At 53.0% G+C, this 115,343-nt stretch carries 85 protein-coding genes and 1 pseudogene (1 of these 86 running past the window's edge); 71 read left to right on the top strand and 15 right to left on the bottom strand.

Annotation, left to right across the window (positions count from 1 at the left end; translation table 11 throughout):
• Positions 1-519, top strand: the 3' end of a protein-coding gene (locus tag ET33_RS39490; RefSeq protein ID WP_051775398.1) for an Ig-like domain-containing protein. The gene continues 4,128 nt to the left of window position 1, outside the view; 519 of the gene's 4,647 nt are visible here — the last part of the coding sequence; its start codon lies beyond the left edge, outside the window; it ends in the stop codon at positions 517-519.
• A gap of 144 nt (positions 520-663) precedes the next feature.
• Here the strand turns inward: ET33_RS39490 and ET33_RS17060 are convergent, their stop codons facing one another.
• Complete coding sequence (locus tag ET33_RS17060; protein ID WP_036684127.1) at positions 664-1,572, bottom strand: AraC family transcriptional regulator; 909 nt, start codon at positions 1,570-1,572, stop codon at positions 664-666.
• A 129-nt stretch (positions 1,573-1,701) separates the two neighbouring features.
• Here ET33_RS17060 and ET33_RS17055 point away from each other — a divergent pair, with 129 nt between their 5' ends.
• The 5 genes from ET33_RS17055 (at position 1,702) to ET33_RS17035 (ending at position 13,418) form a co-directional block, all read left to right on the top strand.
• A complete protein-coding gene (locus tag ET33_RS17055; protein WP_036684121.1) occupies positions 1,702-4,737 on the top strand; it encodes a glycoside hydrolase family 2 TIM barrel-domain containing protein in 3,036 nt (1,011 codons plus the stop codon).
• A 53-nt stretch (positions 4,738-4,790) separates the two neighbouring features.
• Positions 4,791-5,741, top strand: coding sequence for an ABC transporter permease (locus ET33_RS17050; protein WP_036684117.1), 951 nt, complete (start codon positions 4,791-4,793; stop codon positions 5,739-5,741).
• Between the two features lie 18 nt (positions 5,742-5,759).
• Positions 5,760-6,635 carry a carbohydrate ABC transporter permease gene (locus ET33_RS17045; RefSeq protein ID WP_036684116.1) on the top strand — a complete coding sequence of 292 codons (876 nt, stop codon included), beginning with the start codon at positions 5,760-5,762 and terminating at the stop codon, positions 6,633-6,635.
• 68 nt (positions 6,636-6,703) lie between these two features.
• Positions 6,704-8,338, top strand: a complete 1,635-nt coding sequence (locus tag ET33_RS17040; protein WP_036684114.1) for an extracellular solute-binding protein — start codon at positions 6,704-6,706, stop codon at positions 8,336-8,338.
• A gap of 121 nt (positions 8,339-8,459) precedes the next feature.
• Positions 8,460-13,418, top strand: coding sequence for a sugar-binding protein (locus ET33_RS17035; RefSeq protein ID WP_036684110.1), 4,959 nt, complete (start codon positions 8,460-8,462; stop codon positions 13,416-13,418).
• Here the strand turns inward: ET33_RS17035 and ET33_RS17030 are convergent.
• The gene (locus ET33_RS17030) at positions 13,415-14,302 is read right to left on the bottom strand and encodes a LysR family transcriptional regulator (protein WP_036684101.1); all 888 of its coding nucleotides are present in this window, start codon (positions 14,300-14,302) and stop codon (positions 13,415-13,417) included. The genes ET33_RS17035 and ET33_RS17030 overlap by 4 nt on opposite strands.
• A 150-nt stretch (positions 14,303-14,452) precedes the next feature.
• Between ET33_RS17030 and ET33_RS17025 the strand changes: the two genes are divergently transcribed.
• Entirely contained in the window at positions 14,453-15,466 is a 1,014-nt protein-coding gene (locus ET33_RS17025) for an alpha/beta fold hydrolase (RefSeq protein ID WP_036684099.1), read from the top strand.
• Positions 15,467-15,508: 42 nt separating this feature from the next.
• Here the strand turns inward: ET33_RS17025 and ET33_RS17020 are convergent, their stop codons facing one another.
• Positions 15,509-16,255, bottom strand: coding sequence for a cysteine hydrolase family protein (locus ET33_RS17020; RefSeq protein ID WP_051775405.1), 747 nt, complete (start codon positions 16,253-16,255; stop codon positions 15,509-15,511).
• A 294-nt stretch (positions 16,256-16,549) separates the two neighbouring features.
• Between ET33_RS17020 and ET33_RS17015 the strand changes: the two genes are divergently transcribed.
• The 6 genes from ET33_RS17015 to ET33_RS16990 all read left to right on the top strand — a co-directional run bounded on the left by ET33_RS17015 (position 16,550) and on the right by ET33_RS16990 (position 32,276).
• The gene (locus ET33_RS17015) at positions 16,550-17,269 is read left to right on the top strand and encodes a 3-ketoacyl-ACP reductase (protein ID WP_036684097.1); all 720 of its coding nucleotides are present in this window, start codon (positions 16,550-16,552) and stop codon (positions 17,267-17,269) included.
• A 300-nt stretch (positions 17,270-17,569) separates the two neighbouring features.
• Positions 17,570-18,091 carry a hypothetical protein gene (locus tag ET33_RS17010; protein ID WP_144028854.1) on the top strand — a complete coding sequence of 174 codons (522 nt, stop codon included), beginning with the start codon at positions 17,570-17,572 and terminating at the stop codon, positions 18,089-18,091.
• Between the two features lie 321 nt (positions 18,092-18,412).
• Positions 18,413-26,998, top strand: a complete 8,586-nt coding sequence (locus ET33_RS17005; RefSeq protein ID WP_036684095.1) for a non-ribosomal peptide synthetase — start codon at positions 18,413-18,415, stop codon at positions 26,996-26,998.
• Complete coding sequence (locus ET33_RS17000) at positions 26,995-27,873, top strand: glycosyltransferase family 17 protein (RefSeq protein WP_036684092.1); 879 nt, start codon at positions 26,995-26,997, stop codon at positions 27,871-27,873. Before ET33_RS17005 ends, ET33_RS17000 begins: the two co-directional genes overlap by 4 nt.
• Before the next feature lie 563 nt (positions 27,874-28,436).
• Positions 28,437-30,797 (top strand): hypothetical protein, encoded by a 2,361-nt coding sequence (locus tag ET33_RS16995; protein WP_051775397.1) that lies wholly within the window; start codon positions 28,437-28,439, stop codon positions 30,795-30,797.
• Positions 30,798-30,893: 96 nt separating this feature from the next.
• Positions 30,894-32,276 (top strand): extracellular solute-binding protein, encoded by a 1,383-nt coding sequence (locus ET33_RS16990; RefSeq protein ID WP_036684089.1) that lies wholly within the window; start codon positions 30,894-30,896, stop codon positions 32,274-32,276.
• Positions 32,277-32,598: 322 nt separating this feature from the next.
• Here ET33_RS16990 and ET33_RS16985 read toward each other — a convergent pair whose 3' ends face one another.
• The gene (locus tag ET33_RS16985; RefSeq protein ID WP_235206738.1) at positions 32,599-33,507 is read right to left on the bottom strand and encodes an MFS transporter; all 909 of its coding nucleotides are present in this window, start codon (positions 33,505-33,507) and stop codon (positions 32,599-32,601) included.
• Positions 33,508-33,762: 255 nt separating this feature from the next.
• Between ET33_RS16985 and ET33_RS16980 the strand changes: the two genes are divergently transcribed.
• From ET33_RS16980 to ET33_RS16960, 5 genes are all read left to right on the top strand, one after another.
• On the top strand, positions 33,763-34,242 hold the full coding sequence (locus tag ET33_RS16980; RefSeq protein ID WP_036684086.1) for a DUF6530 family protein: 480 nt from the start codon (positions 33,763-33,765) through the stop codon (positions 34,240-34,242).
• Positions 34,243-34,265: 23 nt separating this feature from the next.
• The gene (locus ET33_RS38455; protein ID WP_036684084.1) at positions 34,266-35,375 is read left to right on the top strand and encodes an AAA family ATPase; all 1,110 of its coding nucleotides are present in this window, start codon (positions 34,266-34,268) and stop codon (positions 35,373-35,375) included.
• Positions 35,376-35,410: 35 nt separating this feature from the next.
• Complete coding sequence (locus ET33_RS38450) at positions 35,411-36,487, top strand: vWA domain-containing protein (protein WP_235206737.1); 1,077 nt, start codon at positions 35,411-35,413, stop codon at positions 36,485-36,487.
• 29 nt (positions 36,488-36,516) lie between these two features.
• Positions 36,517-36,876: a GIY-YIG nuclease family protein gene (locus ET33_RS16965; RefSeq protein ID WP_036684083.1), complete on the top strand. Its 360-nt coding sequence runs from the start codon at positions 36,517-36,519 to the stop codon at positions 36,874-36,876.
• A gap of 197 nt (positions 36,877-37,073) precedes the next feature.
• On the top strand, positions 37,074-39,038 hold the full coding sequence (locus ET33_RS16960) for a DUF2325 domain-containing protein (protein WP_036684080.1): 1,965 nt from the start codon (positions 37,074-37,076) through the stop codon (positions 39,036-39,038).
• Between the two features lie 65 nt (positions 39,039-39,103).
• On the opposite strand, the gene ET33_RS16955 is transcribed toward ET33_RS16960, so the two are convergent.
• The 4 genes from ET33_RS16955 to ET33_RS16935 form a co-directional block, all read right to left on the bottom strand.
• The gene (locus ET33_RS16955; RefSeq protein ID WP_036684077.1) at positions 39,104-39,430 is read right to left on the bottom strand and encodes a helix-turn-helix domain-containing protein; all 327 of its coding nucleotides are present in this window, start codon (positions 39,428-39,430) and stop codon (positions 39,104-39,106) included.
• 612 nt (positions 39,431-40,042) lie between these two features.
• Positions 40,043-40,555: an AbrB/MazE/SpoVT family DNA-binding domain-containing protein gene (locus ET33_RS16945; RefSeq protein ID WP_036684068.1), complete on the bottom strand. Its 513-nt coding sequence runs from the start codon at positions 40,553-40,555 to the stop codon at positions 40,043-40,045.
• The gene (locus ET33_RS16940) at positions 40,552-40,827 is read right to left on the bottom strand and encodes a hypothetical protein (RefSeq protein ID WP_036684065.1); all 276 of its coding nucleotides are present in this window, start codon (positions 40,825-40,827) and stop codon (positions 40,552-40,554) included. The genes ET33_RS16945 and ET33_RS16940 overlap by 4 nt, the downstream gene beginning before the upstream one ends.
• A gap of 344 nt (positions 40,828-41,171) precedes the next feature.
• Complete coding sequence (locus tag ET33_RS16935; protein WP_036684265.1) at positions 41,172-42,464, bottom strand: helix-turn-helix domain-containing protein; 1,293 nt, start codon at positions 42,462-42,464, stop codon at positions 41,172-41,174.
• Positions 42,465-42,849: 385 nt separating this feature from the next.
• Here ET33_RS16935 and ET33_RS37475 point away from each other — a divergent pair, with 385 nt between their 5' ends.
• The 5 genes and pseudogenes from ET33_RS37475 to ET33_RS16915 all read left to right on the top strand — a co-directional run bounded on the left by ET33_RS37475 (position 42,850) and on the right by ET33_RS16915 (position 51,469).
• The gene (locus tag ET33_RS37475; protein WP_081890356.1) at positions 42,850-43,917 is read left to right on the top strand and encodes an Ig-like domain-containing protein; all 1,068 of its coding nucleotides are present in this window, start codon (positions 42,850-42,852) and stop codon (positions 43,915-43,917) included.
• A gap of 49 nt (positions 43,918-43,966) precedes the next feature.
• Positions 43,967-48,955 (top strand): RHS repeat domain-containing protein, encoded by a 4,989-nt coding sequence (locus tag ET33_RS40425; protein WP_081890355.1) that lies wholly within the window; start codon positions 43,967-43,969, stop codon positions 48,953-48,955.
• Positions 48,956-48,983: 28 nt separating this feature from the next.
• A complete protein-coding gene (locus ET33_RS16925; RefSeq protein ID WP_036684062.1) occupies positions 48,984-49,517 on the top strand; it encodes a hypothetical protein in 534 nt (177 codons plus the stop codon).
• A gap of 18 nt (positions 49,518-49,535) precedes the next feature.
• Positions 49,536-50,679 (top strand): annotated as a pseudogene (locus tag ET33_RS40630) (transposase); the annotation flags it as partial.
• A 424-nt stretch (positions 50,680-51,103) separates the two neighbouring features.
• Positions 51,104-51,469, top strand: a complete 366-nt coding sequence (locus ET33_RS16915; protein WP_051775393.1) for a hypothetical protein — start codon at positions 51,104-51,106, stop codon at positions 51,467-51,469.
• Positions 51,470-52,208: 739 nt separating this feature from the next.
• Here the strand turns inward: ET33_RS16915 and ET33_RS16910 are convergent.
• Positions 52,209-53,075 carry an alpha/beta fold hydrolase gene (locus ET33_RS16910; RefSeq protein WP_036684059.1) on the bottom strand — a complete coding sequence of 289 codons (867 nt, stop codon included), beginning with the start codon at positions 53,073-53,075 and terminating at the stop codon, positions 52,209-52,211.
• A 644-nt stretch (positions 53,076-53,719) separates the two neighbouring features.
• On the opposite strand from ET33_RS16910, the gene ET33_RS16905 reads away from it, so the two are divergent.
• The 5 genes from ET33_RS16905 to eat all read left to right on the top strand — a co-directional run bounded on the left by ET33_RS16905 (position 53,720) and on the right by eat (position 60,562).
• Positions 53,720-55,996, top strand: a complete 2,277-nt coding sequence (locus ET33_RS16905; RefSeq protein ID WP_036684052.1) for a glycoside hydrolase family 65 protein — start codon at positions 53,720-53,722, stop codon at positions 55,994-55,996.
• Positions 55,997-56,038: 42 nt separating this feature from the next.
• On the top strand, positions 56,039-56,704 hold the full coding sequence (gene pgmB / locus ET33_RS16900; protein WP_036684050.1) for a beta-phosphoglucomutase: 666 nt from the start codon (positions 56,039-56,041) through the stop codon (positions 56,702-56,704).
• A 180-nt stretch (positions 56,705-56,884) separates the two neighbouring features.
• Entirely contained in the window at positions 56,885-57,904 is a 1,020-nt protein-coding gene (locus tag ET33_RS16895; RefSeq protein ID WP_036684046.1) for a LacI family DNA-binding transcriptional regulator, read from the top strand.
• Between the two features lie 466 nt (positions 57,905-58,370).
• A complete protein-coding gene (locus tag ET33_RS16890; RefSeq protein ID WP_200879217.1) occupies positions 58,371-59,174 on the top strand; it encodes an HAD family hydrolase in 804 nt (267 codons plus the stop codon).
• 35 nt (positions 59,175-59,209) lie between these two features.
• Positions 59,210-60,562 (top strand): ethanolamine permease, encoded by a 1,353-nt coding sequence (eat, locus tag ET33_RS16885; RefSeq protein ID WP_036684043.1) that lies wholly within the window; start codon positions 59,210-59,212, stop codon positions 60,560-60,562.
• A gap of 63 nt (positions 60,563-60,625) precedes the next feature.
• Here the strand turns inward: eat and ET33_RS16880 are convergent, their stop codons facing one another.
• Entirely contained in the window at positions 60,626-61,195 is a 570-nt protein-coding gene (locus ET33_RS16880) for a TetR/AcrR family transcriptional regulator (RefSeq protein ID WP_036684042.1), read from the bottom strand.
• A gap of 249 nt (positions 61,196-61,444) precedes the next feature.
• Here ET33_RS16880 and asnB point away from each other — a divergent pair, with 249 nt between their 5' ends.
• The 3 genes from asnB (at position 61,445) to ET33_RS16870 (ending at position 64,261) form a co-directional block, all read left to right on the top strand.
• Positions 61,445-63,277, top strand: coding sequence for an asparagine synthase (glutamine-hydrolyzing) (gene asnB / locus ET33_RS16875; protein ID WP_036684041.1), 1,833 nt, complete (start codon positions 61,445-61,447; stop codon positions 63,275-63,277).
• 86 nt (positions 63,278-63,363) lie between these two features.
• Positions 63,364-63,525: a hypothetical protein gene (locus ET33_RS39240; RefSeq protein WP_167336432.1), complete on the top strand. Its 162-nt coding sequence runs from the start codon at positions 63,364-63,366 to the stop codon at positions 63,523-63,525.
• 331 nt (positions 63,526-63,856) lie between these two features.
• The gene (locus tag ET33_RS16870; protein ID WP_036684040.1) at positions 63,857-64,261 is read left to right on the top strand and encodes a MerR family transcriptional regulator; all 405 of its coding nucleotides are present in this window, start codon (positions 63,857-63,859) and stop codon (positions 64,259-64,261) included.
• A gap of 63 nt (positions 64,262-64,324) precedes the next feature.
• On the opposite strand, the gene ET33_RS16865 is transcribed toward ET33_RS16870, so the two are convergent.
• Together ET33_RS16865 and ET33_RS16860 are read right to left on the bottom strand one after the other, a co-directional pair.
• Positions 64,325-65,221 carry an NAD(P)-dependent oxidoreductase gene (locus tag ET33_RS16865; RefSeq protein ID WP_036684038.1) on the bottom strand — a complete coding sequence of 299 codons (897 nt, stop codon included), beginning with the start codon at positions 65,219-65,221 and terminating at the stop codon, positions 64,325-64,327.
• Positions 65,222-65,251: 30 nt separating this feature from the next.
• Positions 65,252-66,169, bottom strand: coding sequence for an NAD(P)-dependent oxidoreductase (locus tag ET33_RS16860; RefSeq protein WP_036684037.1), 918 nt, complete (start codon positions 66,167-66,169; stop codon positions 65,252-65,254).
• 241 nt (positions 66,170-66,410) lie between these two features.
• Here ET33_RS16860 and ET33_RS16855 point away from each other — a divergent pair, with 241 nt between their 5' ends.
• The 16 genes from ET33_RS16855 to ET33_RS16785 all read left to right on the top strand — a co-directional run bounded on the left by ET33_RS16855 (position 66,411) and on the right by ET33_RS16785 (position 81,610).
• Positions 66,411-66,728, top strand: a complete 318-nt coding sequence (locus ET33_RS16855) for a hypothetical protein (protein ID WP_036684036.1) — start codon at positions 66,411-66,413, stop codon at positions 66,726-66,728.
• A gap of 343 nt (positions 66,729-67,071) precedes the next feature.
• On the top strand, positions 67,072-68,547 hold the full coding sequence (locus tag ET33_RS16850) for an FAD-dependent oxidoreductase (RefSeq protein ID WP_036684035.1): 1,476 nt from the start codon (positions 67,072-67,074) through the stop codon (positions 68,545-68,547).
• Between the two features lie 124 nt (positions 68,548-68,671).
• Positions 68,672-69,268 carry a TetR/AcrR family transcriptional regulator gene (locus tag ET33_RS16845; RefSeq protein ID WP_036684034.1) on the top strand — a complete coding sequence of 199 codons (597 nt, stop codon included), beginning with the start codon at positions 68,672-68,674 and terminating at the stop codon, positions 69,266-69,268.
• 33 nt (positions 69,269-69,301) lie between these two features.
• Complete coding sequence (locus ET33_RS16840) at positions 69,302-70,018, top strand: response regulator transcription factor (protein ID WP_036684031.1); 717 nt, start codon at positions 69,302-69,304, stop codon at positions 70,016-70,018.
• Positions 70,008-71,039 (top strand): sensor histidine kinase, encoded by a 1,032-nt coding sequence (locus tag ET33_RS16835; protein ID WP_036684029.1) that lies wholly within the window; start codon positions 70,008-70,010, stop codon positions 71,037-71,039. Before ET33_RS16840 ends, ET33_RS16835 begins: the two co-directional genes overlap by 11 nt.
• Before the next feature lie 87 nt (positions 71,040-71,126).
• Complete coding sequence (locus ET33_RS16830) at positions 71,127-72,047, top strand: ABC transporter ATP-binding protein (protein WP_036684026.1); 921 nt, start codon at positions 71,127-71,129, stop codon at positions 72,045-72,047.
• Positions 72,040-72,774 carry an ABC transporter permease gene (locus ET33_RS16825; protein ID WP_036684024.1) on the top strand — a complete coding sequence of 245 codons (735 nt, stop codon included), beginning with the start codon at positions 72,040-72,042 and terminating at the stop codon, positions 72,772-72,774. Before ET33_RS16830 ends, ET33_RS16825 begins: the two co-directional genes overlap by 8 nt.
• Positions 72,775-72,812: 38 nt before the next feature.
• A complete protein-coding gene (locus ET33_RS16820; RefSeq protein ID WP_036684023.1) occupies positions 72,813-73,640 on the top strand; it encodes an undecaprenyl-diphosphate phosphatase in 828 nt (275 codons plus the stop codon).
• A gap of 589 nt (positions 73,641-74,229) precedes the next feature.
• Entirely contained in the window at positions 74,230-74,967 is a 738-nt protein-coding gene (locus ET33_RS16815; protein ID WP_036684021.1) for a response regulator transcription factor, read from the top strand.
• Entirely contained in the window at positions 74,964-76,067 is a 1,104-nt protein-coding gene (locus ET33_RS16810; RefSeq protein WP_051775392.1) for a sensor histidine kinase, read from the top strand. Before ET33_RS16815 ends, ET33_RS16810 begins: the two co-directional genes overlap by 4 nt.
• Positions 76,068-76,177: 110 nt before the next feature.
• Positions 76,178-76,522: a hypothetical protein gene (locus tag ET33_RS16805; protein ID WP_036684020.1), complete on the top strand. Its 345-nt coding sequence runs from the start codon at positions 76,178-76,180 to the stop codon at positions 76,520-76,522.
• Positions 76,497-77,846 carry an FtsX-like permease family protein gene (locus ET33_RS16800; protein WP_036684018.1) on the top strand — a complete coding sequence of 450 codons (1,350 nt, stop codon included), beginning with the start codon at positions 76,497-76,499 and terminating at the stop codon, positions 77,844-77,846. Before ET33_RS16805 ends, ET33_RS16800 begins: the two co-directional genes overlap by 26 nt.
• Positions 77,847-77,958: 112 nt before the next feature.
• Complete coding sequence (locus ET33_RS16795) at positions 77,959-79,386, top strand: serine hydrolase domain-containing protein (protein ID WP_235206736.1); 1,428 nt, start codon at positions 77,959-77,961, stop codon at positions 79,384-79,386.
• The gene (locus tag ET33_RS40270) at positions 79,383-79,508 is read left to right on the top strand and encodes a hypothetical protein (RefSeq protein WP_268808323.1); all 126 of its coding nucleotides are present in this window, start codon (positions 79,383-79,385) and stop codon (positions 79,506-79,508) included. Before ET33_RS16795 ends, ET33_RS40270 begins: the two co-directional genes overlap by 4 nt.
• A gap of 103 nt (positions 79,509-79,611) precedes the next feature.
• Entirely contained in the window at positions 79,612-79,950 is a 339-nt protein-coding gene (lpdD, locus tag ET33_RS16790; protein ID WP_051775391.1) for a prenylated flavin chaperone LpdD, read from the top strand.
• 583 nt (positions 79,951-80,533) lie between these two features.
• Entirely contained in the window at positions 80,534-81,610 is a 1,077-nt protein-coding gene (locus tag ET33_RS16785) for a bifunctional 3-deoxy-7-phosphoheptulonate synthase/chorismate mutase (RefSeq protein ID WP_036684014.1), read from the top strand.
• Positions 81,611-81,658: 48 nt separating this feature from the next.
• On the opposite strand, the gene ET33_RS16780 is transcribed toward ET33_RS16785, so the two are convergent.
• Entirely contained in the window at positions 81,659-82,576 is a 918-nt protein-coding gene (locus tag ET33_RS16780) for a LysR family transcriptional regulator (RefSeq protein ID WP_036684011.1), read from the bottom strand.
• On the opposite strand from ET33_RS16780, the gene ET33_RS16775 reads away from it, so the two are divergent.
• From ET33_RS16775 to ET33_RS16735, 9 genes are all read left to right on the top strand, one after another.
• A complete protein-coding gene (locus ET33_RS16775) occupies positions 82,556-82,936 on the top strand; it encodes a hypothetical protein (protein WP_036684009.1) in 381 nt (126 codons plus the stop codon). The two genes, ET33_RS16780 and ET33_RS16775, sit on opposite strands and share 21 nt — an antisense overlap.
• Before the next feature lie 41 nt (positions 82,937-82,977).
• Complete coding sequence (locus ET33_RS16770) at positions 82,978-84,180, top strand: acyltransferase (protein ID WP_036684007.1); 1,203 nt, start codon at positions 82,978-82,980, stop codon at positions 84,178-84,180.
• Between the two features lie 213 nt (positions 84,181-84,393).
• The gene (locus ET33_RS16765; protein ID WP_152570654.1) at positions 84,394-89,769 is read left to right on the top strand and encodes an OmpL47-type beta-barrel domain-containing protein; all 5,376 of its coding nucleotides are present in this window, start codon (positions 84,394-84,396) and stop codon (positions 89,767-89,769) included.
• A gap of 317 nt (positions 89,770-90,086) precedes the next feature.
• Positions 90,087-91,199 carry an RNA polymerase sigma factor RpoD gene (gene rpoD / locus ET33_RS16760; RefSeq protein ID WP_036684003.1) on the top strand — a complete coding sequence of 371 codons (1,113 nt, stop codon included), beginning with the start codon at positions 90,087-90,089 and terminating at the stop codon, positions 91,197-91,199.
• A gap of 409 nt (positions 91,200-91,608) precedes the next feature.
• Positions 91,609-92,640, top strand: a complete 1,032-nt coding sequence (gene add / locus ET33_RS16755) for an adenosine deaminase (protein ID WP_036684001.1) — start codon at positions 91,609-91,611, stop codon at positions 92,638-92,640.
• A gap of 258 nt (positions 92,641-92,898) precedes the next feature.
• The gene (locus ET33_RS16750; RefSeq protein WP_036683999.1) at positions 92,899-93,666 is read left to right on the top strand and encodes a DeoR/GlpR family DNA-binding transcription regulator; all 768 of its coding nucleotides are present in this window, start codon (positions 92,899-92,901) and stop codon (positions 93,664-93,666) included.
• 177 nt (positions 93,667-93,843) lie between these two features.
• Positions 93,844-94,698 (top strand): DMT family transporter, encoded by an 855-nt coding sequence (locus ET33_RS16745; RefSeq protein ID WP_235206735.1) that lies wholly within the window; start codon positions 93,844-93,846, stop codon positions 94,696-94,698.
• A 38-nt stretch (positions 94,699-94,736) separates the two neighbouring features.
• Positions 94,737-95,867, top strand: a complete 1,131-nt coding sequence (locus ET33_RS16740; protein WP_036683997.1) for a metallophosphoesterase family protein — start codon at positions 94,737-94,739, stop codon at positions 95,865-95,867.
• A 163-nt stretch (positions 95,868-96,030) separates the two neighbouring features.
• Positions 96,031-97,047 (top strand): acyltransferase family protein, encoded by a 1,017-nt coding sequence (locus ET33_RS16735; RefSeq protein ID WP_036683995.1) that lies wholly within the window; start codon positions 96,031-96,033, stop codon positions 97,045-97,047.
• Between the two features lie 42 nt (positions 97,048-97,089).
• Here the strand turns inward: ET33_RS16735 and ET33_RS16730 are convergent, their stop codons facing one another.
• Positions 97,090-98,157, bottom strand: a complete 1,068-nt coding sequence (locus tag ET33_RS16730) for a hypothetical protein (RefSeq protein WP_036683992.1) — start codon at positions 98,155-98,157, stop codon at positions 97,090-97,092.
• A 394-nt stretch (positions 98,158-98,551) separates the two neighbouring features.
• Here ET33_RS16730 and ET33_RS16725 point away from each other — a divergent pair, with 394 nt between their 5' ends.
• From ET33_RS16725 to ET33_RS16660, 14 genes are all read left to right on the top strand, one after another.
• Positions 98,552-99,442, top strand: a complete 891-nt coding sequence (locus ET33_RS16725) for a LysR family transcriptional regulator (RefSeq protein ID WP_036683989.1) — start codon at positions 98,552-98,554, stop codon at positions 99,440-99,442.
• 153 nt (positions 99,443-99,595) lie between these two features.
• Positions 99,596-100,609 carry an LLM class flavin-dependent oxidoreductase gene (locus ET33_RS16720; RefSeq protein WP_036683987.1) on the top strand — a complete coding sequence of 338 codons (1,014 nt, stop codon included), beginning with the start codon at positions 99,596-99,598 and terminating at the stop codon, positions 100,607-100,609.
• Positions 100,610-100,635: 26 nt separating this feature from the next.
• Positions 100,636-101,985, top strand: a complete 1,350-nt coding sequence (locus ET33_RS16715) for an LLM class flavin-dependent oxidoreductase (protein WP_036683985.1) — start codon at positions 100,636-100,638, stop codon at positions 101,983-101,985.
• A gap of 83 nt (positions 101,986-102,068) precedes the next feature.
• Positions 102,069-103,688, top strand: coding sequence for an ABC transporter substrate-binding protein (locus ET33_RS16710; RefSeq protein WP_036684246.1), 1,620 nt, complete (start codon positions 102,069-102,071; stop codon positions 103,686-103,688).
• Positions 103,689-103,709: 21 nt separating this feature from the next.
• Complete coding sequence (locus ET33_RS16705; protein ID WP_036683983.1) at positions 103,710-104,636, top strand: ABC transporter permease; 927 nt, start codon at positions 103,710-103,712, stop codon at positions 104,634-104,636.
• A 33-nt stretch (positions 104,637-104,669) separates the two neighbouring features.
• The gene (locus tag ET33_RS16700; RefSeq protein ID WP_036683980.1) at positions 104,670-105,566 is read left to right on the top strand and encodes an ABC transporter permease; all 897 of its coding nucleotides are present in this window, start codon (positions 104,670-104,672) and stop codon (positions 105,564-105,566) included.
• Positions 105,567-105,620: 54 nt separating this feature from the next.
• Complete coding sequence (locus tag ET33_RS16695; protein ID WP_036683978.1) at positions 105,621-107,672, top strand: ABC transporter ATP-binding protein; 2,052 nt, start codon at positions 105,621-105,623, stop codon at positions 107,670-107,672.
• 16 nt (positions 107,673-107,688) lie between these two features.
• Positions 107,689-108,174, top strand: a complete 486-nt coding sequence (locus tag ET33_RS16690) for a DinB family protein (RefSeq protein ID WP_036683977.1) — start codon at positions 107,689-107,691, stop codon at positions 108,172-108,174.
• A gap of 102 nt (positions 108,175-108,276) precedes the next feature.
• Positions 108,277-109,104, top strand: a complete 828-nt coding sequence (locus tag ET33_RS16685) for a transporter substrate-binding domain-containing protein (protein ID WP_036683974.1) — start codon at positions 108,277-108,279, stop codon at positions 109,102-109,104.
• 33 nt (positions 109,105-109,137) lie between these two features.
• Positions 109,138-109,839, top strand: coding sequence for an amino acid ABC transporter permease (locus ET33_RS16680; protein ID WP_036683972.1), 702 nt, complete (start codon positions 109,138-109,140; stop codon positions 109,837-109,839).
• A gap of 34 nt (positions 109,840-109,873) precedes the next feature.
• Positions 109,874-110,584, top strand: coding sequence for an amino acid ABC transporter permease (locus ET33_RS16675; RefSeq protein WP_036683970.1), 711 nt, complete (start codon positions 109,874-109,876; stop codon positions 110,582-110,584).
• Positions 110,581-111,333 (top strand): amino acid ABC transporter ATP-binding protein, encoded by a 753-nt coding sequence (locus ET33_RS16670; RefSeq protein WP_036683969.1) that lies wholly within the window; start codon positions 110,581-110,583, stop codon positions 111,331-111,333. Before ET33_RS16675 ends, ET33_RS16670 begins: the two co-directional genes overlap by 4 nt.
• Before the next feature lie 25 nt (positions 111,334-111,358).
• Complete coding sequence (locus ET33_RS16665) at positions 111,359-111,859, top strand: GNAT family N-acetyltransferase (RefSeq protein ID WP_036683967.1); 501 nt, start codon at positions 111,359-111,361, stop codon at positions 111,857-111,859.
• Between the two features lie 18 nt (positions 111,860-111,877).
• Complete coding sequence (locus ET33_RS16660; RefSeq protein WP_036683966.1) at positions 111,878-113,041, top strand: amidohydrolase; 1,164 nt, start codon at positions 111,878-111,880, stop codon at positions 113,039-113,041.
• Here ET33_RS16660 and ET33_RS16655 read toward each other — a convergent pair.
• Positions 113,038-113,898 carry an aldo/keto reductase gene (locus ET33_RS16655; protein WP_036683964.1) on the bottom strand — a complete coding sequence of 287 codons (861 nt, stop codon included), beginning with the start codon at positions 113,896-113,898 and terminating at the stop codon, positions 113,038-113,040. The genes ET33_RS16660 and ET33_RS16655 overlap by 4 nt on opposite strands.
• Before the next feature lie 93 nt (positions 113,899-113,991).
• On the opposite strand from ET33_RS16655, the gene solA reads away from it, so the two are divergent.
• Positions 113,992-115,149 (top strand): N-methyl-L-tryptophan oxidase, encoded by a 1,158-nt coding sequence (gene solA, locus ET33_RS16650; RefSeq protein WP_036684243.1) that lies wholly within the window; start codon positions 113,992-113,994, stop codon positions 115,147-115,149.
• Positions 115,150-115,343 lie beyond the last annotated feature (194 nt).

The following is a 115,343-nucleotide window of genomic DNA, read 5'->3' as shown; positions in this document are numbered from 1 at the left end:
TTCGGCAGCACGGCATGGCAAATTCAAGGCAGCGGTACCGAAGCCCGGCTCGCGGGCGCGACAACGGCTGCATTCCCGCAGCGGGCTGTGGTGAAGCCGTCCGCGCTTCCTTACACGGTTTCCGATTACAATCTGGTCTTCACCGCCAAGGGGGACCGCTTCCGAACGATGTTCCGGTACGCATCGAGCACCGGCTATTACTTCTTGGAATTTAAAAATACGAAATTCGTAGAATTATGGAAATATCCCAACTCGTCGGCGAACGAACAGGTGGGGACCGCGGTCGATATCGGTTCCGCTCTGCCCGGCTTTGATACGGTGGATTGGCACCAGTATCAAGTTGAAGTCCGCGGAGCCGAATACAAGCTTACGATCGACGGAACGGTCGTCACGACGTTCATCGACAGCACGCTGCCGGCCGGCGGCGTCGGGTTTTCGCTGAAAAGCGTAGGACCAGTCGCGTCCATGGATATTCGACAAGTGGAGGTTAGACCGGTCATCACCACGGCGCAGTTGTAACGGAAAAGGCCCGATCCCGCATAGCGGCGGTCGGGCCTTAGGCTTGTCCGGAGCCGGTGCGGGCCCAAGACAATTCCCCCGGGCAAGCTGACCGGCTCGGCCCGGCAGTGCAGGGCGGAACAGGCTGCCTTTCACATGTCCTGTCTAGCCCTTTTTGCCGTCCGCAAAATCCGATGGCGTAACGCCGAACAGCCTGCGGAACAAGCGGGTAAAATACACCGGCTCCATCCCGACATGAGCCGCAGCCTGCCGGATTGCCATAGACGGCTGCTGTTCCAGCAGCGAAGCTGCCGTCTGAAGACGAATTCTTTGCATGTATTGCAGCGGAGTCGTCCCCAGCGATTCTCGGAATAGCCGGGTAAGCTGCTTGGGCGAATAGCCGACATGGGCCGCCAGCTCCGTCACCGTGAGATTACGCTGCAGATGGTCCTGCAGGAAGCGGGTGGCACGGTAGACGACGGAATGGGGATAGCGATCCGCACCCGTGACTGCTGCGTTTGCCCTTTCATTGTCCGCTGCGAGCTGCTTTTTTATCTCCAGACAGAAGGAGAAGAGAAGCTCGGCCGTCACCCAGGGGTCATAATTCGGGCCGGAATGGCCCCAAATCCGCTGTAGGAGATCATACAACCGACTCCAATTCCGAAGTGGAGCGCGAAAGAAGGTTGAACCGAAGCCCCAGTTAGCCAAAAGCCCCTTGTTTCCCCCACATCCGCCGTAGCCGCCATCGCCATGATCGCTCCCACTACGTTCCTCCTGCCGATCCACGAACGTCAGGTACCCGACACTCCAGGGCTCCGCCCCTTGAGGCCCACACTCGTAGGGAAGCCCTGCGGGAATGTACAGCAGTGTCCCGGGAGTGACCAGGCTCCTGTTGTCCTCGCCAAGAAGCCGAAAATACCCTGTTCCCGAGAACGTAAGGAAGAGCTGATTCGCAGAAAATCCCTCCAAGCGCGTCAACAGCTGCTGCTCCTCCGTGCCGACAGTATAGACGGTGAAGGGGATGTCCGGATCAAGCGGGCCGGTTAAATTGCTTCGAAGATGAAGATGGTCCATGCGTCACCTCAATATGTCCGTTTTGTACTAGATATTGTCCGCTTTCGTATCTGTGACCGTAACCGCTATCGCACTATAATTTTAGCGTAGATACCAGAATTATCAACCGGCTGAAAGGAAGCGATTCGATTGTTCACCAGCAACCACATTTGGCAGGACCCTAATGTACTGCATATCAACCGCCAGGAGGCTAGAGCCAGCTATATCCCCTATGCAGATACGGAATCGGCCAAAGCCGGACAAAGAGGAAGATCGTCCTTCTATCAGACGCTCAACGGCAATTGGAAATTTCGCTACTTGCCCAGTGTACATCAAGCGGAGGACGGGTTTTATCTGGAGCACGCCGAGGTCAGCGGCTGGGACGATCTGCTTGTTCCTTCCTGCTGGCAGGTAAGCGGTTACGATCAGCTCCACTATACGAACGTTAACTACCCGATTCCATGCGACCCGCCTTACGTGCCTGACGACAATCCGGCTGGCCTTTACGTCCGGGATTTCCATCTCCAAGAGCAGTGGGCGGCCAAAGACAAAACGATCGTGTTCGAAGGAGTCAATTCCTGCTTCTACGTTTGGGTGAATGGTGCCTTTGCCGGATTCAGCAAGGGCAGCCGGGTGCCGGCGGAGTTCGATCTGACGGGCAATCTGCGAACGGGCCGCAACCGGATCGCAGTGATGGTGCTGAAATGGTGCGACGGCACGTACCTGGAAGATCAGGATGCGTGGCGCTACTCCGGCATTTTCCGGGATGTGTATTTGCTGGCGCGCGACCGCTCGCATGTACGCGACATTTTCGCCAAGCAGGAGCTCTCGGAAGATTTCAATTCGGCCCGTCTCTTGGTCGAAATCGAAACCAAAGGGAGCGACGGCGTGGACGTGCAGGTGGAACTGCGGGACCCGGCAGGACATGTCGCGGCGACAGGCGGCAAGACCGTACAAGGCAAAGACGCCGTTGCGCTGACGGTGGAGAAGCCGCAGCTCTGGAACGCCGAGCAGCCACATTTATACCAGCTGTATGTACTCGGGGGAGAGGAAGTTATCCGGCTGCCGGTCGGCTTCCGAAAGATTACGATAGCGGACGGCGTCTTCGCTATCAACGGCAGGCCGGTCAAGCTCAAGGGCGTGAACCGCCACGATTCCCACCCGGAGCTCGGCCAGACGATCCCCGTGGCGCATATGATCAAGGATCTGAAGTTGATGAAGCAGCACAATGTGAACACGATCCGCACCTCCCATTATCCGAACGATCCTCGTTTTCTGGAGCTGTGCAGCGAATTCGGCTTCTATGTCGTCGACGAGGCCGATCTCGAATGTCATGGCATCGGAATCGCCGAGGACTGGGCGGATGGCGCTTCACACCGCTTGTCCGCCGACCTGGATTGGCGTGCTGCTTTTGTCGATCGGGCGGTCCGCATGGTCGAACGCGATAAGAACCATCCTTGTGTCATCATGTGGTCGATGGGCAACGAATCCGGCTACGCCGAAAACCATATGGCGATGGCGGCGTGGACCCGGGCCCGGGACGATTCCCGGCCTGTCCACTACGAGGGGGCAGCCCCGGTGTATCAGGGCCATGCCGACGTAAGCGGTCTCGACGTGGAGAGCCGGATGTATGCTTCGCCGGCGGAAATCGAGGCGTACGCCCGGGACGCCGGCCAAGCCAAGCCGCTGTTCCTGTGCGAGTACAGCCATGCGATGGGCAACGGTCCTGGCGATCTGAAGGACTACTGGGATGTGATCTACCGGAATTCGAAGCTGATGGGCGGCTGCGTCTGGGAGTGGTGCGATCATGGCGTGAAGACGGAGACGCCGGAAGGCATTCCCTATTTTGCCTATGGCGGCGACTTTGGCGACATGCCGAACGACGGCAATTTTTGCATCGACGGCCTCGTGACGCCGGATCGGATTCCCCACAAGGGATTGCTGGAGCTGAAGCAGGTCATCGCGCCTATTCGCATCGAACGGTACGATTTGAAGGCCGGCAAGCTGAAAATAACGAACCTTTACGATTTCACCGATTTATCGCACATTGCGCTGCGCTGGAAGTTGGAGCAGGACGGCCGGATGCTCGCACAGGGAACGGTGTGGCAGCTGGACGCCGCTCCGCACGCCGAACAGATTGTACAGCTGCCCTACGCGTGGCCGGAGATGCCGGAGGGTCAAATGCTGCTGCATCTGTCATGCTGGCTGAAAGAGGAAACGCGCTGGGCGGAGGCCGGGCATGAAGTGATGTTCCGGCAGTTCGAGGAGGGCCAAGCGGCGACCCCCTGCAGCAGGAAGGAGGACGCCCCGCCATTCGTTCAAGTCGGGGAGAGCGGCGGTCTGCTGACGATAGAAGGGTTCGATTTTCGGCATACGTTCGATTTGCGCGCAGGGGTGTTCGTGGAGATCAGCAAGCATGGCGTTCCTATGATCGCTGCCCCTACGGCCTTCAACATCTGGCGGGCTCCGACGGACAACGACATGCAGGTGAAGAAAAAATGGCTGGCTCAAGGCTTGGACCGGGCCGGCTGCAAAGTGTACCGTGCAGAGTGGCAGCGTCCGGACGAACAAACGGTCGAGATCCGGGTCAATTTCTCCCTCTCCGGCTATATCCGCCATCCCTACCTGCACGGCGAAGCGGTATGGCATATCGACGGTAAAGGAGCGATCGCACTTCATGTCCGCGTGAATGTCCGGGAGAATCTGCCGTTCCTGCCCCGCTTCGGCCTGCAGCTCACAATGCCGGCGGGAATGGAGCAGGTCGAGTACGCCGGCAACGGGCCGCATGAGAGCTATATCGACAAGAGGCAGAGCGTCAAGAAGGGCCGGTACGCCATGACCGTCGACGAGATGTTCGAGCCCTATATCAAGCCGCAGGAGAACGGCTCCCGGTACGACACGGCCTGGGCGACTGTCGCCAATGCGCTCGGGATGGGATTGCTCTTTCAAGGGGGAAAATCATTCTCCTTCCAGGCTGCGCATTATACGCCGCAGGACCTGACGGAGGCCGCGCACAACCACGAGCTTGTCCGCCGTAAGGAAACGATCGTGCAGCTCGATTATAAGATGAGCGGCGTCGGCTCGAATTCGTGCGGACCTGAGCTTGGGGAGCCGTACCGGTTCGACGAGAAAGCGTTCGATTTTGCCGTCACTCTCATACCGATGTTCAAGGAGGACGACTTCTAGCCGACGTTTTTCAGGCGAGGCCGGAAACAGAGATCGGAAAGGAGGAGAAAGAAATGGAACGCGCGACCGCCAAGCTCACCGCAGCGAAAGAAACGCCGCTGCTCAGGCAGATGAGGAGGATATGGAAGTATCGGCTGTTGTATGCGCTGCTGCTGCCCGCGTTCATATGGGTTTTCCTATTCGATTATTTGCCGCTTTACGGAATCAGCATCGCCTTCATGGATTACAACGCCATTCAGGGCTTCTCCGGCAGCGAATGGGTCGGATTGAAATATTTCCGCATGCTGTTCGAATCGGAGATGTTCCTGAATGCTTTCAAGAATACGCTGCTGATCAGTTTATACAAAATGATCAGCGGCTTCATTTGCCCGATCTTGTTAGCGCTTGCACTTAATGAAATTCGGGTTGCATGGTTCAAAAAGACGCTCCAGACGGCGGTCTATCTGCCGAGGTTCGTTTCTTGGGTCGTGTACGGGGGGATCATCACGCTGCTGCTATCGCCGGAAACCGGGGTCATTAACAAAATCATCGAATTTTTCGGCGGCCATCCGGCTTATTTGCTCGTCGAGCCGGCTTATTTCCGGACAATTCTCGTCGTCACGGATGCGATGAAAGAAATGGGCTGGGCCGCGATCATTTACCTGGCCGCCATCGCCGGGCTTAATCCGGAGGTATACGAAGCGGCGATTATGGACGGAGCTTCGAGGTTTCAACGCATTGTCCACGTCACTTTGCCGGGCATAACCGGAACGATCATCGTCATCTTCATCCTGCGGGTCGGCTATATTATGAGCGCCGGGCTGGATCAGGTCATTAACCTGTACAATCCGATGGTCTTTGAGGTCGGGGATATTCTGGATACGTACATTTACCGCGTGGGCATCGAGCAGTTCAGCCTCAGCCTTGCCGCTGCCGCCGATGTCATCAAAGGCGCAATCGGGCTCGTCCTGATGCTGGCCGCCAATCAAATCGCCAAGCGGGTCAACGATTCCGGCATATTCTGACGAAGGAGAAGAGAACCGATGAAGCTTACCAAAGGAGAGAGCGCTTTTGTCGCTGCCAACTATTCGATTCTGACGGTCATCACTATGATCATTCTGATTCCGTTCTGGTATGTCATTTCCGTATCGGTGACACCGTACCATATTTTCAGCGAGAAGAACGGCCTGATTTTGTTCCCGGCCGCGCTTAGCTTCGAGTACTATGCGTATTTGCTGAAGGAAGGGTCGCTTCTGTTCTCGGCTTACGGCAATACGATCCGCAATACGGTAGGGGGCGTGCTGCTGGCGCTGCTGCTTACAACGACGGCGGCCTATGCGCTGGCCGAGAAGAAGCTGCCCGGCAGACGCGCGGCGATGCTGTACTTTGTCTTCACGATGCTGTTCAAGGGCGGGATGATCCCGACTTATATCACGATCAAGCAGCTCGGTTTGCTGAATACGAGCTACGTCCTGATGCTGGTCATGGCCTACAGCGCTTTCAATATGATCATCATGAAATCATTCTTCGAGGGCATCCCCGAAAGCTTACGCGAATCGGCTTCGATCGACGGGGCTTCCGAGTTCAGAATTTTATGGCAGATCGTGCTGCCTTTATCGAAGCCGGTCATTGCGACGATCGGCCTCCTGTATCTGGTCGTGTACTGGAACGATTTCTTCAACGCCATGCTCTATGTGACCGATTGGCACAAAGCGCCCGTGCAGCTCGTGCTCCGCACGATCATCGCCAGCTCGAGCCTTCCGCCGGAACTGCTGGAAGCGGCCGGCTCGACGCCCCCACCCACGATCGGCATTCAGATGGCCGCGATCGTCATCGTAGCGCTGCCGATGCTAGTTCTGTATCCGTTCATTCAAAAGCACTTCGAACAGGGCATGCTGATCGGCTCCGTGAAGGGCTGATCGGCCACGATCAGGCTTCAACCCATTGAGGCGCAAATAGATAAGATAAACTGAGGAGGTCTGTTCACATGATCTATCCAGTCAAAGTTTATCCGTACGGCGCGCTTGCCGCGCTGCTGGTCGGCACCGTCACCATCGCAGGTTGCAGCAAAGCCGCCGATCCGGCTGCTGTTGCGCCTTCGCCGTCCGCTTCATCGGCGTCGGCATCGCCGCAAACGGAAGAGCCTTATTCGTTTAAATGGCTGAAGGCACAGGACATCTCCAAGCCTTACGATCCGTCCAAGGATGCGGTTAAGCAAGCGATCGAGAAAAAGCTCAATATCCGGATCGTGCCGGAAATGGTGGATGTCCAGCAGTACAAAACGAAGCTGAACCTCAAGATGTCGAGCGGCGACATTCCCGATGTCGTCCGCATCGACTTCGCCGACGATTTCCAGAAATACGCGCAGCAGGGCGCTTTCTTCGATCTAACGAATCTGATCAACGAGAAGGATACGCCGAATATTCTCAAGGAAGTGCCGAAGGACGTGTTCGAGCAGGCCAAAGTCAACGGCAAAATCTACGGCATTCCTTACCAGGGAGGCCCGGGCGCCGGCTACCGCTGGAACCTGGTCCTGCGCAAGGATTATATGGAAGGCCTGGGCGCGCAGGTGCCCAAAACGCTGGATGAGTACTACAATCTGCTGAAGAAGGCGAAAGCCGAGAAACCGGACGTCATCCCGCTCGGCGGCTATACGGCCCAGATCGGCCAGCAGAAATACGCCAACAATTCCTTCGATCACATCTTCGGCGCCTTCGGCGTGACGCCGGGGTATTTCACCGAGAAGGACGGCAAATTCGGCAATTACGACATCGATCCGAAGATGAGAGAGGCGCTGCTGTATCTGCAGAAGATGTATGCCGAAGGCCTGATCGACAAGGAGTTCGCCACGATCAAGGAAGAGCAGCTGCGGGCGAAGCTATACAGCGGCAAGCTGTTTTCCTGGATGGGCTGGTGGTCGACGGCGAACGACTATGATACGCAGGTGGAAACCAATGAATTGAAGAAAAGCAGCAAACTGCCGGCGGACGGGAAGCTTGCGGATCAGTCCAATCAGCTGTTCAAATATTTGACGCTGACGGGCTCCCTTGTCGGTGCCGAAGGCAAAGCGGTCACTCCGGCCGGGGCGCCGTTCGGCCAAATGCATGCGATCAGCGCCAAGACGAAAGATCCGAAGAAGGTGCTCTCCATCATCGAGAAGGCTTTGTCCCCCGAGAATCAGATGCTGACCGTATGGGGCATCGAAGGAGTGGACTATAGGATCGAGAACGTCAAGATGTCGGTCGTGACCGATCTAATCGATCCGAAGACGCAGCAGGATAAGAACGGGAATTTCCGCGGCATTCAAAGCTATCTGTTCGCTCCAGGTCTGAAAGGCTGGCCGCATTATTTGGAATCGCTTCCGATTCGTCATTCGCAGGCGCTGGACGTGGCGATCAACAACAAGTTCCAGATTACGGACGCCTCCAATTACCTGGATTCCCCGACCAAAATTGCCAAGCTCGTAGAGTTGAACACGCTCCGCGACTCGGTCTTCACGCAGATCATTATGGGCGCTGACATCAAGAAGTTCGACGAGTTCGCGGACAAATGGAAAGCGCAGGGAGGGAGGCAAATTTTGAATGAGCTGGAAGCCTCCTTCAAGAAAAAAGTCGGCAAATGAAGCTGTGCCTATTCAAGGTCTCCCGCCGGCTCAGGAAAAGCTTCCTCTAAAACACGAATGTATCTTCTTCGAGTGGGCTTCGACAAGAAGCTTTTCTTACTATTCCTTTTGGAGGTGATTGATGATGAAAAGATACTTCATGAGGAGCTTATGCATCCTGCTGGCTTGTTTAATCATGCCGTGGCTGCCCCAACAGGCCGCCGCTTCCGGCGCTTCACCGCTGTTCGAGGATAGTTTTGCGGGCGGGCTGGGCAGTTGGGATTTGTTCGGCAGCACGGCTTGGAGCACGGCCGGGACGGGCGCGGATACCCGGCTTGAAGGCTCGACGGCGACGACGTCCCCCGTGCGGGCGGTCGTGAAATCGTCTGCGCTCCCGTATGCGTCGACTGACTATAAGCTCGGATTTACGGCGGAAGGGGACCGCTTCAGGGTTCTGTTCCGTTATTCGTCCGGCACCAGCTACTACTTTCTGGAATTCAAGAACTCCAAGATCGTCGAGCTGTGGAAATATCCGAACGCATCGGCGAGCGTACAGGTCGGGTCGTCGATCGATATTGGCGCGGTCATCACCGGCTTCAATCTATCGGACGCGCACGGTTATCAGATCAACGTGCAGGGAAACGAGTTCAAGCTCTACATTGACGGAAGCTTGATCACGACGTTCGAGGATGCTTCGTTGACCGCAGGGGGAGTCGGCTTCGCGCTGAAAAGCGTCGGACCGGCGGTCCATCTCAGCGTGAAGCGGGTGACGGTGACGCCGGCCGCACCTCCGGCGGTCCTAACGATCGTACATACGCCGGCGTCAGAGGTTCCTTATAATGTCGATCTGCCCGTATCCTTCACGCTGACAGGCACGACGGATGCAGCGCCAAGCGCCGTGATCCATTACGTCTACGGGGACGACGCGGCCGAACAAACGCTGCAGGCGGCGGGAAGCGGGAACGGTCCTTACACGGGAACGATCCCCGGCACGAACCGGGCTCAGCTCCGCTATTATTTGACGGCGCAGGACAGCGGCGGCAGCGCGCGCTATCCGGCAGCGGGAGCGTTTACGGTACAGGTCGGCGCCATCGCGCCCTATGTCAACGATTTCGAGGGCGAGACGGTCGGCGCGGTCCCGATAGGCTGGAAAACAGGCGGCAATACCAAGGTCATTCAGCTGCCGGACGGCAACAAGGTGTTCAACCTGAACGGCTCGGGAAGCGCCAAGCTGAATGTGCCTATGTATCAGAATGCGGACAATTTCACGGTCAAATTCAAAGCCAAATACGAGCGGACGAGTACGGCCGTGCAGAATACGTGGCGGTTCCGCTACCGGGCTGCGGACGATGCCAATAACAATGCGCTGGAATGGGCGACCCATAACGCCAAATATTTTCTGATGCGCAAAACGACGCTCGGCGGCAATTATTATATCGCCAACTATGTACAGTCACTGCTCGGCGACTGGCACGATTATGAGCTGCAGATCAGCGGTATCACCCATAAGCTGCTTATTGACGGGGTCGAGTCGGCCAGCGGGGACGATTCCGATCCGCTCGCGCTGAAGAAAGGCTACTTTCAGTGGAATGTGGTCGGCGGAATCAATCTGATGATCGACAATTTCTCCATTACGCCGAGCCCGGTGCCTTATGTGATCGATCTTCAGCCTTCCGGCAATTATGCCGGTATTTATACGGGTGAACAATCGTCGGGCCTTCGGATTGCCTTGGAAGCCGGCGCTCAGGCCCATGAGATACAGGTCGATTATACGGTGCGGCGGGCAGACGGAGATCAGGCGACGGTTGCTTCGGGAACGAGAACGTACAGCTTGGCCGCCTATGCCAAAGATGCGGAGATCGTGCCGTTCACGCCGAAACCCGGCGCGCCGGGCACTTACGAGATATCGGCCGCCATCCGGGTCGATGGCGCCGCACAGCCTGTCAAATCGAAAAAGATGCGGCTGGTTGTCGTCGGCCGGGCTGCCCCGGTCGGACAACCCGATCTGGACGATGAAAGCATCTTCGGGCTGAACACGCATTACGCGCTGAACTGGAACGATGCTATCATCGACGGCGCGCGCAAGCTGGGCGCGCGTCATCACCGCTCGGGCATTTCGTGGGAGGATGTGGATAAGCATACGCCGGATGCGACAGGCAATCCGGCGTACGATTACAGCCGGACCGATCCGCTGCTGAACAAGCTAGCCGGTTATGGGTTCAATCAAATCACGGTGCTCGGCATCGACAAGAATGCCAATTACCAAGAGGGCACGGTCAATACGACAGCCTCTCTGCAGGCTATGGGCAAGTTCGTGGCGCATACGGTCAACCGGTACAAAGACCGGATCCGGCAGTGGGAGATGCCTAACGAGCCGGAAATTTTCTCAAAGCCTTACGTGCCGGGCGAATTCGTCCAGCTGCAGAAGATCGCCTATCTGAATATGAAAAAGGCGGATCCGAATGCGATGCTGCTTGCAGGCGATCATACGTCCAGCGTACGCAGCGTGCTGCCCAAAGAGCTGGAGGCGGGCTCCTTCGATTACGCGGATGCCTATTCGTATCATCCGTACGTATACAATTCGATGCCGGACGGTCATTTGCAAAATATCATCGAAGGCGTGAAGGATCTTGTGAACGCTTACGGCGGATGGAAGGACTATTATTTGACCGAAGGGGGCTGGCCGACCGCCAGCGCGGGTTATCCTTCCGTTCCGGAGGAGGCGCAGCGGGACTATGTCGTGCGCGCTTTCCTGAACTATATGATTACCGATCAGGTGAAAGCTTACGAGTATTACAATTATAAAAACGACGGCACGGATGACCGGTATTATGACATTTTCTGGGGGCTGACGGACAATGACGGCAGGCCGAAGCTGGCTTACGCCGCCGCCAACCAACTGATGACGACGCTGGATCAGGCCAGGTACATCGGAACTTGGGATACGGGGGACCCGGACGTTGCTGTCCACATCTTCCTGAACAAGAACGAGCCCGTCCTCGTTTCCTGGAAAATGGCGGATCACCAAGACGACCCGGCGCTCAAGCCTCCCGTCGGTACGGTAACGCTGCCTTTCGGTCCGGCGGGAGTGCATATCCGGGATGTCAACGGCGCAGACGTTCCCGTGACGGGGGCCGGCAGCAGCATCCAGCTTGACGTATCGGGTTCGCCAGTGTACGTCACCGGGGTCCCGGCGGGCTTCGTGTTCGAGTCGGCGAACAAACTGCTGCGCGCCAAGCAGAAGACGGCCGCAGGCAAGCTGGATGCGGCGAGGAAGCCGGGCCAGGATGCCGCGCTCGACGCCGATGCCGCTGAGCTCAGCCGCATCGCCTCGCAGCTGGAGGCGGCTCTGCGAAGCGAAAGTCCGGCGGCCGGTCTGGAGCAAGGTATCGAGGCCGTCTATGCCCTTATGGCGCACATAGCCGGCCAGATCAAGGCCGGCTATGCGCAGCAGACCCCTGGCTACGTCGCGCTGGAGGCGCTCTACAACATGGCGGAGAGCGCCTCGGTGGCGCTAGCTTACGCGCATGGCGGCTCTGGTGCGGGCAGCCTGGATTACGCCCAGGCCGTGCAGGGCGTGACCGCGGCGTTCAACGCCAAGAAAGGCGATTACAGCGTCATGCCGATCTCGACCGCTGCCGTGCTGCGGTTGAATCGCTACGGCAGGCTGGCCGAAGCAGCGTATGCGCGGGGCAGCTATGCCGCAAGCTACGCTTACAACGTGCTGGCCCGGGAATTTGCCCCGGCTGTGGCGGCGATTGTGGACGCGGAAGGGACCAAGTTCGTCGGCGTGCTGGCAAACGTCGTGCCGTCGCAGGCGACAGGCGAAGCAGGCTATGCCTCTGCGATGAATCTGTCCCTGATCAACGGCATGGCGACGCCCGAGCAGGTAACGGTGCGGCTCAAGGTGCCGGCAGGCTGGGAGGCCGTCCAAGCCGATCCGTCCGAAGCCGTCGTGACGGTGCCGGCGCAAAGTTCGTTGGAGCAGGCTTATGCGATCCGCGTTCCGGACCATACGCCGAAGGGCCGCTACGACATCCGTTTCGAGCTGATCTATCAAGGAAAGGTGTTCGATACGAAGAAGGTGCAGTTGACCGTTGAAGACGGGATCGACGTCAGGCTTATGCCGGTGAAGCAGACGGTGGAACAATTGGATGTGCTGTCGGTCGAACTGACAGGCAGCTCTTCGCTGCCCAAGACGGGTAAGGTGACCGTCAAGGGACCGGACGGCGCAGCGCTGGCGCCCGTCGCCTCAGATACGTTCGCCGCGTTGCAGAAAGGGCAGCGTGTTCAACTGGATTTCCGATGGACCTATCATACGCCGCTTCCGTTCAACGAGTATCCGGTCGATGTCCGGGTCGAAGAGACCGTGAAGAACGAGGAGATTTTCCATGATCCGCTGATGCCTTTGGATTTCAATCTGATTCAGCAGGCAGGGAACGTGACCGTCGACGGGGTGCTGAACGATTGGCAGGATGCATTCCCGATCCACCTTCGCTATAAGGCTCAGCATTCGAGCGGCTATCACGATCCGGCGAATCTCGAAGCGACGGCTTACGCCAAGTGGGCGGCCGACGGGCTCTATGTCGCGGTATCCGTGCGGGACGACATCCACAAGCAGTCGGAAAACGCGGCGAATATGTGGAAGAACGATTCCGTTCAGATCAGCCTGGATCCGCTGAACAACCGCGAGTCTCCTTACGGGCCCGATGACATGGAATGGGGATTCGCATTGACAGACAACGGCGGGCTGCTCGTCAACATCTTTAGCGCCATGCCGCCCAACCCCAGTGGCGACGTGAGCGGCCAAATCCCGTTCCAGGCGGTTCGGGACGAGGGAGCGGGCAGAACCGTCTATGAGTTTAAAATCCCGTCGGCCTATGTCAAAGACCTGAAGCCTGCGCCCGGCGGAATGATCGGCTTCAACGTCGCCGTCAATGACGCGGATCTTCAAAATGGACGGGACGATTTCATCCAATGGACAAAAGGAACGGCCGATTCCAAAAATACCGCGCTCTACGACACTTTCGTTTTCATCGCATATGTACCGCCCGCGCCTTCTGCGATTGCTGCGCCACGGGCTCCGATGCCGAAGAATTAAGGCCTTAAGGTCGTCCTAGCGGTTTCCAAAAAAGCCTCAATGGCCGGCGAGAGCCATTTCTCTTTGTGCCAAAGCATTTGCGTAGCGACCCGCAAATCCGGCATCGCCCACGGAAGGGCGATCAATTCGCCCCGTTCCAGCTCGGTTGCGGCTGCGATTTCAGGCAGAAAGGCGATGCCGATGCCGGCCATCGCGCATTGCTTGATCGCCTCGGCGCTGCTGAATTCGAGATGTATGCTGCTGTCGATGCCGTCCATGGCAAGGGAACGTTCGAACAGCGTGCGATAAGTGCATCCTTTCTCGTTAAGCAAGAACAGCTCCCCCTGAAAATGCTCCGGAAGAAGTTCTTTCCACTGCAGGAGCGGATGATTCGGGGCCACAAGAAGGCGGAAAGGCTCTTGAAGCAGCGATTCCGTGCACAATCCTGTCGAGCGAACCGGTTCATCCAAGAAAAAGACAACGTCGGCTTTCCCGTCGTATAAGCTTTGTTTCAATTCATCATTCGAAAAAGGGCGGAAAATGAGCCGGATACCGGGATAATGTTCGCGGAACCGGCGAAATACGGCCGGCAGCCGGTAAGCGCACAGGATTTCGTTGGCGCTGACCGTTACGGTACCCGTCAGCCGGCCACTGTCGCATACGTTGGTGCGCGCTTCATCCAGCGTATTGAGCATTTGCTCGACATAGGATAAAAAACGCGTTCCCGCATCGGTTAGGATCAGCTGTTTGCCCAGGCGGTCGAACAATCGGACGCCGAGCTCCGCTTCCAAAGCCTGCATTTGCATCGTCACGTTGGACGGCACGTAGTTCAATGCCGCTGCGGCCCGACTGAAATTGAGCGTAGAGGCCACCGTGCGAAAAGTGATGAGCTGGCGCAGCTCCATCCTATCCCTCCAATCTTCAATAATTTTGAAGCTAAGCGTTAGGAGCATTTAATTTACTTGAGCTTATCTCTGGTTTACAGTGAAGTCAAGAGCTACCGCGCGCAGTAAGCTTCTTTCAATATTTTAAAAATTGGAGGGAGTTTTTTGAATATGGGGTACGAAGTCATGGAGCTGGGCGATGTGGAATTGCAATCCGGAGCGATTTTGCCGGGCACCTTTTTGGCCTATAAAACCTATGGAACGCTGCGGGCCGACAAAAGCAATGCCATCTTGTATCCGACAGCGTTCGGAGACACGCATGTTCAAAATGAATGGCTGCTAGGCGAGGGCAAGGCGCTCGATCCGCAGCATTATTTTATTATCGTTCCGAATTTGCTTGGCAACGGTTTATCCTCATCGCCCAGCAACACTCCGGCGCCTTGGGATCGGGGGAATTTCCCGCAGGTGACGATTATGGACAATGTCCGCTTGCAGCATCGGCTGGTCACCCAGCGGTTCGGAATAAGCAAGCTCGCTCTGGTGACGGGCTGGTCGTTTGGGGCAATGCAGACGTTTCAATGGGCAGCGAGCTACCCGGATATGGTGGAGAGGATTGCGCCGTTTGCCGGAACGGCCAAAACTTGGCCCCATACGTTTGTGTTCTTTGAAGGAGTCAAGGCGCCGCTGGAGGCGGACGCTGGATGGCGGAGCGGCCACGATCGGCAGACGGTTGAAAAAGCGCTTCGCGCGGTAGGCCGCGTCTACGCCGGCTGGGGATTTTCGCAGGCGTTTTACCGGGAAGAGGGGTACCAACAACTTGGCTATGACTCGTTGGATGCGTTTCTCAGCGGCTTCTGGGACCGCAATTTTGCCGGATCGGACCCCTATAATTTGCTCTCGATGCTCTGGACGGGACAGCATGCCGACATTAGTGCGAATCCAACGTACAAGGGCGACTTCGAGCAGGCGCTGCGCAGCATTAAGGCGAGGACGGTTGTCATGCCGGCAACCACCGATTTGTACTTTACCCCGGAGGATAGCGCGTATGAGACGTTGCGGATGCGCAATGCGGCGCTCCGTCCGATCCGGTCGATCTGGGGCCATTTTGCAGGTCGCGGATTGAATCCCGATGACAGTCGGTTTATCGATGACGAGCTGAAGCGCCTGCTAGCCAGCAGCGTATAGCCGGGAGCTGAGCGTGAACGTTATCGTGTACAGGTCCGTACCTTAACGGTACGGGCTTATTCTATGAGAGGATCTCATTTTATTTATAGTCTCATTAGTAGACCATGAAGCACTAGCGATCATTCGAAAATTTGTTTTTGCGGCTTTATCCCCATCCAAGTCGTTCATTTTTGCGGAAGCTGTGGCATCGTGAACTACGGCCACTTCAAATCCTTGCTCCATGAGTTCGCGCATATGAGATTCAACGCACAGGTTCCCGGACATTCCTGCAAGAATGACGCGGGAAATGCACTGTTTTCGCAACTGCAACACCAAGTCGTTGGCTTCGGGTCCGAAAATTTTATGCGGACTGCAGATGACGGTTTGACCATCTTCAATATAGGGCTTATACCTATCCAAAAAGTCGGCACCGGAACCTGTAAAGCCTTCAAGTGATAATGGACTTTTTCGTTGATACATCTTGAGATCGTGCATCAAATGTTCCAAAACTCCCCCAAACCTCCATTTTTGGTCATAGGGATAATACCAATGGGGCGACACAAACACTTTAAACTTATTTTCCTTTGCTGTTTTAAATAATAATTCAATGTTCTCGATCGTACGATTTTCAGCCACGCTGTCTTTCACTAAATACCATGCTGCACCGTTTGGACTTAAAAAGTCATTTTGCGGATCTGTGATCACTAAAGCGGTATTGTTTCGATCCACCTTCATTCCCCGCGCTGGAACCGGTGGGGTTTGCGCTACTGCAGCATTGTGATGAAAACCATTGTAAAATTGAGGTGCCATGTGCTTCTCCGAGTAAATGTGGTGAGCTGCTCTAACGTAAGGTATGGATGGTTGCTGAAGATTCCTTAATTCAAACGGGATTCCAATGCCTCCGTGCCAAAAACCGCCGAAGCTACCGTGAAAGCACATACATGGTTATCCTCCGTTATGATGATGTATCGATGATTTAGTGTATGGGCATCGTCATAAAAAGTTCGTAGCAGGATTGAGGCCATAATCACTCTGCATGCTTAAAGGAAAAACTGGGGATCATGACGAAGTAGTCAGTTATTATATTAATGAGGAGAGGTTATCATGGATTTGAAAAATAGAACGGCGATTATCACCGGAGCGGGAAAAGGGATCGGCAAAGCGATTGCCGTGCAGCTTGCCAAGGAAGGAGTCCATCTCGGTCTGACGGCCAGAACCTCGTCCGATCTGGAATCGCTTCGCACGGAGCTGGAAAGCGCATATGGCGTGAAAGTATATACCGCAGCCGCAGACATTGCCAAAAGAGGAGCGGCCGAGCAAGCGGTCGGATCGCTCATCAGCAGCCTCGGTTCGCTTGATATCTTAATCAATAATGCAGGGATCGCCCAGTTCGGCACGGTCGCCGAAATGGAACCCGAGTTGTGGGAGAGCATCATTCAAACGAACCTGATGGGCACTTACTATGTCACTCGCGCTGCGCTGCCGACGCTGCTGGCGCAAGCAAGCGGCAGCATCATCAACATCTCGTCTACGGCAGGAGAGCGGGGCTTCGCGACAGGGTCCGCTTATTGTGCGTCCAAGCATGCGGTGCTGGGTTTTACGGAGGCGCTGATGCAGGAGGTGCGCAAGTCCAACATTCGCGTAACGGCGCTTACGCCCAGCACGGTCAACACCGAACTCGCAGCGAACGCCGGTCTCAAAATCGGCGACGAAGACCGGATGATGCAGCCGGAGGACATAGCTGAACTTGTGCTCGCCACCTTGAAGCTGCCGGCACGTGTTTTCATCAAAAATGCCGGGATCTGGACGACCAACCCGCAATAATATTCACAAACCATGCCCTTCCGACTTCCTGCCGGGAAGCGAAAGGGCTGAAATAGATGCCATACCTAACCTAAACCCGACAATCTTGAGCTCTCAAGATTGTTTTTTTATTTTTACATGAAGGGGACGTAGATGAATGAAATAGGAGTTTGGGTAACTGTAAATAAACACAAATATTTAAGTGAATTTTGTGTAAAATTACCATTAAGTATCTTGTGAACATTAATCACGGTGAATGGAAAGATCGATCGCAGCGCGCTGCCTGAACCGGAAGGGGAGATGAAGAGCGGAGGGGAGTATGTGTCGGCCCGAACGCCAATGGAACGGCAATTGGCAAGTATTTGGCGTGACGTGCTTGGAGTTGAACCTATTGGAGTGAAGGATATCGTGATGGTAGACTCCAAGAGGATCACTCGGATGAGAAAGCAGACTGGACAGGAAATGTGGGATCACATCGATCATATTCTGGATATACTTCCCGAACCGTTTAATGAAGTTTTCAATGCTCCGGTTACGAAGGATAAAGCAAAGAAGAAAATGTATGCATACATGGATTACGGTAATGAGCTGGTTAATACGGGGACCGTCCGGGCTAACATCCACGGGCTGGTTGCAGATGGTTTAATTGCAGGGCGAATGGCAGACAGTGATGCATTATTGTGGAAGCAGGCTGCACCGAGCAGGTATACGGAATATGAGGTGATCGGGGACCATCAACAGGTGCTCGCCCCGGGCTTTGTTGAGGAAAATGCAAAAGTCATTCAGTATATCGTCGAAAAAATTGTTGAACAAAAGGTTGGAAAAGATCAGGTTCTTGTTTAAAAAAGTCATTTCATGGATAATCTCGATACTTGAAATGTCAAAAGCAGAAAATCCGTTCCTTGATTAAGGGACGGATTTTCTGCTTCATTGGCAGGAGCTTTCGGCTGTCCCGAGTGCCGTTGACACTCAGGGTGCAACGTTGGCAGGCAGCTTGGAAAATTAAAGGATTAAAGTCCAAAATCGCACAACAATAATTAATGATGGAAATTAATGAATGGATTGGACTATATTAGAATAGTACAAAACTTCTTTGAAATGCCCTCTTTATAATAGCACGAGGGGAGATTGTTCAGAATAAGTAGAGAGGAGAGTAAGTAACCGATGACACTTGCTAACGAAACAACCCTCCGTGATGCCTTGGACGGCAGCCGATACGGCTTGCCGCTGTTTTCGAATAACAGGGGCCAGGGTGAACTCAGGGGCGATTACGTTTTCCATAAGATCCGTTTGGGGAGCCGACAATTCAAAGCAATGACGGAATTTGTCCGCCGGCATCAGCTTTGCGTGCCTTCTTTTCTAACGGCGGTATGGTCTGTCCTGCTATCGCATTATGCCAATCAATACGAGGTGCCCGTTTTGTATTCCGTCATGCCGGATGAAGACGAAGGCATAAGCCTTCAGCACTATCCGCTGCTCGTCAACATTCGGCAAGAAGACGGTCTTCTTGATTTGGTACGCAGGGTCAAAACGCAAGGGGATGATCGGAAAACAGACGGCGGTTCTTGGAGCGAAACGTTAGCGCAGCAAGCCGAAGGGAGTCCTTCTGTACCGGGGCACGGGGACTATTTTAATGTCGGCATCTTGGAAGCGCGCGGAAGCAGTCTGCTCCCTGACGTCCATACGAAAAACGTTCGGCGCGGCATGGACCGGCCGGAGATTGCACTTCATTATCGTTATCGTCTCGACGAACTCGAATGTGCGGTTCAGTATGACGGCAAACGCTTCAGCAAAACGCAGATCTCCCGGCTCGCGGGACATTTTCGGGTGCTGCTGACCAACGCATTGAATGGCCCGGAGAAGCCCGTACTTTTCCACCCGTTCCTGACCGCAAGCGAAGGGAAGCAATTCCTCCGATGGAACGATACGGACAGGGCGTACCCCCCGCATAAAACCGTTCATCAATGGGTAGAGGAACAGGCGGCCAGGACGCCGGAAGCGGTCGCCTTGGAGTTTCGTCAGCAGAAGCTGACTTACTTCGAATTAAACCGCCGGGCGAATCGAATTGCCCGCATCCTTGTGGACGCGTATCGGAGGAACGGGCAGGGCGATCTGCCGCGAGGCATGCTGATTCCCATCATGATGGAGCGAAGCGCGGATGTGCTCCCGGCCATGCTGGGCGTGATGAAGACGGGAGGGGCTTACCTTCCGATTGATCCCCAGTATCCGGAGGAACGCATTCGGTTTATTTTGGAGGACGCTCAAGCCCAAATCATTGTGACAACGAGCCCATTGGCCGCCAAGCTGAAATCGGTGATTGCTCAAGCCGGTATGAAGGAGCACTCGGTTATTTGTATCGACGACTGGCTTGCGAAGCCCTGCGATTCCGCTGACAATTTGAACGTCGAGGTCAAGCCCGGCGATCTGGCATACGTCATCTATACGTCCGGCTCCACCGGAAACCCGAAGGGCGCGCTCATCGAACACGCCGGACTTGTTGCGCTGATTCCTTATCTTATCGACAAGTTTGGCCTAACTCCGGATACGCGAGTGCTGCAGTTCGCTTCCATCAGCTTCGACGCGTCGGTTTATGAATGGATCGGAACGCTAACAGTCGGTGGAACGCTCGTTGTCCTGTCGGACGAGGAACTGCCTCCGTATGCCGATATTTCGGACGTGCTCGAACAAAAAAATATTCATATCGCTATGCTGCCACCATCCGTTTTAAAAACGATGAAACAGCGTGATTTACCCGATTTGCGGACGATCGTGTCAGGCGGAGAGGCTTGCACGCCGGATATCGTGAAGGATTGGGGAAAAGAGCGGGTATTCCTGAACGCTTACGGTCCGACGGAAGTGACGATTATTTGTTCCGTAGGGCGCTGCCGTCCGGGGAAACAAGTGACGATCGGCGGGCCCGTCTATAACAAGCGGCTGTTTGTCCTGAATCCGTTCGGCCAACCGGTTCCGGTCGGCGTTCCCGGCGAGCTGTGGGTGGGCGGCGTCGGGCTGGCCAGAGGCTACCTGAACCGCGAAGAGCTGACCAAGGAACGCTTCGTTCACCAAGAACTTGTGATGGGGGACGGGCATACTCCACAACTCGAGAGGTTATATAAAACCGGGGATATCGTCAAATGGACGCCGGGCGGGGAATTACTATTCATCGGCCGCAGTGACGATCAGGTCAAGATTAGAGGCTACCGTATCGAGCTGGGGGAAATCGAGCAGCGGCTTCGGCAGTATCCGGGCATCCGTCAATGCTTGGTCCGGGCGTGGCACGACGGGCATTATCAGAAGCTGGCGGCTTACTATACCTCCTCCAAAGAGCTGGAAGAGGCCGAATTGGCGCAGCACCTGACCTCCGTGTTACCGTCCTACATGATTCCGTCTTATTTTTGCCGACTGGAAGCGTTTCCTTTGAATACAAACGGCAAAGTGGACCGGTCGGCGCTTCCTCATCCGAATGCGGTGTGGGAGCACACTTCCGAAAAGGCGCCGGAAGCGGGCGAAGATGAAATGGAAACGCGGCTGCTTCACATTTGGCGGCACCTGCTTAAACGGCAAAATATCGGGGTCAACGATCATTTCTATGCCGTTGGGGGAGATTCCATCCTCGCCATTCAGACGGTATCCATGGCTAGGGATCACGGGATTGTCGTGACTCCCCGACAAGTGGCGGAGCATCCGACCGTGAAGGATTTGGCGGCCGTGGCCGCTTGGGTGGACGGCGGGAAGCAAAAGGAGCAGGCCGTCGATTTGGCGGGCGAATTCGGGCTGACGCCGATTCAGCATTGGTTTTTCGAGCAGCGGTTCGAAGAGCCGAACTATTTCAATCAGTCGCATATGCTGCTGCTCAACCATTGCGACCCTGCGAGGCTGGAGGATGCCGTCAATCGGCTAGTCCGGCTGCATCCGGAGCTGGTGGCGCAATTCGTAAGGCGCGAGCATACGTATGTGCAGCGCTACCGAACGGAAGCCGTCGTACGGCTTGCTTCCCACGCCATTCGGGAGACGGAGCGCCCCGATCCGGAAATTGCCGCCGTCTGCGCGAAGTGGCACGGCCAACTGAACTACGAGACGGGAACGATGCTTCGTGCCGGGTTGATCGAAGGCCACCCTGACGGTAAACTTCGTCTGTTCCTTACCGTTCATCATCTGGTCATCGACGGGGTTTCCTGGAGAATTTTGCTTCATGAGCTGTATCAGTTGTATCACGGCGCCGAGCTGCCCTCGGTTCCAAGCCCGTTCAAACAATGGCAGGCTGCGATCACGGACTATGCCCAAAAAGAGGACCTACGCGATCAAGTCAGCTACTGGAGCGACGTGCTGACCCGTTCCGGCGCATTCCAATTACCGGTGGACTATGGTGCGGATAACCGAAGCAGTGTCGAATCCGCGGAGCTTGTTGCAACGCTGCCGCCAAGCGATACGCAGCGGCTGCTGCACCGGTGCGCTCACGCTTACCATACGCAGATCAACGATCTGCTGCTTACCGCCTGGTCGCTGATGTTGTCCGCCTGGACCGGACAGGGGACGGTCGCCTTCCGGCTGGAGGGTCATGGACGGGAGCACTCCGTATCCGACATGAATCTGACCCGAACGATCGGCTGGTTCACGTCGATGTTTCCCGTGTGCATCCGTTTGTCGGCTGAGACTTCTTTAGGAGAAACGATCAAATCCGTCAAGGAGCAGCTGCGCCGCATTCCTGAGCGGGGCATCACCTACGGGGCTCTGCGGTACTGCCATCCGGACGAGGCGATTCGAACGGCCTTGACGGCTTCCGAGCCGGAGGCACTGTTCAATTATTTGGGCCAGTTCGATCAGGCCGAAGGCGGGGAAGCGAACGAATGGTTAGGCTTCACGCGCGATGCCGCGCAGGATTATAGTTCGCCGCGGAACCACGGAACAAGTCTGTTGGAGCTTAACTGCTCCATCGTTCAGGGCCAGCTGTATCTGTTCATGAAATACAGCAGACGTCATTACGAGGAAGCGACGATTGCCGGGGTGATGGAATCTTTCATCTCTTATCTGCTTTCCATCATCGAGCACTGCGAGGGGAAAGAGAGCGAAGCGTTTACGCCGAGCGATTTTCCGCTGGTTTTGCTTGATCAGCTTTCACTGGACCGGATCGTAAATACGTACCATGCGCAAGACGGTTTGGATAAAATTATGCCGCTTAGTCCGCTGCAGAAAGGACTTTTGTTCCATTATTTGGATCATCCTTCCTCCGACCAGTATTTCGTGCAGACAAGCTGGAAATACGAAGGCAGGCTCGATGTCACCCGTTATCGCGAAGCGTGGCAGCGTGTCGTTGCCGAAAACGAATGTTTGCGGACGTGCTTCGTCTGGGAAGCGCTGGACGAGCCGGTGCAGTGCGTCATTCAAGCAGCGGAACCGGATTGGTCTGTGGTGGATATCGCCGCACAACCTGCGGATTGGCGGCAAGAGGATTTCGAACGGTGGATGACACTGGACCGCGACCGCCGCTTCGATCTGCGACGGCCCGCGTACCGCCTGGCACTGATCCGCGGCGGTCCGGAGGAATGGACGGTAGTTTGGAGCTACCACCATATTTTGCTGGACGGATGGAGCCTGCCGCTGCTGCTCAATCGGGTTCACGACCTTTATGAATGCAGCTTGCAGGGCATAGCGCCTCACCGCAATCCGTCGCTTCCTTTCGAATCTTACATGCGGTGGCTGATGGTGAAGGACCGGACGGAGGCCGAAACCTTCTGGAAGGCTAGTTTGGCTGACGTTACCGAACCGACCCCGCTGCCGATGGAGAAAAGCGGCATGCGCTTCGATGCGCACCGACCGATCCGCAGGCAGCAGACCGAGACGCTGCAACTGGATTCGGGCTTTACCGGGCGCATGACGGCGTTTGTGCAGCAAACGCAAATATCGCTCAATACGTTGGTGCAGTTCGCTTGGGGAAAAGTGCTGCAAGTGCTTCATGATGCGGATATAACCGTATTCGGCATGGTCGTGTCCGGCCGTGGCTCCGACCTTCCCAAAGCGGATCGTATTACCGGCTTGCTAATTAATACGCTTCCTTTGGTCATGCATTGGAATATGGAGCAGACGGTTACAGACTATGTGAAGGAGCTTCATCGCACGATTCAAAAGCTGAACGATTACTGCTGCGTCAGCTTGAACGAATTGAAGGGCTGGAGCTCCGTGCAAGGCCATACTTTGTTCCATAGCATCGTCGCTTTCGAAAATTATTTGAACGACTACCGTCAGCCGGCAAACGGACTGAACATGTCGGCGATGGAGGAACGCGAGAAAACGAATTATCCGATGACGATCACCATCGCGAGCGACGGAGACGGGATCGTCATCAAGTTGATTTACGATGCCGACCGATTGGAACAAGAAACGGTTCGCCGGTTGACGGAGCATTTGCGTCATGCTTTGCATTTTGCGGTGGAGCATCCGGATAGCGCTGTCGGAGATATGAGTTTAATGACCACGGACGACTACGATCGAATCGTCTACGATTGGAACCGTACGTTCACGGAGTACCCAAGGGAGAGCTCGGTTCCCGAGCTGTTCGGGGAACAGGTCCGGCTCCGGCCTTCCCAACCGGCGGTGATCGCATACGACCGGGTTGTGACTTACGATCGGCTCGACCGACTGTCCCGGCATGTGGCAAGCATGCTGGCGGAGGATGCGCCGGTTCACGGGAAGCTCATCGGCGTCTGTCTGCCGCGCTCGCTCGAATTTATCGTTTCCATCCTGGGTATCTTGAAGGCGGGCTGCGCCTATGTGCCGATCGATCCCGATTTCCCGGCGGAACGCACGCGCGACATGATCCGGGACGCTGGACTGGACACGATCATTACCTCGCGCAGCGGCGCGGACAGTCTGGCGGAAGCATGTCAGGGTGTGAGCTTAAAGCTGATCTGCGCCGATGATTTCGACACCATTACATTTGCGGGGCTGGAAAAAGAAGGGGACGGTCCGGCGGCCGCCTGCGATCTTGCTTATCTGATGTATACGTCCGGCTCGACGGGCAAGCCGAAAGGCGTGATGGTCGAGCACCGCAGCATCGTCCGTCTGGTGAAGCATACGAACTATTTCCCGTTTTCACCGGACATCAAGCTGCTTTATACCGGATCGCCCATATTTGACGCTTCCACGTTTGAAATTTGGGGCACGCTGCTGAACGGAGGTCGACTGTTCGTCGTTTCCAAAGACGATCTGATGAACGTCCGACTGCTGGAGCAGCGGATGAAAGCGTGGGGCGTTAACGCGGTATGGCTCACTGCCGGATTGTGCAATCAGTGGACCCAGGAGAACGAAACGATGTTCGCCGGACTTCGTTGGCTGCTCGTAGGCGGAGAAGCGTTATCGCCGAAGCCGATCAATCGTCTGCGGCTGGCGTATCCGTCGCTTACCATTCTCAACGCCTACGGTCCGACGGAGAACACCACTTTTTCGACGAGCTATCCGATCGAGCGGCCCTTTGAACGCGACATCCCCATCGGCAAGCCAATCAGCAATACGACCTGCTACATTTTGGACAAAAGGGGCCGTGTCCAGCCTGTCGGAGCCGTCGGAGAAATCTACGTGGGAGGAGACGGCGTCGCGCGCGGCTATTGGAAGCAGGGGGAGCTGACGCGGAAAGCGTTTGTTCCGAATCCGTACGCTTCTGCCGAGGATCGCGCAAAAGGAAGAAATTTGGTGCTGTACCGGACAGGCGATCTCGGGAGATGGCTTCCGGACGGCAACATCGAATATATCGGGCGGAGCGATGGCCAGTTGAAGCTTCGCGGCTTCCGAATCGAACCGGGAGAGATCGAGCACCGTCTTGGCTGTTATCCCGCCGTCAAGCAGTGCCTCGTCATCGCCCGCGAGCTCCATGGGGAGTTGCGGTTGATCGCTTATTATACATCGGAGATGGATGAACAGGACATTCCGGAAGAACGGCTTCGAGCCTTTATGGCCGACGGCCTGCCTTCGTACATGCTTCCTTTCCGGTATGTTCGGCTGGAGTCGTTTCCGTTAACGGTAAACGGGAAAATCGACCGGGCGAGACTGCCTCTGCCGGAAGCGCGTCGTACAGGACAGACGTCCGAACCCGGTGCCGCAACCGGGCTGGAGCAGCTGATGGAGCAGATCTGGCGCAATGTGCTGAAGCTCGATCACATCCGCAAGGATGAAGATTTTCATGCGTTGGGGGGCCATTCGCTCCATGCGCTGCGCATCGTCAGCCTGCTGCAAAAGAACGGCTATCCGGTGACGGTCAACCAAATTTTTCGGGAGCAAACGATCGAACGCTTGGCCCGCTCCTTGAGCGGAACGCTTTCGGCGTCGGATGCGGCTTCGGCTATGGCGGCCCGCCCGGATACGGGAATGGCCTCGGCTTCGGGACAACAGTCGTATCCAAATGACGGATTTCCGCTGTCGGCGGTGCAGAGACGGTTTTTCAACCGCGACTTGAAGAACCGCAACATGTTCAACGTGCCTTATCTGGCTTTGCTCAAGCAGCGGATCACGAAGCAAGAGATGAACCGTGCGCTGCGGCTTCTGGTCGATCGGCATGCGGCGCTACGGCTAACCTTTGCCCGGCTTGATCGCGGAGAATGGTACCAATATGAGCGGGCCATCGATTACGACCGGGCATTTGCCTACGTGGATTTGCGGGAGACCGCGGCATCCCATGATGCCTTCATCTCGGACTACTGCTCGAAGCTTCAGCATGAATTTGATATCGGGACCGGTCCTTTGTGGAAAGCCGTATTGTTTGACCATTATGACGGCGGAAGCGGGCAGGTGCTGCTGCTTTTGGTCCATCATCTGATTTTTGACGGGATGTCGATGAACATCTTTTTGGATGATTTCAGACAGCTTCTCTTCACGGAGGCTGATGAAGAGCTCGACGGCGAAGCGGGGAGCAGCTACCGCGATTGGTGCCTGGCGCTGACGCAATACGCAGCCGGGGGTATTTCGACCGAGGCGGCAGCCTATTGGAGGGACGTTGTCGGAGGCGGCCAGTCTTTGCAGGTCGACTGGGAAGCGCAGAAATTACCGGTTCACCGCCACATGGCGACGATCACCTATGATTTGCTGGAAGGCGAGGAGCAGGTCGGCCTGCTGAAAACTTTGGCGGCACAGCGGCAGACCACCCCGCTCGGCGTCCTGTTAACGGCATTGTCTCAGGCTTGCTTCGACTTGAAAAAGCAGCCGGACCTGCTACTGCATCTGATGTCCTACCAGCGCGAATCCTTTTTGCCGAACATTGCGATATACCGCACGATCGGATTTTTTGCCGGGGCGTATCCCGTACGAATCCGCATCGGGAAGCAGGAGCTTACGGGCGATACCGAGGCGCTGCTGGAGCATGTCAAGCGGACGCTGCACGCAATTCCTATGGAAGGCATGGACTATTTTGCTTTGCGGCATATCGTTCCGGAGCTTCATCCGGAGGCGGAGCCGCTTATCGATGAAAGCCGCATGCTGTTCCACTACCAATCGGAGGAAACGACATGGCAGGCCGACGATTTCTACGAGCCGTTGTCCCTTCCGTACGGAAATACCAGCGCGCCGGACAACCCTTCCGCTTATTGGTTAAACATGACGGCTTGCTTGAAGCGGGATAGGCTGAGCTTGACCTGCTATTACAGCACGCTGCACTACGAAGAACAAACGATTGTCGGGCTGGTTCGCCGGTTCGCCGAACATTTGCGCCATGGTATCGAGGTCAATACGCTCACAACGACAGGAGAAGGGAGTTTCCGATCATGAAAATTTATGAATTTTGCCCGTTTTTCAACGAAAACCGGGTCGCGGAAATCAAACTGAAAGAAGATGCCCGTTGGGTCGACGAGCTTCACGTGATCGAGGCCAACAAGACATTCAGCTATGCGGACAAGCCCCAAAACTTCGATCCGGCATATCTCGGTCCGAAGGTGGTTTACCATTCGCTTCATGCCGACAACGCGTTTCGCAAGCCGGAACGGCACCAATTGTACTTCAACCCGGATACGTGCCAAGCGGCGAACTTTGACCGCTGGTATTGGCGCTTGCTCAGCTACAACAGCGCATTTCATAACGAAGCGTACCAAAGAAGCCGGTGCGCTGACATCTTGCGGGAGCGGGTCGAGGATGACGATGTGATCATTTTGGCTGACTTTGACGAGATTATCGACAGCCGCATGGCGGACCGGATTGTCTCGGAGGTGAAAAGACGTCAAGTCATTACCGTCAAAATGCACTATTCCGTCTTTTTTCTGAATCTATTCTGCCGCTCCAATCACGGCGCTCCTCATTGGAGCTATCGCGTCTTTGCGATGACTGGACGCTTTTTCAGAAGCATGCCTTTCTCGGCGGATTATCTAAGGAAGAAGGGCATTGCCGAAGGGCTGTATCAGGACATCTACTGCCTGGAGGAACCGGTCGGGTTTCACCATTCGTGGCTGGACTATCGTCAAACCGCACTGCCCAAGCTTCAAGCGTTTGCAGCCAATGTCAAGGACAAGAGCATCGTGAACGAGGATTACATCAAGCAATGTCTGGACGATAAAAAGCTGTACTATCTCGATACTGAGCTGTATGTGGATAACGAAAAACCGTTTTTGGCCGCGCTGCAGGACATCCAAACCACGGATCTGTGGTATTGAAATCATTTGAATAGTTAGCCTATGAACCCGAAGCCGTTCGGGTTCTTTTTTTATAATGATAGAATGTATAAGTTTTCAGCGAAGCTGAACCATTCTATCATTTCAAGAAAAGCTTCCTCTAAAACACGAATGTATCTTCTTCGAAAGGGCTTCGACAAAAAGCTTTTCTTATAGTGTTACAAAAAAAGGATTGACAACGCTTACAATTTCATGAATGATGGACATAGAAAACAAATCTGAAACAAACCAGAATCATTATTTGTTTGATAATCTTAATATTTATGAATCAAAATAAAACCAGATTGAAAAAGATGTTTCAAAAGTAAAGTGTAAGTATCGGAGGCCATGCCAAGTTTCAACTATTAAATCTGGGAGGGATGTTTACCTATAGAGCATCTACTGATGAGGACGGACAGCTTGTTTGTAGGCGGTTATAAGCAAGAGGGCAACGGGGAGGTAAAGCGATTTTCGACAACTATGCCGAGCTTGCTTCTGCAGCAAAGGGCACGACGATCAAGTTCGAATCGGAAAACGGATACCCAGTGAAAAGGAGCTGTTGAACGATGTACTTCTCAGACGACAAGACGGGAAGGCCGAATGCAGCGAACGCAACCGGCGAGGAGAATGGAACGAACGGTAAGGCGAACGAAGCGATCAGTAGACGAAAAGTTCTTAAGACCTTAGGACTCGGAGGGGCGATATTGGCGGGCAGCGCCTTGGGCGGTACGCGGTTTGCTTCGGCAGAAAGTCTGCAATCCGACGGTAAGGGGGATCGTCAAACGTTGTGGGTCGCCAGCGTGGAGGAGCTGATGTCGCTTCCACCCGGCCAGCTCAAGGACGGCCTGCATGTGTTCGTTGGCGGCTACTACAAGAGCGGCGACGGAGGAGGCAAGCTGGTTCGCTATATGGCAGGCAGCGCCAAAGCCGATAATGGCGGCACGGTACACAAGCCGGCAAAAGGCCAAGGCTGCTTTGAAGTCGTGCACGACGGGGTCGGGGATTTTCGCTGGTTCGGCATTTTCGATGCGAAGACGAATGCGGACGGGGCGTTGGACGCGATGGTCAACGATCTGTCGATCCGCCGCGTCGAAGCGTACTCGGATTTGAATTTCGTCAAGCGCCATGTATTTCACCGCAGCGATATCGAGATTGATTTTCAGGGACATACCGTAACGACCGAGGGAATCGAGCTGAACAAGGTAGACAATCCGTTTGGCGCCGTTATGTTTTTCCAGGGGATCAAAACCGACATGGTCTACACCGTGACGTTGACCGAAGAACTGCCGGAGTACTCAGATATTTTCGAGGTCGCCGATTCGTCCATCTTCGTGGTGGATAGCTGGTGGCATGCGCAAATCAAGAACAATCCGGGCGGAAGCGCGCAGCGTGAGCTCGATTACCTGCTCAAAGTAACGGAAATTCTCGACTCTACCCATGTCCGGTTCAATTATAAGCTCGGCTGGCCGCTGGCGAAGGGACGCCAGTTGACCTACCGGAAGATCAACCCGGTTTTCCGCTGCCATGTGCGGAATATGAGTTTTACCGGCATCCCGGTGCCGCCTAACGGTACGAGCACCCGGCCGTTCCCGACTTGGGACCAGATCGGATCGAATCCGGTCGCGTACGAATTCGCGGTCGAATGCGACGCATCGGGCATCAAGGCGACCAAAGTGTTCTGGCCGGTCGTCATGCGCAGATACAATACCCATTACGTGACGGAACGCTGTCAACTGATGAATCCGGAAGAACGCGATTGGGGCGGTACCGGCTATTTAACGCAGCAGATCAACGTGCTGTACGGCCACGTCAGGGATTGCAACACCAGCAATGCCCGTCATTTGAACGATTTTACGTGCGCGGCCTACTGCATGGTTGAGAACTGCCATGGAGACGGCGACGAGTACGGCCCGTTCGTCACGCACGGTCAATTCGAGCACGATCTTACATATATCAACAACTCCGGCTTGTTGTCGTTCGCGAACAGCGGCTCGACTTGGGGCGACAGCGCCAAGCGGGTGACCGTCAAGAAGCATATCGCATCGCGGATCGTCGCGCACAAGCGGCTGACCGACCTGACACTTGAGGATTGCCATGCCGTCGTGACGTATACGAAGCCCGGCGTGAAAATGGCGAATTCAGGCTCGTTCTGGGTCAACATGGACGGTCTGCAAATGAGAGGCTGTACGGCGGAAGAGATGATAACGATTTCGAAAAGCTCCTCCCGGGGCACAAGGAAAAATATGATCGACAGCTGCTCCTTCAGCATGCTCAAGGGCTATGAAATCGCCCGTCCGATCCGTTCGGGAACGGCCCAAGTCGGTTACATGCCGTGCAGCGGGGATTTGACGATTCTCAACAGCGAGTTTTACAACGTCGAGGATGTCAACTTGGGGAGCATCGATAAGCTGACGCTCATCAATACATGGTTCAAGGGCCTGCCTCAGGCAGGAGGCACGGTCAAGGTGGGCACGCGTGAAATCGTTATGCAGGGGGGCGGACTTGTGGATTGCTGCTTCTTGTTCACCGGCGCCTGGGACAAGGTCGGCGATGTCAACAATCCGAAAAACAAACCCGATCAGTGGATCGCGATCGACGGCGGCGCAGTATTCAGCGGAACGAACGGCGAGAAGGCGTTCCTGAAGAGCGTCGATCCGGCAAACGCCATCACGTGGAATTTCGGAAATTGCAGGAGCGCCGCTTCGGACGCGGATACGGCACATTTTCACATGCAAGGCGGAACGAACAAATTGAAGGCCGTCGGCGCCCACTTCACGGGCGGCAAGTATGAAGCGACGAACGGCGCTTTCGGAAACGGAGGTTACTTCTTCATGACATCGTGTCTGGAAGAGAAGGTCAACCGGAAAGCGCTGCCGGCTGAAAGCGATACGGTAAAACACAGCGCCGGCAACTTTTCGATTTTTTAGCGGGATCTTGCTATAATAACAACTATTAGAGCGGATACAGGATTCGTCCCTATTTCCTGTTCTTTACAGTGTATCGGATGGAAATGAGGTCTAAGGATGGAAGGAAGGACAAGTCGCAAAACGCCCCGCGAGCGGCTAAGCGAATTCGTCAGCACGCTGCGGGAAGACATATTGACAGGAAAGCGGCCGGTAGGAGACTATTTGTCTTCCGAAAAATCTTTCGCCGCGCAGTTCCAACTGAGCAATCAAACGGTGCGAAAAGGGCTGGACGTTCTCGTTTCGGAGGGGCTGATCGAAAAAATACCGCGCGTCGGCACGAAGGTTGTCGGTCCTCTGGACGAAGCTATCGTCACCGTAAAGCTGGGTTTTCACAGCTCTGTCACCGGAGAAGCAGGAATTCATCAGCTGCTGTCGATCTTTCAGGAGGAAAACCCGCATATCCGGGTACAAGCCGTGCCTACATCCAGCAGCAACTACAGATATATTAGCGAGTACTTGTCCGGCGGCATCCTCGATGTGGTCATGATGAACTTTATGAATTTTCGGGAATGTGTGGAGAACGGAGACGAAGGGCTGCTGGAGCCGATGCAACGCAATCCGGAGCTGTATTCCTTCCTGTCGGACGCGTTTCAAGTGAATGGCCGCCAGCTCGTGCAGCCGTTTATTTTTTCCCCGCTCATTCTATGTTATAACCGGGAGCACTTTCGGGCGGCCAATTTATCCGAGCCGGACAGCAGCTGGCAGTGGAACGATCTGATTGACTATTCGTCGCGGCTTGCCATTCCGGGTGAACGGCTTGGCTTTCACTGCGACTTGTATTCGTCGAACCGCTGGCCTCTTCTGCTGCTACAGACCGGTGGGAAGTTCGAGCGGCACGAAGACGGTCGGCTTAAGCTTGCCGATACGCCGATGATGGACGCGCTTCGCTACTGCGGGGAGATGAAGCATAGTATTCCCTCTTTATCGGAAGGGGTGACGACCGGCGAATCGGAGCTGCTTCTGGCGAAGGGGAAAGCGTCGATGATCATGACGAGTTATTTTTATTTGAATTATTTGCTTGGCGAGCGGGTAGCCTTTGACATCGCGCCCGTACCGCATTTGGGTACGCCGATGACCATGCTGCTGAACATCGGGCTTGCGATCAATCGTCAGTCGCAGGTCAAGGCCGCCGCCGCCAAGCTGGTGGAATTTTTGACAGGTTACAAGGCCCAGCTTTTCGTTCGGCAGAACACGTACAGTCTTCCCGCGAGAAAATCCGCCGCCGAGTGGGTAGGGGAAGAGAAACGGTATCTTCCGTCGAGATTTTCGCTATTTCGCGAAACGATTCCCGGCTTTCGATATTTCACCGATTTGGCGATCAGCGCACGTGAGCTGTCCGTCATCAATCAGGAACTCAAGATGTATTGGGCCGGCTTGGAAACCGAGGAGGCTTTATGCTCCCAAATCGAGGAGCGTCTAGCCGTTGGTTCCTTGTCCTAATAACAAAAAAAACGGAGTCACGCAGGTTTGCGGGCTTCGTTTTCTGATTTAGACGATGGTGCAAGCATTTTTAAGCAAAGAAGGATACAAAGTAAACATGCAAATCCTGCGAAAAGGAGACAGGATAGCTGCAGTGAAATAAGATCGGCCAACAGACCGACTAAAAGTGTGATCATAATTTGAATAGTACCTTGAATCATATCGGCTATGCTGGCGAATCTCCCCATCATTTCGGGAGGGACGTGATTTTGAAAACATGTGGCATATCCCGCGCTTGCAAAAGACATAAAAAAACCCAACAATGCAAATGATAGCGCTGCGGTCATAAAACTGGAAGATGCATAAAATAGGATATAAAAAAAGTAGTCAGTAATATGCCATAACTCATAAACCAACGATATGATATTTTTTGCGAAGTTAATGCCGCTATAAAAGATCCCAGTAACGATCCCACGCCGGTGATACTTATGATATTGCCGTAATCCATATCCGTTAATTTCAAAACCATTTTAATGAAGGCAGCTTCCTGAGAGTCAATCGCATATCCTATTAGCGCAGCAGCTTGAAATAAAATATAGATAGAGATAAAAAATGTTGATGATTTTGCAAATTTAACCACTGTCCTTAGATCATTGGCCAATATGTTGAAAGAGATTTTTCCGCGAGCATGGTCACTATTATTTTCTACGTCAGGAAGCAGGAAAATCATAAAAGCGCATACAATAAAACTTATTGCATTAAATACGATGCAAAAATGAACACCGACTGTCATAATTAGCAAACCGGAAATGGCCGGTCCTAACAGAAACGCGCTGGAATTAGTCATACTAATCAAGGAATTAAATCGTTGTCGTTTTTCTGTTGGGATAAGCTTTGTTATATATACAGAGGAACTTGGGCCAAAAAATGAACCGAATAAATTAATGACAAACATTAAGGCGTAAATAACGAACAACGAAGGAGCGAAAAGAATCAAACCGATTAAGATGCCTCTAATGACATCAACAAGTATCATGAGTTTCCTAACATTGATACGGTCTATAATACTCCCGGACCAGAAATTGGTTACAAGCATAGCAATAGGCCTAATGACAAATAGACCTGCAAGTGCAGTCGCCGATCCCGTAATATTCAAAACCATAATGTTAATTGCGACAAAATAAATCCAATTCCCCAAGTTGGAAAAGCCAAGTCCAAATATTAATAAAATTGCTTTGAGTCGTCCGTTCATTGTTCACCTCACCTTAAATCGTCAGCTGAATTGTAAATATATTACTTAACTTATAATATAATTAATTTTCTTTCAATAAAAAGCAGCCGGGTTTCCCCAAAATAAGGGAAGTCGAAACGGCTCTTTTTCTTTTTAAAGCAGCCGGTCAACCAACGGATTGACATTCGATCAAGTGCAGGCTACAATGAAGTAGCGATTTAGTAATTTAGTAAATTAGTAAATGAGTGATACAGAAAATGAAAAGAGGGACATACCATGAAAATACCGACTACGTTAAAGCATAAGCCCGTTGTCGTTTCTGAAAATTATGAGCAGGTTGACGGCCGATTTGCCCGAAATACGGATGCCAAAGGTCTTTCCTTGGGATTGGCCCAATGGAATGACAGGGGGAAAATCGATATTTCGGCCAAAGTATGGCGGTACACGGGAGAAAAATGGTCCCGGCAATCGGAGGAGCTGCCGCTCCATCGCGTTCTTGATCTATCCATTCTGATTTGCCGGACGATGGCGCATTTTCGCGAAGCTTACCGATATGAGCATTTGTATGATCCGCAGGAGCCGGTCATCGACCGGGTTGGCCTCCAGGGGGACGCCATGACCGTGGCCATCTGTACGGACAATGAGAGAATCAATGAAGACATCAAGCTGTTCAGTCAGGCTCTGAGCGATGACGACGAGCTGATCGGGGAACGGCTGCGCACGTTATCCAGAATTTTGAAGGATATGGGGTATTAACTTGGAATAGGAAGTGGTTAGAAATGATTCAGGAATATATATTGTCTCCTGCAAGACAACTGACCGATGCGGAACAAGCGCTTGTGTGGCAAAAGCCGTCAACGCATAAGGCCAGCGAAGAAGAGCGCCGCATAAGCGCGGAAGTCAAGCGCAACTGGAACCGCGGCGAAATGAAAATCGCCAACATTTTGTTGGAAGGCGACGCAGGCTCGGGCAAAACGCAGCTCGCCAAAGCGTTATCGGCGAATTTCGGGCTGCCGTATACGAAGGTCACCTGCTTTGCGGACATGGATAAATCGGATATTATCGGCGCGATTTTGCCCGTGATTTCCTCGGAACGGCTGGAGAAGCTGGAGCCTGCGGATCGGAAGGCGTTGAAGGCGCTATACGAGAGCGACGGTTTTCAAAGTGCAGCCGGAGTTTTGACCGACGTCCTGGGAATCGCCCCGGAGCAGGCAGCCTTAAAGATGAAGCAGCTGCTGAAGCTGGCTGCGGAAAACAGCGACGGCGAAGCGGTAGAGTATCGCTTCTACCCTTCGGAGATCGTTCGAGCTTACCAAATGGGTTACGTCCTGGAAATCCAAGAGCCGAACGTCATTCGGGATGCCGCGGTGTTAATGGCGCTGAACTCCGCTCTAGAGCTGGATGGCAGCATCAATCTTCCTACGGAAATCGTGCGCAGACATCCGGATTTTATAGCGGTCATCACGACAAACCGCAGCTACGCAGGGGCCAGGCCGTTAAACGAGGCATTGCGCGACAGAGTTCAGCACTCGGAAAAGATGGATCTGCCCACGAAAGAAGTGATGATGGAACGCGCCATGGCCAAAACCGGCTACAGCAATGAACGGGTATTGGACGTTTTGGCAGACACCATTATTATTCTGGACAAAACCGCCCGGGCCAATGCAATTAAAGGGGTGGCTGGAATGCGCTCCTATTTCTACTGGGCGGATGCGGTTGCCGGAGGGGCTTCCGTCAAGCAATCCCTTTATCATAAAGTCATCTACAAGATCACAACCGACTCCGAGGAAATCAAGCTGCTGGAAGATGCGCTTGCAAGCCACGGCTTGACGGCAAGCTTGGAGGAGATTGAAGCTCAAGTAAAAAAAAACGGGATTCTGAAGCCTTAGAGATCAAAATATGGGGAGATGTCGACAGCACCGGCTTGGATCTGGACCGTCCTGCGGACGATGACGCGATCGCTTTGAAAAAAAGCGCGGACAGCGACGAAAGCTCGTCCGATAGCGCCAATGATTCCGATAGTTCCGAGGACGACGCCGGCATGGAAAGCTCGGATTTGGGGGAGAGCAATGCCCCGGCTTATCATCCGGCCGACCCCGAGCCCATGTCAGAGGAGGCGAAGCGGCAAGAACGCGATTTTCGCAAAAAGCTGAATCACGACGCTCGGGAAGTGGTGTCCCACTCCATTCATCATAAGGTAAAGCTCATCGTTCATCGTCCAGATTACGATCAGGCAAATCAGCAGGAATATGTCCGGCTGAGCAAGGGACTGATGCCCATCGTGCGGGAAATCGCAAGAAAGACGCTTCCGCTGCTGGAGCACGAGGCTTCGTTTGATTTTGCCAAGAATCATTACTATGGCAGTAAATTTCAAGCGGACAGCGTCGCTTACCGGGATTTCAGGTATTTTGCCAAAAAACGCCCACCGACGGAATCGCCTTCGCTTGTGGTTGGTCTGAGGGTGGACGAATCGGCATCGATGAAGGCTTTTGGCAGATTGGAAGCGGCCAAACGCGCGGTGATCGCCGTATATGAATTTTGTCAGCTGTGTCATATCCCCGTTTTGATCTATGGCGATACGGCGGATGCTTCCAGACTGGAGCAAATGTCGGTTTATGCCTATACCGACTTTGATCGAACCGATGCGAATGACCGTTTCCGACTGATGGGGATTCGGGCCAGAAGCAACAATCGCGACGGCATGGCTTTACGAATTATCGCGGAACGGCTGGCTGATACGCCGCAAAAGACGAAGCTCTTGATCAGCATAAGCGACGGGCAGCCGAAAGCGATGGACGATTATACCGGGAGCTACGCCATTCAAGACATGCAGCAGACGATCGCCGAATACGAGCGGAAAGGAATTACCTTTCTTGCCGCCGCGATCGGCCAAGACAAGGACGTCATTAGCCAGATCTACGGGAATGAGCGATTCCTGGATATTACCAATCTACATGAATTTCCGGCCAAGCTGGTTCGGATAATCGCCCGGTATTTATGATTTACGGGCTCAGAAGGAGAGACAAAACAATGGATAAGAGCAAGCGCAAGGAGCTGCTGGAGGAATTTAAGCAGATTAAGACTTACATGGGTATCATCCAAATCACAAACAAAGTCAACGGCAAAATTTATGTGGACAGCCATCCGAACTTGAAAAACAAATGGATGACCATCAAGATGCAGTTGGATATGGGGAGATTCGCCAATCTAGAGCTGCAAAAGGATTGGAAGGAGTTCGGAGCCGAAGCCTTCACCTACGAGGTGCTGGAGGAGCAGAAAACGGACGATGTAACGGATATGAAGTGGGAGCTCAAAATGATGGAAAAGCCGTGGCTGGAGAAATTGCAGCCTTACGGGGACAGAGGATATAACAAGCCGCCAAGACAGTGAATCTACTTCCGGTCGCTGCACTGCCCCGCAAAGCAAGGTTGAATCAAGAAAAGTAAATCCGGGTGCTTTGCGGGGAGCCCGGGTATGCAGGAAATTTTAACCGGGTCCTAAGTATTTATGTATAAATTGGAGGAATTAGGAATTGAGCATCGAATCCTAAATTATGGTGTTTTATTCATAAAAATAGGAGGATGTTCATGAGCGAAAAGGCCGAAGTCCGTCAAATTAACTCTTTAACCGAGGGATATGAGGAACAAAAGCCGACTTTTATGCAAGCTATACAAGAAGAGATAAGTCTCCCTTTCCCGATCGATAAGTTCAGATTTTTAATTAATGAACTATCCGTTCAACAAAAACGAGCCATAGCCCATTTCTTAAATTTCCCCATCGTTTTCTCCAAGTATAAGAAATTTCCCGATGCACTCTTTCAAAAATTACTCTTCCAGCTGCAAAAACATTATCTTACCTCCGATCGAGAACGACTTTGTTGGGTTATCATATTCACCGTGTTCGATTTATTGAAAAATGAATCCCACAGCTCTTTGGAAACATTTCTGGCTACAAAAGAGGATAACATCTTAAAATTTGGGCGATGGCATGTTTATTGGGCTCTCCGGTTTCATCCTGACCGTTCGATAGATAGAACATCTTGGGAAGAGGCCATAAGAGAGTTTGAAGAAGGATTAAAAGAGAAGGCTCCGGAAGCGAAGAGCCCGCAAGATGACCGTTCCAACGACGAAAAGCATACTGTGATTGAGCAAAAGCTGAAGAACGAGCTTGCCTTACGCCAGACGAAGGAAAAGGAAGCCCAGCAGCTGCGCAAGGAGCTTGGAGCTCAAACGAAAAAGCTAGAGCAATTCGAAAGAGAAAAGCAACAATTAGCGGTGGAGCTGCGGATCTTGAAAGAAGAAGCGCTGAAGCAAAAGATGGAAGCGGAAGCCTACCGGAATCAGTTGGAAGCTCGGCTGCATCGTCTGAATCAGGAAAAAAACGATCTGCAAGATTTGGTGAAAGAAGCCGAATTGAAAGTCGAGGAAATGAAAGCCAATGCGGTAAAAGCGGAGCATGAATTGGAACAATGGAAGCAACGGCATGAGAGGAAGGGGCAGGGGAGCACACAAGAGCTTATCGCGCTTCTTTTACATTCCTTGTTGCCGGAGTCGGACAAGCTTTATTACGAGCTTCGGCAAGCCAATCCGGAGAATGCATCTGTTCTTCGGGCGCAGATAAGGAAAATTTTTGACTTGATCGATCTTTTGGAGCAGTTTCGGCAAGAAACCGGGCAGGCGCAATCGCAAGATCATGTCCAGATAAGCGATCCTTCGTTTGAATCGGTTCCAAGCGTACCCGAGGCGAGCCGGCAATCTTGTGTCGGCACGTTCTATCGACGAGATCATGGCGGTTACGTCGTGATGGAGGACGGAAAATCGTTTAACATTACGGAATCGATGATCCATCAACACGGGCTTGAGCACGAAGCCGAAGTCCAATGCTCGCCAGGCAAGCAACATAACGGCATGATACTCTATGAAATTGAGCTTTTACTCCAAGGGGACGATACCTATGCTCCGATCCGCCAATTTGATGGATATGTCGAGCTCGGAAATTACTTTACATGGTACTGTGTGGACATCAACAATGCACAAAACCGATATCCATTGCACCGACGAGATATTGAAATCCAACAGCCTAACGACGGAGATCCATGTCTATTCAACGTTGCTGACGAAGGGCGATTTGCCCGATTATCCCGATTGTACCGGAAAACAAAACAGACTGCGGCCGAGCAAGAATTCAAAGCGTATAAGCCATCTTTACTCAAGAGGCAAGCCGAGAAGACGAAGCCCGATCCATTCTTGGATAACTGTAAAATTGTAATTGTCGGCGGTCTGCGGAAATGGTTCGAGGGGGTTGTGGCGGAGACAGGCGCAATACTCATACATGATAGCGGCGATGCCCCGGAGCGAATTCACGCGGATTTAAGCAAAGCCGATGCCTTATTTTTTCTGCTGACGGCCACATCGCACCGAGCTACCTGGAGCTGCGTTGAAATTGCAAAGCAACGACAAATTCCGCATTTTATTATTCAAGGGTCAAAATCAAACTTGCGCATGCTTCTGTGGGAAAATCGGGAGTTGATTAGAAGGAAGCAAAAAATATAAATAAGCGATCCACAGCCCTAAGACCAATAGAAAACGACGAATTTTCCGTTAGGCGTGCCTGCGATTTAGCGAAACACTTCCTTTAGTATATTAAGTACTTTCTTTTGATTGCTTTCGTTTATCTCAAGTAATAAATCCATGATTTCTACAAGCGTAGGATTACTTTGACTCTTTTTAGAATGATATTGATATATAAAAAAATCGGAAATGTCAACTTCAAGGGCAGAAGCTATTTTCTCAAGACTTTGTAACGTTATATTTCGATTGCCGCGTTCAAGATCTCCAATATAGGAATAGTGCGTTCTGGCCAAATCCGCCAACTGCTGTTGCGATAAGTTTTTCGATTTACGTATATCTCGTATACGATTACCAACATTACTCAATACATCCATGTCATTATTCACTCCTTGATAGAAGTGTAGACAATAAATGTATTTATTTATACGAGTATATGAGTAAAATTATTATATTTTATTTCTCATAAGTACTACTACTTTTTGAATTTGGGATGCAGTTTAAATCTCTCCACTCATATGTAGTAAGGAAACGTGCGTCCGTCGCTGCTTCAATTTCAATAGATGATGTAGCGGCGGACCGTTTCCGGAAGAGTTGCGAACTAGAATATATTGTTCCCTAGGGTTCTAGTGTCCCTTTTTGTTTGCCCTATAAAAAAACAATCGCTCGCGTAAAAGTTTCTCAATTTGCTCATTACTATAGCCTAGATCGGCTAGCCTTCGGGCCGCGAACCCGGCACCAGTCGTCGCCCTGTAGACTGCGTCATGTAAATCCTTAACGCCATATAAACGTTCAAAGATTGCACCGATCCGGGCAAGATAGCGAATCCGTTCCTCGCTTTCTCCCACCAACAAGGTTTCATATTGCATTATCCTCACACCTTCAGCTTCATTTATAAAAAAATTTTAAACCATTGGAATACGATCCGAACGCCAATGAACGACCGTTTATTCAGAGTATTATATATATTACGTATTTTTTTGAAATTCTTAGAAATGTCCACGATTAAAATCAGAAGGTATTGTTTTTTTAGCAAGTAGTTTTTTAATTTGGCTCACCCTTGGTTGAGAGATTCCAATTATTTGAGCCATTTTTTTTTGACATAAATGAGGATTTTCTTTTGCTACTTTCTTTATTCTCTCCATCGTATTTTGGCTCGTTATTTTCTCTTCCTGTGTTCTAAATGTGCTGTTTCTTTCTGGGCTGCTAATGGTTTTTCTGGGTAATTTTTTTTCTGGTGGAAGGTTATTAATACAAGACTCGCAAACATAATAACCTTTAAAGAACTTGAGTTTGAAGTGTTCTTTTTCCCTACATAAAATACACTCTTGAGTACGATATTTCCGTATCCCAATTCTTTGATTTTGATCGTCAAATAAAAATTCGATGGGGTCTTCTGTAGAAATATTCAATGATCGTTTGATTTCTATAGGAATTGAAACTCTGCCAAGCTCATCAATTCCCCTAATGATCCCCGTAGAGCGGAGTTCTTTCTCATTCATACTCTTCTCTCCAAATCGCTCATGGTGTGCTCAAAAAGGACATGTTTAGTCGATAAATGTTTATTCATCCTCCTGGACTGAGCAACAATAACATAAACATCTAATTGTTGACTTAAATGAACCATTTTTTCACTTGTTAGGCTTTCTCCGTACAGGACTGCAATTTCCATTTGGGCCAGAAGGTAATTCATTTGATTTTGAAGTGCGTCATCGCTTAGCTGATCTGCTAAATGCTGTTTGGGAGCCTCCTTTCTACCGACTATTAGGCTCATTTTGACACTCCTTTCAACTTTTATTGACATTGCTATTAACCAATGTAATATTTTTTTCTTAAAAAAGAAGATTTTGGATTTATAAGAAAAATGAAAGGTAAAAACGCCTTCATAATATTGTGTCATTCATTGAATAAAATAAAAAAACAGGCGTAACAACACCTGTTTTTGCAAAGTTTTTCTTGAACTTTTTTATAGTCCCGGGTCATCCACATAAGCTTTCGCAACATTTTCAGTACTAATCCTGTTTGTATCATCCAAAGGAAAATTTTGATGATTGAAATAAAAGTAGAATGTAAAAACTACGGATAGTGTTGCAATGCTCATGAGAAGTCTCTTCATGGTCAAACCTCCCCTTTTTCAGTGATGATACCATTATATACCATTTTTTCTTTTTCTAGAAGTTCCAAACTTATTTGATTTTTCATAGAGCATAACGCAGAAAAAATGTCATGGGAAAGTTCTATAATATCGGTGTGTGAACCAATTTTGCCAAAATACTCTACACTACAAAGATAGGCCTCAATTGCCTGAGTTACAAGGCCTTTTCCAAACATAAACTTTCCTTTAAACCTGAAGTATTTTCCAACCTCTGAATACTGGTAGGGAGTAGCATTCTCGATAGGAAAGAAGCATTCCTCATTCGAATTAATCAGATTTTTGATAGAATCAACGTCTTTAGTTAAAAGTAATACTTCTAAAAGCAGATTCAATCTAGGTAAACGATGAACCCCCTTTACTTCATCCAAGCATTCCCACAGTAATGGGAGTGATTCCATATGGCGATCAGTTCGAGCTAGAATCATAGCGCGAAATATTTTCAATCGATCAATGATAATTTGATAATTGAGCTTTTCATATAATGTGATGTGTTCTTCAAAAGCTGTATAGTCAGCAAGCTGCCATAAGGAGTTGCAGATCGCCAAGGCTACCCGTTCTTTCAACACGGAATTTGTTTTGTCCTCTGCGTGACCAGAATGTCCTAATTGAATGCATTTAGAATACTCTTTAAGGGTATATGCAAGTAAAGCCATTTTATAGTAATAGGACACTCTTTCCTCAAGTGACAAAAAATCAATGTAATGAAGTATTTCCTCTCCTTCTCGAAAAGCCTCCTTCATCTTCGATAAGTCGGTTCGTTCAATCAAATATTTTCGAAAAAGACCTTTTGCAACAAAAATAGGTATTCCATGATCTCTAGAATATTGAACAATTACTTGGTAAAGTGAAACCTTCACTGAATCAATGTCTATTGATTCTGTAAAGTCATACAGACGTTGTAGGGATTGCTCGGTTTTATTTTGAGGAGATTGTAAGATGCGGATCGCCGCTAAGGGAGCTAATGTAAGATTTTTGCCTGAGGTTACTATCTCGTGCAAAATTTCGAATAGAGTTTCTACTCCGTCTTCTTGTTCTACATATGCCTTTATGATTTCTTCATAGAAGATTGGAAATGCATTAGCAAAGGCTTTAGCAGTCTTATATTCTGGATGTTTTGTCACACCCGATTCGATTTTATGTATTGTAGGAATGCTCACACCAGTAAGTTTTTCAAGCTCCGAATATGTTAATTTTCCTTCTGTTCTTAGTTGGAAGATGAAATCAGCGATGGTTTTTTCTTGGTAGCGAACGGCCATCCTCATACATCCCTTCCTAAATTTTGAAATTAAACAAACGTTATTATAGCAAAGTCAATTTAATCTGACAATAAAATAAGTAAAAATCGTCATAATTCTTTCTTATAAGCAAGATTCGTCATAATCTTACAAAGTATAAGTCGAATTACTAATGGATGTAAATTAATATAAGATTTAATCGTTTTTTCCCGACAAAAATGACCAGACCTACCTATTAACATATGTTGCATAAAAAGCGTATTTTTATGATTGGGAGGCATACTGCCTTCAACAACGGTAAGAAGGAGGATTATGCCGATGGATTCGAGTTAAATTGGTAGATACGGGATCAAAATAAACGATTGAAATGCTTTTATAAAGTAAATTATAGGGAGGGTAAAATTCGTTGATTATTCGAAAAATAACTGCTTTTTTCTTGGTTTGTGCAACATTGTTTTCCAGCACCTTCTATGTGTCTAAGGCAGCGGATGCACCTCTTCCACCTGTCAATTGTGCTAGGCTGACCTCAATGACCAATTCCACAAACAGTTCTCTTGAATCCCCATCTAAGATTGATACTCCGACAATATCTAATGAATCTTCCAACTCACTTACAGCTGCAGACAATTATCCTCGAACGTACAAATACGATGCGGGAAACAGACTTCTCAGTTTTCAACTCTCATCTGGAAAGACTCTAACATATCAATATGATCAAAATGGAAACACCGTAAGTAAAAAACCACTTCTAAAGCCAATGGGACAGATAGAGTCATTTGAAAACGGGCGAAAATTCCATGGTTGGGAATCCGTAAGTGGTTGGTTTCTGCATCCAAGCGGAGTTTCGAAGGTGGAATATTTTATTAATGGCAATTATTGGGGGGGGGCCTCATATGGTCTCTCAAGAGAGGATATTTATCAAGCATTCCCAGAATTTAAAGAGCATAATTCAGGATTCTTTTTTTCTTTCAATAGCTATCTACTGGACAATGGCAGCTATACGTTAACCGTACGTTTTACCGGAAGAGACAATACAACGATTGAAGAAAGCCGAACATTTATCGTAAATGTTCCGCCATTCCTTGGATCGATAGAACTTCCGGATAGAGATGGGCTACAGTTCAAAGATACATTGCCCATTAGGGGCTGGTTAGTCGATGGAAGCGGCGTGAAAAATGTGAAAATGTTCATTGATGGACCTGGCATCCACGGCGAGTACGAGCCCCATTACGGACAGTTTAGAGAAGATATATATCACTTAGTAGGGGAATCCTATAGTAATACCAGCAGATGCTTTCCGGGTTTTCAAACTGAAATACCTATTAATTATTTTCCGGGTGGAACTTACACCATCACTGTGCTCGGAACAGGACATAGTAACAAGACCTTCACTATGAGAAGGACCTTTACAGTCCCACAAAGTCCACCAAGCGGTGGAGGACGAACGAATCCCACTGAACCCCCGGCATCTTAGTGAGTCATTTCCTGCTGCCTTATTATGAAAAATTAATGGGAGGCAACATATGAAAAGATTGATTTCATTTTGTTTAAGCGTCATCCTTTGTTTTTCCGCAGCGACACCTATATTTTCAGCGGAACCGCTTCCGGAAGAAATTTCGAATATAAATTCGAGTGGACCGATTACGGAAAATCATGAACCTGATAGAAAAAATGTCGATAATTACGTTCCCGACCCCATAAAAGTATCTTCAACTGAGGGCTATGCTGGTAAACTGCCTGTCACTCGTTCTGTGTATGGTTCCGTCTACGATTCTGTATATCAAAGTAGAGGTTTTAGCCAGGACTCAAGCTCTAACCCAACTCCATATGACCAAATTGCATATAATAACGTAAACTTAAAGATTGATGAGGCTCCTTTCAGCATCAGCTCTTCCGGAGAAAGTATCTCGACTGTAACCGGCAGCCTGTCCTTACATCACGGGGATTTAACTTTGCCGGGGCGCAATGGACTTTCATTCACCTTGGAAAGAGTCTACGATTCTACCGCGGCTCAGTGGTATGAACCAGATGTTGAAGCAAAAGACATTTATCACTACCGCGTATATCCTAGTATTGCTCTCACGTTCGATAAGCGCGAAAGTAATGGACTAGAACGACTCGGTTTCGATCAAGATTTTTACAATCCAGTTGATACACCGAGGTTTTCGAAAAATTACGATAACCTGACAATTTATTCGGACTACTACAAATTTTATTATTGTGGCAGCGGGGATATCCCGTCCGATCAGTTCGAAGCCTGCTACAAGTCCAGTGTTGATCAAATTGAGAAGGACAGGCTGGCTGCAACGGCACCGCTTTTTAGGTCCGAGTATATGGGTCCTAGTAATCTAGGAAACTATTACCGTATGTCGGGTTATTTTAGGGATCTTCGTCTAGGTCAACCGCGATTTTCATACTGGTTCATGTATAATGGCTTTTTTAATAAGGCGAACCCGAAAACATATGAAGAAAAGATGTTCCCCATCGGCAAGGGTTGGTCATGGAATATCAGCTCGATTGAAACCAAGAAAGATAAAAAATATCTGCATTTGGCCAATAAAGGAACCTATGAGATCAGCGACTACAAGCTTAAGGGCTATCCGTGGAAAGATCTTTCTTTCTCAGCAGATAGTAGCGTCAACGTGAATGGGGAAGTCTCGACCTATGTTCTCCGAAGCTTGGATGGCACCCAGCAATTTTTCAATTCGGATGGAAAACTAATTCAAATAAAGGATATATATGGGAATACGATTCAATTCTTATATTCCAATGTAGATCCTTATGGCAAAGTGCTTACCGGAATTAAGGACGCGTTAGGGAATCAAATCAACATATACTACTCCGCAAATAGTGTAGTCCTGCAACTCATGGACCAAAAGGTAACTTATACCAAAACAAACTGGAATGGTAAGGAAATTCTTCAGTCCGTTCAAGACCAGGTCGGCAATAAAACGAGTTACAATTATGAGCTGAACTCCGCCAAGTTTAATTTTTGGTCCAACACTTCTCAGAATCAACCTCTAAATAATCCATATGGCTTGCTTTCATCTGTTCAATATCCAACAGGGGCTTCAACAAGTTATAGTTACGCCTTAGCAGACCGATATTTTGGTCCCGATGGCTACAACCAAGTATATAAGGTGACAAAACGTCTCGACCGGGCAAAAGATGGCTCGGTTTACAATCAGAAGACTTTTTCTTATTCCAGGGATGTCGGCAGTTCTTATCCGACCAGTTATGACATAGTTACGACGGTTGACGATGGCTTGAAGACAACCACATTCACAAATTACAAACAGCATCTGAATGACAAGGAACCGCCGTACATTTATACAAAATCAGTCGTTGAGGCCGCGGGCGATAATCAAAAAATTCAAACGATGAGTTATGATACCGAACGACGCTTATCATTGCCTGACACCATAAGTACAATCCATAAAAAGGGAGATAGCTCTTCTCCCAAACCCATCGTTACCCAGCGCAAGTTTGATGATTTTGGGAACGTTCTATCGGAGACAAATGCGCAAGAGGTAACGACAACATACACCTATAATGCTAACAACCATTGGTTAGAGACCGTAACCAAACCAATCAGTCCATTCATTACTCGCCTGACAAAATACGTACGGGATAATCAGAAAGGTAGTATTTTAGAAATTTCAGACAGAGAGATACCAATAGAAGGTCCTAGAGAAGGAAACTTAAAGGCCCAAGTCAATTTTACCTATGATAATTTTGGAAATCCAACAACGGTTACTTTGAAGGACGATAACCGCAATATTGTCGTTAACAAAGCATATAGCGATGTTTACAAATATGGGTTTCTTACGCAACAAACGATGAATGTGACCGACGCGGACGTCGGGAAATCGGCGGTCACTCAGCAATTCCAGTACGAAGGAACCTCAATGGGCAAGATTTCCAAATATATCGACGGAAAAAACCTTGTTACAGAGTATCAGTACGATCCACTTGGCCGCGTTACGACTGCTATTTTTCCGGACAAGGGGAAAGTTGTCCTTCGATATGATGATAGTTCGAACGAAATAACAAAAGTGGACCAAGCTGGAGTGACAAGCTACGTCCGGTGGAATGAGTTAGGGTATAAAGTTTCCGAGGGGGTCTCGGGCGGTCAGCAGGCCAAGTACGGATATGACATGTATGGGCGCCTGGCATGGAGCGAAGATGGATTATCCCATCGTACTTCATATTCTTATGATGCCTGGAACAGGCTTGTTTCCACTACGTACCCGGACAATTCAACATCTACCGTCAGCTATGATGATATCGGCAACACAGCCACGTTGACAGATCAAGAAGGCACTCAAACGAAGGAGACTTACGATTACCTGCAACGTGTGACCAAAAAGGAATGGTTGAAAGCTTCGGGTCCTGAACTGATCGAAAAAAATCAGTATGATTTTGCTGGAAATCTATCATTCAGCTTGGAGGGGAACTTTGACTATGACATATTTAACTGCCTAATTGCGGTTGATGCATCATATCCTGAAAGAACAAAGTATGCGTATAACATGGCAGGCAAGCTGACGCAAATTTTATTTGCTGATGGCAGTAAGGAAATCAAGGAGTATGACGAGTTAGGGCGAATGATCAAAAAAACGGATGCCTCTAATCTTGTCGAAAAATATTTCTATGATGCAAACAATAATCTAATCAGGTTTGTTGATCGTAATGGCCAAGTCACAAGCTATGAGTATAATTTTAATAATTTACAATCCAAAAGCATCACAGGTAATGAAGCCATTACGTACGACTATGATAGCGCAGGCCGTCGTACAGCGATGCAAGATGCAACCGGAAGAACGGAGTTCCATTATAATACTGCCGGTCAGTTGGATAATGTAAGATACCCTGACGGGAGGACCATTCAATATTCTTACGATCGGCAAGGGAATCGAACTCATATGACAGATCCATTCGGATTTGTGACGATGTATGGATACGATTCCCGAAACCAGTTAACCGATGTTATGCAGAGTTTGAACGAACGATATGTGAGCTATGAGTATAAGAAAAATGGACTTCTGTCTGCGGTAAAGCAAAGTAACAGTATAGCTTCGTCATACAATTACGATGGGTACAATTTGGTCGGTTTAACCCAAACTAAACCGGGAGCAACGATCAACACCTTCAATTATGGTTACGACTACAAACGAAACGTGATCCAGAAGACGGAGAACGGAGCCGCTCATACGTTTACTTATGATCACTTGAATCGCATTCGAACCTCCAGTCAATTTGATGAACTGTACACCTACGATCTTCGCGGAAATCGAGAAACCGTTCAAAGCACCAACAATTTCAATATGAGCGGAGCCGATTATCGTTATGATGATCGCAACAGGCTGGTTCAAGTCACTAACGACGACGGAAGAGTCGTTTCCTATCGCTATAATGGAGACGGCATGCTTTACGAACGGACAGGGAATGGCCAGACAACCCGTTATTATTACGATGGTCCAAACATCATTGCTGAGGGTACTGTCGTAAATGGATCTGCTGCATTAAAAGCGAGATATATTCGAGGGAATGGCTTGGCAGTCCGCGTTGATGCGAATGGAACAAAGGCGTACTACTTACAGAACGGACATGGTGATATTGTCGGACTATCGGATGCTAACGGGAATGTAATAAATCAATACACATATGATATCTGGGGGAATCCGTTAACCGTATCTGAGCAAATTGAGCAGCCATTCCGTTACAGTGGGGAATACTGGGATAACAGGACAAACCTTCAATTTTTGCGCGCAAGATGGTATGATCCAAGTGTAGGACGATTCATTACCCGGGACCCTGTTGAAGGACAGCTCCATAACCCGCGTAGTCTGAATTTGTACACGTATGTGTTGAATAACCCTTTACGTTACAAAGACTCGACGGGTAATCTTGCCGAGGAAGATACAACCATTGGTGGCGGGGGCATGGGAGCCGGATTTTCAGGTTCGGCTGCCGCAACAAGGGCGGCTCAGAATAGCACAAGCAGGACGACTACGCCAAGCGTTCGGGTTGCACCAAGACCAGTAGAAGAGCCTGTATTAACTCAAATGACAGTCCAAGCTGAGGCTAATGCTTTAAGTAGAGCTGCTACTAAGGGGACGGGACAAGTTACATCAAGTTTAGGATCTGTACAATCAAGGGTAAACATTGCGAATGGGAGGACCAGATTTACTCCATTAAGAGATTCAGGTGAACCAGTTTCAGCAGGATTTAATCATGTTCTTGAAGGGCATTTTAATAGACCATTAGCTAATAGTCGGTCGATTTTCTCTATTACACCAGATAAGTTAAAGGAAATTCTACAGAGATCAGACGTTGTCAAATCTACTGTTAAAGACATCGGTGGGGGTCAGTTCACTAGAACAGTAGATGTTGGAGAACTTGTTGGTAACTCAGCCTTAAAATATGGTGGTGGAGAAACCACTTGGATTAAAATTTTTACAGATAAAGCAGGTAATTTGATAACAACTTATCCTGTACCAGCACCATGAGGCTTTAGATTAGGAAAGGACGATAAAAATGCACGACAATGAAAAAACATTGGACGATTTCATTTGGGAAGATTTTAAAAGTTTGATGAATAACCCTTTATTATTTAACAGTTATATCGATTATTTTTTAATTTTGGTTGATTGGATAAAAAAGCATAAGAGCGATTTGAAATATTCAGTATATTGGAATAGGCTTGGCCCAATTTTGGATGTTGATATAAATGACTATATTTCAAAAGAGCCAGAGATATTGCTTAACCAAGAACCAAAAAGGATGTTTAGTTTAAAACCAGACACAGTAGATTCTTTTGTAATGAGGTTATGTGACACACTATGGGATTTGGTTAAACTTCGTTCAGGAAAAGATTGTCCTAGGTGTAAAGATGATGAGTTGAATTATGTTGTTGCTGAAGTTCTGAAGACAACGGAGAAAAAATTAATTTTAGAGTGTGATACGTGCGGTCGGGCTTTGAATATTGACGGAACGGAATGGTCTGATGGAGTGGCTGTCATTTATCCAGCAAATGAGATAACTGTAAACAAATATTTAGGTGCGAATTAGCAAGTTCTATACTTACCTAATAAAGCCCATCACACAGCGGTCATTATCGACTGGTGGAACACCAAGCTGGCGAAATTCAAATCGAGAACAAGTCAAATAGCTTCGATGACCTGATGAAGTTCGTGAAGAAGCACTGCAAGAAAGGCATGACCCCTGTCTATGGGTTAGAAGATACGGGCGGCAATGCTAGAGCATTAGCCATTCACCTTGTCGAGAAGTAGCAAATCGTTAAAGAAGTCAATTCTGCTCTGTCCTACAGAACGTAAAAGTTATGTAACGACCCAAAAGTCAGATAGTTGGGATGCGTACTGTATCGCCAAAGCGTTGCTTGCAAAGCTAGATGAACTGCCCGAAGTAAATCCGCAGGACTTTTACTGGATAATCGGGCAACTGGTGGCAAGGCGGAGCGCTAATAAGCCGCTAGTTCATCTGCCCCTACCGATTCCAAGTAATCGGACAGGGTACTTTTCCCAAAAGGCTAACGCCGCTTTACCGTCAATATCACAAAAGAACTTCTTGTAGGATGGATAGTAATAGCTTAAAATCTCCGTAAAGCAAGTCATAATACTTGTTCTACTCGTAAGGCAGAGGAAATATTGGAACTGGTCACGAAGGACGGGGAGACAAAGCGGAACTATCAGCTTTCCAGAGACTTTCTGACTGTGGTACAGGATATGAAGCGAAGTCGAGAACTTATCAAGGATTCGGGGGCTGCTAGCGGAGATGGATTTCAAGTTGCAGTCCATGGATGGCATTGCACCGTGACAGCGGCGGAACTGATCGCAAAGATTGGCGATATTCGCCGCTTCTCCAATGTCGATAAGCTAGCCCGATTTGCGGGAATCGCTCCTGTCCGCTTTAGTTTAGGCGGCAAGGGGAAAGACAAAGCAAGCGGTAAAGGGAATCGGGTATTGAACGCCATATTCCATAACCTAGCCGTTCAACAAGTCCAAGTAGCCAAAGGTGACAATAAAAACAGCGGAATCCCGTCTTCTACGAGTATTACCAGAGGAAATTAGCGGAGGGTAAGACCAAAAAAAACAAGCCCTCATCTGCATCATGAGAAGGCTTGTAAACACTCTACAGCATGATGAAGAATAAGACAGAGTATCGGGCGGCGGCTCTAACAGAGCGTCAGGCAAGCCGATATAATGGGTGGTAATTGCTCAAACAGTTACCGCCTTCTTTATTCACTAAGATTATAACTTAGGGGACGGGTAACGTTGCAAAATCAAGTCCAATTAAAATCCCAGATAACGCCGTAAAAGTAGAGCAGGCTAATAATGGGTATGATCAAATTAAATATACTTGGTCTGATGGAACTTATAAGTATGAAGCACGGTGGCATACGAGAACTCCTGGTGCACCTGCCGATCAAGGAAACACTTGGGTTGTTACAAGAACCACACCGGGAAGTCAAACTACAAGAAAAGTACAACATATTTTGACCAGTGAAAATCAGTGGACGCCTATGAAACAGTGGCAGGATGCGGTTAGTGCAAGACAAAATGGAGTAGCAACCCCTGAACAACAAGCGCTCTTAGATTCAGGTCACTGGCTTGCACCTTAAGAAAAGGAGTTGTCAAATGGAAATAGTTAAAGACTTTTATACTGGATTTGAGGGTGAGCCGGAGATCATCTTCTTTTTTCAGGAGTTCGATGCTCAAAAAGTTGTGGTTAGAACGTGGATTGGTTATTTTGATTCAATTATGATGGCTACTCAACCTAATGAGAACGGGTGGAGGGGGCTCTCGTATTACTATCATACGGATACTGGTTGGTTTGAAGAGACCCCATGGAGAATACCAGATTTACGAGATGCGTTAATTGATCTTCAAAGTGTCAATAAAAAAGAATTAGATCAAGAGACATTGACGGTGTATCAAAGCATATTTGATTTACTTGAAAAGGCACAATCCATAGATAAAGAAGTATGGGTTGAGTATGATTAAAATTTGTTCATGTTCATGATTACGAAGGACCTTGATTGGCCTGTGCCATTCAGGGTCCTTCTTTGGGTGGGGGTTACCCACTGCTGATTGAACCATCATTCAGTTAATAACACATATAACCCAGGTAATACCCGTATGAAGATTTCACCATTTCAAATGATGCACATCAATGATACCCTTTTGAATTTCATCCAAAGTGGTCCATTTTGTAAAATTCGAGTCAGAGAAAATTTAGTAGGATTTACGTCATTACTGCTGATGGTTGGATTGTAATTAATAGTTTATCCCGAGGTAAACCATGTCTATTGAAATCGATGTGAAATTAACTAAAGAAGATATCTCATTAAAAAAGTTAGTAGAGGAAACATTAAAAAATGTAGCTTTGTTAATTAATTGTCGCAATGTACCATCACTGCATATTGTTGAGGTAGAATCGGGGACAACTTGCCGGTTATCATGGAAGAAATATTGCAGGATCGGTTGAAAAACCTAACCTTTAAACGGATGGTTTAACCTCGGTCACAAACGCCACCCCAGGCCACAACAGTATAGGGGTCTGATATGGTAATTATTGGTTAGCGCATGGGTTTACTCCGTTTCGTGAGCAGACCCCTATTAGACCCCGGCGAGAATGCCACATTTAAACAGATTCAGTAGGCTGGCGGTTCAGTCAAGAAAGGAGCCAAATGCACCTGCTTCAGCAGATAAGAAGAAACAGCAAGCAGTACCACATCTTTCATTAAGCGGAGAGGAACAGCTTCACGAGAACCGCCGTGTCGTCAGGATTCTCTTCTGGGAAGAAGTGGCCACCCTTTATCGCTTGCCCTTGCACCTTCGGAGCCCATTGCCGCCATATGCCGAGCGGACCGCCGTCTTTTGCATAGTAAGTGTCAAGCCAACCGCCCTCCGCCCACAGATGCAGCATCGGACATTCAATTTTTTTCGACGCTTCTTTGTCCGCGCGGTCGTGTTCGACATCGATCGTCGCTGCAGCTCGATATTCCTCGCAGATACCATGCACGCGGGCCGGATTGTAATAGGTTGAAACGTACTCTTGCAAGACTTCGCGGCCGAAGGAACCTTCGCCGAAGGGGTTATGGAAGACGGCCTCGGGAGCACCGAGCAGATAACTCTCCGGCAGCGGTTGTTTCTGCGACAGTAAACTCCAGGGCCAGTAGGTTTGAGCGAAGCGCGCATCTGCCCGTTTCCACGCTTCGAAAATCGGAATGACGTCAAACACGGCCAGACGCTCCACATTCTTCGGATGATCCAAGGCCATACGGTAGCTGACGCGTCCCCCGCGGTCGTGACCGATCAATATGAAGGTCGGAAAGCCAAGTTTACTCATCACCTCAACCAATTCCTTCGCCATCGCGCGCTTTGAATAAGGAAAGTGATCGTGGCTGGAGGCGGGTATCCCGCTGCGGCCGTAGGCACGTAAGTCTACGCAAATCACAGTATGATTTTCCGCAAGCTTCGGCGCGAGGAATCGCCACATCAGGCTTGTGCGCGGGAAGCCGTGCACCAATAGAATTGCCGGCCCTTGTCCATAACGGCGCACGAAAATTGTGTTTCCCGAGACCTCGACAAAAAAACAGTTAAACATCCTTTTACCCTCCATTTTCACTTTGTTATACCATCGAATATATTTGGTTAACTTCGCCAATTTGCATGTCCCAACAGCGATAATTTGATTTTGGAGGCTAAAAGGATACAGGGGTATAAAATTTAAGGGGGCCGATTGGTTAGCGCACGGATTTATTCCGTTTCGTGAGCAGACCCCGTATACTACCCTTTAATCAGGTAAACTTTTTAGCCTTGATTTTATTGAAGTTAACCGTGATAAACCGGTTAACCCATTGATTTTACTGAGTTTCTTAAGTTAACTAAGAATATTTCGGTTAAACCGTTGCCATATGCCACCCATCCGCAAGAAAGGCTTAACCCGTAACTTACGATGGCCTGAGACTCGAATCGCCTTCCGGGCACTCGTCGAATTTTTGAAAAGCTTTTCATACATTTCACCTCGAAAAACGGGAAACCCGTGGATTCTCTCAATAGTGGCTAAATAACACGACCCAGCGGCGAAAAACGCCAAAAACAAAGCAAAATCCGCGAAAAAAACCACTTTACAACAACCCGCAATCTCACTGATAATAGAGTGGAATGGTTCGATAAACTAGAAACCATGCTTTGATTGAATTTGAAAAGCTTTTCAAACATTAATTTTACGTCCGGGAGTGATAAGCGGTGACATGGACTTTGACGAACAATGAATTGACTCCGAAAGCTTTGCTGAATTTGGAAAGCTTATTTTCTTTAGGCAACGGGTATCTTGGCGTTCGCGGCAACTTTGAAGAAGGCTACCGCCCGGAGATGGTCTCGATCCGGGGCACGTACCAGAACGCGTTTCATGATGTGATCGAAATCCCTTACGGAGAAAAGCTTTACGCCTTCCCGGGAACCCAGCAGAAGCTGCTCAATATCATCGACGCGCAAACGATCAAGATCTATTTGGGCGACGACGAAGAAGAGTTCTCTTTATTTGCCGGGGAGGCGGTTGCCTACGAGCGTCGGCTTCACCTTGACCGCGGCTACACCGAAAGAACGGTGCACTGGCGTTCTCCGGGCGGCAAAGAAGTGAAGCTCCACTTCCGGCGCGTCGTTTCCATGACCGTCAGAGAATTGTTTGCGATCGATCTGCGGATCGAGCCGGTCAATTTCACCGGGCGGGTCAAAGTGGTGTCGACCGTCAACGGGGACGTGTCCAACTTCGCCGATCCGAACGATCCCCGGGTCGCCTCCGGTCATTCCAAACGTCTGCAAGTGGAAGAAGCCGGTGAAAAGCAAGGCTACGTCTACGCGCTGGACCGCACCCTGGCGTCCGGCTTGAAAACGGCTTGCGTCAGCCGCCATACGGCATCCGACACGGCCGAAGTCAAGATCGCTAACGGCGAAACCGTGCTGACGTTTGACTTGACCGAACCGGTTCGGGTGACGAAGTGGAACGTGTACACGGACACTTTGCGCCACCAGGATAATCTCGTTGAACAGGCCATCGGCATTCATGAACAGCTCGGCGGGATGACGTTTGAAGACCTGCTGGATGCCCAAAAAACGTACCTTGACGACTTTTGGGCAAACGCCGACATCCATATCGAAGGAGATGGCAGCCTGCAGGAAGGCATCCGCTTCAACCTCTATCATTTGCTCCAGTCGGTCGGCCGGGACGAACACAGCAATATTTCGGCCAAGGGCTTGTCCGGGGAAGGCTACGAAGGGCATTATTTCTGGGATACGGAAATTTACATGTTCCCGGTCTTTCTGATGACGAAGCCGGAGATTGCCCGCCAGCTGCTGATTTACCGTTATTCGACCTTGGATCAGGCGCGGGCTCGGGCCAAAGAAATGGGGCATAAGCAAGGAGCCTTGTTCCCATGGCGCACGATTTCCGGGACGGAATGCTCGTCGTTCTTCCCATCGGGCACGGCCCAGTATCATATTAGCGGGGATATCGCCTACAGCTATATCCAGTATTATCTCGGCACGCAGGACGACGAATTCATGAAAACGTACGGCGCCGAATTGCTGTTTGAAACGGCGCGTCTCTGGCTGGATATGGGCCATTATTTGAACGGCGAGTTCCGGATCGACAACGTGACCGGACCCGACGAATATACGTGCGTTGTCAACAACAACTACTATACCAACGCGATGGCCAAGCATAATCTGAAGTGGGCGGCCAAGGCTTACGGGCTGCTGGCCGAAATTGCTCCGACAACATTAGACCGGTTGTGCGCGCGGCTGAACGTGACGAAGCAGGAAGCGGAAGCATGGCAGAAAGCGGCGGAGTGCATGTATCTGCCGTACGATTCGGCGCTGAACATTAACCCTCAGGACGATACGTTCCTGCAAAAAGCGGTTTGGGATTTTGAAAACACGCCGGAAGAGAAATACCCGCTGCTGCTGCATTATCATCCGTTGACGCTCTACCGTTACCAGGTGTGCAAGCAAGCGGATACGGTGCTCGCGCACTTCCTGTTGGAGGACGAGCAGGAGCTGGAGACGATCCGCAACTCTTATACCTATTATGAGAAGATCACGACCCATGATTCGTCGCTGTCTTCCTGCATTTTCAGTATTATGGCCTCCAAGCTGGGATACGATGCCAAAGCTTACGATTATTTCAACGAAACGGCCCGTCTCGATCTCGACAACACACATGGCAATACCAAAGACGGCCTGCATATGGCGAACATGGGCGGCACTTGGATGTCGATCGTCTACGGCTTTGCCGGCCTCCGCTTGAAGGAGAGCGGGCTGTCGCTGGCGCCTGCAATTCCGGGGCAGTGGGACCGGTATTCGTTCCAGCTTCAATACCGCGGACGCAAGCTCGCTGTGGATGTCGACCGTCAGAGCATCCGGCTTACGCTGGAAGAAGGCGAAGTGCTGACGCTCAAGCTGTACGGGGACGACGTGACGCTGCAGAACAATCGGCCGTTGGAGCAAGCCTTGAAAGCAAACTAACCGAGAGGCCCAAGCTTGGCTTATGGAAAGGGGAAGCAGAACATGAACACACCGGTGCAAGCGGTCATTTTCGATCTGGACGGCGTCATTACAGATACGGCCGAATACCATTACGAGGCGTGGAAAGCGCGCGCTGAGGAGTTGGCCATCCCGTTTACACGCGAATCCAACGAGGAGCTGAAAGGGATCTCCCGGATGGAATCGCTGGAAAAAATTCTCGTTCTCGGCGGCAAAGCGCACGATTTTACCGAGGAACAAAAAATCGCACTTGCGGACAAAAAGAACGAGCATTATTTGACCTTGATTCAAAACATTAGTCCTGCGGACGTATTGCCGGGCATCAACGAATTTATTGCCGAGATTGAGGCCCAAGGGCTTAGGATCGGACTGGCGTCCGCCAGCAAAAACGCGTTTGCGGTTCTGGAGTCGCTCGGTCTCAAGGACAAGTTTCATGCGATTGTAGATGCCAAAACGGTGCTGCGCGGCAAACCGGACCCCGAAATCTTTTTGAAAGCCGCTCATCTGCTGGAAGTGGAGCCCGGCGCTTGCATTGGCGTCGAAGACGCGGCGGCCGGAGTAGAGGCCATTAAAGGAGCGGGTATGTTCGCGGTAGCAATTGGAGCGAAAGAGCTGTTCGCCCATGCGGACCTGGTGTACGAAAGCACGGCCGCGCTTTCCTTGGAAGCCATATTGCCGCTGGTTCGATAAACGGACAGTCACCGAATAAAAGCAAAATAAACCTCCGGAGCCGCTGTGAAGGTGGAACCGGAGGTTTGTTCTTAATTGACGTTCGGGCGATTTGACGACGAATGCCAAATCATTTACAATGAAACAGGTATGAAAACCTTTTCATACTTATTCCCCTGAATCGGGAGAGTACAGTATATTATGGCTACGATAAAAGATGTTGCAAAAATAGCGGGCGTGTCCATAAGCACCATTTCTCGGGTGTTGAATACGCCGGACAAAGTGTCGAAGGACAAAAGGGAACGGGTTCTCCGCGCGATCGAACAATTGAAATATCATCCCAATGCTTTGGCCAGAGGCTTGATCCATAAAAAGACGAAAACATTGGGCATCTTGATTCCTGATATTTCCAATTATTATTATGCCGAAATGTTCCGTGGCATGGAGGATGCGGCGCAGGAATTCGGGCATAACATTATCATTTGCAACACCGATAAGGATAAGCAGCGGATGATCTCGGCGCTCCGGAGCATGAAGGAGAAGCAGATCGACGGCTTCGTGTTCACCAGCGAGCCGGTCTATCCCGATTATTACGATATTTTCAATCAGCTTGGCTTGCCGGTCGTGCTGGCTTCCACGCAAAGTCTGGAGTACGCCATTCCTTCCGTCAAAATCGACGACGAGCAGGCCGGCTTCGATGCGGGGCAATATTTGATCGATTGCGGGCACCGGCGGATCGCCATGATTAGCGGGCCGCACCTCGACCCGATCGCGGGAATGTCCCGTCTGCAAGGATTCATGCGAGCGATGAGAACAAACGAGCTTGACTTCGATTCCGACCGGTGTGTGGAGTTCGGGAACTATCGTTATGACGACGGCTATGCGGCGATGGAGAGACTGTGGACCAAAAATCCGGAGCTGACCGCTGTGTTCGCGGCGAGTGACGAGATGGCACTGGGGGCGATTTATTTCCTTTATCGCAGTGGAATCCGGGTGCCCGATGAGGTATCCATCCTCGGGATGGACAATACGAGAATCGCCTGCATGTCGCTGCCGCGGTTGACGACCGTCGCCCAGCCGATTTACGAGATCGGCTACAAGGCCGTGCGGACGCTTCAGGAAGTGCTGGACGGAGCAGGTCCGGCCACACTCAGAACGTATCTTCCGCATCAAATCGTCGCCCGCGATACGGTAAAAAATGTAAACGCCGAAATTTTCTAAAAAATTAATGTTGCAAAATCGGGCAATTGTGTTTTAATATCTTTTTATACAAGTGGATAAACAGGGCAACGGTGCCATGGCTGCAGAAGTGTGTAATTTCGCTTCTGCTCCAGGGCATTTTTTTGTTTCCGGAACGATGGGGATCAAAACATAGAAAGGGCGGGAGATAAAGCATGAGGCTGGCCGGACCTAGGAGAACGGCAGGACCATCGGGAAGCGTCAAAACAACCAAAGCGATCGTTTCGATATTGGTCGCCGCATTCGAAGCTTGTCGGCAGGCTGCAGCCCAAAACGCCGGAACAATTTGTAAGCGCAATCAAAATCAATATTCCGAAGGATAATTTCAAGAAAGAATTCAATAATAAGGCTGGGAAGCCTGTACAGATCGATCTCATCAGCGAAGATCTGGGCGCGGATTACAAGTATCTTTATGAAACCTACAAGGGGTTCAAGGGAACCAAATCCGTTGGAGGAAATCAAAGCAACCCCGCAATATCAAGATTTTGTTGCCAAGGCCAGATATCTGTACGAAGCGATCGGGGGAACCTTCAGCCCGGATGTTAGCTATCCTTGGGTCACGTATTTGTTCTCCGGCATGACGGAGAAGGAAGTGCGTCAATTGGCGGGAGCCTCCATCGATTCCAATCTGCAGGACGCCATCGGCGAAAAAACGCTGACCAGTCCGAGCGAGCTGCCGGGTCAAGCGGGCGTAGTCGAAGTGAAGATTAAAACCGGCTTGCGGGCGTTTGCGGAGCAGCAAAATCTGTATAAAACGTTTATGGACAACGGAATCGACGTCTATGTATGCTCCGCTTCCTTCGTCGATGTCGTCAAAGAATTTGCATCGAACCCCAAATACGGCTATTCCCTTCCGGAGGATCACGTTCTGGCAATGGAGCTGGAACGGGATGCCGCTGGGGTCATCCAGCAGGAATATCGCAAAGGGTACGACCAGACGCAGGGCAAAGGAAAGACGAAGACGATCGAGCGTTTTCTGGTATCCAAATACGGGCACGAGCCGATCTTCGTGGCCGGAGACAGCGACGGCGATACGGCGATGCTGACGGATTTTAAAGACATGAAGCTAGGATTGATCGTCAACCGCTTGAAGGGAGGGGAAATCGGGGAATTGTCGAAAACGGCGGCTAACGGCATAGGCACAGGAAACGCCAAATATTTGCTGCAAGGAAGAGACGATAATACAGGAGCGTTCCGAAATACCGAAAAAAGCGTTAGTTTAGGATCGTCCGAAGAGAAATTGCTGAAATAGATCCTCATAGCCCACATGAAGGAGAGAACTGACGTATGGAAAATCATGAATTGAAGAAGACGTTAAAGCCGATTCATCTATGGGCAATTGCGGTCGGGATGGTCATCTCCGGTCAATATTTCGGGTGGAACTACGGGTTTGAGCAGGGCGGAATTATGGGCCTTGCAATCGCTTCGCTGCTCGTCATCGTATTTTTTACCTGTTTCATATTCAGCTACTCCGAGCTGTCCACGTCCATTCCGAATGCCGGCGGGCCTTCGGCTTACGCGGCAAGAGCGATGGGTCCGTTCGGCGGTTTTATTGCCGGAATTGCGTGTCTGTTGGAGTTTGTGTTTGCGCCGCCGGCCATTGCGGTTTCGACGGGAGCGTACGTGCATTTCCTGATTCCGGCGGTTGAGCCGGTCTATGTGACCATCGGCGTGTTCGTATTTTTTATATTGATCAATCTGGTCGGGATGAAAGGTGCCGCGCTGATCGAGCTTGGCGCGACAATTGCCGCGTTGATCGGGCTTGCGATTTTTTACGCGGCGGGGCTGCCGCATGTGAAGATTGAGAATTTGGTGAACGCGAATTCGTTTATCGGCGGGGGCAGCGGCGTCATGGCGGCCATTCCGTTTGCGATCTGGTTCTTCCTCGCGATCGAAGGCGGCGCGATGGCGGCTGAGGAAGTCAAGAATCCGAAGCGGGACATTCCGCGAGGCTTTATCTCCGGCATTTTAACGCTGACTACAGCTACGCTATTGACGCTGTTCGTTACGGCCGGTCTTGGAGGAGGCATCGGAAAACCGGCAGATTATCCGCTTCCTCAGGCTCTTGGAAGCGTTTACGGCGAAGGCAGCTGGCTTGCCATGAGCGTAGCGATTATCGGCTTGTTCGGCCTGATCGCCAGCCTGCACGGCATTATTATCGGCTATTCCCGACAGACGTACGCGCTGGCCCGCGCCGGCTACTTCCCGCAGTTTCTGGCTAGGCTCAATTCCAAAAGCGTACCGGTTTGGGGGCTCATCGTACCGGGTGCGATCGGCGTCATTTGCGCAGGCTCCGCCGATTTTGCCAACGCCTTGATTTTGCTTGCGGTATTCGGCGCCGTCGTGATGTACTGTCTCAGCATGATTTCCTTGTTCATTCTACGCGTGAAGGAACCGAAGATGGAGCGGCCTTTTAAAGTGGCCTTTCCCGTCATTCCGGCCATCGCGCTGATTTTGGGGCTGCTGTTCCTTTATTGCGTGATCCGCTACAGCCTCATGACGACCTCGCTTCCGCTGTTCGGCATGAATGTTCCGCTCTGGGGCGTCGTTGTCGCCATTTTCGCGATAGCCGTGCTTTATTACTTGGTTCGCGTAAAGCCAGCCGATGCTCCCGCGGGGGAGAGCACCGTGCTGGATTAGAACTGGAAACTCCGGCGATTTCGGATGGGCGGCAGCTTCAAGATATGAGGCTGCCGCTTCGGTTTATTCGTCGGATCGTTTGCATAAAATATGACGAAGCAGCTGCTTCAATTCCTGATCGCTTTGTTCCGTCTTCGGATAATCGAGCTCGTAGGAAAAGATCATTTTGACCAACATAAACGCGGTAAGCGGCAGAGGAACCTGGGCATAGCGCCCTTGCTGCTGCCCTTCCCGGATCAAGCTGCCGATCAATTGAACGGCGGCTTCTTCGGATTGGACGAAGCATTTTTCAATCTCCGCGAGCCGGAATTCCTTATACTCCTCGAACAAGGTGGATACGAAAGGGTCCTGATGCACCTCCGCGCTTAAATAGCGAAGAATGTTTCGCAGACGCACCAAAATATCGCTTTCTTGTTGAAGCTCGGCAAAAGCCTTCGACCGCATCTCGTTAACATGCCTCATGTAGCAATCCATCAAGATTTGAGTCTTATCCTCGTAATAGTAATAGATCGTTCCTTTGCCGATCCCCGCCTTCTCCGCGATCTTGCTCAGCGTTGTCCGCCGGACCCCCGAATGGAGGAACAGCTCGGTTGCCGCTTCGATGATTTTTAATTTTTTGTCCGGTTGTTTCATTGACCCGCCCATGCCCCCATAGTATATAATATGCTATCTATTATTCATTAACCTAGTTAAATAGTCAATGATTGCCAAAATTGTTGGAATGTCCTATTATTAATTTATGACCAATGGATGAATTTGGTCGATTTTTTCACTCAATTTTCGACCGTTTTCTGAATTTGGTCGAATTTAAGGCGGTGTGATGTCAACGATAGAGCCGAAAGGCGCAGCAAACTAAACGATGAGGAAGGAAGGTAGAAAATCATGTGTGGAATTGCAGGATGGGTGGATTGGTCCCAGGACCTTTCCGAAGAACGGTCGGTGTTAACGAAGATGACGAGGTCCATTGCGCATCGCGGGCCGGATGCTGAAGGCTTCTGGTATTCGAAGCGAGCTGCGTTCGGGCATCGCCGCCTGATCGTGATCGATCCCGAAGGCGGGAAGCAGCCGATGCTTTATCGGGACGGCCAGCAGACCATAGCCTTGACTTACAACGGCGAGCTGTACAATTACCGGGAGCTGAGAAGGGAACTGGAAGGAAAAGGCCACCGGTTTGAAACGAAATCCGATACGGAGGTGCTTCTGCATTCGTATGTCGAGTGGAAGGAAGATTGCGTAAAGCATTTTAACGGCATCTATGCGTTTGGCATCTGGGATGAGCAGCGCCGTCAGTTGATGCTCGGCCGGGATCACCTTGGGGTAAAACCGCTGTTTTTTGGCAGAAGAGGGAGCGCCATCATTTTCGGATCGGAAATCAAGGTGCTGCTGGCGCATCCGCTCGTAGAAGCCGTCGTCGACCGCGAAGGGCTGGCGGACCTTTTCGGCATGGGGGCGATGCGGACACCCGGGCAAGGGGTGTTCAAGGATGTCGAGGAGGTCAAAGGTGGCCATTACGTAACGTTTACAGCTGAAGGCAGCCGCAATATCCGCTACTGGAAGCTGGCAAGCCGCAAGCATACGGACGATACCGAGACCACGGTCCGGACGATCCGCTCACTTCTCGAAGATACGGTAAAGCGGCAGCTTATCGCGGATAAGCCGGTCGTCTGCATGCTGTCCGGCGGGCTCGACTCCAGCGGATTGACGGCTCTGGCGGGCCAAAATTTCCGTGAACAAGGGAAGAAGCTCCACACGTATTCCATCGATTTTGTAAACAACGACCGCGACTTCGAAGAGGATTTTATGAGGCGTGACAAAGACGAGCCTTGGGTCAGGCGGGTATCCGAGCATGTCGGCACGGAGCATCATTCCGTCGTCTTTGGGCCGGAGAAGCTGATCGAGCATTTGCTTGAGCCGATGCGGGCCCGCGACCTTCCGAGCGTCGGCGAGATCGAAACCTCGCTTTATTTGCTGTTTACGGAAATGAAGAAGGATGCGACGGTAGCGCTGTCCGGCGAGTCCGCCGACGAAGTGTTTTCCGGGTATCCGTTCTTTTATCAAGAGCAGTTTTTGAATGCTGAGATCTTTCCGTGGCTGCTGAACTTCGGCTATACCTCGGATGTGCTGAAAGCGGATATTCGGGATATGCTTCAGCTCGAAACGTACCGGAAGCGGCGTTTCCAAGAAGCCGTCGACGAGATTCCGTTTCTCGAAGGCGAAGAGGAGCTTGAGCGGAAGCAGCGGCAGATCTCGTACATGTTCATCATGCAGTTCCTGCCTTATATGCTGGACCGGAAAGACCGGGCCAGCATGATGACGGGCTTCGAAGTGCGCGTGCCGTTCTGCGACTACCGACTTGTGGAATATTTGTGGAACGTGCCGTTCGAGCTGAAAAGCATCGATCATATCGAGAAAGGAATTTTGCGCCGTGCTTTCGAAGGCGTTCTTCCGGATGATGTCCGGAACCGCCGGAAGAGCGCTTACCCGAGCACGAAGGACAAAGCTTACTTCGACCTGATCAGCCGGTGGATGCTTGACATTCTGGATGACCCGAATGCTCCGATTCATGCGCTGATCGATGCCGGGAAGGTGAGGCTTATTGCGGAAGGCAAAAGCACCGTAGAGAGCGGAACGGAAGCCCGTGCGATTCTGGATTACCTGGTGCAGGTGAATTACTGGCTGAAGGAATATGGCGTCAAGCTGGAGCTTGGGGCGTGAAGTGAGGGAGTCTGTGCATAGTATCCCGTCCGGACTGGATATTCTATACATGTTAAGGCAAAACGACCGACAAGTGAGGGAACCTGATGGCGGAACTCAAAGCCTCCGACAAAGAAAAGCAGCCGCAAGAAAGCGAAATGGAGTCATTTAGCGAAATGAACGAATTTGAGCATAACCAGAATCCAGTCGCCTCCGCGCAGAAGCAAATGGCATCGCAGGAAACGGCCGGCGTCTTGGAGCAGGAATAGCCCGGCTTCGGCAGAGGAATGGAGCAGCAGGCGTGCAGTCCGCGTTTCGGCGCAGGCTGCGCGTCAAGCTCCGGCCCTGCGATCCGGCGCGTCCGGTTCCTTTTCAGAATTTCCCTTATTCTTCGTACAACGCCCTATGCCCTCCTAGCCTCGACCTCATTCGATTCTCTCTCATTTCGATTCCACGATACTCCTGTACGATACCGCAGCCTTTTTGAGGAGCGAGCTGACCGGATAAAAGCGATTCTTGAAAAATTGCCTCTTTACCTTAACCCTAATGTCATGGTTTATAATTAAGAATGGAGTATTTTGGGTAAAGGAGGCATTTTCCATGAAAATCAGTCAGTTATCCAGAGCAACCGGCGCAAGCCCGCGTTCCATCAGGCATTATGAGAAGAAGAAGCTGCTTACGGCGAACCGGCTGGAAAACGATTACCGCGAGTTCGACGAGTCGGCCGTCGAGCGTGTGAAAACGATCCAAATCTATCTGCGCTTAGGTCTGACCACGGAAGAAATAGAACAAGTATTGAACTGTAAGGACACTTATCCGGAGTATGCAGAGGACGAATATTGCGGCGAAATGCTGGCCGTCTATGAGGAGAAGCTGAACGAGATTAACAAGCAAATGAACGCATTGGCTACGGTTCAGCAACGGTTGGAAAAGCAAATCCGTCAAATGAAAGAAAAGGGAATCGCGACGGAGGCAGATGCTAGACTGCTCGGCCTATCGCGATGAGGATTGATCCCGGTCCGGGAACGGGCCGGGATCGTTTTATGGAGACGTCCGGCTGCCGCCGGATTACGCAGACGGCTTGCCGAGCAGCTCGGCGAGGCGCGAAAATGCGTCGTTGCCTTGACCGGCGTCGATGGCCCGCCTAGCGACGGCATAAGCGGCGCTCAGTATGCTGGCGTCGATCCCGCGGGCCTGGGCGGCATGAATGATGTGCTCCATACCGGCTGCCGCCGAGACGATGTTAGACTTTTCGCCGGGGTAATGGCCGTCGTCGACATGCTGTGCGAATTCGGTTATAATGTCCGGCATGATATTGACAATCCCTTGAGCGTAAACCGCAAGATCCTTGGCTGCAATGTTCTCCGCCCGGGCCAAGGCAAGGGCGTGAATATAGCCGCTCATGGACGTCCAGAAGATGTCCAGCAGAGCCACGTCATAGGCTGCCGCCCTTCCGGGGTCCGTGCCGAGATGTGCGGCGGTGCCTCCCAGACTGGCCAAGGTTGGCCGATTGGTCTCATACGCGGCTTCCGGTCCGCTGTATAGAACGACTGCCGTGGGCTGCCCGATGGTTGGGGTAGGGGTCATGATCGCCCCGTCAAGGTAGTCGATTCCCCGGGCGGCGGCCCATGCGGCCATTTCGCGGGCCCGCTCCGGCGAATCGGCGGTAAGGTTGACCAACGTCCGCCCCTTTAAGGCATCCCCGGCAGGGGTGAGAATCGCATTCACGGCGTTGTAGTCCAATACGCAGATAATAACGAGCGGACTGGCGGCGACAGCTTCGACAACCATATTGGCGAGAGCCGCTCCTTGTGCGATAAGCGCATCCGCTTTTGCGGGCGTACGGTTCCAGACGGTCGTCGGGTGGCCTGCCTTCAGGAACGCGCCGGCCAACGCCTGGCCCATCGGACCTAAGCCGAGAACCGTTACCGGTGTGCGGGCTTCATTTGCTGAATTTATATTCATTGAGATGGCCTCCTCGTAATGGTGTTTATATCATTGCGGCTTCTTAAGCAGCCCGGCCAGCCTGGAAAGGCCGTCCGCGCCGTAGCCTTCAGCGACCGCCCGATCGACAAGGGCTTGAAGCGGGGCAACCAATTCGGTGCTGATGCCCTGTTCTTGGCTGGCTTTGATCAGATTCACGAAGCCGATCTTGTTAATGTAGAGGCTGGAGACGTCGGTCGCATGAACGTTCGCGTCCATCGCTTGCGCTTGGAGGGGCAGCGAGGCCATCATGGCCTGCAGCCACGGAATGACGAGCGCCGTGAACGCGGACGCTTCGACCTTTTCCGTGCCGACCAGCGCAACGGCATGGTAAAAACCGCCGAACATCCCGTACATCGCGCTGAGCAGTGCCAAGTCGTAAAGCGCAGCCAGACCAGCATCTTCACCCAAGTATTGGCTGGCGCCAAGTACGTCCAGCTCCCCCCGATACGTTTCAAAAGCCCCCGGCGATCCGCTGTAAAGCAGTAGTGCCCCAGGCCCCGCAATCATCTGGGGTATCGCCATAATCCCGCCATCGAGGTAGTCTGCGCCTTGTTCAGCCGCCCATTTCGCCGCTTTGCGCGCCTGTTCCGGTTTTCCGTTCGTGAGGTTCACTAGCGTGCGGCCGGTGAGTAGCCCGCCTACGGAGCCAAGGATCTCGTGCGCAGCCTCGTAATCCAGCACGCAGACGACGATGAGCGGGCTGGCCGACACCGCTTCGGCTGCGGTAGCCGCACGGATGGCTCCCTTGGCGACGAGAGCGTCGGCCTTATCGGCCGAGCGGTTCCAGACGGTCGTCCGGTGGCCTGCCTTCAGGAACGCCTCGGCGAGTGCCGTCCCCATCATCCCCAGACCGATTACCGTCACCGGCGTGCGGCTGTCTGCTCCTGCATTCTCGTGGTTTTCTTTTTCGTTTGGGCTGCTATTCATCAATGCAAGCACTCCTTTCAACGTGTTCGACCCTTATTCTAGAGATTGACACTAGTGGCAATGTCAATAAAAAATTTTTTTCTTGAATTTTTCGACGAAAACATCGACAAATCGACTTTTTTTGCACGGGATAAAACAGTTTTTCTGCGAGATCATTCCAAAAACTAAAAAGAAGCGGGAAGCAGGCTATGATGAATGTGTTCAGTCAATCAAAACAAGAAAACAAAAAGGAGCGAGTATCATGAAAAAAATAGCAACCTTGGCATTACTGTCGGCGTTGGCTCTTAGTTCGATTGCACCTGCTGCGTATGCGAAAAGTTCCTGCTCTGATTATGATGAATTGATCAAAGTTTCTGTAAATACGCTTGGAGGTCCTGTTTTCGGAGATACAGGAACCATTGAACCGGTCAGAGGCTGGCCTGATATTTTTGACTTGAGAGTAAAGCACCAAGGAACTTACGATTCCGCGCAAGTAAAAGGAGTGGAAGTTGGAACGGGCTGCGTTGTTGCGAAGCATAACGGTTCCAATTATTATTACAAGATTAAAGTAACCGATTGATACGGCCAACAACGCGATTGGTATAAAGACGAACCTATTAGCCTCGTGCCAGTAGGTTTTTTCGCTTCGAAGAATGGAAGAAAGCTTTTGTCCGGCGCTATGGAGCGGAACGCAAAAACTTATCGTTGACAAAAAATGAAAAGTAGCGTATTTTGAAATTGATTGATTCAGTCAATCTAAAAAATGTCGTGCATAACGTCTTAGCAATTTGCGTCCGGCTTTGAGGTGACTGGATATTCGGAGCCTTTTGCCTCAAGCCCAAGGTTCAAGAGTAGCCTACAGGAATAGCTGCGCCAAATTATTGACTGATTAAGTCAATCATAAAGAAAAAGGAGCGATATCTATGAACAACATGTCTAAAAAAGGAACAGCCCTCGTTATTGGAGGAGGCATTGCCGGATTACTGTCTGCCCGGGTGCTTTCGGATGTTTACGAAGAAGTCGTGATCGTGGAGAAGGACGATTTTCCCGCCAGTCCGGAAGACCGGGCGGGCACGCCCCAATCGTTTCACCCGCATCGCTTCACCCAGCGGGGGAAAGAGATTATGACCCGATTCTTTCCCGACTTCGAACAAGATTTGGCGGAGCAGGGAGCCCGGTCGGTGCTGAACAAGACTGTGCACAACATGAATCAATACGGAAGCGTGGTCGTCCAGTATCCGCGCAATGATTACAAGTTCAGCCGGGCTTTGCTGGAGTGGGTCGTTCGCAAGCGCGTCCGGGAGATTCCCGGTGTCTGGTTTCTTCCGAAACATGAAGTGCTGCGCTTATTGACGACGCCGGGTCATGCCGCCGTTACGGGGATTGCGGTCCGGGATCGGGAATCGGACGGACAAGAAAAGTTTCTGATGGCCGATCTGGTCGTGGATACAAGCGGGCGTTCCTCCAAGCTGACCGCATGGCTGGAGAATCTGGGATACGACGTGCCGAAGCCGGATCTGCTGAAGGTCAATCTGGGCTACAGCACCCGGCGGTACCGAATTCCTCCCAGCCAAGCCCATCTGACCGAAACGTGGGATACCGTGATCATCGGGGGGCAGCCGGCAAACGGCACGTTCTCAGGTGTGTTTTCGATCATTGAGAATCAGATCGCAGAGGTGCTGCTCTACCGCCCGGGCGGACATTACCCGCCAACGGATGCGGAGCAATTCGAGCAGGCGGTCGCCCAGCTTCCGAGCCCCCTCATTGCCGAGCTGCTGCAAGGGCTCGAACCGATCACCAACCCGCGCGGATTTCGAGTGCCGGCTTTGCACCGCCATCATTTTGAACAAATGGACCGGTGGCCGTCCGGACTGCTGGTGCTGGGAGACGCTTTCTGCATCTACGATCCGATCTTCGGTCAAGGTATGACCGTCGCAGCTATCGAAGTGGAGGTGCTGGAAGCTTGCCTCCGCGAGCAATGGGAGGCCCCCCGGCCGCAATTCGAACAACGGGCGCTCCGAAGCATTCAGGCTGCGATCGAGCCGGCCTGGTGGTTGAACTGTGCGAACGACCTGCAGTGGGAGGGCGTCGAATATGCAGGCGCGGAGCCGCTAAAGGGCATTTCGTTCGGCCGGAAATATCTCGATCTGCATCTGGAGCGTGCGACGGCCGGGCCTGATTTTAAGCTGTTCGGACTGTATTGGGCCGTGAATACGCTGTCGATCTCGCCACGGGAAATGCTGAATCCGGATCTGGTCACGAGCGTGCTCGCGGCGACGGAGGAAGGCCGGCAGTGGCTCGACGAACTCACGGAGCAGTACGGTCAGCCGCTGGAACATGTATGGAACGACATCGTGCCCTCCTTCTCCGAGGCGCCTTATCCGTCCGCAAGCCGTTAAGGGCCGTTACAATCCGGCGATCTGGCACAATAGCCATCGGATCATGAGAAATGGTATACTCATAGGCGACGTCTATCTATCCATGAATGGCCGTAAGATTTTCAGGCAAAGGAATGAATAATCATTGGCGCCTTTAAACGATGAACAATTGCATCAAATCCGCGACGAGCGCAAGGAACAGATTATGGAGGCCGCGCTTAAGGTGTTTTCCCGGCGAGGAATCGTCGGAACGAAAATGAGCATGATTGCGGCCGAGGCCGGTATCAGCCACGGCTTGCTGTACCACTATTTCAAATCGAAAGACGAGCTTTTCACTACACTTGTCCAAATGGCGATGCTGGGAGCGCAGGACGCAATGAAGAGCATCTACGACCTGCAGGGCTCGCCGCTCGACAAAATAAAATATTTAACGAAAGAGATTCTCGATGAAAGCGGCAGGCCTTACTTCATGCTGATTCATCAAGCACGTACGTCCGAAGGCGTCCCGGAGAAGGTTAAAGAACTTGTTGCCCAATATTCCATGAATAGCTTTGTGGACGAACTGCTTCCTGTCTTCAAGGAAGGACAGCAGACGGGCGAAATTGCGGCGGGCGATCTTGTGGAGCTTATTTCCGCTTATTTATCGGTTCTTTCCAGTCTCATGATGCTGAATATCCAAGACGAGGAAAATTACCGGATTCCAAGCAGCGACATCCTAATGCGGATGGTAACCGGTCCTTAATTGGGGAATGCCCAGAAAAAAGCAGGTGGAACGATGCAGCACGATATTCGAATTCTTATTGCCGATGACGATCGGGAAATTCGCGACCTGGTGAAAACGTATTTGGAAAGAGAAACGTATCGGATCGATGCGGCGGCAGACGGGGAAGAGGCTCTCCGTCTGTTCGAAGCGCACCGCTATAACCTGATTCTGCTCGATCTGATGATGCCCAAGGTGGACGGTATTGAGGTATGCCGGAGATTGCGCATGAAGACGAATGTCCCGATTCTCATGCTCACGGCCAAGGATCAGGAAATCGATAAAGTACTGGGGCTGAGCATCGGGGCGGACGACTATATTACGAAGCCGTTCAGCATCCATGAGTTGGTCGCCCGGATTAAAGCTCATTTACGGCGCTTCCTGGTCTTGGGCAGCGAATGCGGCCCGCCGCAAGAGACGGTGCTAAGCTTCAAGAACATGACGATTCATTTGCAAAAGTATACGGTCACAAGAGCCGGGGAAGAAATCTCTCTGACGGGCAAAGAGTTCGAGCTGCTGAAGTTTATGGCTTCGCATCCCGAGCAGGTGTTTACGAAGACGCAGCTGTTCCGGCAAGTCTGGGACAGCGATTATTTGGAAGACGACAATACCGTGATGGTCCATATCCGCAAGCTCCGGATGAAAATCGAGGAGGACCCGTCCGATCCGAAATGGATTCAGACCGTATGGGGAATCGGATATAAGTTTGCAGGTGACAAAGATGAAGCATGACAAAGGCGCCTTTCTCCTTATCGTTCAGTTCATCATCTTGTCCGCGCTTTTCATTCTGGATTGGAATTACCAGCCCCAAGGCATCGTCCGCGGGGCTTTATTCGCTGCGCTCTTTGCCTTGACGGTCATCCATTTGTCTGTCCGGTACCGGTTCACGGCCAGGCTGAAGGATATGGCGGCTGCGCTGAGGCGCGCCACGCAAGGGAATACGAATACCCGACTGCTTGCCAATGACGACCGTCACTTTGACGAGGTGATCTTTTCGATCAACGAATTGATCGAGCAGCTGGCCAAGGTTCACGTCCGCACGATCCGCTCTGAGGCGGCGAGAAAAAGTCTGCTGTCCAACATCTCCCACGATATCCGGACTCCGCTTACGTCGATCATCGGCTATGCGGATGCGTTGAAGGATGACATCGCAGCTTCCTGCGAAGAGAAAGAGCGGTATCTGGACATTTTGTCCGGGAAAGCCGTCGCCTTGAAAGAGCTGATTGACGAAATCTTCGAGCTGGCCAAGCTGGATGCGGACGAAATTCCGTTGAAGCCGGAAACGCTGGATTTTGGGGAAATTGTCCGGGAATCGGCGATCGGATTTTTGCCCGAGCTGAAAAAGTATGGCATCGAATTAAAAGTCAACATTCCGGAAGAAGCCTGCCCCATCGTGGCCGACCGGGTAAGCGTGCTGCGGATCGTCAGCAATCTGATCAAAAATGCCGTCGAGCACGGAAAAGACGGTAAAGTATTAGGCATCGAGCTGGCGGAAGCCGCAGACAAGTACCGGCTGCTGGTGTGGGACCGGGGGAGCGGGATTGCGCCGGAGGATTTGCCCCGCGTGTTCGAACGAATGTACCGCACGGACCGGGCAAGAAATCCTGCCGCTCAAGGAAGCGGGCTAGGTCTGGCCATCACGAAGGCGCTTGCCGAGAAGCATTCGGGAACCTTGTGGGCCGAAAGCGAGCCCGGCGTGAAAACGACCTTCGGCTTCGCGATCCCGAAACGAGGCGCCGCGAACCGAGATTAAGAAACAATTAAGAACTGGTTAAGAGGCATTTAAAATCGCCTGCTTATCATGAAATTAACATCTGATGAAAGCAGGAGGGATCACGATTTGAGTGCGGTTATCAAAACGACGCAGTTAACGAAGATGTACGGGACGCAGAAAGCGGTGGACAACCTTGACATGAATGTGTGTCAAGGGCAGATTTACGGTTTTCTCGGCCAGAACGGCGCGGGCAAAACGACGACCATCCGCATGCTGCTCGGTTTAATCAAGCCGACGCACGGAGAGATTGAAATCTTTGGTGAAAGTTTGTTCAAGCACCAGAAAGAGATTTTAAGAAGAATCGGGTCGATTGTTGAGTTCTCGGGATTTTACGAGAATTTAACCGCCCGCGAGAATTTGTTGATCAACGCCAAGCTGATGGGCGTGCATAAGAAAAACGCCATGGACGAGGCTTTGGAAATCGTCGGTCTGCATCAGGAAACGAAAAAGCTCGTCGGCAGCTATTCCTTGGGAATGAAGCAGCGGCTTGGAATCGCCAGAGCCATTCTCCATCATCCCGAGCTGTTAATTTTGGATGAGCCGACCAATGGCTTGGACCCGGTGGGAATTAAGGAAATCCGCAGACTGATCAAATCTCTCGCCGAGGAACGAAAAATAACGATACTCGTTTCCAGCCATATTTTGTCCGAAGTCGAGCAGTTGGCCGACCAGATCGGGGTCGTGCATCAAGGGAAGCTGCTGGAGGAGATTTCCTTCGAGGAGCTTCGCAAGCGGAACCGGAAATATCTTGAGTTTCAAGTGTCCGACGACAACAAAGCGGCAATGCTGCTGGAGAAGTATTTCGCCATTACGGATTATGAGGTTCAGGACGAACGGGTGATCCGGGTATACAGCCATATCGGCGAGCAGGGTAAGCTCAACCGGATGCTGGTGGAGCATGGGATAGAAGTCACAAAAATGACAATGAGTGTAGACAGATTGGAAGATTACTTTATACAATTGATAGGGGGCGGGTCGATTGGTTAACTTGCTCTATACGGAACTGATCAAACTAAAGCGGGCCAAGATGTTTATGGTCAGCCTGCTCGGAGCCGTATCGGCCCCTATCATGATGTTTCTCGCCTTGCTGAATATGAAAAGCAAGAAGCCCGAAACTCCGATTGAGTTCGACGTCGCTTTTATGAACACCAATATGTATGTGATTCTGCTCGTAGGGACCCTTCTCTACGGAGTCATTACGGCGTATCTGTTTCATCGGGAATATGCGGAAGATACCTTGAAAAATCTCCTAACCATCCCGGTATCCCGAGTAAGTCTAATCGTAAGCAAGCTTATTTTACTGTTCCTGTGGATTATGGTCCTGACGCTCACCATTTGGTCGTTGACGCTGATCCTGGGGCTGATCGGGCAGTTTGAAGGCTTGACTATGGCCTTACTACTCCAATCCTTGAAGCAATTTGTAGTCGGGGGCGCGCTGCTATTTCTCCTGTGCACGCCGACGATGTTCATCACCTTTTTGTTCAAAAATTACGTTCCCACCATCATCTTTACGGCGATGATCACGATGGCTAACGTGGTACTTTCCGAATCGGAATACAAGGCTTTATTTCCATGGTCTGCCTCGTACGTGATCGCGAACGGAGACTTCGTTCCCCAGTATCCGCCGGCTTTTTCTTATGCCACTATACTGGCAGCTTCAATCATCGGACTCGCGGCAACGATTATCTACTTCAAAAAGGTAGATATTCATTGATATAGATATGCAGACAAGAAAATAGGAGTGTGGAGCTGTTGAATTTGTGGGAAGTGTTTGTTGGATTCATTCTAGGACTCGTGGAGGGCCTCACCGAGTTCGCGCCGGTTTCTTCGACCGGCCACATGATTATCGTTGACGATTTCTTGTTCCATTCCAAAGAGATGTTTCCCCCGAGCGTAGCGAATACGTTCAAGGTCGTGGTCCAGTTGGGTTCGATTCTGGCTGTTGTCGTCCTGATGTGGGACCGGTTCATGAATTTGCTTGGACTTAAAAAATTGCCGGGGCAAACGCCTTCCGGCCCGCGCTTGAATCTGCTGCAGGTTTTCGTCGGTTTAGTTCCCGCCGGTATTCTCGGGGTATTGTTCAATAAAAAAATCGATGAATATTTGTTCTCTACCCAGACGGTCATCATCGGTCTGGTGCTCGGAGCCATTCTCATGCTTGCGGCCGATTGGTTCCGGCCCCGCCGCCCGAAGACGGAGACCGCCGACCAGATTACATACGTGCAGGCGTTTTTTGTGGGATTGTTTCAATGTTTGGCGCTGTGGCCGGGCTTTTCCCGCTCCGGATCGACCATCTCCGGCGGGGTCCTGTTTGGGATGAGCCATCGCGCGGCTGCGGATTTCACCTTCATTATGGCGGTGCCGATTATGACCGGGGCAAGCTTCCTGTCGCTTTTGAAGAGCTGGGACTCGATCACGGCGGACACCATTCCGTTTTTCGTCGCCGGATTTATTAGCGCCTTCATCTTCGCGCTTCTGTCGATCCGTTTCTTCCTGAAGCTGATCAACCGCATTAAGCTCGCACCGTTTGCGATCTACCGCTTGGTGCTTGCGGCCGTTATTTATTTTGTGTTTTTGTAAGCGAGACTGAGCTGTTGAGAAAGTGATCAAACTGGATTATTGAGGTTACGAGGGGGTGGGGTATCTACTTCCGACCGCTGCTCCACCCCACAAAGTGAAGCTGAATCAGGGAAGCTTAGTCCGAGTACTTTGCGGGGACCCCGGGTCATCAGGAAATTTGATTGAAGCCGCTTGTTAGCGGACATTTCCCGATGACAAAGGCGGACGCTATCGCTTCTCCAGTAGATACCCCACCTCCGTATGTATCTCTATTTTTTGCATAAGACCACTTTCTCAAAAATCTAAGCCTACACCCGTCACAAATGGGGTCAGGCTTTTTTTGTGTAAAATATGCTATGAACAAAGACGTTCCCCAATTAATCAAGCTGATAAGATATGTGGTATTGCTGCAAGCAGTTCGTAAAGAGTTCTTGAGTTAAGTTGGTCGCAAGCGCGAAAACGACATAACCCCCTTTTGGAAGAAAAAATACCTTTTTAATGGGTAATATACAATTAAATTACAATAAACTATGCTGTAAATTAAAAATTGCTTGGCGGCGGCGATCCTGCTATCTTGGTAGTGTCTGTTGAAAACTTGGGAGGAATCGCTGTGTATCGCATTTACATCATAGAAGACGACGACAAAATACGGGCCGTCCTGAAAAAAAATATGGAGAAATACGGCTTCGAGGCGGCATGCGCGACGCAATTCCGTGAGCTGATGCCGGAGCTGGAAGCCTACGCGCCGCATCTGGTGCTGCTAGATATTAACCTGCCGTATTTTGACGGCTATTACTGGTGCAGACAAATTCGCGCGCGTTCCAGCGTGCCGATCATCTTCATCTCCGCGCGGGCCGGGGAGATGGATCAGGTGATGGCCATTGAGAATGGCGGCGATGACTATATTACGAAACCGATCCCACTTGATCTTCTCATGGCGAAGATCAAGGGTGTACTAAGAAGAGTCTACGGGGAATATGCTGCTGCTTCTGGACATGACGGCACAGCTGCGGGGGCTCCGGAAGCGGAGCTGAACGCGTATGGCTTGCGGCTGCACCTCGGACGGGGCGAGCTGATGTGGCAGAAGCGGAAAGCGATGCTGACGAAGAACGAGCGGCTGCTGGCGGAATGCTTCATGCGGCAGCCGGGGCGGATCGTCTCCCGGGAGCAGCTTCTGGAGGCGCTGTGGGACGATGTGCAGTTTGTCGATGACAATACGCTGACGGTCAATGTGACCAGGCTTCGGAAGAAGCTGGAGGAGCTGGGACTACCGAAGGCCATCGAAACGATGCGCGGCCAAGGCTATATGCTCCTCTTACGGGACGAGCGGGAGGGGGCGGACGCATGAGAGGGGCGTCCGCCACTATGTTTTTGCGTGATCGGCTCGTTTATGCACTTGTAATCCTGCTTATGATCGGACTCGGCGCCGGTCTTATGCTGCTGGAGCGGGCACGCAATCCGGAGGGGATTGGGACGGGCACAATCTCTTATTTTGTCATCCTCGGATTATTTTTCGCCGGCGTGTGGCTGGCCGTGGATTACATTCGCCAAAGAGCGTATTACAAGCAGTTGAAGCATGCGGTGGAGAGATCCGGCGAACTGCAGGCCGCCGTCATCGTCCAGTCCGCGGTTACGAGCGAGCAGCGGCTTGTCATGCGTTTGCTGCAGGAGCAGCACAGCGCATATTTGAACGAGCTTGGGCGGTACCGCCGCCAACAGGAGCAGCACAACCATTTTGTGCTGCAATGGGTGCATCATATGAAAACCCCCGTCTCCGTTATCGATCTGCTGGTGCAGGATACCCTAACCCAGCTGCCTGTTACGGAAGAGGAGCAGAAGCAGCTTGCGCTCAGCCTGCAAGAGGAAGCCGAACGCATGACGAGGGGGCTCGATCTGATGCTGAATACGGCGCGTCTCGATAAGTTTCGAATGGATCTCCATTTCCGGCAAACGGCGCTCCACGAGCTGGTGCGTACCGTCATGAATGCACATAAGCGGCTTTGTATCCGGCACTCGATCTTTCCGCAGATCGAAGGCGAAGCATGGGTAGAAACGGACGGAAAATGGATGACGGTCGTGTTGAATCAGTTTGTAAGCAATGCGATCAAATACAGCAAGGGCAAGCCGGGAACCAAGAAGCTTATTTTCCGATTGGAGCCGGATACGGGCGGGGGCAGCAAGCTGAGCGTGACGGATGAGGGGATCGGAATTGCACCCCACGATCTGTCGCGAATCTTCGATCCGTTCTTCACCGGAGAGAACGGACGGGAGGCCGGAGAGTCGACCGGCATGGGGCTTTATTTGGCAAAGCAGGTATGCAGCGGACTCGGACACCGGTTGTCTGTGGAGTCAAAGCTGGGCGAGGGAACGACATTTACCGTTTTCTTCCACCCGCGAAGCATTCATGCGTTAGGTGACAATAGAGAACAAGACATGCACTTCAGGTGACAAGTTTGTAAGGTATAATGTCATGCAAATCGATGGGACCGGCTTCTCCTCCGAGCTATACTAGCGCTATAGACATAGAAGACAGCAATGAAGGAGGAACCGAGTGAACGATGAGTGTACTAAGAGCGCAGGGACTCGGTAAAACGTACAGCTCCCCCGGGAATATCGTATACAAAGCGTTGGAGGATATTGATTTGACGATCGAGGCGGGCGAGTTTGTCGGCGTCATGGGGCCGTCCGCCGGGTTACTCGGCAAGCGTCCGTATGAGGTGTCCGGCGGGCAGAAGCAGCGCGCGGCGATTGCGTGGGCCCGGCGCATCGTGTTTATTAAAGACGGCACGCTGTTCTCGGAATTGCGGCGCGGGACGAGCCGGCAAGTGTTCTTCCAACAAATCTTGGACGCGCTCAGCGTGCTGGGAGGGAATTTCGATGACGTTTCGCTCGCTCGCGCTTAGCAACATCCGCGGCAATTGGCGGTCATACGGCGCGTTTTTTATGAGCAGTGTGTTTTCCGTCATGATCTTCTACATCTATGCCGCGTTTCTCGCTCATCCCGAGGTGGCAAGCGGCCGGCTCGTGGCCGCCGCAAAAGTCCGACAGGGCATGGTGTTCTGCGAATATGTCATTGTCATTTTCTCATTTCTGTTCGTGCTGTATTCCAACTCCGCGTTTCTGAAGACGCGCCAGCAGGAGTTCGGCCTATTCTCGCTGTTCGGGATGACCCGCGCGCAGCTCCGCAAGCTTGTGCTGTACGAGAATGCGGCGATTGCGGCGCTGTCCATCGGAGCGGGAATCGGGCTTGGCATCCTGTTCAGCAAGCTGTTCTTTATGGGGCTTGGCGTGCTGCTCGGGATAAGCGATACGATTCCGTTTGCCGTCCCGCAGCAAGCGGTGGGGGTTACCGCGGGGGGCTTCTTCCTGCTGTTCGCGCTGATTTCGCTGTGGACGACGCTGCGAATGAGCCATACGGAAATCACCGAGCGGCTTAAAGCTTCACGCAAGCCGAAAGGGCAGCTCGTCTATTCGCGCTGGCTTGCGCTGCTTGCGGTGACCTGTCTCGGGACGGGCTACAGCCTGGCGCTGACGTTGAACGAGGCGTATTTCGATCTGAAGGTGCTGCTGATTCTGTTTACGGTAGTCCTCGGCACGTATCTTTTGTTTACACAGTTCAGCTTTCTGTTTCTGCGGCTGATTCGGAAGCGCGACGGCATCTACTACAACAGAACGAATATGCTCGTCTGTGCCCAGCTTGGCTACAAAATGAAAGACAACGCCCACGTGCTATTCATCGTTTCGATTTTGAGCGCGGTCATGTTAACGGCTTCTAGCGCGGTGTATATGCTTGCGGTCGCGGGGCAATACCAGGACCTGAAGACGCAATATGATAATGTTCGAGAAGTGATTGCCCTGACGATGTTTATCGGTCTCTTTATCAGCCTGCTGTTCTTTATCGCGTCCGGCAGCATGATGTATTTCAAGCTGTTTACCGAGCTGCAGGAGGACCGGGCGCAATTCAAGGCTTTGACCCGAATCGGCATCACTTTGGATGAAATTCGCAAAATCGTCGTTCCGCAGGTCGGCGTCATGTTCTTCGCGCCCTGTCTGATCGGCATTGCCCACGCGCTCGTTGCGATGAAAGCACTGGATAACCTGCTTCATTTGTCCAATTGGCTTTATTCGTTCGTCGTCATCGGCGTATATATGGCCATGCAGACGGTTTATTTTGTCGTCGCGTGCAGAGGGTATATGAAAAGCGTGCTGCGCGGCGCAGCTTCGTAATGGGGAATGAAGACAAACTGAAGGACTGGATTAAGGAGACAAGACGATGAAAATTTTTTACGCAAAATGTTTCCATATATTTCTTTTAATGATAATTATTGCTGGATTGATCATGTCCCCGCTGTCGGCTAGGGCCGAGGCGAAAACGTTTCAGATCGATCCTGCCAAAATCGATGCCTACGTCGAAGCGGCTATGGATAGGCTTCACATTCCGGGCGCGGCCTTGGGGATCGTCAAGGGCGACCGGACCGTCTACCTGAAGGGTTACGGCATCTCGGGCCCGGATCAAGTGCCCGTCACGCCGCAGACGCCTTTTGTCCTCGGTTCCACCAGCAAATCGTTTACCGCCTTGGCGGTCATGCAGCTGGCGGAGGCCGGGAAGATTGAGCTGGATGCGCCGGTGCAGCGGTATTTGCCATACTTTCGAACCGCCGATCAGGCAGCTTCATCCAAAATAACCGTACGCCACTTATTGAATCAAACTAGCGGATTTTCCATCTATGCCGGCCGTAAAGGAATGGTAGAAGGGTACAAGTCGATCGAACAGCATATCCGGGATCTGAAAGATACGTCGCTCGACAAGCCTGCAGGCACCGCGTATGAATATTCGAACATAAACTACAATATTCTTGGCGGGATCATCCAAGCGGTCTCGGGGGAACCGTACCCCCAATATGTGAGCGACCATATTTTCAAGCCGCTGGCGATGAACCACAGCTACGCCACCCCGGATCAAGCTCGCGACGACGGTCTGGCAACCGGGTATCAGCCCGTCTTCGGCTATATGGTCCCAACCAAACAATTGAATCACGAGGCGACCGTCGCGTCAGGCTACTTGATTTCCAGCGCCGAAGACATGTCGAATTACTTGATCGCACAGCTGAACGGGGGCCGGTTCCAAGCCCGGACCGTCCTGTCCGAGCAAGGCGTCCGGCAAATGCACGAGCCTGGGGCATCGATTGCAGACGGCTTATTTTACGGCCTGGGGTGGAGCGTCAACAACAGCGTCATTTTTCATAACGGCATCACGGAGAATACGTATTCGTTTATGGCGATGGACGGGGATTACGGCATCGTCCTGCTGATCAACGCCTACGATTTTCTCTCATCCTACGACGGCATCGTCTCGGGACTGAACGGAATTGTTCACGGCCAAGAACGCTCGACAGCCGAACTGCCCGATTATACGAAGACGTACCTGATCCTGGATCTAATTATGGCGGTCATTCTCGCTCTGATCCTCAGGTCCGTTTACAGCCTGTGGGCCTGGAAAACGAAATTTAAGGCGACGCCGCTGCGCATGACCGCACATGTCTTGTCCATTCTGTTCCTGAATGTGCTGCTTCCTTTGGCGGTATTGATTTATTTCCCTAAGCTGGACCCGGCTCCATGGCCGGTCGTCACGCTGTTTTTTCCCGGCGCGGGACACGCGCTCTTGTTCATCCCGATCGTGTTGTTGGGAATGGGCGCGATTAAAACCGTTCTGCTCCTCCGCAGCTTAGGGAGAAAAAGACCTGCCGTGAGGAGGGTGCCCGGATGATGAAGGTGTTGGAAAATTTGGCCGCCGCGGCGATGACCACGGCCATTGTCAGCTTGCTGCTCCACGCTCCGTTTGTGAACGGCCGACCGTTAATTGACTTGCTCCGGGCTTTGTTTTCATAGACAGACCTGTTTCTGGGCGGGTTATTCCTTCCTCGTGATTCGGCTCATAGCCTTCGTAGACGAAAGGGAGTAAGGTAAACGTATCCGAGGGAGGGGCAGGCCAGTGGAAAATAACGGTAACGACTACGGAATTCGCATCGATTCGTATCGGGCGGGGGACGATTATGTGTTTCTGATCACCGGGGGAGAAGCGCATGTGGGTGCGGTCGCTTGCGCTTACTGGCACGAAGGGGAGGTCCGGTCGGAGACGATATCTGTGCCCGGGCACCGGGAAGGGGAGCTGGTCAAGGAGTTGGCCGAAAGCGCGGCAACGAAGCTGCGCCATCGTGCAGTCGTGATTATGGGAATCCACATCGATCACGCGACGAAGCAGGATATTGCACAAATTATCGCACTCGTACATGAGAAGATGAAGGCCGCTCTCGAAAGTGCGGGGCGATGAGCGCACTTCTTAATAAAAATTTAACAGAACGGCGTGAGCCGTGCTAAAGGGTTACAATACCGCTTACGATAGTTATAAAGTCAGTGCCTTTCCTAGTAATTATAGGCGGATTTTCATGTAAACTCGTGGAATTGACGGAATTTCTGCTTTGCATAACCCTCAAAATACTTCGCTGCTATAAAGCAAGAATGCTTTAAATTATGTACTTGTATTTCATGCTTGTTTCGTTATAAAATGCATCTTAATTAAATCAACTGAATGTTCTGACAAGCAATGAAGGAGAGAGTAAGCGAAGAACGCTTCTTACCAGGGACGGTGTGCCGGCGACTGAGAGCACCCGATGAAGCACTGCGCTGAAGTTCACTCCTGAGCTGGTGCCTGATGAGCGGCCTGAATCGACAAGGCTTCTTGGTAGGGTTACCCGTAGGTCCTGCGTTAAAGGATTGAAAGTGAGAAGAGCACTCCGGTTCGTTTTGCGAAGGGAGCGCACTTCTAATAAGGGTGGTACCACGGCTCCTCGTCCCTTGCGACGGGGGGCCTTTTTTATGTTCCAACAAAAAACAATTCAAGGAGCGGATGAGAAATGAACCAACCAAGTTTAGAGACTTTACGCCAAAAATTGGACGAAACGAACCGCCAGCTTCTGGAGCTGTTGTCGGAACGCGCCAAGATTGCCCAGGAAATCGGGAACCTCAAGGAGAAGCAGGGCATTCCGAAATTCGACCCTGTACGGGAGAAGCAAATGCTGACGGAGCTAGTAGCCAGCAATAAGGGGCCTTTCACCGACGATACGATCCGGCACCTGTTCAAGCAAATTTTCCAGGCTTCGCTGAATCTTCAGGTAACCGATCATAAGAAGCAGCTTCTGGTCAGCCGGAAGAAGCAAAAGGAAGATACCGTCGTTACGTTGGGAGACGATGTGAAGGTAGGCGGAGGAAGTCCCGTTCTGATTGCAGGACCTTGCTCCGTAGAGAGCTACGATCAGACGCGGACGGTAGCCGCGGCGTTGAAGCAGGCGGGCATTACCGTGCTGCGCGGAGGAGCGTTTAAGCCGAGAACTTCACCTTACGATTTTCAGGGGCTGGGCATCGAGGGGCTCAAAATATTGAAGGAAGTCGGCGACGAATTCGGTCTGAAAACGATCAGCGAAATCGTTGATCCCGCTCACGTGGAATTGGCATGCGAGTATATCGACGTCATTCAGATCGGCGCTCGCAATATGCAAAACTTCGAGCTGCTGAAAGCGGCGGGCGAGGTGCGCAAGCCGATTCTGCTCAAGCGCGGGCTGGCGGCGACGATCGACGAATTCCTTCATGCAGCCGAGTATATTTTGGCCCGCGGCAACACGCAGGTCATGCTCATCGAACGCGGCATTCGCACGTACGAAAAGGCGACCCGCAATACGCTCGATATTTCCGCCGTGCCGATCCTGAAGCAGGAGAGCCATCTGCCGGTGCTTGTCGACGTCACGCACTCCACAGGACGCAAAGACATTCTTGCCCCATGCGCGAAAGCGGCTTTAGCCGCCGGTGCCGACGGGGTCATGGTCGAGGTGCATCCGGACCCGGCCACGGCATTGTCCGATGCCGCCCAGCAGCTCAATATCGAGGAGTTCGGGAATTTTTACGCTCAGGTGCGGGAGTCCGGCCTTCTTGGGTAGATTGGCAAAGCAAAACCGTCTGGAGATGTCCAGACGGTTTTTCCATCTTTATTTAACGGCGGCTTCCAGCGCGGATATTGGCTCTTGCTTTTGCTGCCCGGCAAAGTAGTCGACGACGAAATCGCGAAAGTTGCGGGCCGCCTTCGATAAATAACGCTTCTCATGCCATGCAAGCTGGAACGTGCGATGACACACAGGCTGTTCGATATGCAGCAGCGCGAGCGGCGCGGAGGCTGCGTTAATGTTGCATCCCCCTGCAAAAGCGACGCCCAGCCCAGTGCGCACCAAGCTTGCTATGGCGGCAGGTTCGTCTACCCGGCAGACGAAGTTCGGCGATATCCCCGCTTCGCGGCAGAACGCATCGTTCATCTTTTGGAAAATAAAGGCTTCCTTATACCCGATAAACGGCTCATCGGCTACCTCGCTTAACGCAATACTGCCACGGTGTGCCAAACGGTGTCCCGGAGGTACGGCCAGATACACTTCTTCGTGCAGGACGGCTACGGCATGAATGTCCGGCCCTTCGATGGGCATCGCCGTAAAGCAAAAATCGACCTCTCCGGCTTCGAGAAGCTGCGCCATTTCATCCATGGAAGCTTGGGTCATGCGAAAGTTCACATGCGGGTAAACCGACAAAAACGCGCTTAAAGGGTCCGTCAGGCGATTCAGCGTGGACATGGCCAAGCTGATGCTTCCCTGCTCGCTGCCGGCCATATCGGCCACTTCCCGGCGTCCTTCCTCCAGCGCGGTCAGCGCGGTTTCCACTTTGTCCAGAAACGCTTTGCCGAACGAGTTGAGCCGGATTTGCCGGCCCTCGCGGTCGAATAACGGCACGCCGACATCGGCCTCCAGCCGGGAAATCGTTTTGCTGAGCGCAGGCTGCGCGATATGAAGCTCTTGCGCCGCTCTCGTCATATGCTCCAGCTTGGCGACCGTGCGAAAATAATGGAGCTGCAGCAGTTCCACCTCGTTCACTCCTTTTTCATTCCCAATCATTCATATACTCAAGGTTATATAATATATGAGATCAATTCTGCAAGCAAATTTACAGCGCATCAGTTGTCGGCCGAGCAATTTACTGATATCTGGCGCGTTGGGGTTTTGAAATTGGTGAAGCTGTTGTTGGAACTTGGGGTCGATGGGAATGCTTTATGCGAAGGAGAAGTGGAGGTGCGGGTCGCCCCGCTGGTGTTATCATTCAGCAGTTCAAACCTGGAGGAGCCGGAGCCCTACGGACTTGACCGGCGTCAGCCTCTGAAAAACGTAAGCGTTGCCATTTCATTTTCAGCTAACATTAAGACTAGGGTCATAATTATTTCATATTAACCTCCCATACTTGGTTCTTGTAAGCAAGTTCAAGAGGAGGAATGGTCCATGGGGTAGCGAAGCAAAACAAAAAAGAACAGTTGAACATCATTTATATCGTTAGGGCATTAGCCATCCTTGGCGTCATTTTTGTTCATGTCACATCGATTCCAATCGGAGAAATGGAAGATAAAAGCTCTCCTATGTTTTTTTACTTTAATTTTTTGAACGTCTTTAATAAGTTCGGTACGCCAACGTTTATTTTTCTTAGCGCCCTTGTGCTTTTTTACAGCTATTTCGATCGGCCTTTAAACGGGAAATTAATCGCACGGTTTTATCAACGGCGGTTCTTATACATTTTGACGCCTTATCTTATTTTTTCGGCTTTGTATTATGTTATCCAAATTTATTACTCGTTCGGAGAAACGTGGGAACAATTTTACGAGCACGCTTCCTTCGCCGACTTTTTTACGATGATTCTTTACGGCAAAGCGTTTTACCATCTGTATTTCGTATTTATCAGTGTGCAGCTATACATTTTGTTCCCGCTTCTTCTGTGGGTTCTGCAGCGCAAGCCTCGGCTAACCAAGCATTTGATCTGGATCGGCTTCGTTCTGCAGTGGGCCTTCGTCCTTTACAACCATTTCAGCCTGCATTACGAAGATAAAGGCCAACTTGCCATCAGCTATATTTCGTATTACTTTATGGGAGCCTTCTGTGGGATTTACTATCCTGTGTTCAAAGACTGGATTATCGTGACGTGGAGCAAGCTGTTCTCTGCCAAAGCACTGCTCTGGACTCCGCTCTGGACCGTATGGATTGCTTCCAGCTTCGGGGATGTGAATTTATGGTACCAGACCCGCGTGAACGATTTCAGTGCCAATTCTTTGCTATACGAGTGCTACTGGTTTTTCCATACGTTTACATCGCCATTGATCCTGCTGCAACTATCTTATTTTTTGTACCGTACCTTGAATACGAAAATGATCAATACGATCATTCATCTCGGCGTCGCTTCTTTTGGCGTATACATCATCCATGCCGCCGTTCTCTTCTATTATTTCCGGCTTCCGGTAAACTACACGCCTGCCACCTATTATGTGTATATCGCATCAGGCTATGCCGTCACGCTTCTATTCTCGTGGGGCATTGTCGGGTTGGCGCAAAAGTATGTGAAAAGCTCATGGATGCTTTTCGGGTCCAGACCCAAAGTGCCACCTTATCGGGAATCCGGCAAAATCACAGCTGGACATAAGGCGGCTTGATGCGGCGCTGGCGGAATAGGGGCCTTGGCTGCCGATTTACGAGGCGTTACAAGGGGAGTTTTTAGGTCCGTTCAGCTGAAGCATAGCTCAAGAGCTTATGCGTTGGCCGGCATGCGCTTGTTTTTTTGAATGAAATAGCTCTGATTTTAACTGGTTTTAAACTCTCCGCGTTATGCTGTTAGGGTTAGCTGAACATGAACAGGCGGAGAGGAGTTGTCGAAATCATTGAACGGAAGAATACGAGGCCGGCCGACGGTCATTCTGGCGGCTGCCGGGGTGTTGGTGTTGGCCGGACTGTGCAGCGATCGGCCGGCGATAGCGGCAGAGGGGTATCCGCCCCATCCGCTGCCCAAGTACATCGTCACCCAACAAGACTATACATTGGGGCTTAATACCGATGGAACGGTGTCCGGTGACGGTCAAGTCCAATCCTTCAAGCTGTGGGGTTGGACGGACGTAGCGTCGCTCGATGCGGGACTGAAGCATGCCGTAGCGGTCACGACGGACGGACGGGTGTATGCGGCGGGGAAAAACGATGACACCGCTTGCTACACCAGCGACGACTTGACTCAAAGAGCGACGCAATGGACGCAGATGAAGTCTGTGGCTGCGGGAGATTGCTTTACGGTGGGGCTGAAAAACGACGGAACCGTCGTCGGCCTCGGCAGGATGAACGGCTACGGGCAAATCAGCAATTTGTCGGAATGGTCCGGCATCAAGCAGATTGCCGCAGGCGATACGTTCACGGTCGGCTTGGCCAACAGCGGCAAGGTGGTCATGAAGGGCAACACGGCCAATGGGCAGGGAAATGTCGGCGCCTGGACCAATATCATGCAGATCGCTGCCGGCGATACTTACATCATGGGGCTTCGAGCCGACGGGACGGTTGTAACGACTGGCGGTGTCGACGTATCCGGATGGAAAGATATCGTATGGATTTCCGCGGGCTCTTCGGTTGCGGCAGGCGTTACGAAGGACGGCAAGGTTGTCACGGCAGGCTATGTGTTCTCCGAAATTCAAGCGGAAATGGATAAGTGGACGGACATCATTCAGGTCTCGATCCGCAGTCAATCTCATGCCGTCGCTGTTCGTAAAAACGGACAGGCGGTGGCTGCCGCCCAAGCGAAAGGCTTCAATTACAAACCGAAGTTGAAATGGGCCTTGAAGCAATATGCGCCACAGACGCCTGGCTCGGTTGCTACTCCGTCGTCCCCTCGAAAAAAAGGGCCTGTCTTGCTGCAGTGGACACCCCCGGAGTGGGGGCTCGGCAGCGACCGCTATTATCAGGTGGAGTTTTACGACGGGAGCGCATGGACGCAAATTGGAGATCGGGTGACCGGTACTGAATTCACCTATGATATACCCGCAAGCGTCAATACATCCGAGGCAAAATTTCGGGTGCGGGCAGGAACCGAATACGGCTTGTCGGAGTATGTGACGACGAATCCGATTGTGATCGACAATCAACCGCCGCAAGTGCCGGTGATCACGGTCAGTTCGGAAGCATGGAGCGAGCAGCCGGTCCAGGTCACGATTGCGGAAAGTCCGGCTGTAAGCGGAGTGGACCGCACGGAATACTGGTTGAACGGCGGATTGTGGCAGACCTACACGGCGCCGTTCACGATTGAAGCGGACGGAGAGACGAAGGTCGAGGCGCGAACTTGGAACAAGCTGGGGGAAGTCAGCGAAGTAAGCGCCAAGACGGTCCGTGTCGACCGCCTTGGACCGGAGCCCCCGGCCGTGACAGCGGACGCTTCCGGCTGGACCCGCGCGGAGCAGGTAACGGTTACCGTGGCGGACGGCGCGGATGCGGGAATCGGCGTATTGCGGTCTGAGGTTCGGCTTGTTGCCTCCGACGGTACCGTCATATCGGATTGGGCCCCTTACGTTTCGCCCTTGACGATCCGGGAAGAAGGACGCTGGACGGTCCGCGCACGGACCGTCGATAAGCTGAATCATGTAAGCGAGGAGAGCGCCTTAACCGTACTGATCGACCGGACCAAGCCAAACGCTCCGGTCGTGACCCCGCAAACGTCCGACTGGATTGACGCGCCTAGCGTATCCGTCGCCGTCTATGGTGAGGACGGATTGTCAGGCTTGCAGCGTCTGGAGTATAAGCTCAGCGGCAGAGCGACCGCAGACTGGACGGAATACACCGGTGAGCTTCGGGTCGAAGCGGAAGGCGAAACCGAGGTACGGGTGCGCGCCATAGACAAAGCGGGCAACGTGAGCGACGAATCGTCCGCCATCGTTCGAATCGACCGGTCGGCCCCGGAGGCGCCGATGGTTACGGTCAGCGAGTCCGGATGGACCCGCCGGGACGTCAAGGTTGACTTCGCAGGCACGGACCGCCTGAGCGGGCTGCTGAAATACCAAGTTAAGCTGGGGCCGGACAGCCCTTGGCAGGATGTGACTCCTGGCGATTCCGTTACCGTTACTGCCGAAGGCGAAACAACGGTCACGGCACGTGCGGTGGACCGGCTGGGCCACGTTAGCGCGGAGGCTGCCGTTCGGGTCCGAATCGACCGCACGGCGCCTACGGTCCCGTTCCTTACGACCGATGCTTCTGGCTGGACGACCGGGAATGTGACGGTGGCCGTTTACGGAAGCACGGATGCCGTTTCCGGGGCGGTTAAGTATCAGTACAAGCTGGGCCCGAACGGCGCATGGACCGATGTTCCGGGAACCGGCTTCACCGTGAGCGCCGAAGGCGAGACGCCCGTCTACGTGAGGGCAGCGGACGAAGCGGGCAACATGAGCGAAGAGGCGTATACTGTCGTTCGCATCGATCGGACGGCTCCGACCGCCCCGGTCTTAACACCAAGCGCGACAAGCTGGACAAACGATAAGGTTACCTTTACCGTGAGCGGCGGTACGGATGCGGGCAGCGGGGTCGCGCGTTTGCAGTATCGAATCGGCCCAGGTGGGAGTTGGACCGATTACACGGTCACCGCGGTGACCGTCGAGGCGGAAGGCGAAACGGCTGTTTTCGCCCGGGCCGTGGACCGGGTCGGCTTAATCAGCGAAGAGGCTAGCGCGATCATACGTATCGATCGGACGCCGCCGAGCGTGCCGACCTTGTCGTTAAGCGAAAGCGGCTGGACGAACCGTCCCGTGACGTTCGAGGTTTACGGCAGCACGGATACGGGAAGCGGCCTTGCGAAGTATATGGTGAAGCAAGGCGCCAACGGACCTTGGACGGAATACCCGGGCACCCCGGTTGAAGTAAGCTCGGATGGAGAGACGCCGGTATTTGCGCTGGCCGTCGATGCGGCGGGCAACCGGAGCGCCGAAGCGCGAGCGGTAGTCCGGATCGACCGGGGGAAGCCGGTCATTACGCTAAGAGGGGATAATCCGATGCTGCTGGAAGTCGGCACCCCCTATGCGGAGCCGGGCGCTGAGGCTCTGGATGCGCAGGACGGCGATCTGACCCGGCAAATGACGGTGACGGGCAGCGTCTATTCGGCCAAGCTCGGCACCTATGAGCTCCGGTACCGCGTATCGGACCGGACAGGGAATACCGCTGAAGCGACAAGGATCGTGCACGTTGTCGATACGACGAAGCCTGTAATCACGATAAGAGGAGCGAATCCGGCCATCGTCGCTTTGGGAGACTCCTACACGGATGCGGGTGCGACGGCGATGGACAATTACGATGGCGACTTAACGAACCGGATGACCGTGACGGGCAGCGTATATACGAAGCAAATGGGAATCTACATGATCCGTTACAGCGTTAGCGACAGCTCCGGTAATGTGGCGGAAGCCGTCCGCACCGTTCATGTCGTGGACAAGGAAAGCCCTTATATCGTACTGCTTGGTGAAAATCCGCTGAATTGGCAAGTCGGTACGGCCTATGTCGATCCGGGCGCCAAGGCGTTCGATCCGCAGGACGGAGACCTTACGAGCCGGATCGCGGTAACAGGTCGTGTTGACGTGTCGCGGCTCGGAAGCTACGTGCTCCAATATGATGTGACGGATCGGGCCGGAAATCCGGCGCTCCCCGTAACCCGTACGGTGCGGGTGAAGGATACGATCCGGCCGGTCATCACGTTACGGGGAGAGCCGGAGATGGCCATAAGCTACGGCACCTCCTTCGTCGATCCGGGCGCTATAGCCGTGGATAACTATGACGGGGACATCAGCGGCCGCATTCGGGTGGTCGGAACTATTGATTCCCGCAAGCCCGGAGTTTACGAGCTGCGCTATCAGGTCGAGGATTCATCCGGCAACCGCGCGCTTGAAGTTGTGCGTAAGGTCCGGGTACGTCCGGAAGAGGAAGAGAGCGGAAGCTCCACTCCAAGTTCGCCGACGCCCGTCGCTCCGGCGCCAAGCGTTTCGGGACCCGGGCCTGCAGGCCAGCCGGAAGTCGCCAGACCCGGCATGTTTGAAGTCAACAGCCCGGCGGCTGAGCAAGATCTGCGGCTAACCGTCCGCGGAGAGGCATTCGCCGGGGCACTCGCCCAAGCTCGCGGGACGGACGTGGTGCTGCCAATCGACGCTTCGTATGAAGCGGGGAAACGTTCGGTACGCGTCGATCTGCCTGCGGAATCGGTCGTGGCGGCCGCGCAGGCGGCTGGGAAAAGGATCGTACTGCAAGGCGCGGAAGCCGGTTATATTTTGACTGCAGACGCCGTCGATCTGTCGTCGCTTGCCAAGCAGCTCGGGAGCGGCATCAAAGAATTGACGATCTCGGTGACGATGAGACCGGTTGCGGACCCGGATAGACTACAGAGCTTCAAGCGGCAGGCGTCGGAAGCCGGCTATCGGCTTATAGCTCCGGTCATGGATTTCGACATGAGGGCCCGTGCCGGAGGATCGGCTGTGCCGCTGGACACCTTCCCCGTTTACGTTCCGAAAACGATAAAACTTCAGGGAGCGACAAACCCGGATGAAACGACGGTGGTTCGTGTCCTGTCGGACGGTTCGATTAGCTTCGTCCCGGCGATATTCTCCGGCGGTCAGGCGACCGTATTCAGCCGGACGAACGGCACTTACATGGTGCTTGTCCGGGAGAAAGGGAAGTTCCCAGATATAGCCGGACATTGGGCGGAAAAGGAGATCGACCGATTGACCGCCAAGCTGATCGTCCAAGGGATGACGGAACGTTCCTTTAACCCGGATGCGGAAATCACCCGGGCGCAGTTTGCGGCTTTGCTGACGCGCGCACTCGGATTGCAGCCGGTACCGCCGCAAGGACGGTTCAAAGACGTTGCCGGAGCCGATTGGCATGCCGGGACGATTGAAACCGCTCTGGAGGCCGGATTGATCGGCGGCTTCGATGACGGCACGTTCCGGCCGGATGCGCCTGTGACGCGGGAGCAAATGGCCGTTATGATTGCCCGGGCGATGACCCTTTCGGGACTTAAGACGGATGGGTATGCCGACAAGCCGGAGGAGACGTTGCAGGGCTTCCGGGACCGTGAAAGTATCTCTTCGTGGGCCCGAGACGGGGTAGCGAGAAACGTGAAGGCGGGCGTTATTACCGGCTTCACCGATACGAGCTATGCTCCGAACCGCAAGGCAAACAGGGCGGAAGCCGCAGTGATGATCAGCCGCTGGCTTACCCTTGCCCAATGGATCAATTAACGGCAAACAGCAAGCATAGGAATGGAACAGGAGCGACGGAGCCTCGCAGATTTGCGGGCTTCGTTTCTTTTCGTTGGAACAAAATTCAGGCCGGGCGGGCCTTCTCATGTTGGCGGCAAAAGCAAAAAACCGGCGTCCGCCAAGGCGGATACCGATTTTATATAAACAGTTGAATTATTATCGTTTTTGTGTTAAAATGACGGTTAGCAGTTGAAAAAATGTGATATTTATCACTAATATCCAATATTATACTATCACATCTTCACGGCTTTGTCAAGAATTAATAAAGAGTGGGTTCGGAGAAGAGGGGGCAGCATATGGCGAACGATCAGCACAAGGAAGCGGAGACGGAGCTTACCATAGATCGGGTGAAACAGCAACTCATCGCGCAAGGTAAAGAGCAAGCTTCGCTCACTTACAAAGAAATTACGGAGAAACTCGCTCCGTTCGATCCCGATCCGGAACAAATCAGCGAGTTCGTCGAGCAGCTTAGTGAGCTGGGCATCGAGGTAGGCGGGGAACCGGAAGAGGACCCCGCATTCAGACCGGATCAAGAGGAACACGAGCTGCTTCACGACGATCTGTCGCTCCCGCCGGGGATCAAAATCAATGATCCTGTGCGTATGTACTTAAAGGAAATCGGACGGGTGCCGCTGCTTTCGGGGGATAATGAAATCGAGCTGGCGGAACGGATTCAGCGCGGAGACGAAGAAGCGAAGCGCAGACTGGCCGAAGCCAACCTCCGTTTGGTGGTCAGTATCGCAAGACGCTATGTCGGACGAGGTATGCTGTTCCTTGATTTGATACAGGAAGGCAACATGGGTTTAATCAAAGCGGTGGAAAAGTTCGATCACACCAAGGGCTTCAAATTCAGCACGTATGCCACGTGGTGGATTCGTCAGGCGATTACGCGTGCGATTGCCGATCAGGCGAGAACGATCCGGATACCGGTACATATGGTGGAAACGATCAACAAGCTCGTACGCGTATCCAGACAGCTGCTGCAGGAGCTTGGCCGGGAAGCGACCCCGGAAGAAATTGCGAAGGAAATGGATTTGACGCCCGATAAAGTACGGGAAATTATGAAGATCGCGCAGGAGCCCGTATCGCTCGAAACGCCGATTGGCGAGGAGAACGATTCGAACCTGGGCGACTTTATCGAGGACCAGGAGGCGCTTGCGCCGGCGGACGCAGCGGCTTACGAGCTGTTGAAGGAGCAGCTTGAGGATGTGCTCGACACGCTTACGGAGCGGGAGGAGAACGTGCTGCGTCTTCGTTTCGGTCTTGATGACGGCCGAACGCGCACGCTGGAAGAAGTGGGCAAGGTATTCGGTGTGACCCGGGAGCGTATCCGGCAGATCGAAGCCAAGGCGCTGCGCAAGCTCAGACATCCGAGCCGCAGCAAGCGGCTGAAAGATTTTATGGATTGATCTTTATTCGTGCGGCGAATACAGGAAGTCGTGCTCTTGGAGCACGGCTTTTTTTGTCAAATGATTTAGGCGGAAAATTCTCATTGAATTCTAATAATAGCTTCTCGGTGCAGGCGGGATGCGGGGGAAATGATTTTCTGGAAAAAGGTGCGGCGCAGGAGTGGACGTACCGGTTGCCGAATAAGCTAGTACAGGAAAATCCTTGAGCCAATCAAGGATTTTCTTGTTTTTCAGCGGAGTAAACCATAAAGTGACCTTACATGTGTTATATAAATGTCAGATTTTTCGAACAAAAAAAGTCGGATGCAATATATGTAAGTTATATTGACATTCACATAACGCCGACATATAGTATAACTCAATAACTGAACTGAGGAGATAAACAAAGTAAAGGGAAAGGGTGAACGGAATGAAAATGAGCGACCGTATGGAGTGGCTGCGCTTGCTGCCGAAGGTCGACCTGCACCTGCATCTGGACGGCAGCGTCAAGCCGGAGACGGTTATCGAGCTTGCCGCGGCGGAGGGGATCCGGCTGCCAGCCGATACGCCGGAAGGCCTGCTTCCTTACATGCAGGTTGATGAGCCGTGCGGCAGCTTGCAGGCGTACCTCGGGAAATTCGAGTTTGTCGGGCGGTTCCTGCATCGGCCCGAAGCGCTGGAACGGGTGGCGTTCGAGGTCGTAGAGCAGGCGGCGGCGCACGGGTGCCGCTATATTGAGGTGCGATTCGGCCCGCAGCTGCATCGCGATCGCGGCATGACGCCGGATGAAGTCATTGCCCGCGTCATCGCCGGGTTGAACCAAGGGGAAGTGCAGTTTGGCGTGAAGGCCAACGGGATCGCCTGCTGTCTGCGGCATCATGGGCAGCTCGATAATATGGAAGTCATCGAAGCCGCTTCGCGTTTCCAGGGCAGAGGGATCGTGGGTGTGGATTTGGCCGGCGACGAGGGGGCTTACCCTGCCCGACTTCATCGCGAGCTGTTTGCCCTGGCCCGCCGCAAAGCGCTGCCGGTGACAATCCACGCCGGGGAAGCGGCCGGAGCCGATAGCGTGTACGAAGCGATCGACCGTCTGGGCGCGGCCCGGATCGGGCATGGCGTCCGCATGAAGGAAGACCCTGCCGTCCTGGAGCTCGTTAAGGAGCGGCAGATTCCGCTTGAAATGTGTCCGGTGAGCAACATTCAGACGAGAGCCGTCTCCGGATGGGCCGCGTACCCGATCCGCGAATACTTCGACCAAGGAATTCCGGTGACGATCAACACCGACAATCTCACGGTATCCGGCACGAATCTCACGAAGGAATATCATATCTTGACGGAAAAGTTCGGGTTTACCCCGGCAGAGATCGGCAAGCTGCTGTTAAACGGGCTGGAAGCGGGCTTCATGGAAGAGACGGACAAACGCGGGCTGCGCCGGCACTTGTTCAAGCGTTGGCCGAGCTGAATATTGCCTGATAGGCTGTGGCCCGTATGGCGGCAGACTCCCGAGCGGAGGCCGCTGTTTTTTTATTGCGTTGAAAGGCAATCCTGTTTGTCTCCAGAAACGGATACCGTCATACAAACGCTTCCGGGGAGGGGCGTTTCCATCTGTAAGCGGCATGCCGTTCGATGTGCAAATGTTTGTGTTTGCTTTTATTTATGGTAGACTACTTGCATAGAGAAGTGCGGCGTGCCCGTCATTTCATGGAGAGGAGGGAGCGGGTTGTTCGCTGAGCAAAGGCATCAAGCGATTATTCAAAAAATAAACCGCGAGAAGTCGATCAAGGCGTCGGACCTGATGGAGCTGTTCGGCGTGTCGTTCGAAACGGTCCGGCGCGATCTGGAGCATTTGGAGAAGGCGGGGTACTTGAAGCGCGTCCATGGCGGCGCGATCCTGAAGGAGTGGGACTACCGCGAAGAGATTCCGATGACCGTCCGGGAAAAGGCTCATTTGGACGGGAAAAACGAGCTGTCCGAAATTGCCGCGCGGTATGTGACGGAGGGGCAATCCATCGCCCTTGACGTAAGTACGACCAATACGCAATTCGTCAAAGTGCTGAAGAAAAAGATCGAACGGTTGACGGTCATTACGAACTCGCTGCCGATCGCAAACGAGCTGGTCCCTATGCCGGGATATACGATCATTTTGATCGGGGGCGTGATCCGCAACGAAGAGCAGGGCATGATCGGGGATTTGGCCGAGGAGTTCGCTTCCCGGTTCCATGCCGATTTGTTTTTTATGAGCATGAGCGGCGTCACGTTGACCGAAGGCGTCACGGACTATGGTTTCGGCGAAGTGCAAATGAAGAAAATCATGCTGAAGAATGCCAAACGGACGATTGCGCTCGCCGACAGCAGCAAGTTCGAGGCGGTTTCGCTGATCAAAGTGTGCGGCTGCGCGGAGATCGAACGGTTCGTGACCGATTCGAATATCGATCCGGCCATCGTGGACAAATATAAAAAGCACGGCGTCGAGATCGTCTATCAATAGCAGGAACCGTCCCGGCACCTAAAAAAATACGCAGTAAGCCTGAAGTCCCGGAGTTTTTCCGGGACTTTTTGTTTTGGGTGCGGCGGGTTAGGTTTGTGGGGAAAATAATATAAGTCGTTGTAAATGTGTGTATATATGTGTTATTATGTTGGAATAGTTGAATATATCGGGAGGTGCTTGAAAATTGTACTTTCATTGCTACTTGTGATCGGATCGGGCATGACGCATGCGGTGTGGAATTTGTTCGCCAAGCAAAGCGAGGACAAAAGCGTTTTTCTGTGGGCGATCTTCATGCCTACGACGATCGCACTTATACCTTACCTTGTTCTTGAGCTTATCCGGACGGGAATTCCGGCCGAAGCCTTCATGTTCATCATCGCATCCTTGCTGGCGCAAGGCGCTTACGCTCTGCTGCTGTCCCATACCTACAAGCTGGGAGATTTGTCGCAGGTGTACCCGGTGATGCGGGGAACGTCCACGCTGCTCATTCCCGCGACGGGAGTCCTCTTCTTGGGGGAATCGTTACCGCTCTGGGGGTGGCTGGGGATCGGCTGCATGCTTCTGGGCTTTGTCGTCATGAGCGGGCGGAAGCAGGAAGCGGAACGCGGTCCCGCGGTCTGGAAGCCTATCCTGTACGCGCTGTCGGTCGGACTCTGCATTACCTGCTACACGCTGATCGACAAGCAAAATTTGCAGTATTTTTCGCCGCTGTCGCTGCTCGCCGTCTCCAATATCGGATTCGTGCTTGGTCTGACCCCGGCCGCTCTATCCTCCGGGAGATTGAAGCGGGCGGTGCGCGGGCGGTGGAAGATCGTGATGCTCGGATCGCTTTTGTCTCCCGGTTCGTATTTGTTGTTTTTACTCGCGATGAGGCACGCTCAAGTGTCCTATATTGCGCCGCTGCGGGAAATCGGCATCGTCTTCGGCACGCTGCTGGGCCTGACCGTGCTTAAAGAACGGCAGGGGGCTAGAAGGCTCGCCGCATCGGTCATCGTCGTCGCAGGGATCGTCATGATCGCCGGTTCCGGGTAACCGATATCCTCATTTCGCCTTGAAGGGAAGGGCTGAACTTGAAAACGAAAACCGTCTATGAAACGAAGATCGAGCCGCAGTTGCCCGATTATATGAACGCCGAAATGGACCGTGTTGTTAAGCGATGGGACAAGCTGCCGCAGGAAGAAGCACTCCGTCTTCTCTTCGTCACCGATCTTCATCACTGGAAAGGCGGGAACCAGCTTCGCACGGCCCGGGCCATTCAAGAGCTGGCGCGCCGGCTGCCGCTTGATGCGGTCGTCTGCGGCGGCGACCACTGCTTGAATGGGCCGCTAGGCGATTTTATGGAATCGCAGCGCGAAATTATGCGCGAGCTGTCGGCAGCGGCATGCCCGGTGCTGCCGCTCAAGGGCAACCACGACGACAATTCGATTCACGACTTTTATCATCATCCGGAGAGCGCGGGCCATGTGGTCTTTCCGGAGGACAGCTTCGCCTTGTACGTGCAGGAACGGCAGGACGCCGTTGCGCTGGACCCGGAGCATCCGCTGGGTTTGTACTATTCCTACGACATCCCGGAGAAGCGGGTGAGGATCGTCGTGCTGAACATCATCGACATTCCTTACCACGTGACGGAAAAGGGGAGTTTGCAGTATAACGGCCAGTGGAAGTACGCTTTCTCGGACAGGCAGCTTAACTGGGTGGCGCATAAAGCGTTTGACTTCAGCAGCAAGTCTGATGCGCAGAACTGGCGTGTCGTTCTGTTCTCGCACGCATCCGTTTTGCAGGAGGGTGTGTTCGGGGGCGATCACGGCATCGAAAACGACGAAGCGATGTGGGGCATTATGAAAGCGTTCCGGACCGGTACGGCTTACCGTTCGTCCCGCGAAGGAGAGTTCGGCTACGACGTGGAGGCCGATTACTCGCAGCAGGGTCCCGGGGGGCTGATCGCCAGCTTTTTCGGCCATGTGCACTTCGATCAAATGCTGCTCAAAGACGGCATTCGCGTCATCTCCACCTTGAACGCGTATACGAATCAAGATTTCGAAGAGGCTCCGGCGCGGACGGAGGGGACGATTACCGAAACGGCGTTCGATCTGATCACGATTCCGGTAGAGGGGAACGAAGGCAAGGTGTACATGACTCGGTTCGGCGCAGGCGAGGATCGGGTGACGGATTATCGGCTGCACGGGCTGCAAAATGAATAAGCCATTCGGATTAGCTTTCTGCGTCTGACTGGGGAGTGGCTTCCGGTGGCTGTCCATATACCATTCGGAAGACCTACAGTTTTCGACAAATGAACCTATTTTATCCTCCTTCCAAATTTAGTATCGTTTTAGCTGGGTTATGAAACTGGAAGGAGGAACGGTCATGCAGGAGCGCAGAAAATGGATTGACGTATCCAGGGGGTTAAGCATCATCCTGGTCGTATTGGGGCATTCGGGGAATGAGTTGATCGACGATTATCTCGGTTGGTTCCGTATGCCGTTGTTTTTTCTGGTGAGCGGGCTTTTGTTCAAAAGCGTGATGCCGGACAAGTACATATCGTGGGCGCTGAAACGTATTCGAATGTTCATGATTCCCTATTTCGCCTATGGGATTGTCATTGCAGTGCTGGTCGCAGCCAAACTGAGAGATCCGTTATCCGTTCCCCACGATATTTGGAATCTCATTTACGGAGGAACGGTGTTAGGCGGGTGGTACGGCGTCTTCTGGTTCATCACCTGTTTGCTGCTTGTGCATCTTTTGATGGGGTTTCTTACCCGATACCCGGTTAAGGTGCAAGCGGCAGCGGTGCTTATGTCCTATATCGCCGCTCATTTCGTCAGCATGACGCCTTTGGCAAAAGTGGACATCCCTTGGAATGCGGATGTGACGCTTATGGCGATAGCGTTCTTTTTTCTGGGCTATAGCTTTAAGGCCCAGTTGGCTACCGGATTGGAGCGGGGGATCTGGTTTATTCCGGCGATGCTCATTTCGGCAGCTGCTATTGTTCTTGATAAAGAACAAATCTTGATGTTCAAAATGGATATGAAGATGAAGGTGTATACCCAGCCGGTGCTGGATCTTATTATTCCGCTGGCGTGCGTCCTCGTCGTGCTTCAATTGTGCTACTGGATATCGCGCTGGCCGATATCGTCCGCTCTGGCGTTTTTGGGAACTGTGACCATCACGATCATGTACCTGCACATTCCGATCAATATCGTGCTAAAGTACGGTTTGGGCTTGGAGTACGGCTCGTTTGTATTTACGCTGGCCGGCGTCTTGCTTCCGTTAGGGGCTGCTTGGCTCATGTCCAAATCGTCCTTGTTGACCATGCTTTTCCTGGGCCAGCAGGGCTTCGGAAGGAAAGAGAAGATCCAAGGCAAGCTGAAGGCGGCAGGTTGAACGAGCAAGGCCAGCCGCATGGCTGGCCTTTGTTCTTGAATCTTACTGGTACGTATCGCCGCCCTCGCCGTTCCAGGTCATCTCTACGAAAGTGGAAGGTGCGACCGTGGTGATCGTGGCGGAGCCCGACGTTTTAAGCCCTCCCGCGACGCTGGTCATCGTATAATCCGAATACAGCTTCGTCGAGCCGAAGTTCGTATGAATCATCGCGCCGCTGAGATTCGAAGCGGTCACAGCTTTGAGCTCAAGATTGCTGCCGTACGATACGCCGTCGGCGGCGGTTATTTTGTTGGCGCGAAAAGCTTGACCGGTCCCGGCGTTGTTTTTCACCGTCGTGCCGATCACCTGCACGTTGTTCGCGCGGATGAACAAGCCGTTGTTTCCTACCGTGGACTCCGGCACGGTGTTCTTGAAATCGACTGTGCTTCCGATCACCTTGATGTGGTGTGTGCCTTCCTTGAAGTCGAATCCGTCGTTCTTGGTGAGAATGGCCTTGCAGTTCAGAAACGTAATGTACCCGCTCCGGTCCGCGTCCGGCTTCGTCTGCCAGTTCTGATCGGCATCCCCTACGTAGTACCCTTCCCCAAATTTCCCGCTTTGCCCGGTAGATTCTGCCGTGCAGTCTTCGAGGAGCCAGTACTGGCTGTTTTTGCGGATTTTGAACGCTTCGCCCAGCGTATTTTTCACCGTTACTTTCGTAAGATAGCCGTGAGAGGCTTCGATCAGAATGCCTTTGTTCGATTTGGAATTCGAGTTAATCGTGACGTTCTCCAGCTTGTAATAATTGTTCTTGATATGAAAAGCCGCATTGCCCGCGGTTTCGGTAAAATTGAAGACCGCACCACTGCCCGTTCCCCGGATAGTAATATATTTGCCCGCGCTTCCGTTGACCGACGTCGCAATTGTGCCGTCCGATACGGCATATGTGCCCGATACTTCAAGGATATCTCCCGGCTGGGCGCCGGCCAAATAGCTGCGTAGAGCGGCTATGTCGCCGGGAGGTATGGTTTTGGTCGCAGCCCATGCGGTGTGCGCGGGCGCTCCGAAAGCGAGAATGGCAAAGCATACGATAAATGCTAATGAGAGTACTGCGTATTTTTTGACGAACATCGGAACACGTCCTTTCGAATGAATAGCTTTACAGGCTGTGAAGCTTTGTCAAAGCCCCGCACCGGCTGGCCGGTTGTACTGCGGACTTTCGAACCGTCACCCCTTTCGCGAACCGAGCTGCCAAAGACGACATGTCGGAAGCGCTTTCGCTAAACGCCGACAATTTTCGAATGGAATCCGCCGTTCGGACCGCTTGGAAAAAACAGGTCGTCTTTCCTATAGCTTAACGGATTTGCGTGTCCGCCGAAATGGCGGAAACTCAACTACAATTAACGGATATTGCTTTTTTCGTCGTTTTTGTCTGAATATAAATTACACTATTCCTAATGGAATACTTATGATATATTGATTTTTAACCAAGTTCGCCAAGAGCTGGAAGGAGGAGGGAGCGCTCGTGAATATTGAGAATCTCGAGGCGTTCGTTTATGTTATTCATTTCAACAGCTTTAATAAAGCGGCCGACGCGTTGTTCTTGTCCCAACCGTCCATTACCGCCAGAATCCAGTCGCTGGAGCGCGAATTGGACGTCAGGCTTTTCGATCGGGAGGGCAGACATTTCTCGCTGACGGACAAGGGCAAGCAGTTTTTGCCCTACGCCCAGCAAGTGCTGCAGACCTACAAGAAAGGCAAGCAGCAGCTGCAGCAAATGAACGCCGCGCCTCACGAGCTTCGGATCGGCTGCACCGTGTCTGTAGCCAATTATATGATCCCGGAGCTGGTGCCCCTTTTCAAGCAAAAATACCCCGATCTCCAGCTAAAATTAGTGACGGCTTCGAGCGAGTCAATCTTGGAAAAGCTGCTGAACAAGGAAGTGGACGTCGGGCTTGTGCGCAACATTACGCATCCGCACGTGGATTCCGTCCGGTTCTACGAGGACCCGATCCGCCTCTTCGTATACCAGGGGCATCCGTTTGTGAGCCAGGACCGCATTGCGCTGGAGGATATCGGGAGTGAGCCGATCGTGTTTTTCGAATGCGGAGCCCTCGATTGGATGAAAATTCACCGGCTGTTCGACACGCTCGACCGCCCGCCGAATATCGAGCTGCAGCTCGATAACCTGGAGACGGCCAAGAAGCTGGTGCTGAAAGAAATGGGGATCAGCTTCCTGCCGGAGCTTTGCGTGCGCAAGGAAGTGAAGGAAGGGCGGCTTTGGCCAGTCGACATTCCTTCCCTCGCGGGCATCACCCTGCGCACCAATCTCGTTTCGCTCAAAGGGGAAGGCTCGGCTCTTGGCAAAATGGTGCTGGAGCTCAGCCGGGAGATCGATTGGAAACGGAATGCTTAAATCGAATTGTTCTATTTTAGAATAGAAATCCTCTATTACGTACCCCGTTGACGGACTGCAGGGGCGGTGATAGACTTTTTTTAACCAAATAAAACCGACAAAACCTATTGGATTTTATTTAATTCAATAGCCGGATTACAGGAGGGATGGACGATGGGGCTGAAGCTAAGCATCTTGGATCAAAGTCCGTTTGACGAGGGAAAGACGGCAGTCGACGCGTTCCGGCATACGGTGGCTCTGGCGCGCAAAGCGGAGGAGCTCGGCTACCACCGTTTCTGGGTGTCCGAGCACCACGATTCGGCGGCCGTCGCAGGCTCTTCCCCGGAGGTGCTGATCGCGTATTTGCTGGCGCAGACGGAGCGGATTCGCATCGGCTCCGGCGGGGTCATGCTGCAGCACTACAGCCCATACAAGGTGGCGGAAAATTTCAACGTACTCGCTTCGCTCGCCCCGGGACGGGTGGACCTCGGCATCGGCCGGGCGCCGGGAGGACTTCCCCGCTCGACGAAGGCGCTCCAGCAGGAGGCGGCCGGAAACGGCAGGCCGCTGGCGGATAAGCTGATTGAGCTGGAGCAGTATTTGACCGATACGATCCCTGGCGACCATCCGCTGCATGGGCTTAAAGCGATTCCGCTGCCAGCCCAGCCCGCGGACTTGTACCTGCTCGGAACGACTCCGGCTAGTGCGGAGCTTGCGGCGAGCCGGGGCATCCCCTACGTCTTCGCGCAGTTTATTAACGGGGACGAGACGGTTGTCCGGCAATCGCTGGATACGTACCGGAACCGGTTTGTGCCCCGAAGGTCCTTCCGGCCGGAGGCCATTCTCGCGCTGTCGGTCATTGTGGCGGAAACGGACGAGGAAGCGAAACGGCTTGCCGCCGACGCCAAGCTCGTGAAAATTCACCTGGAGAGCGGAAGGACGATCACTGTCAAAACCGTAGAGCATGCGGAAGAATTCGGACGGCAAAGCGAGGAGAAATATACGATCGAAGTCAAGGATGCGGACGTCGTGCACGGCTCCAAGGAAACCGTGCGCGCGAAGCTGCTGGACATCCAGCGGAAGTACGGCGTGGACGAACTGATTTTGATTCTCGCCTTGAAGGAATTCGAACAGCGGCTTCATGCACTGTCGGAGCTCAAGGAAGCATTCGCCGAAACGGTCGTATAAACGTGGAAAACGAGGGAGGAATCGGTATGGCAAACGGAAGAAAGCTGAAATTGGGCGCAATCATCCATGGCGTCGGAGGGAACATGGCGGCTTGGAGACACCCGGATATTCGGTCTGACGCCAGCGTCAGCTTCGAGTTTTACACGCAGCAAGCCCGCAAGGCCGAAGAAGGCAAGTTCGATCTGGTGTTTATCGCCGACGGACTGTTCATTAACGAAAAGTCGATTCCGCACTTTCTGAACCGGTTCGAGCCGATAACGATTTTATCCGCGCTCGGCGCGGTCACTTCGAAGATCGGGCTCGTCGGCACCTTGTCGACCTCCTACAGCGAACCGTTTACGGTCGCGAGACAGTTCGCTTCCCTCGATCATATCAGCGGAGGCCGGGCCGGATGGAATGTGGTCACCTCTCCGCTGGAAGGCTCCGCCCTCAACTACGGCAAAAAAGAGCATCCGTCGCACGACTTGCGCTACAAAATCGCCGAGGAATTTTTGGAGGTGGCCCGCGGGCTTTGGGACTCCTGGGAGGACGATGCGTTCGTGTGGGATAAAGCTTCGGGCGTGTTCTTTGATCCGGACAAAATGCACCGGCTCGACCACAAAGGGCCATTTTTCTCCGTGCAGGGTCCACTGAACATTGCCCGCTCCAACCAGGGGCACCCGATCGTGTTTCAGGCCGGGTCGTCCGACAGCGGCCGCACCTTGGCGGCCAAGACGGCCGACGCGGTGTTCACCGGGCACGAGTCGATCGAGGACGCCAAGCGCTTTTACCACGACGTGAAGACGCGGGCCGCCGCATACGGCCGTAGCGCCAACGATATCCTCATTTTCCCGGGCATCGGGCCGATTGTCGGGCGGACGCAGGAGGAGGCCGAACGCAAATACGAAGAGATCGCGAACCTCATGACGATCGAGAACGCTCTGAATTACCTGGGCCGCTTCTTCGACCATTTCGACTTCTCGCAGTTCCCGCTGGACGAACCTTTCCCGGATTTGGGCGATATCGGCAGCAACAGCTTCCGCAGCACGACGGACAAAATCAAGCAGACGGCCAAGGAGCAGCAGTTGACGCTGCGGCAGGTGGCGCTGCAGACGGCGACGCCGAAAGGCCAGTTTATCGGGACGCCGGAGAAGGTGGCCGATCTCGTCCAGCAGTGGTTCGAGGAGAAGGCGGCCGACGGATTTATTATTCATTCGAGCGTGCCGGGAGGACTCGACGATTTCGTCGAGCTGGTCGTGCCGATCCTGCAGGAGCGGGGAATATACCGGGAGGAGTACGAGTCCGACACGCTGCGTGGGAATTTGGGCCTCGCTAAGCCGGAAAACCGCCATACGCTGGCCAGACGAACGCCGCAAGATTTTGTGAAAAGCTCCTGATCGGACTCGATCATGGCTTGCGATTTTACGCTCACGGATTGGAGAGGGTCCCAGTGAAACGGTTACGGTTACTACGGCCATGGATGCTTGCCGCAGCTTTGCTTCTGCTTACGGCAGGCTGCGGAAGCGAAACGGGCGTCAAGCCTTCGTCAGGAGGGCAGACGGGGGAGACGCAGTCGGGCTCGTCAGGCGGCGAGTTGACCTACGGCCTCGCCACGTCGCCGTCGGGGCTGGACCCGAACGTCGTGCCGGGGGCCGTCGATTACCGGGTGATGCGGGCGCTGTACGACAGTCTGGTCGTCCAAATGCCCGATCAATCGATCAAGCCGTGGCTGGCGACAGAATGGACGGTCTCCCCGGACGGCAAAAGCTACACCTTCAAGCTGCGCAAGGACGTGAAGTTCCACGACGGCACGCCGTTCAATGCTGCGGCCGTCAAGTACAATTTTGACCGCATCGTCAATCCGGCGACCAAATCGCGGTTTGCGGTGACGCTGATCGGACCCTACGAATCGTCGGAAGTGATCGACGACTACACGGTCAAAGTCAACTTGAAATCGCCCTACAGCGCTTTTCTGAGCAGCTTGAGCCAAGCGTTTCTCGGCATCGTGTCGCCGGCGGCAGCGGAGAAGCACAAGGACCAGCTGGCCAAGCATCCGGTCGGCACCGGCCCGTTCACGTTCGCCGGCTGGACGGAGAATGCGGCGATCCGGCTGGAGAAAAACCCCGACTATAACTGGGCGCCTCCGATTGCCGAAAATGCCGGTCCGGCGCGCATCGATAAGCTGACCTTCAAAATCATTCCGGAGGAAGCGACCCGCATCGGCAGCGTGCAGAGCGGGCAGGTGTCGGCCGTCGAGACGGTTCCGCCGCAAAACCTCGTGTCGCTCAAGGGCGATCCGAACGTCAACCTGCTGCAGGCCGAGTCGACGGGCATTCCGTACACGCTTATGCTGAACCAGCAACACCCTCCATGGAACGAGCTTAAAGCGCGCAAGGCCGTGCAGCTCGCCATCGACTTCGAGGCGATCGTCAAGACGCTTTATCTCGGGACGTATTCGAGGGCATGGTCCCCGCTGTCACCGTCCATGCTGGGCTATAACGCTTCGCTCGAACAGGCCGTGAAGCCGGACATCGCCAAAGCGAACGCGCTGCTTGACGAGCTCGGGTGGACACGCGGAGCGGACGGCATCCGGGCCAAGGACGGCAAGCCGCTCACGCTTCATTACATCGATGGCTCGCCCAACCGGGAGAAGCGCAACGATATCGCCGCCATGATCCAGCAGCAGCTGAAGCAGATTGGTATTGCCGTCAACATCGAGCTGCTCCCGGATACGACCAATGCGGTCATGATCAAGGGGACGAACGATCTGGTCGGCGTCAGCAATGTGTCGGGCGATCCGGACATTTTGCGCAGCTTCTTCCATACGAACGCCATTCCGACGCCGGAAAAATGGGGCCACAACCATACCCGGCTTTCCGACCCGCAGCTGGATCAATGGCTGGAGGAAGGGCTGACGGAGCAGGACCCGGCGAAGCGCGCGGAAATTTACAAAAAGGTGCAGAGCTATGTCGTGGACAACGCCTACGGGTTCCCGGTTTACGTATTCCCGTACACGGTGGCTGCCGCCAAATCGGTTCGCGGACTGAAATTCGATTCCCTCGGCTATCCGCTCTTCTATGACGTGACGGTGAAAAAATAACGACGGAAGGAGCCGGTTGCTATGGCTGGGGTGATCGTTCAGCGTCTTTTATCGTCCGTTTTGGTCATCGTCGGAGCTTTGGTCCTTGTCTTTTTCATCCTGTACTTGCTGCCGGGCGATCCGGTCTTGATCATGCTCGCCGGGGCGCCGGCCAGTCCGGAGACGGTGCAGAACCTGCGCCACCAGCTCGGGCTAGATCAGCCGGTATGGGTCCAACTCGGCACCTACCTGTGGGATATGCTTCGCGGAGACTTCGGCCGCTCGCTGGTTAGCGACGATCCGGTGCTGCCGAAAATTTGGGAGCAGTTCCCCGCTACCGCCCTTTTAACCCTGGTTAGCTCATGCGTCGCCGTTGCGCTTGGCGTCGTGCTCGGAGTGCTCTCGGCGATCCATAAGGGACGCACGGTCGATCTGATCGCCCGGATCGTCAGCCTGTTTGGCATCTCGATGCCGACGTTCTGGTCAGGCATTCTGCTCATTCTGATTTTCTCGGTGCAGCTTCAGTGGCTGCCCGCGATGGGCTCGGAAGGCGTCCGGACGCTGATTTTGCCTGCTTTGACGCTTGGGCTTGTCGGCGCCGGGTTTATCGTACGCATGGTGCGCAACAGCATGCTTGAGGTGCTGGGCGAGCCGTTTATCGTCACGCTGCGCTCCAAGGGACTGCCGGAACAAATCGTCATGTACCGGCACGCGCTGCGCAACGCGCTCATTCCGGCCATCACGATGGTCGGGATTCAAATCGGCGAATTGATGGCGGGGGCGGTCGTGATCGAAACCGTCTTTTCCCGGCAGGGCATCGGGCGTCTGCTGGCGGAAGCCATCACGGCCAAAGATTTGCCCGTCGTTCAGGGCGTCGTCTTTTTTACCGCGATTGCGTATGTCGTCGTGAACCTGCTCGTGGATATTTCGTACTCGATCGTCGATCCGAGGGTAAGACGCTCGTTTTAAACCAAGTAATCCGGAAGGAAAAGAGGGTTAATCATGAAAAGCGTCGTTTCGGTCGCCAGGCCGGTATTGTCCCGCAGGAGACCGCTCGGGTCCGCTCCGAGCCGTCCTAAGCTGTCATCGTCGCTATCCGGACCGTTCTTCTACGGGGCGGTATTGGTGGTGCTCTTCATTGCGGCGTGCGCAGTCTTCCCGCAGTGGATCACTCCTTATTCGCCTACGGACATGCGGGCGGACCGGATTTTGCAGCCGCCGGGAGCGGCTCATCTGTTCGGCACCGATTATTTCGGGCGGGACGTCTTCAGCGTCGTCGTCTACGGAGCCCGAAGCTCGCTGCTGATCGGCGTCGCTTCCGTCCTGCTCGGCGGCTTGGCCGGCAGTCTGATCGGCGCGTTGTCGGGCTACATCGGCGGTGTGGTCGATACCGTGCTCATGCGGTTCATCGATATTTTGATGGCGATCCCGAGCCTGCTGCTTGCGCTCGTCATTGCCGCTGCCCTCGGCCCGAGTCTGTTCAACGTGGTGCTGGCCGTGAGCGTATCGGCGATCCCGAGATATGCCCGCGTGCTGCGGGGCCAAGTACTTAGCATCAAGGCGCGCCCTTATGTGGCGGCTTCCCGCTCGGTCGGCGCATCTCATGCGCATATCCTTCTGCGGCATGTGCTGCCGGGCTCGTGGTCGCCGCTGCTGGTGATGGCGACGATCGGCGTCGGCTCTTCGATCTTGATCGGCGCGTCGCTCAGCTTTTTGGGGCTGGGCGTGCTGCGGGAAATTCCGGACTGGGGTACCTTGCTGTCGCAAGGGCGCGGTTACCTGACCGCCGCTTGGTGGATGGCGACGTTCCCTGGGCTGGCGATTACGTTGTTCGTACTGGCCGTCAATCTGATCGGCGATCAGCTCCGCGACCGGTTAGATCCGAAGCGAAGCGCGTGAATAAGAAGCGGAATCCGCGCATCCATTTTCCACTACGCCAGAGGAGGTGCCCGAGTGAAGGCATTGCTTGAGATCGAGCAGCTAACGGTCGATTTCGTCACCCCGGCCGGTTATGTTCCGGCGATCCGGGACGTGTCGCTTCGCATCGGAGCCGGCGAAACGGTATGCTTGGTCGGTGAGTCCGGCAGCGGCAAAACCGTGACGGCCAAAGCCTTGATGCGCTTAATCGACTTCGAGAACGGCGTCATTACGGGCGGCCATGTCCGGATGGACGGCGTGGACTTGACGGCGCTGCCGCAGGAGGAGATCCGGCGCTGGCGCGGCAAACGAATCGCCATGGTGTTTCAGGAGCCGATGGCGGCGTTTGACCCGGTCTTTACGGTCGGCAGTCAAATTGCCGAGTCGATGGTGCGCCATCATGTGGCTTCCCGGTCCGAAGCTTGGGAACGCGGCATCGGGCTCCTGCGCAAGGTCGGCATTCCGGAGCCGGAAATCCGGATGAAGCAGTATCCCGGGGAGCTTTCCGGCGGCATGCTGCAGCGCGCGATGATCGCAATGGCGCTGGCCTGCGGCCCGGAGCTGCTCATCGCCGACGAGCCGACGACCGCGCTGGATGTGACGATTCAAGCGCAAATACTTCAGCTGCTGCAGGAGCTGCAATCGGAATTCAACATGTCGATTTTGCTCATTACGCACGATATGGGGGTGGCGGCGGAAGTCGCGGACCGCATTATCGTCATGTATGCCGGAGAGATCGTGGAGCAGGCGGCCGCAGAGCCATTGTTCCGGGAGCCGCAGCATCCTTACACGAAGGGGCTCCTGCAATCGGTCGCGACGCTGGAGAGCGACCGGGGGGCGAAGCTGTATTCGATCGACGGCTCGATCCCGAGCTTGTCCGAGCTGCCGGGCGGCTGCCGCTTTCATCCGCGCTGTCCGTTTGCCACGGAGGTCTGCGGTGAAGCGCGGCCGCCGCTGGCGGACATCGGCGGCCGGCAGGTCGCGTGCTGGCACGCCGGGGCTTTAGCGCATTCCGGGCGGTGGGAGACCGCCTTCGCCTCCGGAGCCTCCGAAACCGCCGCTGCCCGGGTGTCCCGGATCGTCGAACCGGAGGACGACGAAGCTACGCAGCCCCCTACCACCAACCTGATCGAAGCGCACGAACTGACCAGACATTTTCCGGTAAAGCAAGGTTTTCTCCGATTCGGGCGTGCCGGGGCGCACATTCGCGCCGTCGATCAAGTGTCCTTCTCCATTCGCAAAGGGGAGACGTTCGGACTCGTCGGGGAATCGGGCAGCGGGAAATCGACGCTGGGACGGCTGCTTCTCCAGTTGGACCGTCCGACAAGCGGACGGGTCCGGTTCGACGGACATGATTTGTCGAAGCTGTCCGCTGGAAATTTACGGGAAATTCGGCGCAACATGCAGATGATTTTTCAAGATCCGTTCGGCTCGCTCAATCCGCGTTGGAAGGTGGGCGATCTGATCGGGGAGCCGCTGGCGGTGCATGAAGGCTGGAGCGGACGCGCGAAGCGGGAGCGGGTAGAGCCGCTGCTGGCCGCCGTAGGGCTGAATCCGGCGTGGTACGACCGGTATCCGCACGAATTTTCAGGCGGACAGCGGCAGCGGATCGGTATCGCCCGGGCGATTGCGCTGCGTCCGAAGTTTATTTTGGCGGATGAAGCGGTGTCGGCGCTCGACGTGTCCGTCCAATCGCAGATCGTCAATTTGATGCAGGATTTGCAGCGCCGTCTGGGGCTGACATATTTGTTTATCGGCCACGGCCTTCAGATCGTCCGCTACATTTCCGACCGGATCGGGGTGATGTATCTGGGCAAGCTGGTCGAGATCGCTCCGAGCGAGGAGCTGTTCCGCCACCCGGCGCATCATTACACCAGGGCGCTGCTTGCTTCCATCCCTGTCCCCGACCCTTCCCGCAAAAGAACATGCATCGCCACTCAAGGAGAAATCCCGTCGCCGGCCCATCCGCCCTCGGGCTGTCGCTTTCATCCACGCTGCCCTGCAGCGACGGCGAGATGCCGGGAGGAGGAGCCGGAGTTAACCGAAGTGGGAGCGGGCCGTTGGGCCGCTTGCCATGATCCCGCATAAGTCAGGAGGAGACACTGTGAGCCAGAGTGTGATCGATATTGAAGCGTACTTGCATACGCATGAGCAGTTGAAGCAAGCCATCGAGGGCTTGTCGGAAAACCAGTTGAAATGGAAGGCGTCGGCGGAGCAGTGGAGCGTAACGGAGGTGCTGTCGCATCTGGCCGATCACAACATCGTCGTCTCGTTCCGCATCCGCGAGCTGCTGTCCGGATCGGCGGCGCAGCTGCCCGCCTTCAAGCAGGACCCTTGGGTGAGTTCGGCTCGGGCGAACGAAAGCTCCGCTGACGATATTTTGGATGTGTTCCGAGCGCTGCTTGTGTTCAACAGCCAGTTGTTCCGCCGGTTAACCGGGGAAGATTGGAGCAAGAGCGGCGTAAATTTCAAAGGCGAAACCGTGACGCTGGAGCAAGCGGTTCAAGCCTTTATCAATCACGTGCAGACGCATCTGCGGCAGATCGAGCGAATCAAGCAGGCTCTCCCGCAGAAAGAAACGTCGAAATAAAAATACTTGCAAAAAAAGAAGCTGATTGGACCGCCAAAAGCTCCTGTTGATTGAAGCAGGGGCTTTTTGTCGGCAATTTATCATGATCGTGGGGGTTACCATATGAAAAAACGATTTCTTTCGGCGTCTCTGCTGACCGTCCTCCTTCTGGCAGGCTGCGGCGCCCAAGCCTCTACGGGAGGGGCGGGCAGCTCCAGTGCTGCGGCCTCCGCCGGGGGCCAGGCTGTAAAAAAAATCATCGTCGGCACGGGCACGCAGTTTCCGAACATTTGCTTTATCGATAAGGACGGCAAGCTGACCGGCTACGACGTGGAGCTCGTCAAAGAAATCGACAAACGTCTGCCGGAGTATGAGTTCGAGCTGAAAACGATGGAATTCAAAAATTTGCTGCTCAGTTTAGAAACGAAAAAGATCGATTTTATCGCGCATCAAATGGAAGTGAACGAGGAGAGACAGAAGAAATTTTTGTACAACGACGAAGCGTACAACATTTTCCCGAACAAAATCGTCGTGCACAAGGACAATAACGACGTCAAGTCGATTGCCGATTTGAAGGGCAAGAAGCTGATTGCCACTGCGACGAGCAATGCGGCGGCGCTGGCCGAAAAATACAATAAGGAGCACGGCAATCCGATTCAGGTCGTCTATACCGGCGCAGGCGAAGACACGAGCACGCAAGTCAAAACCGGGCGGGTCGACGCCTTGATCAGCACGCAGTTTGCCATCGATTACTTGAATAAAAGCGCGGATGCCCAGCTCAAAACGGTCGGCGAGACGCTTTCCAATTCGAAGGTGTATTTCATGCTTCGCAAGGACGAAGGCGAGCTGAAAAAGCGGATCGACGAGGCGTTGAAGGAGATCAAGGCCGACGGGACGCTCGCGAAGCTGAGCAAGCAGTGGCTGGGCGACGATTACACCGTGGAGAAGTAGACCAAATTTCCTTACAGAAAGGTATGGGTGGGAATGGGGAAATCGTTTGACGCCGCGCTCATATGGGAGTTCCTTCCTATACTGCTGTCCTATCTTCATGTCACTTTGTTTATTTTGGCGGCTTCGCTTTTCTTCGGCGTACTGCTGGGACTGTTGATCGCGCTGCCCCGGCTGTACAACGTTCCCGTGCTGGCCCGGATCGCTGCCGTTTACGTGTCGTTTGTCCGCGGAACGCCGATTTTGATCCAATTGTTTCTGGTCTTTTACGGGGTACCTGCGCTGCTGCAGCTCGTGGACTTCGACATATCGCGGATGAATCCGATCGTATTCGTTATTATTACGTATGCGCTCGGCAGCGCGGCCTCGATCTCCGAGGTGATCCGCGGGGCGGTCAACGCTGTAGACCGCGGCCAGCTTGAAGGCGCGTATGCGGTGGGCATGACGGGGCCGCAGGCCTTTTTCCGGATCGTCCTGCCGCAGGCGTTCGTCATTGCTTTTCCGAACTTCGCGAGCACGGTGATCGGCTTCCTGAAAGATACGTCGCTGGCGTACTCCATTGGCGTCATGGACATGATGGGGCGGGGGCAGACGCTGATTGCGACGACCGCCCATACGCTGGAGGTGTATATCGGTCTGACGATCGTTTACTATTTGACCGTGCTCGTGCTGGAGAAGGGCTTTGCGTTGACGGAAATCCGACTGCAGCGGCACGAACAAAGAATCGCGAGCGCTTGACCGGCTGCCGGTCCGGGGATGGAGTGAGGACGAAATGAGTATCGACATCGGGTTTATTGTTACGGCATTTTTTGAAATATTGGACGCGCTGCCCTTGACGCTGGTCATCACGATCGTCCCGCTGCTGTTCGGGTTCGTCATCGGCGTGGCGACGGCGCTGCTCCGCATGTACAAGGTGAAGGTACTGCACCGGATCGCCGACGCGTATGTTTCCTTTTTGCGTGGAACGCCGGTCATTTTGCACGTGTTCCTCATTTATTGGGGACTGCCGATGCTGATCGACAAGCTGTCGACGCATTACGGGTGGGGGATCAAGACGGCTTCGATCCCGATCTTGTCGTTCGTGCTGACGGCTTTCTCCCTGACGGCCGGCGCCTACATGTCTGAGATCATCCGCTCCGGCCTCCTGGCGGTAAACAGCGGTCAGATCGAGGCCGCCTACTCTGTCGGCATGAGCACGCCACAAGCGCTCAGACGCATCGTGCTGCCGCAGGCGATCGGGGTCATTTTGCCGAATCTGTGCAATCTGTTCGTCGGATTTTTGCATACGTCGACGTTTGCGTTCACGGTCTCGCAGATGGAACTCCTGGGCAAAGCCAGCGTCGTGGCGTCGAATAATTTGAAGTTTTTGGAAGCCTTTATCGCGGCGGCGCTGATTTATTGGGGAATTACGGTCGTGGCGGAGCGGCTGACGGCTTATTTGGAAAAAAAGGTAACCAAATACAATCGGGGAGGCGTGACATGATTCGGCTGACGAATATTCAAAAGTCGTTCGGCAAGCAGGCGGTGCTGAAAGGGATCGACTTGTCGGTGGAAAAAGGGGAGGTCGTCGTCATTCTCGGGCCCAGCGGATCAGGCAAAACGACGCTGCTCCGCTGCGTCAACCTGCTGGAGCGCCCGCAGAACGGGGAGGTGGCGATCGGCGATTTTACGGTCAGCTGCAAGCATCCGAGCAAGCGCGACATCTTGACGCTGCGCCGCAAAACGGCGATGGTGTTCCAGCATTACAATTTGTTCAAGCATAAGACGGCGCTGGAAAATGTGATGGAAGGCCTCGTTATTGCGCAAAAAGTGCCTAAGGAAGAGGCGAGGGAGCGAAGTCTTCAGGTGCTGGAGAAGGTCGGCCTTGCGGCCAAAGCCGATGCCTACCCTAGCCAGCTTTCTGGCGGGCAGCAGCAGCGGGTCGGGATCGCTCGGGCATTGGCGCTCAATCCCGAGGTGATTTTGTTCGACGAGCCGACGTCGGCGCTCGATCCCGAGCTGGTCGGCGAGGTGTTGTCCGTCATCCGCAAAATTGCCCGCGAAGGGATCACGATGATCGTCGTGACGCATGAGATGAGCTTCGCCCGCGAAGTGTCGAACCGCGTGGTGTTTATGGATGAAGGCGTCATCGTCGAGGAGGGCAAGCCGGAGGACATTTTCTCCCGCCCCCAAGAAGAGCGAACCAAGCAGTTCCTGCGGAGAATCACGCCGGAATGGAGTTATGTGATATAATAGCGAAAATCGTGAGGTGAGTTCCGTGAACGAGGTGTACCGTCAAGCGACATTAGACGATGCCGAGCTGGTTCTGGGCGTGATTCGCAGAGCTTATCGGAGCATCGGGGAGCTTAAAATCGAATTTGCGGCGGTCCATGCGGATTTGGAGATGGTACGGACGAATATCGCCGAGCATGCCAGCTACGTGCTGGAGATCGGCGGAACGATCGTCGCGACCATTTCGCTCCGATCGCTGCCGGAGGTGACCGATCTGCCGTTCCTGTACAATTTTGCCGTCGATCCGGCGTATGCGAACCGCGGAGTCGGTAGCAAGCTTCTGAGCTATGCGGAGGAAGCGGTCGTACGGGACATTCTGCTTTCACCGGCTGTCGTTCTCGCGACTTCGGCGAAGCATCCCTGGCTGCTGCCGATGTACGAACGGAAAGGCTATGTGCGCTTCTATGAACGGGAGCTGGGACGGGACGACAAGCTCGTCTTTTTGCGTAAAAATTTGCTGCCTGAAGTCCGCGCCACCACAGGCTGAACCAAGGAGAATCCACGCATGAACCCTGAACGATTGCTTCAAGAGGCTGAGGAACTGAAGCCCGAATTGGTGCGGCTTCGCCGCGAATTGCACCGACATCCGGAGCTGTCGATGCAGGAGGTGGAGACGACCCGCAAGATCCGGGAAGCGTTGAGCGGAGCGGGCATCTGGCTGCTGCCGCTCGGCCTGCCTGTCGGCGTGCTGGCGGAGGTCGAAGGGGCTGAGCCCGGACCGACGGTCGCGCTGCGGGCGGATATCGATGCGCTGCCGGTGACAGAAGAAACCGGGCTGCCGTTCGCCTCGGAAATTCCGGGGAAAATGCACGCTTGCGGGCACGATTTTCATACCGCGGCGATAGTGGGCGCGGCGCTGCTGCTCAAGCGGCATGCCGCAGAGCTCAAGGGAACCGTAAGGCTGCTGTTTCAGCCGGCGGAAGAGAAGGGCACCGGAGCGAAAGCGATGATCGGCGCGGGCGCTTTAGAAGGCGTGCAGGCCATCTTCGGCATGCATAACAAGCCCGAGCTGCCGGTCGGCACCGTGGGCTTGGCGCCGGGGCCGCTGATGGCCAGCGTCGATGGCTTCAAGCTGACGGTGACCGGCAAGGGCGGCCATGCGGCCATTCCCGATGCGGCGATCGACCCGATCGTGGCCGCCAGCGCGATCGTAGGCGGCCTCCAGACCGCGGTCAGCCGCAGCATCAGCCCGCTCGACAGCGCGGTCGTCAGCGTATGCAGCTTTCATGCGGGCAGCACGTGGAACGTCATCCCGGACGAAGCGGTCCTGGACGGTACCGTGCGGACGTTCCGCCCGGAGGTCCGGCAGAAGCTGCCGGATCTGCTGGGGCGTATCGCCAGCGGCATCGCTGCGGGCTACGGCGCAGAGGCGCGCCTGACTTGGTTTGCGGGAATTCCGTCCGTAACGAACGATTCGGAAGCGGTGGAGATCGCCCGCGGGGCGGCGCAAGCTTTGAACCTCCAAGTGACGGAGGCCCGGCGTTCCACGGGCGGCGAAGATTTTGCACACTACCAGGAACAGGTGCCGGGCTGCTTCCTCTGGATGGGCACGAGCGGAACGGAGGAGTGGCACCATCCGAAATTTACGCTGAACGAGGATGCGTTAGTACCGGGAGCGGCTTTATTTGCGCTTACGGCGGTTCACGCTTTGGATCGTCTGCGGGACTAGTCGCGCCGGTACCATTCGCCGGACATCCACTCGCTCGCTTTCCAGCGCAGTACGTCCGGCGTGGCGAGATGGATGATTTCTTTCAAAAAGTCGAGCTGCTCCGTGTCGGACATTGGGCGGAATCGCTTGGCGATGGCGAGATTTTTCTCTAACTGCTCCATGGTTTCCATCCCGATAATGGTCGTGGAAACGGGCAGCGAGAACGTATACCGCAGCGCCTGCTCGTACCATGGGGCGAGCTTCCCGAGCGCCATCACCTTCATGCCGATCACGGCGACACCTTTCTCTACGGCTCGCGGAACAAACTCGTGGGCGAAGCTGTAGATGAAATGGTCGGCGGCGGATAGCGCCACCAAGGCGCTGTCGAAGGGGAACCGTTCGATCGCTTCGAGCTGGACTTCCGGGTTGGTATGCCCGCTGACGCTGATCGCCTTGATGATACCCTGCTCCTTCGCTTCGAGCATCGCCTCCATCGCCCCGCCCTTGGCGAAGCATTGCTCCAAATCGTCCATCGTCACCAGATTATGCAGACGCCACTCGTCGACACGGTCGGTTTGCAGCCGGTTCAGGCTGGCTTCGAGCAGACGCCACGAGCCGTCTCTTGTTCGGTCGTGCGTCTTCGTTGCGATCCAGACGTCGCTGCGACGGTGCCGGAGCGCTTTGCCCAGCCGTTCCTCCGACTGCCCGTCGGAATAGCTCGGGGCCGTATCGAAGTAGGTAATGCCTTCGTCGATCGCCCGGTTGACGATGCGTATCGCTTCCTCTTCCGTGCATTGATGCTCGTCCACGATGCGCTGGGCGCCGAAGCCCAGAATCGGAAATTGCTTGTTGGACGCGCCGAAATATCTATGTTCCAAAAAAGTTCACTCCTTCGGGAATGTAGGTGGTCATAGTCTGATTATACCTAATTATAAGGCGGTTTAATATACGATTGGGAAGGAGTGACCGTTATCCGTACGTCTTACGATGTCATCGTCATCGGCGCAGGCTCCATGGGCATGAGTGCAGGGGCGCATTTGGCGCGGAGAGGGATAAGCACGCTGCTGATCGACGCGTTCGATCCGCCCCATGGGGGAGGCAGCCATCACGGGGAAACGAGACTGCTCCGTCATGCCTATGCCGGAGGTGGCCCTTACGCGGCCATGGCCGTCCGGGCGCACCGGCTCTGGAGCGAGCTGGAGGAGGAACGCGGCCGGAAGCTGTTCTTTCGCAGCGGCGTGCTGAATATGGCGCCGGCTGGGCATTTGGGGCTCCGCGACAAGCTTGAATCGTCGGCCGCGCTTCAATTGCCGGTCGAACTGCTGCGGTCGCAGGAGATTGCGAAGCGCTGGCCGGGCGTTCAACTGCCGGACGACTATGCGGGGCTGTTCGAGCCGGAGGCCGGCTATTTACTCAGCGAGCAGTGCGTGCAGGCGTATCGCGAAACGGCGCTGGCGAATCGGGCGGCGCTGCTTCCGTATACGCGCGTAACGGAGGTCGTGCCGTGGAACGCGGGCGTCACCGTAAAAACCGGGGTCGGCGACTTCCACGCGGACTGTCTTATTGTAAGTGCGGGCGCCGGAGTCGGCAGCGTGCTGCTTCCGTCGCTTGCACTGCCCGTGGCGCCGGTCCGCAAAGCGGTCGCCTGGTTTCAGGCCGACGAAGCGCTGTTCACTTCCGAGCGGTTCCCGGGATTCACGTTAAGCACCCCGGACGGCGGCTTTTACGGCTTTCCGAGCATTCAAGGGTCCGGCGTAAAGATCGGCCGGCATGAGACCGGTCTTCCGCTCTCACCGATCGAGCAGCCGGCTGATTTCGGGACGCTGCCGGAGGACGAGGGCGATGTCCGCCGGGCGCTGGAGACGTATATGCCGGCTGCGGCGGGCGCTCTGCTGCGCGGAGGGGTGTGCAAATACGAGCTGTCGCCGGACGAACATTTCATCATCGACCGGGCGCCGTACGATCCGAACATTCAGATCGCCTGCGGCTTTTCGGGTCACGGCTTCAAGTTCGCCAGCGTCGTCGGCGAAATTTTGGCGGACCGGATCGAGGGAAAACCGGACGCGTTCGATCTAAGCATGTTCCGACTGTCCCGCTTTCAAGAACAGCAGGTGGAGAGCGTCCGGTGATAATAAATGTTTATTTCATAGAGAAGCCAGTGCGAAAATGGGCTTCTCTTTATTGTTTTTTTGGTGTGTACGTCGTCAATGCTCTAACGACGAAGTGCTATTTTTAAAAATAATAAAGTTCCGGGATATCCCCAGAGCTCAGAGTGTTGAGAAAGTGATTTTTGATAGATAGAGATACATACGGAGGTGGGGTA

The organism is Paenibacillus tyrphae, assembly GCF_000722545.1.
GTDB classification, from domain to species: Bacteria; Bacillota; Bacilli; order Paenibacillales; family NBRC-103111; genus Paenibacillus_G; species Paenibacillus_G tyrfis.
The sequence above is the reverse complement of the archived record's forward strand: the minus strand, read 5'-3'. Positions and strand labels throughout refer to the sequence as shown.

Excerpts from the sequence above, each read along its gene's own strand:
- ET33_RS17060 (WP_036684127.1), bottom strand. The coding sequence starts at position 1,572 with ATGGACCATCTTCATCTTCGAAGCAATTTAACCGGCCCGCTTGATCCG.
- ET33_RS17050 (WP_036684117.1), top strand. The coding sequence starts at position 4,791 with ATGGAACGCGCGACCGCCAAGCTCACCGCAGCGAAAGAAACGCCGCTG.
- ET33_RS17045 (WP_036684116.1), top strand. The coding sequence starts at position 5,760 with ATGAAGCTTACCAAAGGAGAGAGCGCTTTTGTCGCTGCCAACTATTCG.
- ET33_RS17040 (WP_036684114.1), top strand. The coding sequence starts at position 6,704 with ATGATCTATCCAGTCAAAGTTTATCCGTACGGCGCGCTTGCCGCGCTG.
- ET33_RS17035 (WP_036684110.1), top strand. The coding sequence starts at position 8,460 with ATGATGAAAAGATACTTCATGAGGAGCTTATGCATCCTGCTGGCTTGT.
- ET33_RS17030 (WP_036684101.1), bottom strand. The coding sequence starts at position 14,302 with ATGGAGCTGCGCCAGCTCATCACTTTTCGCACGGTGGCCTCTACGCTC.
- ET33_RS17025 (WP_036684099.1), top strand. The coding sequence starts at position 14,453 with ATGGGGTACGAAGTCATGGAGCTGGGCGATGTGGAATTGCAATCCGGA.
- ET33_RS17020 (WP_051775405.1), bottom strand. The coding sequence starts at position 16,255 with ATGGCACCTCAATTTTACAATGGTTTTCATCACAATGCTGCAGTAGCG.
- ET33_RS17015 (WP_036684097.1), top strand. The coding sequence starts at position 16,550 with ATGGATTTGAAAAATAGAACGGCGATTATCACCGGAGCGGGAAAAGGG.
- ET33_RS17005 (WP_036684095.1), top strand. The coding sequence starts at position 18,413 with ATGACACTTGCTAACGAAACAACCCTCCGTGATGCCTTGGACGGCAGC.
- ET33_RS17000 (WP_036684092.1), top strand. The coding sequence starts at position 26,995 with ATGAAAATTTATGAATTTTGCCCGTTTTTCAACGAAAACCGGGTCGCG.
- ET33_RS16995 (WP_051775397.1), top strand. The coding sequence starts at position 28,437 with ATGTACTTCTCAGACGACAAGACGGGAAGGCCGAATGCAGCGAACGCA.
- ET33_RS16990 (WP_036684089.1), top strand. The coding sequence starts at position 30,894 with ATGGAAGGAAGGACAAGTCGCAAAACGCCCCGCGAGCGGCTAAGCGAA.
- ET33_RS16985 (WP_235206738.1), bottom strand. The coding sequence starts at position 33,507 with ATGAACGGACGACTCAAAGCAATTTTATTAATATTTGGACTTGGCTTT.
- ET33_RS16980 (WP_036684086.1), top strand. The coding sequence starts at position 33,763 with ATGAAAATACCGACTACGTTAAAGCATAAGCCCGTTGTCGTTTCTGAA.
- ET33_RS38455 (WP_036684084.1), top strand. The coding sequence starts at position 34,266 with ATGATTCAGGAATATATATTGTCTCCTGCAAGACAACTGACCGATGCG.
- ET33_RS16965 (WP_036684083.1), top strand. The coding sequence starts at position 36,517 with ATGGATAAGAGCAAGCGCAAGGAGCTGCTGGAGGAATTTAAGCAGATT.
- ET33_RS16960 (WP_036684080.1), top strand. The coding sequence starts at position 37,074 with ATGAGCGAAAAGGCCGAAGTCCGTCAAATTAACTCTTTAACCGAGGGA.
- ET33_RS16955 (WP_036684077.1), bottom strand. The coding sequence starts at position 39,430 with ATGGATGTATTGAGTAATGTTGGTAATCGTATACGAGATATACGTAAA.
- ET33_RS16945 (WP_036684068.1), bottom strand. The coding sequence starts at position 40,555 with ATGAATGAGAAAGAACTCCGCTCTACGGGGATCATTAGGGGAATTGAT.
- ET33_RS16940 (WP_036684065.1), bottom strand. The coding sequence starts at position 40,827 with ATGAGCCTAATAGTCGGTAGAAAGGAGGCTCCCAAACAGCATTTAGCA.
- ET33_RS16935 (WP_036684265.1), bottom strand. The coding sequence starts at position 42,464 with ATGGCCGTTCGCTACCAAGAAAAAACCATCGCTGATTTCATCTTCCAA.
- ET33_RS40425 (WP_081890355.1), top strand. The coding sequence starts at position 43,967 with ATGAAAAGATTGATTTCATTTTGTTTAAGCGTCATCCTTTGTTTTTCC.
- ET33_RS16925 (WP_036684062.1), top strand. The coding sequence starts at position 48,984 with ATGCACGACAATGAAAAAACATTGGACGATTTCATTTGGGAAGATTTT.
- ET33_RS16915 (WP_051775393.1), top strand. The coding sequence starts at position 51,104 with ATGGAAATAGTTAAAGACTTTTATACTGGATTTGAGGGTGAGCCGGAG.
- ET33_RS16910 (WP_036684059.1), bottom strand. The coding sequence starts at position 53,075 with ATGTTTAACTGTTTTTTTGTCGAGGTCTCGGGAAACACAATTTTCGTG.
- pgmB (WP_036684050.1), top strand. The coding sequence starts at position 56,039 with ATGAACACACCGGTGCAAGCGGTCATTTTCGATCTGGACGGCGTCATT.
- ET33_RS16895 (WP_036684046.1), top strand. The coding sequence starts at position 56,885 with ATGGCTACGATAAAAGATGTTGCAAAAATAGCGGGCGTGTCCATAAGC.
- eat (WP_036684043.1), top strand. The coding sequence starts at position 59,210 with ATGGAAAATCATGAATTGAAGAAGACGTTAAAGCCGATTCATCTATGG.
- ET33_RS16880 (WP_036684042.1), bottom strand. The coding sequence starts at position 61,195 with ATGAAACAACCGGACAAAAAATTAAAAATCATCGAAGCGGCAACCGAG.
- asnB (WP_036684041.1), top strand. The coding sequence starts at position 61,445 with ATGTGTGGAATTGCAGGATGGGTGGATTGGTCCCAGGACCTTTCCGAA.
- ET33_RS39240 (WP_167336432.1), top strand. The coding sequence starts at position 63,364 with ATGGCGGAACTCAAAGCCTCCGACAAAGAAAAGCAGCCGCAAGAAAGC.
- ET33_RS16870 (WP_036684040.1), top strand. The coding sequence starts at position 63,857 with ATGAAAATCAGTCAGTTATCCAGAGCAACCGGCGCAAGCCCGCGTTCC.
- ET33_RS16865 (WP_036684038.1), bottom strand. The coding sequence starts at position 65,221 with ATGAATATAAATTCAGCAAATGAAGCCCGCACACCGGTAACGGTTCTC.
- ET33_RS16860 (WP_036684037.1), bottom strand. The coding sequence starts at position 66,169 with ATGAATAGCAGCCCAAACGAAAAAGAAAACCACGAGAATGCAGGAGCA.
- ET33_RS16855 (WP_036684036.1), top strand. The coding sequence starts at position 66,411 with ATGAAAAAAATAGCAACCTTGGCATTACTGTCGGCGTTGGCTCTTAGT.
- ET33_RS16850 (WP_036684035.1), top strand. The coding sequence starts at position 67,072 with ATGAACAACATGTCTAAAAAAGGAACAGCCCTCGTTATTGGAGGAGGC.
- ET33_RS16840 (WP_036684031.1), top strand. The coding sequence starts at position 69,302 with ATGCAGCACGATATTCGAATTCTTATTGCCGATGACGATCGGGAAATT.
- ET33_RS16835 (WP_036684029.1), top strand. The coding sequence starts at position 70,008 with ATGAAGCATGACAAAGGCGCCTTTCTCCTTATCGTTCAGTTCATCATC.
- ET33_RS16810 (WP_051775392.1), top strand. The coding sequence starts at position 74,964 with ATGAGAGGGGCGTCCGCCACTATGTTTTTGCGTGATCGGCTCGTTTAT.
- ET33_RS16805 (WP_036684020.1), top strand. The coding sequence starts at position 76,178 with ATGAGTGTACTAAGAGCGCAGGGACTCGGTAAAACGTACAGCTCCCCC.
- ET33_RS16800 (WP_036684018.1), top strand. The coding sequence starts at position 76,497 with ATGACGTTTCGCTCGCTCGCGCTTAGCAACATCCGCGGCAATTGGCGG.
- ET33_RS16795 (WP_235206736.1), top strand. The coding sequence starts at position 77,959 with ATGTCCCCGCTGTCGGCTAGGGCCGAGGCGAAAACGTTTCAGATCGAT.
- ET33_RS40270 (WP_268808323.1), top strand. The coding sequence starts at position 79,383 with ATGATGAAGGTGTTGGAAAATTTGGCCGCCGCGGCGATGACCACGGCC.
- ET33_RS16785 (WP_036684014.1), top strand. The coding sequence starts at position 80,534 with ATGAACCAACCAAGTTTAGAGACTTTACGCCAAAAATTGGACGAAACG.
- ET33_RS16775 (WP_036684009.1), top strand. The coding sequence starts at position 82,556 with ATGGAGCTGCAGCAGTTCCACCTCGTTCACTCCTTTTTCATTCCCAAT.
- ET33_RS16770 (WP_036684007.1), top strand. The coding sequence starts at position 82,978 with ATGGTCCATGGGGTAGCGAAGCAAAACAAAAAAGAACAGTTGAACATC.
- rpoD (WP_036684003.1), top strand. The coding sequence starts at position 90,087 with ATGGCGAACGATCAGCACAAGGAAGCGGAGACGGAGCTTACCATAGAT.
- add (WP_036684001.1), top strand. The coding sequence starts at position 91,609 with ATGAAAATGAGCGACCGTATGGAGTGGCTGCGCTTGCTGCCGAAGGTC.
- ET33_RS16735 (WP_036683995.1), top strand. The coding sequence starts at position 96,031 with ATGCAGGAGCGCAGAAAATGGATTGACGTATCCAGGGGGTTAAGCATC.
- ET33_RS16730 (WP_036683992.1), bottom strand. The coding sequence starts at position 98,157 with ATGTTCGTCAAAAAATACGCAGTACTCTCATTAGCATTTATCGTATGC.
- ET33_RS16720 (WP_036683987.1), top strand. The coding sequence starts at position 99,596 with ATGGGGCTGAAGCTAAGCATCTTGGATCAAAGTCCGTTTGACGAGGGA.
- ET33_RS16715 (WP_036683985.1), top strand. The coding sequence starts at position 100,636 with ATGGCAAACGGAAGAAAGCTGAAATTGGGCGCAATCATCCATGGCGTC.
- ET33_RS16710 (WP_036684246.1), top strand. The coding sequence starts at position 102,069 with ATGCTTGCCGCAGCTTTGCTTCTGCTTACGGCAGGCTGCGGAAGCGAA.
- ET33_RS16705 (WP_036683983.1), top strand. The coding sequence starts at position 103,710 with ATGGCTGGGGTGATCGTTCAGCGTCTTTTATCGTCCGTTTTGGTCATC.
- ET33_RS16700 (WP_036683980.1), top strand. The coding sequence starts at position 104,670 with ATGAAAAGCGTCGTTTCGGTCGCCAGGCCGGTATTGTCCCGCAGGAGA.
- ET33_RS16685 (WP_036683974.1), top strand. The coding sequence starts at position 108,277 with ATGAAAAAACGATTTCTTTCGGCGTCTCTGCTGACCGTCCTCCTTCTG.
- ET33_RS16680 (WP_036683972.1), top strand. The coding sequence starts at position 109,138 with ATGGGGAAATCGTTTGACGCCGCGCTCATATGGGAGTTCCTTCCTATA.
- ET33_RS16675 (WP_036683970.1), top strand. The coding sequence starts at position 109,874 with ATGAGTATCGACATCGGGTTTATTGTTACGGCATTTTTTGAAATATTG.
- ET33_RS16670 (WP_036683969.1), top strand. The coding sequence starts at position 110,581 with ATGATTCGGCTGACGAATATTCAAAAGTCGTTCGGCAAGCAGGCGGTG.
- ET33_RS16660 (WP_036683966.1), top strand. The coding sequence starts at position 111,878 with ATGAACCCTGAACGATTGCTTCAAGAGGCTGAGGAACTGAAGCCCGAA.